This window comes from Sphingopyxis granuli (assembly GCF_001559015.1).
GTDB classification, from domain to species: domain Bacteria; phylum Pseudomonadota; class Alphaproteobacteria; order Sphingomonadales; family Sphingomonadaceae; genus Sphingopyxis; species Sphingopyxis granuli.
In genome coordinates, this window is the sequence record NZ_CP012199.1 from 2,368,986 (window position 1) to 2,482,173 (window position 113,188).

The 113,188-nt window shown below is 66.2% G+C and carries 104 protein-coding genes and 4 tRNA genes (2 of these 108 only partly in view); 57 read left to right on the plus strand and 51 right to left on the minus strand.

Going from position 1 to position 113,188, the window contains the following annotated elements; translation table 11 throughout:
* The 4 genes in view from SGRAN_RS10970 to SGRAN_RS10985 are tightly spaced (at most 16 nt apart) and all read left to right on the plus strand, a layout consistent with a single transcriptional unit that may run on beyond the window.
* Positions 1-47, plus strand: the final stretch of a protein-coding gene (locus SGRAN_RS10970) for a biotin--[acetyl-CoA-carboxylase] ligase (RefSeq protein ID WP_082737203.1). It extends 757 nt beyond the left edge of the window; only the last 47 of its 804 coding nucleotides appear in the window; the start codon falls outside the window, past its left edge; the stop codon is at positions 45-47.
* Between the two features lie 3 nt (positions 48-50).
* Positions 51-842, plus strand: a complete 792-nt coding sequence (locus SGRAN_RS10975; RefSeq protein ID WP_067183571.1) for a type III pantothenate kinase — start codon at positions 51-53, stop codon at positions 840-842.
* Complete coding sequence (locus SGRAN_RS10980; RefSeq protein WP_067183574.1) at positions 839-2,473, plus strand: ribonuclease J; 1,635 nt, start codon at positions 839-841, stop codon at positions 2,471-2,473. The genes SGRAN_RS10975 and SGRAN_RS10980 overlap by 4 nt, the downstream gene beginning before the upstream one ends.
* Positions 2,474-2,489: 16 nt before the next feature.
* A complete protein-coding gene (locus tag SGRAN_RS10985; protein WP_067106626.1) occupies positions 2,490-2,750 on the plus strand; it encodes a DUF1467 family protein in 261 nt (86 codons plus the stop codon).
* Between the two features lie 287 nt (positions 2,751-3,037).
* Here SGRAN_RS10985 and SGRAN_RS10990 read toward each other — a convergent pair whose 3' ends face one another.
* Positions 3,038-5,410 (minus strand): hypothetical protein, encoded by a 2,373-nt coding sequence (locus SGRAN_RS10990; RefSeq protein WP_067183576.1) that lies wholly within the window; start codon positions 5,408-5,410, stop codon positions 3,038-3,040.
* A 68-nt stretch (positions 5,411-5,478) separates the two neighbouring features.
* Here SGRAN_RS10990 and SGRAN_RS10995 point away from each other — a divergent pair, with 68 nt between their 5' ends.
* Together SGRAN_RS10995 and SGRAN_RS11000 are read left to right on the plus strand one after the other, a co-directional pair.
* On the plus strand, positions 5,479-5,775 hold the full coding sequence (locus SGRAN_RS10995) for a hypothetical protein (RefSeq protein WP_067106623.1): 297 nt from the start codon (positions 5,479-5,481) through the stop codon (positions 5,773-5,775).
* A 169-nt stretch (positions 5,776-5,944) separates the two neighbouring features.
* The gene (locus SGRAN_RS11000; protein WP_067183579.1) at positions 5,945-7,225 is read left to right on the plus strand and encodes a hypothetical protein; all 1,281 of its coding nucleotides are present in this window, start codon (positions 5,945-5,947) and stop codon (positions 7,223-7,225) included.
* Between the two features lie 84 nt (positions 7,226-7,309).
* On the opposite strand, the gene SGRAN_RS11005 is transcribed toward SGRAN_RS11000, so the two are convergent.
* Complete coding sequence (locus tag SGRAN_RS11005) at positions 7,310-7,783, minus strand: Lrp/AsnC family transcriptional regulator (protein WP_067106621.1); 474 nt, start codon at positions 7,781-7,783, stop codon at positions 7,310-7,312.
* A 167-nt stretch (positions 7,784-7,950) separates the two neighbouring features.
* Between SGRAN_RS11005 and SGRAN_RS11010 the strand changes: the two genes are divergently transcribed.
* The 7 genes from SGRAN_RS11010 (at position 7,951) to SGRAN_RS22215 (ending at position 13,177) form a co-directional block, all read left to right on the plus strand.
* Positions 7,951-9,630, plus strand: coding sequence for a histidine kinase dimerization/phospho-acceptor domain-containing protein (locus SGRAN_RS11010; protein WP_237233486.1), 1,680 nt, complete (start codon positions 7,951-7,953; stop codon positions 9,628-9,630).
* 60 nt (positions 9,631-9,690) lie between these two features.
* Positions 9,691-10,683 (plus strand): polysaccharide deacetylase family protein, encoded by a 993-nt coding sequence (locus tag SGRAN_RS11015; protein WP_237233487.1) that lies wholly within the window; start codon positions 9,691-9,693, stop codon positions 10,681-10,683.
* A gap of 56 nt (positions 10,684-10,739) precedes the next feature.
* Positions 10,740-10,815 (plus strand) — tRNA-Ile (locus tag SGRAN_RS11020).
* Between the two features lie 63 nt (positions 10,816-10,878).
* Positions 10,879-12,354: a M20 family peptidase gene (locus SGRAN_RS11025; RefSeq protein ID WP_067183589.1), complete on the plus strand. Its 1,476-nt coding sequence runs from the start codon at positions 10,879-10,881 to the stop codon at positions 12,352-12,354.
* A gap of 37 nt (positions 12,355-12,391) precedes the next feature.
* Positions 12,392-12,468 (plus strand) — tRNA-Pro (locus tag SGRAN_RS11030).
* Between the two features lie 182 nt (positions 12,469-12,650).
* Positions 12,651-13,022, plus strand: coding sequence for a PRC-barrel domain-containing protein (locus SGRAN_RS11035; protein WP_067183592.1), 372 nt, complete (start codon positions 12,651-12,653; stop codon positions 13,020-13,022).
* 2 nt (positions 13,023-13,024) lie between these two features.
* Entirely contained in the window at positions 13,025-13,177 is a 153-nt protein-coding gene (locus tag SGRAN_RS22215; RefSeq protein ID WP_172709640.1) for a peptide ABC transporter permease, read from the plus strand.
* Between the two features lie 88 nt (positions 13,178-13,265).
* Here SGRAN_RS22215 and SGRAN_RS21720 read toward each other — a convergent pair whose 3' ends face one another.
* On the minus strand, positions 13,266-13,547 hold the full coding sequence (locus SGRAN_RS21720; RefSeq protein ID WP_076075329.1) for a hypothetical protein: 282 nt from the start codon (positions 13,545-13,547) through the stop codon (positions 13,266-13,268).
* A 147-nt stretch (positions 13,548-13,694) separates the two neighbouring features.
* On the minus strand, positions 13,695-15,098 hold the full coding sequence (locus SGRAN_RS11045) for a M28 family peptidase (RefSeq protein ID WP_067183597.1): 1,404 nt from the start codon (positions 15,096-15,098) through the stop codon (positions 13,695-13,697).
* Between the two features lie 135 nt (positions 15,099-15,233).
* Here SGRAN_RS11045 and ettA point away from each other — a divergent pair, with 135 nt between their 5' ends.
* Both ettA and SGRAN_RS11055 read left to right on the plus strand, forming a co-directional pair.
* Positions 15,234-16,913: an energy-dependent translational throttle protein EttA gene (gene ettA, locus SGRAN_RS11050; RefSeq protein ID WP_067183600.1), complete on the plus strand. Its 1,680-nt coding sequence runs from the start codon at positions 15,234-15,236 to the stop codon at positions 16,911-16,913.
* A gap of 22 nt (positions 16,914-16,935) precedes the next feature.
* Positions 16,936-17,394, plus strand: a complete 459-nt coding sequence (locus SGRAN_RS11055; RefSeq protein ID WP_082737204.1) for a PaaI family thioesterase — start codon at positions 16,936-16,938, stop codon at positions 17,392-17,394.
* A gap of 204 nt (positions 17,395-17,598) precedes the next feature.
* Here SGRAN_RS11055 and SGRAN_RS11060 read toward each other — a convergent pair whose 3' ends face one another.
* Positions 17,599-18,255, minus strand: a complete 657-nt coding sequence (locus tag SGRAN_RS11060) for a carbonic anhydrase (RefSeq protein WP_067183603.1) — start codon at positions 18,253-18,255, stop codon at positions 17,599-17,601.
* Between the two features lie 63 nt (positions 18,256-18,318).
* Between SGRAN_RS11060 and lipA the strand changes: the two genes are divergently transcribed.
* Both lipA and SGRAN_RS11070 read left to right on the plus strand, forming a co-directional pair.
* Positions 18,319-19,254 carry a lipoyl synthase gene (gene lipA, locus SGRAN_RS11065; protein ID WP_067106643.1) on the plus strand — a complete coding sequence of 312 codons (936 nt, stop codon included), beginning with the start codon at positions 18,319-18,321 and terminating at the stop codon, positions 19,252-19,254.
* Positions 19,255-19,256: 2 nt separating this feature from the next.
* Positions 19,257-19,739, plus strand: a complete 483-nt coding sequence (locus tag SGRAN_RS11070) for a type II toxin-antitoxin system RatA family toxin (protein WP_067106609.1) — start codon at positions 19,257-19,259, stop codon at positions 19,737-19,739.
* On the opposite strand, the gene SGRAN_RS11075 is transcribed toward SGRAN_RS11070, so the two are convergent.
* Together SGRAN_RS11075 and SGRAN_RS11080 are read right to left on the minus strand one after the other, a co-directional pair.
* Positions 19,679-20,239: a CinA family protein gene (locus SGRAN_RS11075; RefSeq protein WP_067106607.1), complete on the minus strand. Its 561-nt coding sequence runs from the start codon at positions 20,237-20,239 to the stop codon at positions 19,679-19,681. The genes SGRAN_RS11070 and SGRAN_RS11075 overlap by 61 nt on opposite strands.
* Positions 20,240-20,241: 2 nt before the next feature.
* Complete coding sequence (locus SGRAN_RS11080; RefSeq protein ID WP_067183606.1) at positions 20,242-21,420, minus strand: bifunctional 2-C-methyl-D-erythritol 4-phosphate cytidylyltransferase/2-C-methyl-D-erythritol 2,4-cyclodiphosphate synthase; 1,179 nt, start codon at positions 21,418-21,420, stop codon at positions 20,242-20,244.
* Between the two features lie 97 nt (positions 21,421-21,517).
* Here SGRAN_RS11080 and dusB point away from each other — a divergent pair, with 97 nt between their 5' ends.
* The 8 genes from dusB to SGRAN_RS11120 all read left to right on the plus strand — a co-directional run bounded on the left by dusB (position 21,518) and on the right by SGRAN_RS11120 (position 31,660).
* Positions 21,518-22,516, plus strand: a complete 999-nt coding sequence (gene dusB / locus SGRAN_RS11085; RefSeq protein WP_067183608.1) for a tRNA dihydrouridine synthase DusB — start codon at positions 21,518-21,520, stop codon at positions 22,514-22,516.
* Positions 22,513-23,604: a two-component system sensor histidine kinase NtrB gene (locus SGRAN_RS11090; RefSeq protein ID WP_067183611.1), complete on the plus strand. Its 1,092-nt coding sequence runs from the start codon at positions 22,513-22,515 to the stop codon at positions 23,602-23,604. Before dusB ends, SGRAN_RS11090 begins: the two co-directional genes overlap by 4 nt.
* Positions 23,601-25,031, plus strand: coding sequence for a nitrogen regulation protein NR(I) (gene ntrC / locus SGRAN_RS11095; RefSeq protein ID WP_067183614.1), 1,431 nt, complete (start codon positions 23,601-23,603; stop codon positions 25,029-25,031). Before SGRAN_RS11090 ends, ntrC begins: the two co-directional genes overlap by 4 nt.
* Positions 25,032-25,147: 116 nt before the next feature.
* A complete protein-coding gene (locus tag SGRAN_RS11100) occupies positions 25,148-27,439 on the plus strand; it encodes a sensor histidine kinase (RefSeq protein WP_067183616.1) in 2,292 nt (763 codons plus the stop codon).
* A complete protein-coding gene (gene ntrX / locus SGRAN_RS11105) occupies positions 27,429-28,808 on the plus strand; it encodes a nitrogen assimilation response regulator NtrX (RefSeq protein WP_067183619.1) in 1,380 nt (459 codons plus the stop codon). The genes SGRAN_RS11100 and ntrX overlap by 11 nt, the downstream gene beginning before the upstream one ends.
* Positions 28,809-29,350: 542 nt before the next feature.
* Positions 29,351-29,845: an RNA chaperone Hfq gene (hfq, locus tag SGRAN_RS11110; protein ID WP_067106641.1), complete on the plus strand. Its 495-nt coding sequence runs from the start codon at positions 29,351-29,353 to the stop codon at positions 29,843-29,845.
* A 4-nt stretch (positions 29,846-29,849) separates the two neighbouring features.
* Positions 29,850-31,181: a GTPase HflX gene (gene hflX, locus SGRAN_RS11115; protein ID WP_067106593.1), complete on the plus strand. Its 1,332-nt coding sequence runs from the start codon at positions 29,850-29,852 to the stop codon at positions 31,179-31,181.
* Positions 31,178-31,660 (plus strand): hypothetical protein, encoded by a 483-nt coding sequence (locus SGRAN_RS11120; RefSeq protein ID WP_067183621.1) that lies wholly within the window; start codon positions 31,178-31,180, stop codon positions 31,658-31,660. The genes hflX and SGRAN_RS11120 overlap by 4 nt, the downstream gene beginning before the upstream one ends.
* On the opposite strand, the gene mazG is transcribed toward SGRAN_RS11120, so the two are convergent.
* From mazG to SGRAN_RS11170, 10 genes are all read right to left on the minus strand, one after another.
* Positions 31,638-32,420 carry a nucleoside triphosphate pyrophosphohydrolase gene (gene mazG / locus SGRAN_RS11125; RefSeq protein ID WP_067183624.1) on the minus strand — a complete coding sequence of 261 codons (783 nt, stop codon included), beginning with the start codon at positions 32,418-32,420 and terminating at the stop codon, positions 31,638-31,640. The genes SGRAN_RS11120 and mazG overlap by 23 nt on opposite strands.
* A gap of 61 nt (positions 32,421-32,481) precedes the next feature.
* A complete protein-coding gene (locus SGRAN_RS11130) occupies positions 32,482-32,661 on the minus strand; it encodes a hypothetical protein (protein WP_067106587.1) in 180 nt (59 codons plus the stop codon).
* On the minus strand, positions 32,658-33,422 hold the full coding sequence (locus SGRAN_RS11135; protein WP_067106584.1) for an MBL fold metallo-hydrolase: 765 nt from the start codon (positions 33,420-33,422) through the stop codon (positions 32,658-32,660). The genes SGRAN_RS11130 and SGRAN_RS11135 overlap by 4 nt, the downstream gene beginning before the upstream one ends.
* A 13-nt stretch (positions 33,423-33,435) precedes the next feature.
* A complete protein-coding gene (locus SGRAN_RS11140; RefSeq protein WP_067183626.1) occupies positions 33,436-34,212 on the minus strand; it encodes a TatD family hydrolase in 777 nt (258 codons plus the stop codon).
* Complete coding sequence (gene metG, locus SGRAN_RS11145; RefSeq protein WP_067183629.1) at positions 34,212-35,786, minus strand: methionine--tRNA ligase; 1,575 nt, start codon at positions 35,784-35,786, stop codon at positions 34,212-34,214. The genes SGRAN_RS11140 and metG overlap by 1 nt, the downstream gene beginning before the upstream one ends.
* Before the next feature lie 394 nt (positions 35,787-36,180).
* Positions 36,181-37,167, minus strand: a complete 987-nt coding sequence (locus SGRAN_RS11150; protein WP_067183632.1) for a DNA polymerase III subunit delta' — start codon at positions 37,165-37,167, stop codon at positions 36,181-36,183.
* Complete coding sequence (gene tmk, locus SGRAN_RS11155; protein ID WP_067187037.1) at positions 37,167-37,796, minus strand: dTMP kinase; 630 nt, start codon at positions 37,794-37,796, stop codon at positions 37,167-37,169. The genes SGRAN_RS11150 and tmk overlap by 1 nt, the downstream gene beginning before the upstream one ends.
* Entirely contained in the window at positions 37,790-39,016 is a 1,227-nt protein-coding gene (locus tag SGRAN_RS11160) for a D-alanyl-D-alanine carboxypeptidase family protein (protein WP_067183633.1), read from the minus strand. The genes tmk and SGRAN_RS11160 overlap by 7 nt, the downstream gene beginning before the upstream one ends.
* A 10-nt stretch (positions 39,017-39,026) precedes the next feature.
* Positions 39,027-39,983: a septal ring lytic transglycosylase RlpA family protein gene (locus tag SGRAN_RS11165; protein ID WP_067183636.1), complete on the minus strand. Its 957-nt coding sequence runs from the start codon at positions 39,981-39,983 to the stop codon at positions 39,027-39,029.
* Positions 39,967-41,034: a lytic murein transglycosylase gene (locus SGRAN_RS11170; RefSeq protein WP_067183638.1), complete on the minus strand. Its 1,068-nt coding sequence runs from the start codon at positions 41,032-41,034 to the stop codon at positions 39,967-39,969. Before SGRAN_RS11170 ends, SGRAN_RS11165 begins: the two co-directional genes overlap by 17 nt.
* A 141-nt stretch (positions 41,035-41,175) precedes the next feature.
* On the opposite strand from SGRAN_RS11170, the gene SGRAN_RS11175 reads away from it, so the two are divergent.
* A tRNA-Ser gene (locus SGRAN_RS11175) sits at positions 41,176-41,265 on the plus strand.
* 23 nt (positions 41,266-41,288) lie between these two features.
* Here the strand turns inward: SGRAN_RS11175 and SGRAN_RS11180 are convergent.
* Complete coding sequence (locus SGRAN_RS11180; RefSeq protein ID WP_067183641.1) at positions 41,289-42,356, minus strand: tellurite resistance/C4-dicarboxylate transporter family protein; 1,068 nt, start codon at positions 42,354-42,356, stop codon at positions 41,289-41,291.
* 250 nt (positions 42,357-42,606) lie between these two features.
* Positions 42,607-42,846, minus strand: coding sequence for a hypothetical protein (locus SGRAN_RS22835; RefSeq protein ID WP_067183644.1), 240 nt, complete (start codon positions 42,844-42,846; stop codon positions 42,607-42,609).
* 298 nt (positions 42,847-43,144) lie between these two features.
* Here SGRAN_RS22835 and SGRAN_RS11190 point away from each other — a divergent pair, with 298 nt between their 5' ends.
* From SGRAN_RS11190 to SGRAN_RS11205, 4 genes are all read left to right on the plus strand, one after another.
* Positions 43,145-46,348 carry an autotransporter outer membrane beta-barrel domain-containing protein gene (locus tag SGRAN_RS11190; protein ID WP_067183647.1) on the plus strand — a complete coding sequence of 1,068 codons (3,204 nt, stop codon included), beginning with the start codon at positions 43,145-43,147 and terminating at the stop codon, positions 46,346-46,348.
* A gap of 97 nt (positions 46,349-46,445) precedes the next feature.
* Positions 46,446-47,138: an RNA polymerase sigma factor gene (locus tag SGRAN_RS11195; protein ID WP_311879435.1), complete on the plus strand. Its 693-nt coding sequence runs from the start codon at positions 46,446-46,448 to the stop codon at positions 47,136-47,138.
* Complete coding sequence (locus tag SGRAN_RS11200) at positions 47,128-48,051, plus strand: FecR family protein (RefSeq protein WP_067183649.1); 924 nt, start codon at positions 47,128-47,130, stop codon at positions 48,049-48,051. Before SGRAN_RS11195 ends, SGRAN_RS11200 begins: the two co-directional genes overlap by 11 nt.
* Positions 48,052-48,053: 2 nt before the next feature.
* Positions 48,054-50,459 (plus strand): TonB-dependent receptor domain-containing protein, encoded by a 2,406-nt coding sequence (locus tag SGRAN_RS11205; RefSeq protein ID WP_067183653.1) that lies wholly within the window; start codon positions 48,054-48,056, stop codon positions 50,457-50,459.
* A 402-nt stretch (positions 50,460-50,861) separates the two neighbouring features.
* On the opposite strand, the gene SGRAN_RS11210 is transcribed toward SGRAN_RS11205, so the two are convergent.
* Together SGRAN_RS11210 and SGRAN_RS11215 are read right to left on the minus strand one after the other, a co-directional pair.
* The gene (locus SGRAN_RS11210) at positions 50,862-52,001 is read right to left on the minus strand and encodes an acyl-CoA dehydrogenase family protein (RefSeq protein WP_067183656.1); all 1,140 of its coding nucleotides are present in this window, start codon (positions 51,999-52,001) and stop codon (positions 50,862-50,864) included.
* A gap of 104 nt (positions 52,002-52,105) precedes the next feature.
* Positions 52,106-53,299, minus strand: a complete 1,194-nt coding sequence (locus tag SGRAN_RS11215) for an acyl-CoA dehydrogenase family protein (protein WP_067183658.1) — start codon at positions 53,297-53,299, stop codon at positions 52,106-52,108.
* Between the two features lie 174 nt (positions 53,300-53,473).
* Here SGRAN_RS11215 and SGRAN_RS11220 point away from each other — a divergent pair, with 174 nt between their 5' ends.
* Entirely contained in the window at positions 53,474-54,550 is a 1,077-nt protein-coding gene (locus SGRAN_RS11220) for an MBL fold metallo-hydrolase (protein WP_067187039.1), read from the plus strand.
* Here the strand turns inward: SGRAN_RS11220 and SGRAN_RS11225 are convergent.
* The 5 genes from SGRAN_RS11225 to SGRAN_RS11245 form a co-directional block, all read right to left on the minus strand.
* The gene (locus SGRAN_RS11225) at positions 54,547-55,404 is read right to left on the minus strand and encodes a PAS domain-containing protein (protein WP_237233488.1); all 858 of its coding nucleotides are present in this window, start codon (positions 55,402-55,404) and stop codon (positions 54,547-54,549) included. The two genes, SGRAN_RS11220 and SGRAN_RS11225, sit on opposite strands and share 4 nt — an antisense overlap.
* Before the next feature lie 142 nt (positions 55,405-55,546).
* Positions 55,547-57,175 carry a TadG family pilus assembly protein gene (locus tag SGRAN_RS11230; RefSeq protein ID WP_067183663.1) on the minus strand — a complete coding sequence of 543 codons (1,629 nt, stop codon included), beginning with the start codon at positions 57,173-57,175 and terminating at the stop codon, positions 55,547-55,549.
* Positions 57,176-57,177: 2 nt separating this feature from the next.
* Complete coding sequence (locus SGRAN_RS23005) at positions 57,178-57,546, minus strand: TadE/TadG family type IV pilus assembly protein (RefSeq protein WP_404950371.1); 369 nt, start codon at positions 57,544-57,546, stop codon at positions 57,178-57,180.
* A 546-nt stretch (positions 57,547-58,092) separates the two neighbouring features.
* Complete coding sequence (gene yghU, locus SGRAN_RS11240) at positions 58,093-58,977, minus strand: glutathione-dependent disulfide-bond oxidoreductase (protein ID WP_067183670.1); 885 nt, start codon at positions 58,975-58,977, stop codon at positions 58,093-58,095.
* A gap of 266 nt (positions 58,978-59,243) precedes the next feature.
* The gene (locus tag SGRAN_RS11245) at positions 59,244-60,449 is read right to left on the minus strand and encodes a CaiB/BaiF CoA transferase family protein (protein ID WP_237233489.1); all 1,206 of its coding nucleotides are present in this window, start codon (positions 60,447-60,449) and stop codon (positions 59,244-59,246) included.
* A gap of 316 nt (positions 60,450-60,765) precedes the next feature.
* Between SGRAN_RS11245 and SGRAN_RS11250 the strand changes: the two genes are divergently transcribed.
* From SGRAN_RS11250 to SGRAN_RS11265, 4 genes are all read left to right on the plus strand, one after another.
* Positions 60,766-63,987 (plus strand): amidohydrolase family protein, encoded by a 3,222-nt coding sequence (locus tag SGRAN_RS11250; protein ID WP_067187041.1) that lies wholly within the window; start codon positions 60,766-60,768, stop codon positions 63,985-63,987.
* Positions 63,988-64,069: 82 nt separating this feature from the next.
* Positions 64,070-64,159: transfer RNA gene (locus SGRAN_RS11255), tRNA-Ser, on the plus strand.
* Positions 64,160-64,326: 167 nt separating this feature from the next.
* Positions 64,327-65,667 carry a tyrosine-type recombinase/integrase gene (locus SGRAN_RS11260; RefSeq protein WP_067183673.1) on the plus strand — a complete coding sequence of 447 codons (1,341 nt, stop codon included), beginning with the start codon at positions 64,327-64,329 and terminating at the stop codon, positions 65,665-65,667.
* 166 nt (positions 65,668-65,833) lie between these two features.
* Positions 65,834-69,172 (plus strand): TonB-dependent receptor domain-containing protein, encoded by a 3,339-nt coding sequence (locus SGRAN_RS11265; protein WP_082737206.1) that lies wholly within the window; start codon positions 65,834-65,836, stop codon positions 69,170-69,172.
* Positions 69,173-69,541: 369 nt separating this feature from the next.
* Here the strand turns inward: SGRAN_RS11265 and SGRAN_RS11270 are convergent, their stop codons facing one another.
* Both SGRAN_RS11270 and SGRAN_RS11275 read right to left on the minus strand, forming a co-directional pair.
* Positions 69,542-70,498 (minus strand): FecR family protein, encoded by a 957-nt coding sequence (locus SGRAN_RS11270; protein ID WP_082737207.1) that lies wholly within the window; start codon positions 70,496-70,498, stop codon positions 69,542-69,544.
* On the minus strand, positions 70,461-71,057 hold the full coding sequence (locus SGRAN_RS11275) for an RNA polymerase sigma factor (protein WP_148650857.1): 597 nt from the start codon (positions 71,055-71,057) through the stop codon (positions 70,461-70,463). Before SGRAN_RS11275 ends, SGRAN_RS11270 begins: the two co-directional genes overlap by 38 nt.
* Before the next feature lie 363 nt (positions 71,058-71,420).
* Here SGRAN_RS11275 and SGRAN_RS11280 point away from each other — a divergent pair, with 363 nt between their 5' ends.
* Positions 71,421-71,843 (plus strand): DUF2147 domain-containing protein, encoded by a 423-nt coding sequence (locus SGRAN_RS11280; protein ID WP_082737208.1) that lies wholly within the window; start codon positions 71,421-71,423, stop codon positions 71,841-71,843.
* Positions 71,844-71,970: 127 nt separating this feature from the next.
* On the plus strand, positions 71,971-72,717 hold the full coding sequence (locus SGRAN_RS11285; RefSeq protein ID WP_067183686.1) for a helix-turn-helix transcriptional regulator: 747 nt from the start codon (positions 71,971-71,973) through the stop codon (positions 72,715-72,717).
* Between the two features lie 697 nt (positions 72,718-73,414).
* Here the strand turns inward: SGRAN_RS11285 and SGRAN_RS11290 are convergent.
* The 3 genes from SGRAN_RS11290 to SGRAN_RS11300 form a co-directional block, all read right to left on the minus strand.
* Positions 73,415-77,824: an AAA family ATPase gene (locus tag SGRAN_RS11290; protein WP_082737209.1), complete on the minus strand. Its 4,410-nt coding sequence runs from the start codon at positions 77,822-77,824 to the stop codon at positions 73,415-73,417.
* A gap of 253 nt (positions 77,825-78,077) precedes the next feature.
* A complete protein-coding gene (locus SGRAN_RS11295; protein ID WP_082737210.1) occupies positions 78,078-78,659 on the minus strand; it encodes an RES family NAD+ phosphorylase in 582 nt (193 codons plus the stop codon).
* Positions 78,656-79,360, minus strand: coding sequence for an antitoxin Xre/MbcA/ParS-like domain-containing protein (locus SGRAN_RS11300; protein ID WP_067183691.1), 705 nt, complete (start codon positions 79,358-79,360; stop codon positions 78,656-78,658). Before SGRAN_RS11300 ends, SGRAN_RS11295 begins: the two co-directional genes overlap by 4 nt.
* A gap of 92 nt (positions 79,361-79,452) precedes the next feature.
* Here SGRAN_RS11300 and SGRAN_RS22220 point away from each other — a divergent pair, with 92 nt between their 5' ends.
* The 4 genes from SGRAN_RS22220 to hspQ all read left to right on the plus strand — a co-directional run bounded on the left by SGRAN_RS22220 (position 79,453) and on the right by hspQ (position 80,732).
* The gene (locus tag SGRAN_RS22220) at positions 79,453-79,686 is read left to right on the plus strand and encodes a hypothetical protein (protein ID WP_210434125.1); all 234 of its coding nucleotides are present in this window, start codon (positions 79,453-79,455) and stop codon (positions 79,684-79,686) included.
* Between the two features lie 145 nt (positions 79,687-79,831).
* Complete coding sequence (locus SGRAN_RS11305) at positions 79,832-80,053, plus strand: helix-turn-helix transcriptional regulator (RefSeq protein ID WP_067183694.1); 222 nt, start codon at positions 79,832-79,834, stop codon at positions 80,051-80,053.
* Between the two features lie 53 nt (positions 80,054-80,106).
* Positions 80,107-80,358, plus strand: coding sequence for a hypothetical protein (locus tag SGRAN_RS22225; RefSeq protein WP_210434126.1), 252 nt, complete (start codon positions 80,107-80,109; stop codon positions 80,356-80,358).
* Positions 80,355-80,732, plus strand: a complete 378-nt coding sequence (hspQ, locus tag SGRAN_RS11310; RefSeq protein ID WP_067183696.1) for a heat shock protein HspQ — start codon at positions 80,355-80,357, stop codon at positions 80,730-80,732. The genes SGRAN_RS22225 and hspQ overlap by 4 nt, the downstream gene beginning before the upstream one ends.
* A 12-nt stretch (positions 80,733-80,744) precedes the next feature.
* Here hspQ and SGRAN_RS11315 read toward each other — a convergent pair whose 3' ends face one another.
* Positions 80,745-81,617 carry an ABC transporter permease gene (locus SGRAN_RS11315; protein ID WP_067183698.1) on the minus strand — a complete coding sequence of 291 codons (873 nt, stop codon included), beginning with the start codon at positions 81,615-81,617 and terminating at the stop codon, positions 80,745-80,747.
* Positions 81,618-81,726: 109 nt separating this feature from the next.
* Here SGRAN_RS11315 and SGRAN_RS11320 point away from each other — a divergent pair, with 109 nt between their 5' ends.
* Both SGRAN_RS11320 and SGRAN_RS11325 read left to right on the plus strand, forming a co-directional pair.
* On the plus strand, positions 81,727-82,410 hold the full coding sequence (locus tag SGRAN_RS11320) for a GcrA family cell cycle regulator (RefSeq protein WP_067183702.1): 684 nt from the start codon (positions 81,727-81,729) through the stop codon (positions 82,408-82,410).
* Entirely contained in the window at positions 82,407-82,862 is a 456-nt protein-coding gene (locus tag SGRAN_RS11325) for a PaaI family thioesterase (RefSeq protein ID WP_082737211.1), read from the plus strand. Before SGRAN_RS11320 ends, SGRAN_RS11325 begins: the two co-directional genes overlap by 4 nt.
* Here SGRAN_RS11325 and SGRAN_RS11330 read toward each other — a convergent pair.
* Complete coding sequence (locus SGRAN_RS11330; RefSeq protein ID WP_067183705.1) at positions 82,850-83,671, minus strand: outer membrane protein; 822 nt, start codon at positions 83,669-83,671, stop codon at positions 82,850-82,852. The two genes, SGRAN_RS11325 and SGRAN_RS11330, sit on opposite strands and share 13 nt — an antisense overlap.
* 170 nt (positions 83,672-83,841) lie before the next feature.
* Here SGRAN_RS11330 and parE point away from each other — a divergent pair, with 170 nt between their 5' ends.
* The gene (parE, locus tag SGRAN_RS11335; RefSeq protein ID WP_067183706.1) at positions 83,842-85,821 is read left to right on the plus strand and encodes a DNA topoisomerase IV subunit B; all 1,980 of its coding nucleotides are present in this window, start codon (positions 83,842-83,844) and stop codon (positions 85,819-85,821) included.
* A gap of 50 nt (positions 85,822-85,871) precedes the next feature.
* Complete coding sequence (locus SGRAN_RS11340) at positions 85,872-87,224, plus strand: serine hydrolase (RefSeq protein ID WP_067183709.1); 1,353 nt, start codon at positions 85,872-85,874, stop codon at positions 87,222-87,224.
* Here the strand turns inward: SGRAN_RS11340 and SGRAN_RS11345 are convergent.
* The 15 genes from SGRAN_RS11345 to SGRAN_RS11415 form a co-directional block, all read right to left on the minus strand.
* The gene (locus SGRAN_RS11345; RefSeq protein WP_067183711.1) at positions 87,193-87,984 is read right to left on the minus strand and encodes a LysR substrate-binding domain-containing protein; all 792 of its coding nucleotides are present in this window, start codon (positions 87,982-87,984) and stop codon (positions 87,193-87,195) included. The two genes, SGRAN_RS11340 and SGRAN_RS11345, sit on opposite strands and share 32 nt — an antisense overlap.
* On the minus strand, positions 87,981-88,382 hold the full coding sequence (gene apaG, locus SGRAN_RS11350; protein ID WP_174521650.1) for a Co2+/Mg2+ efflux protein ApaG: 402 nt from the start codon (positions 88,380-88,382) through the stop codon (positions 87,981-87,983). Before apaG ends, SGRAN_RS11345 begins: the two co-directional genes overlap by 4 nt.
* A gap of 17 nt (positions 88,383-88,399) precedes the next feature.
* Entirely contained in the window at positions 88,400-89,608 is a 1,209-nt protein-coding gene (locus tag SGRAN_RS11355) for a trans-sulfuration enzyme family protein (RefSeq protein WP_067183714.1), read from the minus strand.
* Entirely contained in the window at positions 89,605-90,660 is a 1,056-nt protein-coding gene (leuB, locus tag SGRAN_RS11360) for a 3-isopropylmalate dehydrogenase (RefSeq protein WP_067183718.1), read from the minus strand. Before leuB ends, SGRAN_RS11355 begins: the two co-directional genes overlap by 4 nt.
* 166 nt (positions 90,661-90,826) lie before the next feature.
* Positions 90,827-91,579 (minus strand): DNA repair protein RecO, encoded by a 753-nt coding sequence (recO, locus tag SGRAN_RS11365; protein ID WP_067183721.1) that lies wholly within the window; start codon positions 91,577-91,579, stop codon positions 90,827-90,829.
* Positions 91,567-91,959 (minus strand): PaaI family thioesterase, encoded by a 393-nt coding sequence (locus SGRAN_RS11370; RefSeq protein WP_067108954.1) that lies wholly within the window; start codon positions 91,957-91,959, stop codon positions 91,567-91,569. Before SGRAN_RS11370 ends, recO begins: the two co-directional genes overlap by 13 nt.
* A 50-nt stretch (positions 91,960-92,009) precedes the next feature.
* Positions 92,010-93,944: an excinuclease ABC subunit UvrC gene (gene uvrC, locus SGRAN_RS11375; RefSeq protein ID WP_067187044.1), complete on the minus strand. Its 1,935-nt coding sequence runs from the start codon at positions 93,942-93,944 to the stop codon at positions 92,010-92,012.
* A gap of 197 nt (positions 93,945-94,141) precedes the next feature.
* Complete coding sequence (locus SGRAN_RS11380; RefSeq protein WP_067183722.1) at positions 94,142-94,690, minus strand: F0F1 ATP synthase subunit B family protein; 549 nt, start codon at positions 94,688-94,690, stop codon at positions 94,142-94,144.
* Positions 94,683-95,180, minus strand: coding sequence for a F0F1 ATP synthase subunit B family protein (locus SGRAN_RS11385; RefSeq protein ID WP_067108960.1), 498 nt, complete (start codon positions 95,178-95,180; stop codon positions 94,683-94,685). Before SGRAN_RS11385 ends, SGRAN_RS11380 begins: the two co-directional genes overlap by 8 nt.
* 94 nt (positions 95,181-95,274) lie before the next feature.
* Positions 95,275-95,505 (minus strand): F0F1 ATP synthase subunit C, encoded by a 231-nt coding sequence (locus SGRAN_RS11390; protein WP_067108963.1) that lies wholly within the window; start codon positions 95,503-95,505, stop codon positions 95,275-95,277.
* A 41-nt stretch (positions 95,506-95,546) separates the two neighbouring features.
* A complete protein-coding gene (locus SGRAN_RS11395) occupies positions 95,547-96,329 on the minus strand; it encodes a F0F1 ATP synthase subunit A (protein WP_082737213.1) in 783 nt (260 codons plus the stop codon).
* A gap of 54 nt (positions 96,330-96,383) precedes the next feature.
* Positions 96,384-96,890: an AtpZ/AtpI family protein gene (locus tag SGRAN_RS11400; RefSeq protein WP_404950373.1), complete on the minus strand. Its 507-nt coding sequence runs from the start codon at positions 96,888-96,890 to the stop codon at positions 96,384-96,386.
* 90 nt (positions 96,891-96,980) lie between these two features.
* Complete coding sequence (locus tag SGRAN_RS11405; protein WP_067183728.1) at positions 96,981-97,379, minus strand: YdbL family protein; 399 nt, start codon at positions 97,377-97,379, stop codon at positions 96,981-96,983.
* Positions 97,380-97,407: 28 nt separating this feature from the next.
* Positions 97,408-97,623, minus strand: a complete 216-nt coding sequence (locus SGRAN_RS11410; RefSeq protein ID WP_067108972.1) for a YnbE family lipoprotein — start codon at positions 97,621-97,623, stop codon at positions 97,408-97,410.
* Entirely contained in the window at positions 97,620-100,769 is a 3,150-nt protein-coding gene (locus SGRAN_RS11415; RefSeq protein WP_082737214.1) for a YdbH domain-containing protein, read from the minus strand. The genes SGRAN_RS11410 and SGRAN_RS11415 overlap by 4 nt, the downstream gene beginning before the upstream one ends.
* Positions 100,770-100,983: 214 nt before the next feature.
* Between SGRAN_RS11415 and radC the strand changes: the two genes are divergently transcribed.
* A complete protein-coding gene (radC, locus tag SGRAN_RS11420) occupies positions 100,984-101,673 on the plus strand; it encodes a RadC family protein (protein ID WP_067183731.1) in 690 nt (229 codons plus the stop codon).
* Positions 101,674-101,938: 265 nt separating this feature from the next.
* Positions 101,939-102,352 carry a nucleoside diphosphate kinase regulator gene (gene rnk / locus SGRAN_RS11425; protein WP_082737215.1) on the plus strand — a complete coding sequence of 138 codons (414 nt, stop codon included), beginning with the start codon at positions 101,939-101,941 and terminating at the stop codon, positions 102,350-102,352.
* Positions 102,353-102,445: 93 nt separating this feature from the next.
* Here the strand turns inward: rnk and SGRAN_RS11430 are convergent, their stop codons facing one another.
* The gene (locus tag SGRAN_RS11430; RefSeq protein WP_067108975.1) at positions 102,446-102,940 is read right to left on the minus strand and encodes an EF-hand domain-containing protein; all 495 of its coding nucleotides are present in this window, start codon (positions 102,938-102,940) and stop codon (positions 102,446-102,448) included.
* A gap of 201 nt (positions 102,941-103,141) precedes the next feature.
* Here SGRAN_RS11430 and purB point away from each other — a divergent pair, with 201 nt between their 5' ends.
* From purB to pyrF, 3 genes are read left to right on the plus strand one after another with little or no spacing between them, the layout of a single operon-like run.
* On the plus strand, positions 103,142-104,458 hold the full coding sequence (gene purB, locus SGRAN_RS11435) for an adenylosuccinate lyase (protein WP_067183733.1): 1,317 nt from the start codon (positions 103,142-103,144) through the stop codon (positions 104,456-104,458).
* A 60-nt stretch (positions 104,459-104,518) separates the two neighbouring features.
* Positions 104,519-104,848: a lipopolysaccharide assembly protein LapA domain-containing protein gene (locus SGRAN_RS11440; RefSeq protein WP_067183735.1), complete on the plus strand. Its 330-nt coding sequence runs from the start codon at positions 104,519-104,521 to the stop codon at positions 104,846-104,848.
* Positions 104,845-105,519 (plus strand): orotidine-5'-phosphate decarboxylase, encoded by a 675-nt coding sequence (pyrF, locus tag SGRAN_RS11445; RefSeq protein WP_067183738.1) that lies wholly within the window; start codon positions 104,845-104,847, stop codon positions 105,517-105,519. Before SGRAN_RS11440 ends, pyrF begins: the two co-directional genes overlap by 4 nt.
* Before the next feature lie 168 nt (positions 105,520-105,687).
* On the opposite strand, the gene SGRAN_RS11450 is transcribed toward pyrF, so the two are convergent.
* Complete coding sequence (locus SGRAN_RS11450) at positions 105,688-106,104, minus strand: hypothetical protein (RefSeq protein WP_210434127.1); 417 nt, start codon at positions 106,102-106,104, stop codon at positions 105,688-105,690.
* A 98-nt stretch (positions 106,105-106,202) separates the two neighbouring features.
* On the opposite strand from SGRAN_RS11450, the gene SGRAN_RS11455 reads away from it, so the two are divergent.
* Positions 106,203-106,838 carry a phosphoribosylanthranilate isomerase gene (locus SGRAN_RS11455; protein ID WP_067183742.1) on the plus strand — a complete coding sequence of 212 codons (636 nt, stop codon included), beginning with the start codon at positions 106,203-106,205 and terminating at the stop codon, positions 106,836-106,838.
* Here the strand turns inward: SGRAN_RS11455 and SGRAN_RS11460 are convergent.
* Entirely contained in the window at positions 106,832-108,196 is a 1,365-nt protein-coding gene (locus SGRAN_RS11460) for a Gfo/Idh/MocA family protein (RefSeq protein ID WP_210434128.1), read from the minus strand. The two genes, SGRAN_RS11455 and SGRAN_RS11460, sit on opposite strands and share 7 nt — an antisense overlap.
* 93 nt (positions 108,197-108,289) lie before the next feature.
* Between SGRAN_RS11460 and trpB the strand changes: the two genes are divergently transcribed.
* The 6 genes from trpB to SGRAN_RS11490 all read left to right on the plus strand — a co-directional run.
* Positions 108,290-109,522 carry a tryptophan synthase subunit beta gene (trpB, locus tag SGRAN_RS11465; protein WP_067183745.1) on the plus strand — a complete coding sequence of 411 codons (1,233 nt, stop codon included), beginning with the start codon at positions 108,290-108,292 and terminating at the stop codon, positions 109,520-109,522.
* A 59-nt stretch (positions 109,523-109,581) separates the two neighbouring features.
* The gene (locus SGRAN_RS11470) at positions 109,582-109,947 is read left to right on the plus strand and encodes an endonuclease domain-containing protein (RefSeq protein WP_404950374.1); all 366 of its coding nucleotides are present in this window, start codon (positions 109,582-109,584) and stop codon (positions 109,945-109,947) included.
* Entirely contained in the window at positions 109,944-110,732 is a 789-nt protein-coding gene (gene trpA, locus SGRAN_RS11475) for a tryptophan synthase subunit alpha (RefSeq protein WP_067183746.1), read from the plus strand. The genes SGRAN_RS11470 and trpA overlap by 4 nt, the downstream gene beginning before the upstream one ends.
* Positions 110,729-111,580: an acetyl-CoA carboxylase, carboxyltransferase subunit beta gene (gene accD / locus SGRAN_RS11480; protein WP_067108995.1), complete on the plus strand. Its 852-nt coding sequence runs from the start codon at positions 110,729-110,731 to the stop codon at positions 111,578-111,580. The genes trpA and accD overlap by 4 nt, the downstream gene beginning before the upstream one ends.
* 66 nt (positions 111,581-111,646) lie before the next feature.
* Positions 111,647-111,931, plus strand: a complete 285-nt coding sequence (locus SGRAN_RS11485; RefSeq protein WP_067183749.1) for a GIY-YIG nuclease family protein — start codon at positions 111,647-111,649, stop codon at positions 111,929-111,931.
* Positions 111,932-111,977: 46 nt separating this feature from the next.
* On the plus strand, positions 111,978-113,188 hold the 5' portion of the coding sequence (locus SGRAN_RS11490; protein WP_067183750.1) for a bifunctional folylpolyglutamate synthase/dihydrofolate synthase. 106 nt of this gene lie beyond the right edge of the window; the window shows 1,211 of its 1,317 coding nt (coding positions 1-1,211); it begins with the start codon at positions 111,978-111,980; its stop codon lies beyond the right edge, outside the window.

The following is a 113,188-nucleotide window of genomic DNA, read 5'->3' on the forward strand; positions in this document are numbered from 1 at the left end:
ACGCGGGCGATGTCGAGCTTCGCCGCCCGGTCAGGGAAGGGGAGTAAGCGATGCTGCTCGCAATCGACGTCGGCAACACCAACGCCAAGTTCGCGCTGTACGACGGCGCGGCGGGGCAGCCGCTCGCGCGCTGGCGGATCGCGACCGACGACCGCCGCACCGCCGACGAATATATGGTCTGGCTCGACCAGTTGCTGCGCATCGAGGGGCACGACCGGCGCGCCATCGACGCGGTCATCATCTCGACCGTCGTGCCGCGCGCGCTTCACAATCTGCGCCTGCTCGCGCAGAAATATTTCGGGGTCGAAGCGCTGATCGCCGGGCGCGATCCGGTGAGCTGGGGCATTGCGCTCAGGGTCGACGAGCCGCAATCGGTCGGGGCCGACCGCGCCTGCAACGCCATCGCGGCGCAGGCCATCGCACCGGGGCGGGACAAGCTGGTCGTCAGCTTCGGTACCGCGACCACCTTCGACCATATCGGGCCGGAGGGCGCCTATATGGGCGGAATCATCGCGCCCGGCGTCAACCTGTCGCTGGAGGCGCTGGTCGCCGCGGCGGCCAAGCTGCCGCGCATCGCGATCGAGGCGCCGGCCAGCGCCAGTGTCATCGGCCGCACGACCGAAAGCCAGATGCTGATCGGCGTCTATTGGGGCTATGTCGCGATGATCGAAGGCCTGATCGCGCGCATGAAGGCGGAGGTCGGCGCGCCGATGACCGTCATCGCGACCGGCGGACTCGCGCCGCTGTTCGAACAGCACGCGCATCTGTTCGACCATATCGAGCCCGACCTGACGCTGAACGGCCTGATGCACCTCTATCACCAGCGAGGACAGGACGCATGACGACCCCCGGCAAGGAACTGCTCTTCGTCGCGCTCGGCGGGTCGGGCGAGATCGGCATGAACGCCAACCTTTATGGCTGCGACGGCAAGTGGATCATGCTCGACCTCGGCGTGACCTTCGGGTCGCACGATTATCCGGGCATCGACATCGTCATGCCCGACCTCGAATTCATCGAGGATCGCAAGGCCGACCTGCTCGGCATCGTGCTGACGCATGGGCACGAGGATCATATCGGCGCGCTTCCCTATCTCGCCGCCGACCTTGGCGTGCCGCTCTACGCCAATCGCTTCACCGCCGGACTGATCGCGCACAAGCTGGCCGAGGAGGGGCTGGAGAAGGAGGTCGAGATCCGCACCGTCGATCTCGACGCGCAATTCCGACTCGGCCCCTTCGGCATCCGCCTGATGCCCCTCGCGCATTCGATCCTCGAGATGAGCGCGGCGGTGATCGACACGCCCTACGGCCGCATCTTTCACACCGGCGACTGGAAGCTCGACGACGATCCGGTGCTTGGCACGCCGTCGAGCGCCGCCGCGCTGACCGCGGTCGGCGACGAGGGCGTCGACGTGCTCGTCTGCGATTCGACCAACGTCTTCAATGCGCAGGCGTCGGGAAGCGAAGGGGCGTTGCACGACGGCCTGCTCGAAGCGGTGGGTTCGGCGCGCGGCCGCGTCGTCGTCACGACCTTCGCGTCCAACGCCGCGCGGCTCAAGACGCTGGGCGATGTCGCGCGGGCGACGGGGCGTAGCCTGTGCGTCGCAGGGCGCTCGCTCGACCGCATCCTCGGCGTCGCCCGGGCGGTCGGCTATCTCAAGGATTTCCCGCCGACCGTCGATTTCGACGAGGCGATGCGGCTGCCGCGCGACAAGCTGATGGTGATCGCGACCGGCGGGCAGGGCGAGCCGCGCGCAGCGCTCGCGCGCATGGCGGGTGACGGTCATCAGATCAAGCTCGAAGCGGGCGACACGGTCGTCTTCTCCTCGAAGCAGATTCCGGGCAACGAGATCGCCATCGGGCGGATCATGAACCAGCTCGCGGCAAAGGATGTGCTGACCGTCACCGAGAAACAGGCACATATCCATGTCAGCGGCCACCCCGGCCAGCCCGAACTCGCGGCGCTTTATGGCTGGCTGCGGCCGAAACTGATCGTGCCGGTGCACGGCGAAATCCGCCATATGCACGAACAGGCGCGTTTCGCGCGCGAACGCGGCGTCCCCGATGCGCTGGTGCAGGAAAATGGCGACCTCGTGCGGCTCGCGCCGGGGCCGGCGCGGATCGTCGAGCGCGTGCGCGCGGGGCGGCTGATCCTCGACGGCGACGTGATCCTGCCGGCCGATGGCGAGACGATCAACGAACGGCGCAAGCTGGCGATCAACGGTCAGATTTCGGTCGCGGTCGTGTTCAACGGCGGCCGCTTCGCCGACAGCCGCATCCACTATCGCGGCGTGCCGGTCGAGGACGAGCGCGACGCCTTCCTCGACGAAATGAACGACGCGGCCGAGCAGGCCGCGACCGGTCCGGCACGGAGCCCGGATGCGCTCAGGGAAGCGATCCGCCTCGCCGTGCGCCGTGTCGCGACCGACTGGACCGGCAAGAAGCCGATCGTCGACGTGCTGGTCGTCGATCTGTGATGGGGAAGACGACGCGATGAAGTGGACCTCGGCCCTCGCCATCTATTTTCTGCTGTGGATCTTCAGCGCTTTCTTCGTGCTGCCGTTTCACGGGCGGCGGGCCGATGACGACGCCGTGCCGCTGGTCAGGGGGCAGGAACCGGGTGCGCCGGCGCATTTCCGGCCGCTGCGCGTGCTGGCCCAGATGACGATGCTGAGCGCCGCCATCTTTCTCGCCTTCTACATCGCGTACAAGCAGGGCTGGGTCGATCCCGACGTGATCGCAGGCCGCGCCTGACGCGCCGCTCACGAAAATCTCCCGAGATCGGCAGATTGCTTTTCAATAAATAAAGTGAATATGCCGTGCCCCCGCGAAGGCGGGGACCCAGAGCGGCAAAGCCCCTTATCCGTTCGTGCCGAGCGAAGTCGAGACACTCATCGGCCTTGCGCCACACAGATGGGTGTCTCGACTTCGCTCGACACGAACGGGACGATGGGTCAGATTCAAGGCTCGATGCTATAGCCGCTCTGGGCTCCTGCCTATGCGGGAGCACATGCTCTCTTCGAGACCCAAACGACGCGAGTTCAGCCCCGCAGCCGGTCGATCGCCTGCGCGAGCGCGACATAAAGCTTGCCGATGTCGGACGAGAGCAAGGTGACGCTGATTGCCGATCCGTCGCGCGCGCCGAGCAGCAGGCGGAGCATCGCCTCGAAATCGTGGATGAACTGGTTCACCGCTGCGTGGAACCCGTCGTCATTCTGGTAGAGGCGCAGGATTTCCTTCGCTTCGCTATTCTCGACCAGCTTGACCGCGCGCCGGGCGAAGACGCCGCGGTCGCCCTTCAGATAGGCGTCCCAGGCCGTGTCGCTGACCTCGGTCGACAGGATCTTGGTGACGTCGATCGCGGTCGATTTCAGCGCCTCGGTCAGCACACCGACCTGCTTGGCGAGCGAATCGCGGTCGGAGGCGGCAATCGCCTGTTCGGCCTCGACGGCGCGCTGCTCGACGCTGGCGCTGGTGTCCATGATCGTGATGAGCTGCCGCATCAGCCGGTCGGCGGCGCCGTTCGCCGCCGATACCGCGCGGGCCGAAGCCTCCTCGATCGCGGAGAGCTGTTGCATCACCTCGGTCTTGAACGCGGCGTCGATCGCCCCCGTCGCGGTCGCCGCCATCGTTTCGCGGGCGCCGGCGACGAGCGCGTCGAGCGTCCGGCGCGCATCGGCGGCCGCGGCTTCGGCGGTGGTCCGTACCTCGTCGAGCGTTGCGGTCATCCGGGCGCCACCCTGTTCGGCGAACGCGTCGGCGCCGGCGCGCAGCCGCGCGAGCGCATCGTCGGCTTCCGTCAGCGCGGCGTTGATCCGCCCGGCGAGCGCTTCCTGGCTTTCGGCTTGGCCCGCCATCCGCTCCTCGGTGGTCGCGAGCGCCGACTGGACGGCGTTGACGTGCGACAGCGTCGACTGCGCCACCATTTCGGACGCTTCGAGCATCGGGCGCATCTGCGCCAGCGTCGCCTGCGTCGTCTTGCCGTGCGACCCCAGGCGGTCGAGGGCGTGCGGCAGCGTCTCGTCGAGTTCGCGCGTGACGGCGTCGAGCGCGAGCAGCAGCGATTCGGCATGCGCGATAAGCTGGTGCGCCGATCCGTTGCCGCTTTCGACCGTGGCCATGAAGGTCGCAAGCTGCCCCTTCGTGTCGTCGATCGCGCGGCCGATCACGCCCGTGCTGGCCGAGACGCTGATATCGAGCACCTCGAGCTGCTGACCGATCTCGGTCACATGCGCCTTGACGCGCGCGGCCAGCGCCTCGCTGGCCTCGCCATGCGCGGTGAACTGCGCGCCCATCGCGTCGCCGGCATCGCGGGCCGCAGAAAGGCGCTCGTCCATCTGCTGTCCGGCAGCGGCGAGCCTGTCGCGGAACCCGTCCCACGTCTCGGCCATCCGCGCGCCCATCGCGCCGACCGCCGCCTCCAGCGCCGTCTGCGCCGCCGCGCTTCCATCGGTCATCCGGGCCAGGGCAGCGTCCTGCGCCTCGGTGACCTGCACCGACGCCGACAACAGCTTCGCCTCGGTCTCCTTCGTTTGTGCCTGCAAGGCGCCGATCGTTTCGTGGAGGCTGGCGGCGGCCGCTTCGCCGACCTCTGCCGCATGGGCGCTTTCCTCGCTCAGCGCGGCAAGCCGCGCTTCGAGGTTGGCGCCCTGCTGATGCGCGACGAGGCCGGCTTCGCGGAAATTCACCGCGAGCCGCTGCGCCACATCATCGATTCGCGGCAGGCCTGCGAGCAATCCGTCCATACGCTGCATCGCGACATCGCCCGAGCGGGCAAGCTGGTCGTGCGCATTGGCGATCACCGAGGCGTTGCTCGCCAACCGGTCGCTGCTTTCGTGCAGCCGCGCGACGGTATCGAGCCCAAGCTGCTGCACGGTGCGCGCCTGATCCGAAAGCTGTTGCTGGGCGTCGGCAAGATGCCGGGCCAGCGCCTGCATCGAATCGTTGAGCGCCCGGTTTTCCTCGCGCAGAGCGGCCGCGACATGCGCGAAGCGCGCCTGTTCGGAGCGTCCCGAGCGAAGCCAGGCCATCCACAAGATGCCGAGCAGCGCCAGCGGCATCGCGACGGTGGCGATCAGTGCGGGCCATTCGGCAAAGGCCGGCGCGCGCGCGAAACCATCGGTCGCGGCGGCCGCAGCGAAGATCGTCCAGCCGAGGCCCGTCGCCCACAGCAGCGCGGGGACGAAGCGGTCGCGCCTGCGCGTGCTAGACTCGTGATCAGGGGTTTCGTCCATCGTCTCGCTGTCGATCAGCGCCGACCGGTCGAGCCAGTCGCGCTCGGCCGGCATTTCGTCCTGCGGCGTCGCCGCATCGGGCGCGGCGGCGGCGTCCGGCGCGGCCGGCGTTTCGGCGCCGCCTGCCGGATTTTCCGTGGAATCCCGCCACAAGCCTACGATCTTCTTTTCCCCTGCCATCCTCCCATCTTAGCAGCAAATGGCGACCATGAAACGGAAACTTAACCATGGCATGACAGGGCTGTGGAATGTCGTTCGATAGCGGCCCCCTCGATCGGTACCTGATGGCCGCGGTCGGCGACGACGCGGCGATGATGATGGATCTGCGCCAGGCCTTCACCGGCAGCGCGCGCGACCTTGCCGATCTGATGCGCCGCGCCCGCTGCGACGCCAACTGGCACGTCGCCGCGTTGCGGCTCAAGGGGCTGGCGGCGACCTTCGGCATCGTTCCGCTGATCGAACTCGCCGAAGAGGCGATGGCCGGCGTGCCCGGCGACCCCGCCGTGCTGCGGCGTATCCACGGCGCGATCGACGGCATCGGCTGATCGGTGGACCGGGTTCAAACCCCGTTCAGCCGCCGTCCTCCACTGCAAATATCGATGCTGGCGTCTTGCCTTGGCAACGCAGGGGGTTTAGCCGCGTTATCGAACCGCGGCCCGCCCCCGTTATGCCCGGGGCTGTCGGCCATGCCGCCGATTCAGAGGAGAGATCTTGATGTTCAACCGTTTCCGCTCGATGCCCGCAACGGCGATCGCCGCTGTCCTGGGCTGCGCGCTGATGACGACCGCCCCCCTTCCTGCCGCGGCCAAGGAAAAGCCGAAGAAGGAGACGAAGGGAACCAGCATTTCCGCGAGCAAGGGCTTCACGCCCTCGGTCAAGAAGATGATGGACGCCGCCGCCGCCAAGGATGCCGCCGCGCTGCAGGCGGCGCTGACCGAGGGGCAGGGCACCGCATCGACAAACGAGGACCGCTATTGGCTGGCCTATTATCAATTGCAGCTCGGCATCCTGAACAAGGACCAGTCGCTCCAGCGGCAGGGGCTCGACGCGATGCTCGATTCGGGCATCACCCCGCCCGAGAGCCTCGCCGCCTATAATTTCTTCGCCGGCAACTTCGCCTATGGCGCAAAGGATTATCCGAAGGCCGTCCAGCGGCTCGAGGCTGCCCGCGCCGCGGGTTCGACCGAGCCGCAGCTCGGCCTGCTGCTGATGGACAGCTATCTGAACGCCGGACAGGTCGATCAGGGCGTCGCGACCGCCAAGGCGACGATCGAGGCCGCCCGTGCCGCCGGACAGCAGCCATCGGACGAGCTTTATGTGCGGCCGATCAAGGCGCTCCAGGCCGCGAAGCGCGACGCCGAGGCCAACGAGATGCTGGCGCTCCGCCTCCGCGACTATAGCGCACCCGAGGTGTGGCGGCAGACGCTGTTCGTGCTGTTGCAGCAGCCGGGCATGACCAAGGATGTGACGCTCGACACGCTGCGCCTGATGCGCGCCAGCAAGGCGATGCTTCAGCGTGCCGAATATCTCGAATATACGGCGCTGGCGACCGAAGCGGCGCTTCCGGGCGAGGTCGTCTCGCTGATCAAGGAGGGCCGGGCGAGCAAGGTGATCCCGACCCCCGACGCCAATTTCGACGAGGCTTTCAAGGCCCAGAAGGACCGGATCGGCGACGAGGAAACGACCCTCGCGGCCTATGCGCAGAAGCCGTCGACGCTGTCCAACCCGAAGGTGGCTGGCGCCACCGGCGATGCGATGGTCGGCTACGGCCGCTATGCCGAGGCGATCCCGCTCTACAAGGCGGCGCTCAACGGCGGCGACAAGGATCTGTGGACCTATCGCCTGGGCGTCGCGCAGGCCCTGTCGGGCGACACGGCGGGCGCGCAGGCAAGCTTCGCGCAGGTTGCCGGCTCGCGCAAGCCGCTCGCCAACCTGTGGCTGATCAAGCTGGGCAACGGCGCGGCCCCGGCCGCGGCTCCCGCCACCGGCGACTGAGCCGCACGGTTCGCGAACGAACGAAGAAGGGCGCCACCTCGCGGCTGGCGCCCTTTTTCATGTCCGAGTCGATCCGTCCCGCGATCAGGAGTCGACGGGAATGCCCGCCAGCTGCTTCGCGGTGCGAATCGTCAGCGACGTCTTGACGCTCGTCACGTTCGGCGCCGAGGTCAGGTGCGCGGTGAGGAACGACTGGAAGCTCTGAAGGTCGCGTGCGACGACCTTGAGCAGGAAGTCGATCTCACCGTTGAGCATATAGCATTCGCGGACCTCGGCGAGCTGGCCGACATAATCCTCGAACGCCTTCAAATCGGCCTCGGCCTGACTGCGCAGGCTGACCATCGCAAAGACGGTGATGCCATAGCCGAGCTTCGCGGGATCGAGGTCGGCATGGTAGGATCGGATGACCCCCGCTTCCTCGAGCGCACGGACGCGGCGCAGGCAGGGCGGGGCCGTGAGCCCCACCATCTGCGCCAACTCGACATTCGTCATCCGCCCATTTTTCTGCAGTTCACCGAGAATCTGCAGATCGATTTGATCGAACTTCTGGATCGCCATCTTGTAACTTCCGCTTTCCAAGCTTGCGGCGACCATAATATTATTTCAGCCGAATGCAATTGTCCCACAATGCGACGTGGGGTTCCAAGCCTCTTTCATGGCCGGTGGATTCACGCTAGCCGCTAAGAAAATGCTAACCAACGAAATGAGTGTGGGGCGGGTTCGACGTGACGGCTGACTCGATGATCGCGACCATATTGCGTCAGGCGCCGTCGAGCCGTCGGGCCGGCATCGCGGCCTGGCGTCAACTCTCCGATATTCTCGCGCAGCGCGGCAATCAACTCCCCGAATCCGATGTGCGCCGCGCGCTCCACGCGCTCGCGGTGCTGCGGCCGCAGGTGCCGGAAAAGATTCGCCGCGACTGCGCGAAGGCGATCGCGTGCCATGGCCGCTTCGCGCCCCTCGTCGCGCTCTATGCGCACGACGTTCCCGCCGTGTCTGCCGCGATGCTGCGCGGTGCGCGGCTGACCGAAGCCGACTGGCTGGCGCTGTTGCCGGCGACCGACGCGACCGCGCGGTCGATCCTGGCAGGGCGCACCGACCTGCCGCAGGCGGCGCGGCGGGCGCTCGCCGCGCTCGGCAGCGCATCGATGGCCCTGCCGCGGCCCGAGGGGGCCGTCGCCGAGTCCATCGCCGCAATGCCCGAAACGGTACCTGAGAATGCGCCGTCGTCCGAATCGCAGCCCGAACTCCACGAAGAACCTGTCGTCAGCGTCGCGCCCAGCCAGATCAGCGAACTGGTGCGCCGGATCGACCGTTTTCAGGCGGCGCGTCATCAGGCGGCGCCGAAGCCTCCGCGCACGCGCTTCCTGTTCGAGACCGGCCCCGACGGGCTGATCCATTGGGTCGACGGAGTCACGCGCGGCGCGGTGGTCGGGCTTTCGATCGCCGAGGCGGCCTTTGGCGGCGAACCCGGGACCGATGGCCTCGCCGCCGGGGCCTTTCGCCAGCGTGCCGAGATCGTCAATGCGCGCATGATGCTGGAAGGGACGCCCGAAGAGGCTGGCGAGTGGCGCTTTTCGGCCTTGCCCTGGTTCGATCCGGCGACCGGCCAGTTCCGCGGCTATCGCGGCACCGCCCGCCGCCCACACCGCAACGAGACGCCCTACGGCGCGCCGGAATCGGACGGCGCGGGCGACTCGATCCGTCAGCTCATCCACGAATTGCGCAGCCCGCTCAATGCGATCTCGGGCTTTGCTCAGATCATCTCGGGGCAGATGTTCGGCCCGGTCAGCCAGTCCTATCGCGCGATGGCCGACCAGATCGTCGCCGACTCCGCAGCGGTGCAGGCGATCATCGACGATCTCGAAGCCGCGGCGCGCGCAGGGCAGGCACCGGCACTGCCCGCACCGGGCGACATCGCCGACCTCAACAGCATTCTGGTTCAGGTCGAAAGCGATCTGGCCGCGTTGCTCGCGCAGCAGCGGGTCGAACTCAGCCTGTCGCGCGTCGGGCGCTCGTTCGCCGCGCGCGCCGTCGATGCGAATGCGCGCCGGATGATCGGGCGGTTGCTGACCGCGCTGGTCGACATATCGGGCCCGGGGGCCGCGCTCGTCGGTCAGCTCGTTGCGGAAGCGGCGCCGGGCGACATGGTGCAGTTGCGTGTCGTGCGCCCCGCCGCGATCCGGTTCGCCTCCGCGGCCGAGCTTCTCGATCCCGGCTTCAGCCCCGAAGGCGAGGCGCCGGGCGCGGCGATCCTCAGCCTCGGCTTCTCGCTGCGGCTGGTCGACAGTCTCGCACACGGCGCGGGCGGACGTCTCGAGATCGGAGACAATGCCTTGACCTTGCACCTGCCGTCGGCCAACCCGTTGCACGAAGCCGATCGCGCCGCTCCGGGGGGAGAGTGATCGGGCCTTCGATCGACGCGCGTTGAAGGGGGAGAGGGGCGTTTGCAGCGGACGGCGGATTTGCTGGCCTATCCGGCCGCAAAGGATCGCATCGACCTGGCGGAAGGCGACCATCCCGTCTTCTGGGTCACGATAGATACCGAGGAGGATTTCGACTGGGGCGCGCCCTTCGCGCGAACCGGTTACCGACTCGACTCGGTGCCGGCGCTCGCCGATTGTCAGCGCTATTTCGAGCGCGCCGGCGTCTGTCCCATCTATCTGGTCGACTGGCCGATCGTCGCCGACGACCGCGCGCTCGCGATTCTCGGCCCGGCGCAGGCCGCGGGGCACTGCGACATCGGCGCCCAGCTTCACCCATGGGTGACGCCGCCGCACGACGAAGAGGTGAACGAGCGCAACAGCTACACCGGCAATCTGCCGCTCGCGCTCCAGCGCGCCAAGATGACGGCGCTGCGCGACGCGATCGGCGATCGCTTCGGCACCGCGCCGACGGTCTATCGCGCCGGGCGCTACGGTCTGGGGGGCGAAACCGCGACCATGCTGGCCGAACTGGGCTTCCGGTGCGACACGTCGGTGCGATCCGCCTTCGACTATCGGGCGGGGCAGGGCCCCGATTATCGCAAGGCGCCGCTCCACCCCTGGCGGCTGGAGACGCCGGCAGGTCCGCTCGTCGAGGTGCCGGTGACGACGGTGTTCGCTGGGCTGCTGGGCCGTGCGGGACCGGCGCTCTATCGCGGCGCCGCCCGCGTGGGGCGTCGTGCCGGGGCGGGGCTGGCCCGGCTCGGCCTCGTCGAGCGGATCGCCCTGACGCCCGAGGGGATTCCCGCCGACCGCGCGTGCCGGGCGATCGACGTCGCGATCGCGCGACGCCTGCCCATCCTGACCTTTTCCTTCCATTCGCCGTCGCTCCAGCCGGGCAACACGCCTTATGTCCGCACCGAACGCGATCTGGCGGATTTCTATCGCTGGTGGGACGTCGTCCTCGCGCATCTCGACCGCCGCGGCGTGCGCGCGGCCGGCACCGCCGACATATTGGCGCGATGCGCGCGATGAGCGATGCTGCTTGCCAAGCGCGCGGCGGCTCCGCTATCGCGCGCTGATCCCCTCGGGGGCCTGTAGCTCAATGGTTAGAGCTGGCCGCTCATAACGGCTAGGTTGCGGGTTCGAGTCCTGCCGGGCCCACCATTTCCCTTGCAAATTGCAACCCATGGCGCTCCATAGAAGCCTCGACAGCATGGGGAGGGGATCATGGCGCGACGCCGCACGATTTTTCTGGGCGGCCTTGCCGTCGTCGCCGTCGTGGCAGGCGCCGTGGCGGTCCGCACCGCGACCTTCGCGCCAAAGGATATCGCCGACGGCAGCGACGTCCGGCTCGCCGCGGTCCCATCCTACGATCTCGACGCGGCGGTCGCGCATCTGAGCGCCGCGGCGCAGATTCCGACGATTTCGCATCAGGACCCGGCCGATAATGACGTCGCGCAATGGGATCGGCTGCATACGTGGCTCGCCGCGACCTACCCCGCGGTTCATGGCGCGATGACGCGCACGGTGCTGCCCAACCGGACGCTCATCTATCATTGGCCGGGCAGCGACGCGGCGCTCGCGCCGATCATCGTCATGGCGCATCAGGACGTGGTGCCGGTGACCCCCGGGACCGAGGGCGAGTGGAAATACCCGCCCTTTTCGGGCCAGATCGCCGAACAGGCGGTCTGGGGTCGCGGGACGGTCGACGACAAGGGCTCGCTGATCGGGCTGTTCGAGGCGCTCGAAGCACTGGCGAACGCGGGCTTCCAGCCAAAGCGCGGCATCTATCTCGTTTCGGGGCATGACGAGGAAGCGGGCGGATCGGGCGCGATCGCCGCGGCTGCGAAGCTCAAGGCCGACGGGGTGAAGGCGATCTTCACGATCGACGAGGGCAGCCTCGTCCTCACCGATACGCCCGTCATCAACGGCCCGGCGATCATGATCGGCATCGCCGAAAAGGGCTATGCGACGCTCAAGGTCACGGCGAACGCGCCGGGCGGACACAGCTCGATGCCCCCGGCCGAAACCGGGGTCCAGACGCTTGCCCAGGCGATCCTCGACATCAGCGACGATCCATTCCCCTACGAAGTCCGGGGTCCGGGCGCGTCGATGCTCGAGGCGTTGGCTGCGGCAAAGGGCGGTACGACCCGGATGGCGGTGGCCAATCAATGGCTTTTCGGCCCGCTGCTCAAGCGCCAGATCGCGGCCGTCCCGTCGACCGCCGCCGCCTTCCACACCACCATCGCCCCGACGATGCTGGAGGGCAGCCCGAAGGAGAATGTCCTGCCGCAGACCGCCTCCGCGCTGATCAACTATCGCATCGCGCCGTGGAATCGCTCGGCCGATATCATGGCGCGCGCCAAATCTGCGGTGGGCGACGCGAAGGTCGAACTGAGCTGGGTCAAGCCGCCGCGCGAACCGTCGCGCGTCTCGTCGACCAGTTCGCAGGGATGGAAATGGATCGCCGCCGCCGCGCGCGCCGACGCACCGGGCGCCGTGCTCTCGCCGATCCTCGTCGTCGCGGGCACCGACAGCCGCAGCATGGAGCCGGTGTCGGAGGACGTCTACCGCTTCATGCCGATGCATTTCTCGCTGAAGGAATCGGCGATGATCCACGGCACCAACGAACATATGCGCGTCGACAGCTTCAAGCGGATGATCGACTTCTACGCGCGGCTGGTCGCGACCGCGGCGGGATAGACTCGCGCGCCCGGCGCGGCTAAGGCGCGGGGCCGGTCGGGGAGTAGCGCAGCCCGGTAGCGCGCCTGCTTTGGGAGCAGGATGTCGCAGGTTCGAATCCTGTCTCCCCGACCAATTCTCTCCCGATGTTGCCTGTCCTTCTGGACGCCTTCCTGTTTTCGCCATCCCGGCGCGCAGCCGTGGCGTGCTTGCGACGGGGTGCGGAACATCGGCGCCCGGCATCCGTTGCTTGGAAAGGTGGCGGTGCCGCCAGCCATGCGTCGCCGCTTCCTCCCCCCGAACAAGGAGAAGGAACCATGGCCGACACAATCGAAAGAAACGAAACCGACCGCCTGATCGCGTCCGACAAGGTCGAGGGCACGACGGTCTACAACCCGCAGGACGAGCGGCTCGGGACGATCCGGAATGTGATGATCGACAAGCGCTCGGGCAAGAGCGAATATGCCGTTCTCGAATTCGGCGGCCTTTTCGGCCTCGGCAGCGATCATTACCCCATTCCGTGGGAGATGCTGACCTACGACACCGACAAGGGCGGTTATGTCGTCAACCTGACCAAGGATCAGGTCGAAGGGGCGCCGCGCTATCGTGGCGAGGAAGCGCCCGACTATAACCACGCTTATGGCCGTACCGTCTATGAATATTACGGCCTCGGCTATCCGATGCTCTGACGATGGCGCATCCGACCGAACCCCTGCATCGGGCGCGGGATGTGCGCGGCGGCGAGATCATTCTGCGGACCCGGCGCCGCCGCCTGATCTTCGCGGCGGGACTGGCGGCCTTCGTACTGTTCGCGCTGGTCGCCGCAATCCTCGCTCCGCATTGACCGGCCCGCTTTGCCCAAAGAAAAAGGCGGCCTTCCCATCGGGAAGACCGCCTCTTTTCTTTCGGTCGATGCCCCGAAGGGCTGCGACTTACTTCTTCTCTTCGGCCGGAGCAGCAGCAGCGTCGGCGGCCGGAGCAGCAGCGGCGGTCGCAGCGTCGGCGCCAGCGGCAGCAGCGTCGGCACCGGCAGCGGCGGCTTCCGCACCGGCGGCGGCGGCGTCGGCGCCTTCGGCGGTCGCGGCAGCGCCGTCTTCGGCAACCGCGTCAGCGGCCGGAGCTTCGGTGGTGGCGGCGTCGTCAGCGGCCTTCTCACCGCAAGCGGCGAGGGCGAACATGCTGGCAGCAACGGCGATAGCAGCAAACTTCTTCATGATGTGTGGGCTCCCTAAAATGCCTTTCCGCGCTGGGGAAACTTTCCCTTCCCGCGAGCCGCGGGATTTAGTCTTTCCGTACCAATCGTCAACAAAAATAATTGAGATGGGGCGAAGCGGCAGAAAAGGTTCACTTTACCGTAACAATCACGGCAGCTCGGTATCGCTGCTGTTGGCGAGACTCGCGACGGTCGCGGTCCAGACGGCGACATTCTGGCGAAGCTGGACCGGATCGACCTTGTCGAGCGTGTCGTCGGGCGTGTGGTGCCAGTCGAAATAGCGGGTGCCGTCCTGCTGCAGGTCGATCGCCGGAACGCCCGCCGCGACCAGCGCGCCGATGTCGGCGCCGCCGCCGGCCCGATCGCGACCGCGCGTCACCCCCAGCGGCGCGAGCGCAGCGGCGATGCGATCGGCGAGCGGCTTCGCGCTGTCGGGCAGGCCGAAATCGACCCGCCAGATGCGGTCGGCGCCGAAGTCGGATTCCAGCGCCACCGCATGACGCTCCTTGCCGTGCGCGTCGAAATAGGCCTGGCCGCCGAAGGCGCCGACTTCCTCGGCCCCCGCCCACAGCAGGCGGATCGTCCGCCGCGGCTGGCCCGCGGTCATCACATGGCGCGCCGCCGCAGTGATGATGCCGCATCCCGCCGCGTCGTCGATCGCGCCGGTTGCGAGGTCCCAGCTGTCGAGGTGGCAGGCGAGGATCACCGGGCTGGCGTGCGTGTCGCTGCCCGGCACCTCGGCGATGACGTTGCCCGATTTCTGCTGCCCCAGGTCGCGCGGCGTGAGGAGCAGCTTCATGCGCAGCGGCACCGGCGCCGCGGCACCGGCCTCGATGCGCCGGAGCTGGCCGACGAGCAGGTCGGCGTCGGGGTTCGAGATCGCGCCGGCGGGGATCGGCTTCACCCCATCGTCGAAATTGGTGACGCCGGCATGCGGATTGCGGTGGTTGTCGGTGCCGATCGAGCGGATGACGATCGCGCGCGCGCCCTTCTTCGCCGCGACATTCGGCCCCTGAAAGCGCCCGCGGCCGTAATAGCCATAGCCGCTGCCGTCCTGCGTCGGCTTCATCTGATTGTCGATGAAGACGATCTTGCCCTTCACCGCGGCGTCGGGCGCCGCCTGCAACGCGTCGAAGCCGGCGAAGTAAACGACATCCCCCTCGAAACCGGCGGCGCCGGTCGAACCGCTGTTGCCGAGCGCAGTGATCGCTAGGCTTTGCGGCAGGAAGGGGGCGGTCAGCCAGGCCTTTTCCTCGCCGCGCACCCAGGTCCGCATGTCATAGGTCTCTTCGCGCACATTGGCGAAGCCCATCGCCTTCAGCCGCGCGACCGCCCAGCGCCGCGCCGCGGCCTCGCGTTCGGTGCCGGCGGGGCGCGGACCGATTTCGGTGGTCAGGTCGGCGGTGATCGACCAGGCCGGGTCCTCGCCGTGCAGCGCGAGATCGAGTGCGCTCGGCGCCGCGGTCTGGAGGGCGAGCGCCGGGGCGGCGGAGAGGCTGGCGACAAGGGCGGCGAGGCCTGCAGCGCAGGCGGATACGGGGCGTTTTGGCATGGCTTGTTTCTAACCGCCGCCTCGGGGCGGGAGCAAGCGCCGATTGCCAATCCGCCGCCCATTCGCTAACCGGCCCCCGACTTCCTTTCCTCTCCCGGCCGCACCCAGCGGCCCAGCCAGTTTCGGAGCGTTTCGATGGCCGCCCAATATAGTTTCGTGATGAAGGGTCTGACCAAGACCTATCCCGGTGCGCAGAAGCCGGTGCTCAACGGCATCCACCTGCAATTCTATTCCGATGCGAAGATCGGCATCGTCGGCCCCAACGGCACCGGCAAGTCGACGCTGATGAAGATCATGGCGGGCATCGACACCGATTTCACCGGCGAGGCGTGGCCGGGCGAGGGGATCACCCTCGGCTATCTGGCGCAGGAGCCCGAGCTCGATCCGGCGAAGACGGTGAAGGAAAACGTCATGGACGGCGTCCGCCCGGTCGCCGACATGATGGACCGCTTCAACGAGATCAGCACGCTGATGGCCGACCCGCCCGAGGATGCCGATTTCGACGCGCTGATGACAGAGATGGGCGAGCTTCAGGAAAAGATCGACGCGGTCGACGGCTGGACGCTCGACAACCAGCTCGAAATCGCGATGGAGGCCCTGCGCTGCCCGCCGGGCGATTCGAGCGTCGCAAATCTGTCGGGCGGTGAAAAGCGCCGGATCGCGCTGACCCGCCTGCTGCTCGAAAAGCCGTCGATCCTGCTGCTCGACGAGCCGACCAACCACCTCGACGCCGAAAGCGTTGCCTGGCTCGAAAAGCATCTCGTCGATTATCCGGGCAACGTCATCCTCGTCACCCACGACCGCTATTTCCTCGACAATGTCGTGAACTGGATTCTCGAACTCGATCGCGGCCGCTATTTTCCCTACGAGGGCAATTATTCGACCTATCTCGAGAAGAAGGCGAAGCGCCTCGAACAGGAATCGCGCGAGGAAGCCGGCCGCCAGAAGGCGATCCGCGACGAACTCGAATGGATCCGGCAGTCGCCGAAGGCGCGCCAGGCCAAGTCGAAGGCGCGTATCAAAAGCTTCGACCAGCTCGTCGAGGCGCAGGAAAATCGCGCCCCCGGCAAGGCGCAGATCGTCATCCAGGTGCCCGAACGTCTCGGCGGCAAGGTGATCGAGGTCGAAGGCATCGCGAAGGCCTTCGGCGACAAGCTGCTGTTCGAGGACCTGTCCTTCACGCTGCCGCCCGGCGGCATCGTCGGCGTCATCGGTCCGAACGGCGCCGGCAAATCGACGCTGTTCAAGCTGATCACCGGGCAGGAAACGCCCGACAGCGGCCGCATCACGATCGGCGACACCGTGCGCCTCGGCTATGTCGACCAGAGCCGCGACGCGCTCGACCCGAACAAGAATGTCTGGGAGGAAATCTCGGGCGGGCACGAGCTGATGACGATCGGCAAGCACCAGATGCAGACGCGCGCCTATGTCGGCGCCTTCAACTTCAAGGGCACCGACCAGCAGAAGAAGGTCGGCATGCTGTCGGGCGGCGAGCGCAACCGCGTCCACCTAGCCAAGATGCTGAAGGAGGGCGGCAACGTCCTGCTGCTCGACGAACCGACCAACGACCTCGACACCGAAACGCTCGCGGCGCTCGAAGAGGCGCTGGAGAATTTCGCCGGCTGCGCGGTGGTCATCAGCCACGATCGCTTCTTCCTCGACCGCCTCGCGACGCATATCCTCGCCTTCGAGGGCGACAGCCACGTCGAATGGTTCGAAGGCAATTTCGAGGCCTATGAGGAGGACAAGATTCGCCGCCTCGGCGACGAGGCGACGCGGCCGACACGCGTCGCCTACAAGAAGCTGACGCGCTGACCGGCATGACGGGGGGGCCGGCATGAAGGGGGAAGCGGCGCCCGCCGCAGAGCCGATTTCATCGCACGCGATCCGCATGGACGCGGCGGCGCTCAACGCCTTCATGGCGGAGGCTTTCCCCCATTCGCGGCCCGGCTCGCGCGGGCATGTCGTGTCCGCCGCGCCGGGGCATGTCCAGGCGCGGCTCGACCCCAATGAACAGGCGCTGCGGCCGGGCGGGCTGGTATCCGGCCCGACCCAGATGGGGCTCGCCGACATGGCCGCCTATGCGCTCGTCCTCGCGCATATCGGCCCCGTCGCGATGGCGGTGACGAGCGCGCTCAACTATCAGTTCCTGCGCCCGTGCCGCCCCGGCCCGGTGATGGCCGACGCGCACATGCTGCGGCTCGGCAAGCGGCTGGCGGTCATGGACGTGCGATTGTGGACCGACGATCCCGAACGGCCGATCGGGCAGGCGAACGTGACCTACGCGATTCCGTGAGCAGCGGGAACGCCGCCGCGAACGGCTTTCCTACATTGCTCCGCCATGCCAGCTTGATGATGACTTTACATCACCCCCTTGCGTCATTGCGAGCGAAGCGAAGCAATCTCCTGCTATCGTCCTGCGATCCCGATAGCTGGAGATTGCTTCGTCGCTACGCTCCTCGCAATGACGGGGTGGATCGATGCGATATCCTCGAACTCTCTAATCCGCCGCCGCAACCGGCACCGGGCTGAACTCTCCGGTCGCCTCGTCGAGCAGGTGGAGAATGCCGTCGCTGACCGCGAACAGCGCGCCGCGCAGCTTCAGCGTGCCGCGCTCCTCCTTCTGGCTGATGCAGGGGAAGGTGCGCAGATTGTCGAGGCTGACCTTCACCGCCGAAAATTCCATGTCGCGCCGCGCGCCGTTGCTGTGCAGGTCGTCGTGGCGCGCGCGCACCGCCGCGCTCGCCTCGTCGAGCATCGAGATCCAGTCGGCGATGAAGCCGCCGTGCCCGGGCTCGGTGCCTTCCATCGTCCGGTGCAGCGCGGCATGGCAGCCGCCGCACAGCCCGTGGCCGAGAACGACGATCTCCTCGACATGCAATATCTGGACGGCGAATTCGAGCGCGGAGGACACGCCGTGGCGGCCCGGCGTGGTTTCGAAGGGCGGCACCAGCGCGCCGACGTTGCGGACGACGAAGATCTCGCCGGGATGGGTGTCGAAGATCTGCGCGGGTTCGACCCGGCTGTCCGAACAGGCGATGACCATCACCTTGGGCGATTGCCCCTCGGCCAGCTGCTCCCATCGCTCTCGTTGCTCTTTCCACCCTGTAGCGCGGAACCGGGCATAGCCATCGAGCAAATCGGCAAAGTGAGTCATGGGCGCGCCTTAAACCGAAGATGCGGAGTTGAGAAGAGCGCGCCACGCGATTATGTGAGCGCGATGACCGCACCCGCACAGCCCGCCCGCCCTTCGACCCTGCGCCCGCGCAAGCCCGACTGGATTCGCGTCAAGGCGCCGACCAGCCCCGGCTATGCCGAGACGCGCCGCCTGATGCGCGACCTCAACCTCAACACGGTGTGCGAGGAAGCGGCCTGCCCGAACATCGGCGAATGCTGGACCAAGCGCCATGCGACGGTGATGATCCTCGGCGATACCTGCACGCGCGCCTGCGCCTTCTGCAACGTGAAGACCGGCATGCCGCGCGCGGTCGATCCGTTCGAGCCCGAACATGTCGCGATCGCCGCGGCGAAGATGGGGCTGACGCACATCGTCATCACCTCGGTCGACCGCGACGACCTGCCCGACGGCGGCGCGAGCCAGTTCGTCAAGGTGATCGAGGCGCTGCGCCGCGAAACGCCGACGACGACGATCGAGATTCTCACCCCCGATTTCCGCAACAAGCCCGACAGCGCGGTCGCGGCGATCGTCGATGCACGCCCCGACGTCTATAACCACAATCTCGAAACCGTCCCGCGCCTCTACCCGACGATCCGTCCCGGCGCGCGCTATTACGCCTCGCTGCGCCTGCTCGAAAGCGTCAAGCGCCGCGACCCGTCGATCTTCACCAAGTCGGGCGTCATGCTCGGCCTCGGCGAGGAAAGGATGGAGGTCCATCAGGTGATGGACGACATGCGCAGCGCCGATATCGACTTCATGACGATGGGCCAGTATCTCCAGCCGACGCCGCGCCATACGAAGGTGATCGACTTCGTGACGCCACAGGCGTTCGACGCCTATGCCCAGATCGCCCGCGCCAAGGGGTTCCTCCAGGTCGCCTCGTCGCCGCTCACCCGGTCGAGCTATCACGCCGGCGACGATTTCGAGCGCATGCGCGCGGCGCGCGAGGCGCAGCTGGCGCGCGCGGCCGCCGACTGACCTTGCCCCGGCACCACGAAACCCGCGAACTGCCCTACAGCGCCGAACAGATGTTCGCGCTCGTCACCGATATCGCGCGCTACCCCGAATTTCTGCCGTGGGTCGTCGCCCTGCGTGTGCGCAGTCAGGACGAGCACGCGGCGCTCGCCGACATGATCGTCGGCTTCAAGGGGCTGCGCGAGAGTTTTTCGTGCCGGGTCGAAAAGCATCGGCCGACCCATGTCGCGGTCCATTATATCGACGGACCGATGCGCCATCTCGACAATGAATGGCATTTCGCGCCGCTCGACGGCGGCGGCTGCCGCGTCGATTTCCTCGTCGATTTCTCGTTCCGCAACCGCGTCTTCGAAACGCTGGCGGGGCAGATGTTCGACAAGGCGCTGCGCCGCATGATCGCGGCGTTCGAGGACCGTGCGGCGGTCCTCTACGGCGCGGGAAGCTCGATGTCGTCGGACGACGGGCGCAGCGAGTCCTTCTCGGGCTGAAGCAGGTCGAGCGCGAACAGCGTCGCCGCGTGGCGGATCGCGGCGCGTTCGGTCGACTGGAAGCGCACGACTTGCGAGAAATAGTCGTCGGGGTCCTGCCCGCGCAGCGCGCGTGCAAACACGACCTGCCCAACCGGCTTCTTCTCCGACCCGCCGCCGGGGCCCGCGATGCCGGTGATCGCCACCGCGACGTCGGCGTCGCTGTTGGCGAGCGCGCCCGCCGCCATCGCCCACGCGGTCGCGAGCGACACCTCGCCGAAGGTTTCGAGGATTTCGCTGCTGACGTCGAGCTGGCGCTGCTTGGCATCGCCCGAATAGGTGATGAAGCCCGCGGAGAATACGTCGCTGCTGCCTGCGATATCGGTCAGCGCCGCGCACACCATGCCGCCGGTGCAGCTTTCGGCGACCGCGACCCGGCGCTCCGCCGCGCGATTGGCGGCTAGAACCGACGCGGCGACCTCTTCACGCGCGACTCGGCGCGTTTCATCGACAGGCTGCAAGATCAATTCTCCGGAAGTTGTAACGTAGCGACGGCCTGCGCGGCGATCCCCTCTCGGCGGCCCGCAAAACCCAGCCGCTCGGTCGTTGTCGCCTTCACACTAACGCGATCGGGCGAAACCGCAAGGATTTCCGCGATCCGTTCGCGCATCGCGGCGCGGTGCGGGCCGATCCGGGGCGCCTCGGCGATGATCGTCAGGTCGGCGTGCGACACCAGGCCGCCGCGCGCCGCGACGCGCTCGGCGGCAAAGGCCAGGAAGCGCGACGAGGCGGCGCCGCGCCATTGCGGGTCGCTCGGCGGGAAATGATCGCCGATGTCGCCTTCGCCCAGTGCGCCGAAGATGGCATCGGTCAGCGCGTGGAGCGCGACGTCGGCATCGCTGTGCCCTTCGAGCCCGTGACTGTGCGCGATTTCGATGCCGCCGATCCACAGCGGCTTGCCCGCCGTCAGCCGGTGCACGTCATACCCCATTCCGACCGCGGTCCGCATGCGCCCCTCCGTTTCCAGCAGCCCCGACAGGATCGTCAGATCGGCGGCATAGGTCAGCTTGTGCAGCCGCGCATCGCCCTCGACCGTCGCGACGCGGAGCCCGAGTCGCCGCACGAGTTGCGCATCGTCGGTCGCGTCGTTCGCCGTCGCCGCGGCATGCGCGCGGCGCAGGGTGCCGAGCCGAAAGGCCTGCGGTGTCTGGACCCGGGCAAGCGCGCTGCGGTCGACGGTCGCGCCCGCTTCGCCCCCGCCATGTTCGACCAGCGTGTCGGGGACCGGCAGCGTCGGGATCGCGGCTTCGGCCGTATCGAGCGCGGTCAGCAGCCGGTCGATCACGCCGGCCTCGACCCCCGGCCGCGCCGTGTCATGGACCAGCAGCGGCGTCTCGTCGGGCTCGTCCGCCAGCGCCGCCAGCGCGTTCGCGACCGAATCCTGCCGTTCGGCGCCCGGCGCGGCGATCGTCCAGCCGCGGGGCAGGTCGCCCGCCGCGGCGGCGACGGCACCGCTCGCCACCAGCACGCCCCCCACCATGGCGGGATGTGCGGTGAAGGCGTCGAGGCTCCAGCGCAGCACCGGCTTGCCGCCCAGCGTCCGCATCTGTTTCGGCTGGTCGAATCCGGCGCGGGCGCCCTGGCCGCCGGCCAGCAGGATCGCGACGGCGCGCGGCGCGGGAAGGGAAGCCGACTCGGTCATGACGCGCGCCGGTTAGCGCAGCCGCCGCTTGCGGGAAAGCCGCTAAGCGTGTAGGTGGCGTGCTCATTTTTTAGGCAATTCGACGAAAGCATCCGCCATGGCGCCGTTGCGGCCCATCCAGATCGGCCCGATCCGCATCGAGGACCCCGTGATCCTCGCGCCGATGACCGGCGTCACCGACCGGCCGTTCCGCACGCTGGTGCGCCGCTACGGCTCGGGGCTCAACGTCACCGAGATGATCGCGAGCCAGGCGGCGATCCGCGAGACGCGCCAGTCGATCCAGAAAGCCGCCTGGGACCCGGTCGAAGAGCCAGTGTCGATGCAACTCGTCGGCTGCACGCCTTATGAGATGGGCGAGGCGGCCAAGCTGGCCGAGGATCGCGGCGCCGCGATCATCGACATCAACATGGGCTGCCCGGTGCGCAAGGTCACCAACGGCGACGCCGGATCGGCGCTGATGCGCGATCCGAAGCTCGCCGCCGCGCTGATCGAATCCTGCGTGCGGGCGGTGAAGGTTCCGGTTACCGTCAAGATGCGCATGGGCTGGTGCCATGACAGCCTGTACGCGCCCGAACTCGCGCATATCGCAGAGGATATCGGTGCGCAGATGATCACCGTCCACGGCCGCACGCGTAACCAGATGTACAAGGGCACCGCCGACTGGAGCTTCGTCCGCAAGGTCAAGGATGCGGTGTCGGTTCCCGTCATCGTCAACGGCGACATCTGTTCGGTCGCCGATGCGCGCGCCGCGCTTTCGCAGAGCGGCGCCGACGGGGTGATGATCGGCCGCGGCGCTTATGGCCGCCCGTGGCTGCTCGGCCAGGTGATGGCGGCGCTGCGTGGGGAGGGCGAACGCCCCGATCCCGGTATCGACGAACAATATGCCGTCATTACATCGCACTATCGCGCGATGCTCGACCATTATGGCGAGACGACGGGCGTCAATATCGCGCGCAAGCACCTCGGCTGGTATGTCAAGGGGCTGCCCGGTTCGGCCGAGTTCCGCAACAAGGTCAACCAGATCCCCGACAGCCGCGGCGTGCTCGACGCGCTCGCCGCCTTCTATGGCCCCTTCCTCAGCAAGGCGGCGGCGTGACCGCGCTCACGTCGAGCATCCCCAGCTTCGATCATGACGAATTCATCCAATCGCACCCGGTCGCGACGCTGCTGATCGACCGCGGCGGCGTGGTGCTGTTCGTCAACGCCGCCGCCGAACAGCTTTGCAATACCGGGCGGTCGGCGATGGTCGGGCGCAGCATCCATGACGTCATCGCCCTCGACCGCGGCTATCGGCAACGGATGAACGACCCCGCGACCGCGGCGCTGTTCGCGCACCGGGCCGAGATCGCGGTCGGCGGGCGCCGGACGATCGTCGTCGACATGCAGATGGTGCCCTATGGCACCGCCGGGCACCGCATCCTGGCGCTCATTCCTTCGGACAGCGAGGCCGAACTGATGGGCGGCGCGATCGGCCGTTCGGGCCGCGCCGCGAGCGCCGCCGCCGCGATGCTCGCGCACGAGGTCAAGAACCCGCTCGCCGGCATCAAGGGCGCGGCGCAGCTTCTCGCGCGGCAGGTCGACGCGGGCGGCGAACGCTTCACGACGCTGATCTGCGCCGAGGTCGACCGGATCGCGACGTTGATCGACCAGATGGAACATATCTCGCGCGGCGGACCGCTCGCCTGTTCGGCGATCAACCTCTATCCGCCGATCCATCAGGCGATGGAAACCGCGCGCGCCCGGCAATTCCCCGGCGTTCGCTTCACTGAGGATTTCGACCCGTCGCTGCCGCTGGTGCTCGGTAATCATGACGCCATGGTGCAGATATTGCTCAACCTCGTCACCAACGCGTGCGAGGCGCTGGCGGGGCGCGACGACGGGGTGGTGCGCATCGCCACCGCCTATCGCCACGGCCTGTCGATCGACAATGGCGACGGGCGCGGGCGTATCGCGCTACCGATCGAACTCAGCGTCAGCGACAATGGGCCGGGCGTGCCGATGGACATGCGCGGCGACCTGTTCGCGCCCTTCGTGACCACCAAGCGCGACGGGCGCGGTCTCGGCCTCGCGCTCGTGGCCAAGCTGGCGCGCGACATGGGCGGGACGGTGCAGCATGTCCGCGACGGCGACTGGACGCGCTTCCGCGTCCATCTGCCGGCGGCCGGACGGAAAGGGACGCCATGACGCAGGCGCGCGCAGCTGGCGGCAAGACGATCCTGCTGGTCGAGGACGATCCGGCGATCGCATTGATCGTGCGCGAGACGCTGGCCGGGGAGTGCGCCCATTTCGCATCGGTGACCGGCATCGCCGAGCGCAACGCATGGCTGGCCGAGAACCGCCCCGACCTCATCATCACCGACGTGGTGCTGCCCGATGGCGACGGTATCGATTCGCTGCCCGGCGCCGGGGTCGACCCGCTGACGCCGGTGATCGTGCTGTCGGCGCGCAACACGCTCGACACCGCGGTGCGCGCGACGGGGATCGGCAGCTACGACTATCTGCCCAAGCCTTTCGATCTCGACGAACTGACCGCCAGCGTGCGCGCCGCGCTCCAGCGGCGCGTGCTGCCCAGCGAGCGCGTCGAGCCGGCGACCGACGACAGCCACGGCCTCGTCGGCCGCGCCCCGGCGATGCAGGCGGTCTATCGCACCATCGCGCGGCTCGCGACCAACGACCTCGCCGTGCTGATCCTCGGCGAATCGGGGACCGGCAAGGAGGTCGTCGCGCGCGCGATCCATGCCACCGGGCTGCGGCGCAAGGGGCCGTTCGTCGCGATCAACATGGCGGCGATCCCGCGCGAGCTGATCGAGGCTGAGCTGTTCGGCCACGAAAAGGGCGCCTTCACCGGCGCGACCAGCCGCAGCGCCGGGCGGTTCGAGCAGGCGGCGGGCGGCACGCTGTTCCTCGACGAGATCGGCGACATGCCGATCGAGGCGCAGACGCGGCTGCTGCGCGTCCTCCAGACGAGCGAATATTCGACCGTCGGCGGCAGCCAGGCGCTGCGGGCCGATGTGCGCGTCGTCGCCGCGACCCACCGCGACATGCGCGCGCTCGTCGCCGACGGACGGTTCCGCGAGGATTTGTTCTACCGGCTCAACGTCATCCCGGTGACCCTGCCGCCGCTGCGCGAACGGCGCAGCGACATCGCCGCGCTCGTCCGCCATTTCGTCGAGGCGGGACGTCACGCCGGACTGCCCGACCGCCAGTTCGCGCCCGCAGCGATGCAGTTGCTCGAACGCCACGACTGGCCGGGCAACGTCCGCGAACTCGGCAATGTCGTGCAGCGCCTCGCGGTGCTGTCGCGCGACACCGTCGTCACCGCGCACGACGTCGCGGCGGTGCTCCGCGACGGCGGGGAGGAAGCGGACGCGGGCACGGCGGAATCGATCGCGCGCGCGGTCGACGACTGGGCGCGCAAACAGCTCGCCGATGCGGGCGGGGAGGGCGATCTGCACGGGCGGCTGCTGGCGATCGTCGAGGCCGCGCTGCTCCGCCGCACGCTGCGCGCGGCACGCGGCAACCAGCTCGAGGCGGCGCGCCGCCTCGGCATCAACCGCAACACGCTGCGCAAGCGGCTCGGCCAGCTCGCGATCGACCCCACGCACCCCTGAGCGGGCGTCGCAGCCACAAAATCCCGCGCCGGACCGGGCGGCGGGCGCGCCGGTCGGCAAAAATAACGCAGTTTGTGTGTTCTCTATGCAACAGCTTTGTCGTATCGACGCAACATATGGTGCAGCCGGCCCGCCTCGCCCTCGACATCGATTCGGACGAAGCGGCCGCTCGCTCGGGGATCTGGCGCTTTGCCGCGCCCGAATATTACACGCTGGCGGTGATCGCCAGCGTCGCGATCGCGACCTATATCTTCGTCACCGGCGACGCGCAGAGCGAGCGGCTGCTGACCCCGGCGCTGGTCGCGGCGATCATGGTCGCCAACCTCGTGCCCGCGATGGCGCTGATCGTGCTCGTCGGCAGCCGCATCGCGCGGGCGCGTGCGACGCGGTCGATGGGCGGCGGCAACGGCCGCCTCCACGTCCGCCTCGTCGCGCTGTTTTCGCTGATCGCGGCGGTCCCGACGCTGCTCGTCGTGATCTTCGCCTCTTTGCTGTTCCAATATGGCGTCGATTTCTGGTTCTCCGACCGCTCGCGCGGCATGTTCGAAAATGCCGCCAGCCTTGCCGAAGGCTATTATCAGGAGAACCAGCGCGAGGTCGCGGCGAACACCGGCGCGATGGCGAAGGACCTCGGGGCCTTTCTCCAGCGCGCTTCGACCGACGATCCCGGTTTCTCCAACTATTATTTCCAGCAGGTCGTCGTCCGGAACCTGAATGAATCGGCGATCATCGAGATCGGGGTCGATAATGTCGCGCGCACCGCGGCGGCGATCAATCCCGACGACCGCGAGGCGGAGAACCGGCTTTCGCCGGCGATCCTCGCTCGGCTCGACGCCGGCGAGGATGTCGTCGTCGTCCGCCAGCCCGACCGGATCGAGGCCGCGACGCGATTGCCGGGGACGCGGCGCGCCTATCTCTACGCATCGCGCGACTTCAACGTGCCCGGGTTCCAGCAATCGCTCCGCGCCAGCAACGTCCTCGCCGACTACAACGACCTGTTCGAACGATCGCAGCAGTTGCAGTTGCAGTTCAACGGCGCGCTCTACCTCGGATCGCTGCTGCTGCTCGCGCTGGCGGTGATTGCGGCGATCGTCGTCGCCGACCGCATCGTCCGGCCGCTCGGCACGCTGATTGGCGCCACCCGCACCGCGGCGGGCGGCGACCTGTCGGTCCGCGTCTCGCCGCCGCGCCGCGACGACGAGATCGCGGTGCTGACCCGCGCCTTCAACCGCATGACCGAACAGCTCGAAGGGCAGACGAGCGCCCTCGTCAACGTCAACGAACAGCTCGAGGCACGGCGCAGCTTCATCGAGGCGGTGCTGAGCGGCGTGTCGTCGGCGGTGATTTCGGTCGACGCCGATCACCGCATCCTGCTCGCCAACGCGGCCGCGGAGCGGCTGATCGAACCCGGTGGCGAGGGGCTGACCGGCCGCCCGCTCGCCGAGGTGGTGCCCGAACTCGCGCGCCTGCTCGACAGCGAGGAGCATGAGGCGATCGTCCAGCTCGCGCGCAAGGATGCCGAGCCCGCGACGCTCGCCGCCAAGGCGGTCGCGCAGGGCGATGGCTTCGTCCTCAGCTTCGAGGATATCACCCAGCAGCTTCTCGATCAGCGCCGCGCCGCCTGGTCCGACGTCGCGCGCCGCATCGCGCATGAAATCAAGAATCCGCTGACCCCGATCCAGCTCGCCGCAGAGCGCCTCCAGCGCCGTTTCGGCGACAAGGTCGAGGGCGACACCGCGACCTTCCGCAAGCTGACCGACACGGTGATCCGGCAGGTGCACGACATGCGCCGGATGGTCGACGAATTCTCCAGTTTCGCGCGCATGCCCAAGCCGACCTTCGGGGTCGAGGACGTCCGCGACATCCTGCGCCAGGCGGTGTTCCTGTTCGAGGTCGCCAAGCCCGACATCGCCTTTCGCGTCCGCACGCCGGGTGAGATAGACCCGCTGGTGTGCGACCGGCGCCTGCTGTCGCAAGCCTTGACGAATATCGTCAAGAACGCGGTCGAAGCCATTGAAGAGAAATACAAGGATTCGACCGAGCCCGCGGTGGGCCGGGTCGAGGCGAGCCTCGAGACGACCGACGACGGCGCGGTGCGCATCACCGTCGCCGACGACGGCATCGGCCTGCCGGAGGCGCGCGACGCCATCGCCGAACCCTATATGACGACGCGGCGGGGCGGCACCGGGCTGGGGCTCGCGATCGTCAAGAAGATCGTCGAACAACATTATGGCGAGCTGGAATTCACCGACAATCCGGCGGGGCAGGGGACGTGCGTCACGCTGACGCTGCATCCCGACCGGCTGCGCCCGCTGGCCGGAAAAGGGGGAGGGGGATCGACAGGACAGGCGGAATCGGTTCCGGGCCGCATCCGCACCCGACAGGATAGAGAAGATCATGGCGCTTGATATTTTGATCGTCGACGACGAACGCGACATCTGCGAGCTGGTGGCCGGGGTCATGGAGGACGAAGGCTATGAGGCGCGTACCGCGTCGGACAGCGACGCCGCGCTCGAAGCCGTCCGCCAGCGCCGCCCGTCGCTCGCGCTGATCGACGTCTGGCTCCAGGGGTCGCGCCTCGACGGGCTTGGGCTGGTCGAGGCGATCAAGGCATTCGACCCGACGCTGCCGATCATCGTGATCTCGGGCCATGGCGGGCTCGATACCGCGGTGGCGGCGATCCGCCGCGGTGCGTTCGATTTCATCGAAAAGCCGTTCGAGGCCGAGCGCCTGCTGCATCTCGTCGCGCGCGCCACCGAAAATGAGCGGCTGAAGTTCGAATATGAGCAGCTTCGCGAAAAGGCCGGCCCGGCCGACGAACTGACCGGCACCAGCGCCGCGATCAACAATGTCCGTGCGACGCTGAAGCGCGTGGCGGGGACCGGCAGCCGCGTCCTCATCACCGGCGCGCCGGGGGTGGGGAAGGAAGTCGCCGCGCGCGTCCTGCACGGCTGGAGCGGGCGGCAGACCGCGCCCTTCCGCGTGATTTCGTCGGCGCGCATGGACCCCGAGACGGTGGAGGCAGAGCTTTTCGGGACCGAATCGGACGATGGCTCGATCCGCGTCGGCCTGCTCGAACAGGCGCACGGCGGCACCCTGTTCCTCGACGAGGTCGCCGACATGCCGCTGACCACGCAGGGAAAGATCCTGCGCGTGCTGACCGACCAGAGCTTCAACCGCGTCGGCGGACGCACGATGATCCGCGTCGATGTCCGCATCATTTCGGGGGCGGCGCGCGACCTGAAGATCGAGATCGCCGAGGGACGGTTTCGCGAGGACCTCTATTACCGGCTCAACGTCGTGCCTGTGCATATCCCGCCGCTGCGCGAGCGGCGCGACGACATCGCCAGCCTGTCCGATCATTTCGTGCGGCGTTATGCCGCCGATCGCCGCGTCCCGCCGCCGGAGATCAGCGCGGAGGCGATGGCGGCGCTCCAGGCGCACGACTGGCCGGGCAATGTGCGCGAACTGCGCAACGTGATCGAACGCGTGATGATCCTCGCGCCCAGCGACCGGCTGGCGCGGATCGACGCCGACATGCTGCCGGCCGAGCTGATGCGGGGCGGCACCGACATCCTGCCGCACGCCGAATCGATCACCGCGATCCCGCTCAAGGAAGCGCGCGAGAATTTCGAGCGCGAGTATCTGCGCATCCAGATCAACCGGTTCTCGGGCAATATCTCGCGCACCGCGACCTTCATCGGCATGGAACGCTCCGCGCTGCACCGCAAGCTCAAGCTGCTGGGCCTCACCGAGCACCCCGACGGCGATGGCTAGACCCTGATGACTTTGGATTGCCCCCCTTCGTCATTGCGACCCCGGACCTGATCCGGGGGAAGCAATCCAGAGCGGTTACCGCGCGCTCTGGATTGCCGCGCGGCTCCGCCGCTCGCGGGTGACGAGTCCATTCGACGTCGTCACGGTCTAGCCACCTGAATCTGAAGTTCGCCCCATCGATTCCGTCATCCCGGGCTTGACCCGGGATCCCGCTTCCTTTCGCGCACGGACGGAGGAAAAGCGGGACCCCGGGTCAAGCCCGGGGGGACGATGAGGACAAGAACCTCGATTCCACCATATTAGGCGGGCGAACGCGCGCCGGGAACCGTCGCCGACCGGTTCGAAACGACACCGGTCGGGGCGGGCTCCGGCGACAGGCGCGCGCTTCGGACCCGCTTCGCGGGAACATCCCGCCTTTTCCATAATATAGAGACCACTGGACCTGTGCCGCGCTTTGCCCCATATTGCGCTTGCGAAGATGCAGGCTGCCGGCGCCGCCGGTGTCGCGCTGCGGCTTTTGCCGCCAAGAACAGGAGGCCAATGTGTCCGATAAAACCCAGAATCTTCAAGATCTTTTCCTAAATGCCCTGCGCCGCAGCAAGACCCCGGTGACGATGTTCCTCGTCAAGGGCGTCAAGCTTCAGGGGATCATCACCTGGTTCGACAATTTCTCGCTGCTGCTCCGCCGCGACGGGCAGTCGCAGCTTGTCTACAAGCATGCGATCTCGACGATCATGCCGTCGCACGATTTCGACCTGGCGCTGCTCGGCGACAATGTCCGCGACGCGCCGCCCAGCAAGGGGAAGGCGTTGCAGGACGTGTTCCTGAACGCGGTGCGGCGGTCCGAGGAATCGGTGACGATGTTCCTCGTCAACGGCGTGATGCTGCAGGGCGATATCGTCGCTTTCGACCTGTTCTGCATGCTGCTCGAGCGCGAACGGCAGGTCCAGCTCGTCTATAAGCATGCGATTTCGACGGTGCAGCCGAACGGTCCGATCAATCTGGCCGACAGCGGGGAAGGCGACTCCGGCGACTGATCCGATGGACGACGCCGCACAGGGCGAGGTGACGCGCGGTGCCGCGGCGGTGCTGGTCGTGCCCGAATGGCACGGGCAGGGGCTTTCGCGCGACCTCGACGCGCGCGTTGCCGAAGCGAAGGGACTCGCGCTGGCCATCGGTCTCGATGTGGTGGCCGTGCATCCGCTACGCCTGCGCCAGACGCGCGCCGCGACGCTGATCGGCGCCGGCCAGATCGAGGCGATCAAGCCCGGCATCGCCGAAAACGCGGCGCAGCTCGTCATCGTCGACGCGGCCCTGACCGCGATCCAGCAACGCAATCTCGAAACCGAGTTCGGCGCCAAGGTGATCGACCGTACCGGGCTGATCCTCGAAATCTTCGGCGAACGCGCCGCGACGGCGGAGGGGCGGCTTCAGGTCGAGCTCGCCCACCTCGACTATCAGGCCGGGCGGCTGGTGCGCAGCTGGACCCACCTCGAACGCCAGCGCGGCGGTTTCGGCTTCCTCGGCGGTCCCGGCGAAACGCAGATCGAGGCTGACCGCCGGATGATCCGCAACCGCATGGCGCGCATCCGCCGCCAGCTCGACGATGCGCGCCGCACGCGCCAGCTCCAGCGCGCCAAGCGGCAGCGCGCGCCGTGGCCGGTGATCGCGCTGGTCGGCTATACGAATGCTGGAAAGTCAACCTTTTTCAACCGGCTGACCGGCAGTGACGTCATGGCGGAAGACATGCTGTTCGCGACGCTCGACCCGACGATGCGCGAAATCCGCCTGCCCGGGATCGACAAGGCGATCTTGTCCGACACGGTGGGATTCGTCTCCGACCTGCCGACCGAACTCGTCGCGGCCTTCCGCGCGACGCTGGAGGAGGTTACGACCGCCGACCTGATCGTCCACGTCCGCGACATCGTTCATCCCGACACCGACGCGCAATATGCCGATGTGCGCGCGATCCTCGATTCGCTGGGCGTCAATGAAGCAGGCGGCGGCGAAGGAGATGGCGAAGACCGCGCCCGACCGATCGCGCAGATCGAGATATGGAACAAGATCGACACCGCCGATCCCGAGCGTCGCGCCGAGATCGAGGCGATGGCGGCGCGGCGCCCCGACGTCGCGCCGATCTCCGCGGCGACGGGCGAGGGGGTCGAGGCAGCGCGCGTCCTGATGGCCGCCGAACTGACCGCGCGGCACGAACTGCTGCGCGTGCGCCTCCGCTTCGACCAGGGCGAGGCGATGGCATGGCTGCACGCGCGCGGCGAAGTGCTGGCCGACGAACCGCAGGGCGACGGCCATCTGCTGACCGTGCGGCTCGACCCCGCAGACCGGGCGCGCTTCGAACGACTGTGGGGGGCATGAAGTCGTCGCGTCGATTGCGCCTTGCGGGGCTGTGCCTCGCGGCCTTGACACTGCAAAGCTGCGGTGACGATCGGACCGTCCACGACGGCGACGCCGCGACCCGCAACATGAATGAGAGCGTCGAGGAGAAGCCTGCCTGCGTGGAGGCTGTTCACGACTTGATCTCGGGGTCATCCGGTTCGATGCGGGAACGCGCTATTCGCGACTATTTTCTCATCGGTGCGCCGCCGCAGCCCGTTTACCTGCCGCCATGCTCGTTTGAAGCGGTCATGATGGCGGCCGACGCCCTGCCGATGGGAGAAACCAGAGTGGAACTCCTTCTGAGGGCGGCGATATGGGATTCTTTGCCGAACAGCACCCCTGATCGCAGGCGAATGGTGGCGGGCCGCCTGCGCGCGCTGCTTCCCAAGCTCGAGGGAGATATGCGGAAGGTGGTTGAAAGCGAACTCGCCAGCTTTAGCTCCGCTCAGCCATCTTGACCGCCTGCCAATGCGCCTCAAGCGTGTCGAGCGGCAGGTCACCCATGTCCGGCCCGGCGCGCGCCTCGACGGCAGCAAAGCGCCGGGTGAACTTGTCGTTCGCAGCGCGCAGCGCGCTCTCGGCATTGACACCCAAATGGCGCGCATAGTTGACGACCGCGAACAACAGGTCGCCGATTTCCTCGGCGCGCTCGGCGTCGGTCCCGGCCGCGTCGACCTCGGCCAGTTCCTCGGCGATCTTGGCGCGCGGCCCTTCGGCGTCGGGCCAGTCGAAGCCGACGCGCGCGGCGCGCGCCTGCAATTTCTGCGCACGCAGCAGCGCGGGAAGCGACAGCGCGACGCCATCGAGCGCGCCCCTGGGCCCATCGGCGGCGCGTTCGGCGGCCTTGATCTGCTCCCATTGCTGGCGGACATCGCCGGTGCGGGCGTCGCCGAAGATATGCGGATGGCGCCGTTCCATCTTGTCGGCGATCGCGGTGGCGACGTCGTCGAAATCGAACAGGCCCTTGTCGGCCGCGATCTGACTGTGGAAGACGACCTGAAGCAGCAGGTCGCCGAGTTCGTCGCATATTGCGGCAGGGTCGCCGCCGGCGATCGCATCGGCGACCTCATAGGCTTCCTCGATCGTATAGGGCGCGATCGTCGCGAAATCCTGCGCCAGATCCCATTCGCATCCGCCGTCGGGATCGCGCAACCGTCGCATGACCGCGAGCAGCCGGCCGATGGGGGATGGAGGGGAGCCGGTCGCATCCTTGGGCATATATTTATCCGATAATATATATTATGTTAAATAGCATTCGATACGGGAAGGGAGGCGAGCCTCACCCCGCGGCGAGCTGATAGGTTCGGATCGCCAGGAACACGAGCGCGAAGATCGCCACCCACGCGAGCCCCATCTTGATCCAGTCGGCCGCCGGCAGCCGCCGCACGACCAGCGCGCTCAGCACCAGCGTGAAGGCCATCGCGAACCACAGGATGTTGGCGCCGGTTTCCATCGTCATAGCTGCACCTCCAACCCGTCATAGCCCGGTTCGACGCCCGGCGGCAATTCGTCCGCCAGTTCGTCATAATCCATCGTGTTGTCCATGTGCGTGATGATCGCGCGCGGATCGCCGACCTTGCTCAGTCCTTCGAGCGTCATCGCCAGATGCGGATGCGTCGGGTGCGGATAGCGGCGCAGCGCATCGATGACGAACAGGTCGACGCCTTGGAAGAAATCGACCATATCATCGGTGAATCTCGAAAAATCAGTGGCGTAGCCGATCCTGTGCGCACCGTCGCTGAAGATCAGCCCGGTCGCCTTGATCGGCCCGTGCGGCATGTCGATCGCCGACACCTCGATCGGCCCGATCGCCTGATGGTCGGCCAGATCGATCGGATCGACCGACGCCGGATAGCCGGCGTTGCCGGCAAAGGCATAGGTGAAGCGCCATTTCAATATGTCGAGCACATTGCCGCGCGCATAGGCCGGCACCGCCGAGCCGCGCAGATGCATGATCTGCCGCAGATCGTCGAGCCCGTGACAATGGTCGGCATGTTCGTGCGTCCAGATCACCGCATCGACCTCGCCTACCCCCGCGTCGAGCAGCTGGAGCCGCATGTCGGGGCTGGTGTCGACAAGCAGCCGGAACCCGCCGAGCGAAACGAGGATCGAGGCGCGGCTGCGCAGGTTGCGCGCATTGTCGGGGTCGCAGCGTCCCCAGTCGCCGCCGATGCGCGGCACCCCCGACGACGTCCCGCAACCCAGAATCCGCAGTTTCATATGCGGTGCGACGTCATGGCTGCGCCTTGTTGAAAAGGCGATAGAAATTTTCGCTGGTCGCGGTCGCGAGCGCGTCGCGGTCCTCGCTGCGCAATTCGGCGAGAAAGGCCAGCGTGTCGGCGACGAAAGCGGGTTCGCCGGGCTTGCCGCGGTGCGGGACGGGGGCGAGGAAGGGGGCGTCGGTCTCGACGAGCAGCCGCTCCTGCGGCAGCCAGCGCGCCGTCGCCTGCAGGTCGGCGGCGTTGCGGAAGGTCACGATGCCCGAGATCGAGATATAGAGGCCGAGGTCGAGCGCCCCGCGCGCAAAATCGTCGCTCGCGGTGAAGCAGTGGATCACGCCGGCATAGGGCGCCCTGCCCATCTCCTCGCCCAGCAGCGCCAGCGTGTCGGCCTCGGCCTCGCGCGTATGGACGATGATCGGCAGTCCGCTCTGCTGCGCGGCATGGATATGCCGGCGGAAACTGTCGCGCTGCCGGCCCCGGTCACTCTTGTCGTAATAATAGTCGAGCCCCGTCTCGCCGATGCCGATCACGCGCGGATGCGCGGCGCGCTCGACCAGCTTCGCGGTGTCGACGTCGGGATGGCCGTCGGCGTCGTGCGGATGGATTCCGACGCTCGCCCAGACGTCGGCGTTCGCCTCGGCCACCGCGAGCACCGCGTCCCATTCGCTCTCGCGCGTCGCGATGTTGAGCATCGCGGTCACGCCGCGCTCGCGCGCGCGGGCGAGCGCCTCGCCCTGCCGCTCGGCAAGCCCCTTGTAATTGAGATGGCAATGCGAATCGACGAGCATCAGGCGGCCGCCTCCTCCCCTTCGGGCAGGTCGAGGCGCGGGAAGATCGGCACCGGCTGGCCGACCGCGAAGCCGCTCGCCGCCAGCGCCGCGAACCAGCCGTCGTCGGCGAGCGCCGCGCTGTCGCGCGCGGCGACGCCCATCTGGTCGAGCAGCCGGTCGGCCGAGGCGGGCACCACGGGGCGGATCGCGATTGCCAGCGCGCGCACCGCCTGGAACAGCGTCATCAGCACCGCGCGCATCCGCTCGGGATCGGTCTTGCGCAGCGCCCACGGCGCCTGCGTGTCGACATATTGATTGCACGCGAAGACCGCGCGCAGCCAGTCCTCGATACCCACCGAGAAAGCGAGGTCGCCGAACGCGCGCGGCAGCCGGTCGCGCGCCATCGCCAGCACGTCGGCCAGCAGCGCCGCATCCTCGGGCGCTTCCTGATAATCCGCCGACACCTCTCCGCCCAGATTCTTGAAAATCATCGACAAGCTGCGCTGGGCCAGATTGCCGAAGCTGTTCGCCAGATCGGCGTTGGCGGTGCGCACGATCGCCTCGGCCGAATAGCTGCCGTCGTGGCCGAAACTCACCTCGCGCAGCAGATAATAGCGCAGCGGATCGACCCCGAAGCGTTCGGCGAGGTCCATCGGATCGACGACATTGCCGAGCGATTTCGACATCTTCTCGCCGCGATTGAGCAGGAAGCCGTGCCCGAACACCTGCTTCGGCAGCGGCAGACCGGCGCTCATCAGGAAGGCCGGCCAGTAAACCGTATGAAAACGCACGATATCCTTGCCGATCATGTGAATGTCGGCGGGCCAGAAGCGATCGAATTCGCCGTCGCGGTCGGGGTAGCCGATCCCCGACAGATAGGTGGTGAGCGCGTCGACCCACACATACATGACGTGCCCCGGCGAATCCGGCACCGGCACCCCCCAGTCGAAGCTGGTGCGCGAGACCGACAGATCCTTGAGCCCGCCCTCGACGAAGCGCAGCACCTCGTTGCGCCGGCTTTCGGGGCGGATGAAATCAGGATGGTCGCGATACAGCGCGAGCAATCGGTCCTGATAGGCCGACAGGCGGAAGAACCAGCTTTCCTCGACCGTCCACTCGACCGGCGTGCCCTGCGGCGACAGGCGGACGCCCCCTTCCGCTTCGGTCAGTTCGTCCTCGTCGTAGAAGGCCTCGTCACGAACCGAATACCAGCCCTCGTAGCGGTCGAGATAAAGGTCGCCGCTCGCCTCCATCGCGCGCCAGATCGCCTGCGACGCCCGGTGGTGCGCGGGGTCCGACGTGCGCATGAAATGATCGTAGCCGATATTCAGTTTGGCGTACATATCACGGAAATACCCGGACATTTCATCGGCAAGATCGATCGTAGCGCGGCCCTGGTCGCGCGCCGTCTGGAACATCTTCAGCCCGTGCTCGTCGGTGCCGGTGACCATCCGCACGTCGCGCCCCTGCGCGCGCTGGAACCGCGCCATGACGTCGGTCGCGATCGCTTCATAGGCGTGGCCGATATGCGGGCGACCGTTGGGATAGCTGATCGCGGTGGTGATGTAGAAGGGGGTTTTCTCTGCGGACATGCGCGCGCCTTAGCGGCTGAGGCGCCGTTGGGAAAGGGCCGGGCCGTCACAAAGGCTGAAGCGGGCCGATAGCTCTCCTTTGATCATCGTCGTGCTGAAACAAACCGGCATATCTGTCTTCAGGCAAATTAAGGTGCGTTCCCTGACGAAAGTCGGGGTCCAGATGGCATAGCGCTGTCCCGCATGGACCCCGGCTTTCGCCGGGGAACGGTTTCTAGAGCGTGATGATATAGAATGGAATCGTCATTGCGAGCGGCGAAGCCGCGCGGCAATCCACAGCGTGCGGTAACCGCTCTGGATTGCTTCCCCCGGATCAGGTCCGGTGTCGCAATGACGAAAGTAGGTCAATCCAAAGTCATCAAAGTATAGCCGGACAGTATCCAAATCCGGCCCCTCACCCTTCACGCGGCGCCAGTTCCGCCAGACAATTGCCGATCTCGAACCCGACCATCGCCCCGTCGTAGGATCCGCGCACCGCGTCGCGGACGGTGCGCTGCACGCGGTCCCATCCGGCGAGCACCGGCGCGATCTCGCTCACCGGGCGCTCGCGGGCAAGCCGCGCGAGCAGACCCGGCACGATGTCGATCACCAGTTCCAGCCGCGCCCGATTGCTCGCCCCCCCGACCTCGCGCGCCAGCGCCTCGCGCAGCCGGTTGTCGGGATCGCCGCCCGCCACGATCGCGAGCAGCTTCTTCTCCATCGCGGCGACATCGCTGTCGATCAGCGCCAGCGCCTTGCCCGGCAGCCCGCCCGACGCCGCGACGATCGCGCGCGCCTCTGCACGGTCGAGCATCGGGCGCAATTCGTGCAGCCACGCCGTCATGACGTCAGGGTCAAGCGGTTGAAAACGCAGGGTCCGGCACCGCGACCGGATCGTCGGCAGCAAGCGCCCCGGCGAATGACTGACCAGCAGGAACACCGTCCGCGCCGGCGGCTCTTCCAGCGTCTTGAGCAGCGCATTGGCGCCGTCGGTCTCGAGGTCGTCGACCGCGTCGATGATCACGACGCGCCAGTGGCCGAGCGATAGCGACAGATACAGGCGCCGGATCATCGTGCGCACCTGGTCGATGGTGATGTTGCGGGCGAGCTCCTTGCCCTTTTCCTTGGGCTGGCGTTCCAGCCGGACGATCTCGGGATGGTTGCCCGCCTCGACCAGCCGCCCTGCCGCACCGTCGCCGGGGTCGTCGAGCGCGATCGCCCCGCCCTGCTCGCCGGTCCCCCCCTGCCCGCCGGAATCGTGGGTGGCCAGAAAGCGCGCGACACGCGATGCAAAGGCCGCCTTGCCGATGCCCTGCGGCCCCGCGAGCAGCCACGCATGATGCAGGCACCCGGCGCTCCACGCGTCGATGATGGCCTTCTCGGCCTCCTGATGCCCGATCATCACGGCAGCCAGTCCGCAAGGCTGGTCAGGATCGCGGCGGTGACCGCCTCAGCCGGCGCCTCGGCGTCGATCACGCGCCAGCGGTCGGGCTCGGCGGCCGCCATTTCGGCGAAGCGGCGGACGAGCCGCGCCTGATAATCGTCCGGCTTGCTTCCCATGCGGTCGGCGCCGTCGGCGTCGCGCACCGCCAGGCGGCGCCCGACCTCCTCAGCGCGCGCGGTCAGCAGGAAGGTCCGGTCGGGCAACAGCCCCAGCGATCCGAAACCGTGGAGCATCAGGATATCGGCGTCGGTGATCCCGCCGCCGCCGCCCTGATAGGCGCGCGACGAATCGACGAAGCGGTCGCACAGCACCCACGTCCCGCGCGCGAGCGCCGGGCGGATCGTGCGCGCGACATGGTCGGCGCGCGCGGCGGCGAACAGCAGTGCCTCGCTGCGCGCGTCCCAGCGGTCGTCGGCACCCTCCATCAGCAGCGCGCGGATCGCCTCGGCGCCGGGGCTGCCCCCCGGCTCGCGCGTGACGAGCGTTTCGAGTCCCCGCGCGGCGAGCGCGGCGGCAAGCGCGCGGATCTGGGTCGACTTGCCGACCCCCTCCCCGCCCTCCAGCGTGATGAAGCGCCCGCTCACCAGCCGGTCAGCCGATAGAGGCCGGTGCGCATGCGCGCCCACCAGCCGCCCCGGCCGACGTCGGCGGCGGCCAGCAGCGGGGTGGTTTGCGGCGGCAGGCCGTCGGGCGCGACGACCAGTTCGGCGATCCGGTCGCCGCGCGCGACCGGCGCGGTCAGCGGCGCCGTGGCGCGCATCGTCGCGCGAAATCCGCCCTGATAGCCCCTGGGCACCGTCATGCGCACCGGGATCGCCGCTTCGGCGGCGACCGCCGGGGCTCTCCCCCGCTCGACGGCGAGACGGCCGACGGCCGCGCCGGCGGTGGCGATCTCGCGCCCTTCCCACGCGCCGAAGCCCCAGTTCATCAGCCGTTCGGCCTCGTCGCGGCGCGCTTTTTCGCTGGCCATGCCGGCGACGACCATGATCAGCCGCCGACCGTCCCGTTTCGCGGAGCCGAGAAAGCAATAGCCCGCTTCGGCCGTATGTCCGGTCTTGAGCCCGTCGGCACCGGCAAAGCGTCCGAGGATCGGGTTGCGGTTTGGCTGGACGATCGGCGTGCCGTCGGGCGCCTTGCCATGCTGGAGCTTGGGGATCGCGAAATAGCGCGCATAACCCTTGGGATGGTCGCGGATCAGCCGGTCGGCCAGCGTGATCAGGTCGGCCGCGCTGACCTTGGTGATACCGCCGTCGGGCCAGCCGCTTGGCGTTCCGAACCGACTCGACGTCATGCCAATTCTGGCCGCCACCGCATTCATTCGCTTGACGAAAGCTTCCTCGCTGCCGTCGATACCGACCGCCAGCGCCGCCGCGGCGTCATTGCCCGAAACGGTGATCAGCCCCTTCAGCAGTTCGTCGACCGAAACCTTCTCGCCCGCGCGCAGGAACATCGTCGATCCGCCGTTGCCGCCGTTCCATTTCCGCCACGTCGCCTCGCTGACGATGAAGACGGCGTCGCGCGACAGCTTGCCGTTCTCGATCAGGTCGAGCACGACATAGGCGGTCATCACCTTGGCCATCGACGCTGGCGCAAAGCGCTTGTCGGCGCCGCGCTCGAACAGGATGGCGCCCGAATCCATGTCCTTCAGCATCACGATCGGCGCTTGCGTGACATAGAGCGGGCGGCTGACCGGCGCCGCGGGCGGACCGCCGTCGGCGGGCGCCGCGGCCGGCGCCAGCAGCAGGGCCAGCGTCGCGGCCAGCGCGGCGCCACCGCCCTTGGCGATCGGGAAGCGTTGCGACATCATGCGAGGCGTCTCAGCGGTCGCGTATAACGACGGCGTCGCGGAACCCCTTGGCCTTCGCCTTGCCCAGCGCGCCCTGCGCCTCGCCGTCGCTGGCGAAGGGGCCGATCCGCACGCGCCACAGCTTGCCGGCCCGGCTTACCGTGCCGCCGACCGTCTTCGCCGCGGCGGCGGCGCGCGCTTCGGTGCTGAACGCCGCGACCTGCACGACATAGCCGCCGCCGGTCGCCGCTGGCGCCGCCGCGGGCTTTTCCGGTGCCTGGGGCGCGGGCGTGGCAGCGGGTCCCTCGACGATGAAGCGGTCGTCGCCCGGCTTCGCGTGGCCCGACGCGATCGGGGCGACCGGCTGCGGCGCCGCTACGGTGGCGGGCTTGGGTTTCGGCACGTCCTTCAACTTGGTGCGCAGGATGGCGAGCAGCGAATCGGGAGTGGCCAGCCGCTCGGGTACCGCCCTGCCCGCGCGAAGCTGCGCCCTTTCGGCGGCGGGCGGATTGGTGCGCCGCACGCGCACCGCCGCCACGCCGTCGGTCAGGCCGAGCTGCTGCGCCGCGCCGCGCGACAGGTCGATCAGCCGGTCGTTCGCCATCGGTCCGCGATCGTTGATGCGCACCAGGATCGTGCGCCCGGTATCGAGCGCGGTGACCTCGACATAGCTGGGCAGCGGCAGCGTCTTGTGCGCCGCGCTGATCGCGGCGGGCTCGAAGGTCTCGCCGTTCGCGGTGGGGTTTCCGGCGCGTTCATCGCCATACAGGCCCGCGTAGCCGACCTCGTCATAATCGGGGATATCGGCGGGGGTGTAGGTGACGCCGCCGATCGCATAGGGCTCGCCCAGCATCGCCGGGCCGTCGGCGGTCGCGGGCACCGGCGCGGGCGCCGGAGCGGGTCCGCTCTGCGCGCCGCCGAAACCTCCACAGGCCGACAGCAGCAACGCCGCTCCGGCCAGTACCCCGCCCCTAACGATCGATCTCATCGGCCAGCAACCCCACAGACAGCGCATAAAAGTTGGAGCAATTATAGTCGAGTATCGCACGATAATTGCCGGTCAGCAAATAGGCGGTCTTGCCCGGGCCGTCGGGCTCGAGCAGCGTCGCCTGGATCGCGCCGTCGGGCCAGCGGCCGCCGATCGGCTGGAACCCGTCGGCGCGCCATTCGGCCATGCTGCGCCAGCGGCTGTAGCGCGCGAACACCCGCGGACAGCGCGTCGGCTGGAGGCGCGTCGAGAAGCGGACGCGGTCGAAGCCGTCCGGAACGCGCACCGCGACGCCCCACGGCTCGCCCTGGCGCCAGCCGGCGCGGCGCAGATAGGCACCGATCGATTCGACCGCGTCGGCTTCGCTCGACCAGATGCGCGCGACGCCGTCGCCGTCGCCGTCCTCGGCGACCTGCAGATAGACCGACGGCAGGAATTGCGGATAGCCGAAGGCGCCGGCCCAGCTTCCTTTCAGCACGCTGCGCGGCACGCCCTTCTCGACCATTTCCAGCGTCGCGAGGAACTCGGGCTCGAACAGGCTGCGCCGACGCCCCTCATAGGCGAGCGTCGCAAGCGCTTCGGGCAGATCGAAATTGCCCGTCACCGCGCCATAGGCGGTTTCGTGGCCGAAGATCGCGATCATGATGCTCGTCGGAACACCCGTGCGCTGCTCGATGCGCGACAGCAGCGGCAGCAGCCGGTCGTGGACGCGCCGCCCGCCGTTGATCCGCGCGGCGTCGACATGCTTGGCCTTGTACGGGGCGAAGGCCGGAATCGGCGTGTCGGGCGTCGGCGGAATGCCCAGATTGTCGCGGTCGAGCGCCACCACCCGCGCATTGTAGCGCAGCCCCGCCGTCACGCTGTCGAAGGTGGCGCGCGATACGCCGCGCGCCTGCGCCTTGGGCCACAGCGACTGGACATAGGTATCGAACCCCGCGTCGCCGCTCGCCTGGGCCTGCACCGGCGCCGAAGCGGCCAGCAGCCAGGCCGACAATATCGTGGCCGAAGAACGGAAAAGGCGCCCGAATCCGAATTGCTTGCTGCGTGTCATCGCTTACCCATAGGCAAGGAATGGCGCCGATGCACCAGCCTTGAACGCGCGATGCTGCGACGACCCGAGTCAAAGCCGCGCCGGGCCGTGGCGGGATGTTTCGCTTGCCGCGCGTCATCCGCACGCTATGGCGTCCGCAAAGGACAGGTGGCCGAGTGGTTTAAGGCAGCGGTCTTGAAAACCGCCGTGGGTGCAAGCTCACCGTGGGTTCGAATCCCACCCTGTCCGCCAATATGGCACCCCGCTCGCAAGGATCAGCCCCGGCTCGGCCGCGCCCCGCGTATGAGCGCGCGCAGCATGCCGTAGAATGTGATCGTCCACGCGGTCAGGGCGATCCAGAAGAAGGCGCGGGGCAGCGCGAACAGGAAATCGAGCTCCATTGCGCGGTTCATCTGCCATGTGCTGGCCGCATACATGCCGAGCGGAAACACCGCGCCCCAGTAAAGCGGGTCGTAGCGGAGCGGAAAACGCTCGTAACCGTGGCGCCAGATGCTGAGCAGGACCAGCATCGGGATCCACCAGGTTCCCGTCGCCCAGTAGAACACCGTGAACCCCTTCAGGAACGGCAGCAGCGATGTCAGAAACGGCGCGTGGGGCGCGTTCAGGATGAGCAGCGAGCCGGCCAGCGTCGAGATCGCCATCGCGCCCATGTTGATCCAGTAGGGCGGCGCAAGATCGCCCGGCGAAAAATGAAAGAAGACATAGCGATAGAAGATCAGCGACATCATCCAGATATAGAGCATACCGCCCCACAGCCACATCGACAGCGCCAGCAGGTTGAACTCGAGCCGGTAGGGCTGGCCGATGCGCGCGGCGAGCAGCGCGCTGGAAACGGAGATCGCCTGCGTCGCCACCACCGCCAGAAGCCAGCTTCCGCTGATACCCTTGTCGAGCGTCGGCTTGTTGTGCCGCACCGTCAGGGCGGTGAAGATCGTGTAGGTCAGGCAAAGCCAGAGGATGGCGGCGAACAGCCACAGCGCCTTGCCCGCCGCGACATTGCCGTCGAGAATGAGGAACTGGCTCGCCAGAATGCAGGTGCCGGCGACCGCCGTGAAATAGCCCGGCCCGGTCAGATGTTCGACCATGTCGCCGAAGAACCGGCGCGGATAGCGCCACGCCCGCAACGCATACAGCAGGCACAGCACGGCATATTGCACGATATTGAGATAGAACAGCGCGCGGGCGATGTTCGGATGCGCCATCATCGAGGCCGCGAGAGAGACGATGCCGGTGGCCATGACCAGCCCGAAATAGGCCGGCGACAGATCGGCGAGGCTCGGTCGCGACGCCATGGGATCGGATCTGTCGCTTCCCGTCGTCATGGCCCTTCCCCCTCGAAAATGTCCCCGACAAGCGTCTGGGGCCGCTCAGGGCCGAGGCCGTGCCGATCATCGGAAAAGCGCCCGCTTCTTTTCGATCGGCACCTGCCCGAGAAATGATCGAGAACGACCGCTTCCCACCCGCTTTGAGCCGGTCGCTCGGCCAGCCCCCGGAGAGCTTATAGAGGGGTTATGGGACAGAAAAAGGGCGACCGGACGCCGGCCGCCCTTCCTCTTTTCCGATCCGGTTGGATCAGGCCTGCGGGCCCGGAGCCGGTGCGGGCTCTTCGGTCGGAGCGGGCGCGGGCTCGTCCGTCGGGGCGGGCGCCGGCTCTTCGGTGGGCTGCGGTGCCGGCGCGGGCGCCGGTTCTTCGGTCGGCGCCGGAGCGGGTTCTTCCGTCGGAGCCGGAGTGTCCGTCGACTGGGCGAACACGGCGACCGGCGAAATGAGGAAACTCGCCGCCACGACGGACATAATCGCATTCTTACGCATGATCTCTCCTTAAATTGACTGCGCGGCAGAGAGGAAAAATGGTCCTCCCCGCGCTCAATCTGCCGTTCCATGCAGATCGAGGAGCGCAACGTGCGCCATTCCGGAATCGTTCCGGAAGGTTGCCGGCTTCGGCGTGTCGTCGGGATAGATGCTTGGAATTACGCGATGAACTGTTCCGCGCGATCGGCCCTCCCCCGGAAAACGCCTGTCCGGAAAATATGTTTCAAGGCCGCGGCGTGGCGGCTCCGTCTTGCGATTGTCCCGGGAGGACATTCCCTGCGATCAAAAGAGGATTTCCATGCGCAAGACCCTGCTGGCATCGACCTGCCTTGCCGCCATGACGGCGGTGCCCGTTCATGCCGAAACGACGATCGGCACCGCCACGACGACCCCGGTGCGGACCTCCACGGTCAACGCCGGCGCGGCCGACGACATCCGGATCGGCAAGGACGGTTCGATCAAGCCGGCCGGCGGCACCGCCGTGACGATCGACAGCAACCACAAGGTCGCGAACGAAGGCACGATCGCGATCGGCGACGCCGACGACGCCACCGGAATCTTCGCCGGCGCGGGAACGACGGGTTCGATCACCAACGCGGCGACGGGCAAGATCATCATCGACGAATCCTACGCGCCGACCGACATCGACAATGATGGCGACATCGACGGACCTTTCGCCGTCGGCCGCAACCGCACGGGAATCGCGACCGGCGGCGCCTTCACGGGCGATATCGTCAATTCGGGCGCGATCACGATCGAGGGCAATGATTCGGCGGGCATCCGGCTCGGCGGCCCCCTGACCGGCAAGTTCACCAACGACGGTACCGTCACCGTGCTCGGCGACAATGCGCTGGGCGTCGGGTTGCAGGATGTGACGGGCAATGTCCGGCTGGCCGGGACCATTGCCGCGACGGGCCAGAACGCCACCGCGGCGCGATTGGCGGGCGACATCGACGGCGCGCTCGTCGTGCAGGGAAGCCTGACGGCGACCGGCTATCGCACCACGACCCCGCCGGCCGACCCGTCGAAGCTCGATGCCGACGATCTGCTGATCGGCGGTCCGGCGCTGTCGATCGAGGGCGACGTGACCGGCGGCATCATCCTCGCCGTACCGCCGAAGGACGGCAGCGGAACGGGCACCGACAAGGATAATGACGGCATCGAGGACGCGAAGGAAGGCTCCGCCGCGGTCCGCTCCTATGGATCGGCGCCCGCGATGCGGATCGGCGCGGCGGGCCGGGATATCGCGATCGGCGCGGTTGCGGGCACCGGAACCGGCTTCGGGCTGATCATCGACGGCACCGTCATGGGCAACGGGCTCTACGCGGGTATCGACGGGCTCGGCGTGCAGATCGGCGGCATGGGCGGCGCGGTCGACATCGCGGGCGGCATGGGCGTCGCCGGGACGGTCAGCGCGCTGTCGAAGGACAGTTCGGCGACCGCGATCCTGATCGGTGCCGGCGCGACGGTTCCGGAGGTTCGCGTCGCCGGCAAGGTCGAGGCCGCGGGCGGCGGCACGGCGACGGCCATCTCCACCGCGCTGCGCATCGACAGCGGCGCCGATGTGGCGCTGGTCCGCAACAGCGGCACGATCAGCGCGAAGGCAAGCGGCGAGGACGGCACCGCGCGCGCGATCTTCGACGCGTCGGGAACCGTCGACCTGATCGAAAACAGCGGCACGATCAGCGCCACCGGCGCCGCGGCGGGTTCGGGTCGCAATGTCGCGATCGACCTGTCGGCGAACGGCGCCGGCGCGACCGTGAAGCAGACCGAGGTGGCCGCGGGCGTCGCCGCGCCCTCCATCGTCGGCGACGTGCGCTTCGGTGCCGGCAGCGACATCTTCGACGTCGCCGACGGCACGGTGAAGGGCAACGCCTCTTTCGGCGCCGGCGACAACCAGCTCAAGCTCTCGGGCGACGCGGCCTATACCGGCAATGCCAGCTTCGGCGGCGGCAACGACAGCATGACGCTCGCGGGCACATCGAGTTTCCGGGGCGACGTCGATTTCGGCGGCGGCGCGGATACGCTGTCGATCGCCGGCAAGGGCCTGTTCTCGGGCCGTCTCTCCAATGCGCAGGGGCTGGCGGTGAGCGTCGACGGCGGCACGTTCGACGTGATCGGCGCCGCGACCATCGCGTCGCTTTCGGTCGCGGGGAACGGCGTCCTCGGCGTGACGCTCGACGACGGCGCTGCCGGAACCGCGCTGACGGTGCAGGGCAATGCCGGCTTCGGCGAAGGATCGAAGCTCGCGCTCAAGCTGTCGAGCATCGAAAATGCCGAGGGCGAACATATCGTCGTCACCGCCGGGTCGCTGACCGGCGCCGACAAGCTGACCGCCGAAACGACGCTGCTTCCCTTCCTCTACAAGGGCGTGCTGAGTTCGACCGCGACCCAGCTCATCGTCGATGTCTCGCGCAAGAGCGTGGCCGAACTCGGCCTCAACCGCTCCGAAGCGGGCGCCTTCGACGCGGTGTTCGAGGCACTCACCGCCGACGAGGCGATCGAGGGCGCCTTTCTCGGGATCACCGATGGCGAACAGTTCCGCGGCCAGATGCAGCAGATGCTCCCCGAACATGAAGGCGGGGTGTTCGAAACGCTCACTTCGGGCTCGCGCGCGCTGGCGCGCCACCTTCAGGACCCCAACGCACCCTATCAGGACGAGGGGAAATGGGGCTATTGGGTCAACCAGGCAGTCTGGGGCACGTCCAAGGGGCTCGGCAACACCGCGAGCTACGACGTCTCGGGCTGGGGCATTTCGCTCGGGGCGGAGATCGAGACCGGCGTCGGCAATTTCGGCGGGTCGGTCGCCTTCCTCAGCGGCAAGGACAGCAACGGCAGCAACGACAACGAGGTCAGCTCCAGCCAATGGGAGGGCGCGCTTCACTGGCGGCTGCGCTCGAACGGCTGGCTGGCCAACGCCCGCGTGTCGGGCGCTCCGGTCAGCCTGAAGGGCACGCGCGTCTTCCGCGCCGAGGTGGACGGCAAGGCGATCGAAAAGACGATGCGCGGCAAATGGGATGCGACGCTGTGGTCGGCTTCGGGTTCGGTCGCGCACGACGGACGCCTCGGCGGCCTGTCCTTCCGCCCGACGGTCGCGGTCGACTATTACAAGCTGAAGGAGGACGGCTATCAGGAAACGGGCGGCGGCGACGCGCTCGACCTGAACGTCCTCGGCCGCGACAGCGACGAACTGGCGGTGTCGGGCACCGTGGCGCTCGGTCTCGATTTCGGCGGTTCCGACCAATATGACGGCTGGACGCGGTTCGAGATCGAGGGCGGGCGGCGCGAGATCGTCAGCGGCACGCTCGGCACGACGGTCGCTTCGTTCAAGGACGGCACGCCCTTCACCCTGACCCCCGATGCGCGCACCAGCGGCTGGATCGGCCGCATCCGGGGCATCGGCGGCAATTCGGCCTTCCAGGTCGGCGCCGAACTGTCGGCGGAGGAGCAGCAGAGCCACTTCGGCTGGGCATTCCGCGCGAGCTTGCGGGTCGGCCTCTAACCCCCGAGGCAGCCTCGCGGCAAGGGGGAAGCGCCCCTCCTCACCCATGCTTCCCCCTTGCCAACCGGCCGACGCCAAACGCCCATCGGACACTGCCATGACCGCCCTCACCCTTCCCCGCCCGACCTCGATGCCGCCCGGCATCGCCGCGTCACGGTTGCGGATGTCGCAGGCGGCGCTATATCACGGCGCCATCAGGGGACCGGAGGACCGGGCCGGCGGCGTGGGCGCCGGCGCACTGCAGGCGACGTTCCGAACCAGGTATTTCATGACCCAGGCGACCGATCGAGACGAGGCCGCACACGGCATCGAGGGCGTATTGCTCGCTCACCGGGCGCAGGTCGTCCGTTTTCTCGAACTGCGCGGCGCGGGCGATCAGGCGGAGGATCTGTTTCAGGACCTGTGGATGCGGCTGACCGAACGGCCGACCGGGCCGATCGCGAACCCGTTGTCCTATGTGATGCGATCGGCCAACAATCTGATGCTCGACCGCTATCGCGCCACGCGCCAGCGCGCGCTGCGCGACCGGGCGTGGAGCGAGACGGCGGCGGCCGAGCCTCCGTCGGCCGAGCGCGCGCTGATCTCGCGCGAGCAGCTGGCGATCGTCGAACGCACGATCGCGGCGACCGGTGAGCGCTCCGCGCACATCTTTCGCCGTTTCCGGGTCGACGGCGTCCAGCAGCGCGATATAGCCGCCGAGATGGGGGTGAGCCTCAGCACGGTCGAAGCCGACCTGCGCAAGGTCTATGCCGCGCTCGCGGCGGCAAGGAGGCAATTCGATGCGCCCTGATCGCGATACCGCTATCGAGGCGCAGGCGATCGACTGGGTCGTGCGCCAGCGCGATCCCGGCTTTGTCGAATGGGATGCGTTCGCCGACTGGCTCGCGGCCGATCCGGGGCACGGCGCGGCCTATGACGCCATTGCCGGCCTCGATGCCGATCTCGACGCCCTGCCCCCCACCCGGCGATCCGAGCCGTCCGTGCGGCGCGGACCGTCGCGGCGGGCGTGGTTCGGCGGCGCGGTCGCCGCGGCGCTGGTCGGGGCCATCAGCCTCTCGAGCCTCGGCCTGTTCGACGGCACCAGTCGTATCGAGACCGCGGCGGGCGAGCACCGCACCCTTGCGCTGGCCGACGGATCGCGGATCGAGGTCAACGGCGCCTCGCTGCTGGTGCTCGACGACGATCGTCCCCGGTTCGCGCGGCTCGAACGCGGCGAAGCGATGTTTCATGTCGTCCACCGCGCGGACGAACCCTTCGTCGTCGAAGCGGGCGGTGCCGAACTCGTCGACCTCGGCACCGCCTTCAACGTCGTGCGCGCGGGCGGCCGCACCGCGGTGGCGGTGTCGGAGGGCGTGGTCGCCTACAACCCCCGGCGCGAGAATGTCCGCGTCGCCGCCGGGCAGGGGCTGGAGGCCCGCGACGGCGACCGCGCGGCACCGGCGCCGCACGCGATCGACGCCGCCACGATCGGCGGCTGGCGCACCGGGCTGCTCGTCTATGCCGACGCGCCGCTGTCCGACGTCGCGGAAGACCTGCGGCGCACCGCCGGCATCGCCGTGCGGATCGCCCCCAACGCCGCCGACACCCGCTTCCGCGGCGCGTTGATCCTCGCAAAACACCCCGCCCGCACCATAGCCGACCTCGCAGCGCTATCGGGAACGCGCGCCGAGCGACAGGGCGATGGTTGGGTGCTGTCGCGCTGACAATGCGATCCCGGCTCTCCCCCCTCCTGTTTACCGGTGCAGCCTCGGTGCTGATCGCGTCGGCGCAGGCGCAGGCGGCCGAGGAGCGCATGTTCGACTTACCGAAGGGCAATCTGTCAGCGGCCCTTCCACTGCTCAGCCGCCAAGCCGGGGTCAGCATCAGCGTCGCCGACGCCGAACTGTGGAAAAGCCGCGTCCGCCCGGTGCGCGGGCGGATGAGCGTCGATGTGGCGATCCGGCGGATGCTCAACGGGACGCAGGCGCGCGCTGTACGCGTCAGCAACACGAGTTGGCGGATCGAGCGCCGGCCGGTTCAGCGGGTCGCACGGCGATCGACCTCGCCGCCGCGCGCAACGCCGCCGCCACGGGCGCAGGTGCCCGATCATCTCGTCGCTCGGCCCGAGGACGAGATCATTGTCACGGCGAGCAAGGCCGACACCCCCTATTCGCGTTTTGCGGGCGTCGCCACGATCCTCGATGGCGGCGATCTGGCGTTCGGGGGCGAGCGCGGGATGGATTCGATCCTCTCGCGCATGGCGACCGTGTCCTCGACCCACCTTGGTTCGGGGCGCAACAAGCTGTTCATCCGCGGCATCGCCGATTCGAGCTTCACTGGGCCGACGCAGGCGACAGTGGGACAATATCTCGGCGACATCCGTCTCAGCTACAATGCGCCCGATCCCGACCTGCGCCTGTACGACGTCGACGCGGTGGAGGTGCTCGAGGGACCTCAGGGCACCCTCTATGGCGCGGGGTCGCTCGGCGGCATCATCCGCGTCGTGCCGAATGCACCGAACCCCGGCGCCATGGAGCTTCAGGCGATCGCGGGCGCCTCGATCACCCAGCACGGCGATCCGGGCGGCGATATCGCCGCCATCGCCAACCTGCCAGTTGGGAACGACGGCCATGCCCTGCGCCTCGTTGGCTACATGCTCACCGACGGCGGCTATATCGACAATCGGCAGCGCGGACAGAAGGATATCAACCGCGTCCATGTGCGCGGCGGTCGCGCGACCTTCCGTTTCGATGCGGCCGACGCGTGGACGATCGACCTCGGCGGCGTCTATCAGGCGATCGCCTCCGACGACGCGCAATATGCCGACCGCGACGCGCCCCCGCTCACCCGCAATTCGCTCGTCGAACAGAATGCTAAGGCTCGCTACGGGCTCGGCACGATCGTCGTCGCCAAGGATTGGGGCGGGCTGCATTTCCAATCGTCGAACGCCTTCATCCGTCACCGCCTCTATGAACGCTTCGACGCGACCAGCGAACAGAACCCCTCGCAGGTGCTCGACCAGTATAATGCGACGCGCATGCTCGTCAACGAGAGCCGGCTGTCGCGCCCCTTCCACGCCGGGCTCGGCTGGGTCGTCGGCGCGAGTGTCATCGACAATCGGACCCGGCAGCGCCGCGAATATGGCGCTACGGTGCTGCGCGCGCCGCTGACCGGGGTCACCAACCGGATCACCGAGTTCACCGGCTATGGTGAAGCGACGGTCGAACTGCTTCCGCGCCTTGTCGCGACCGCTGGGCTGCGCTTGTCGCACGCCCGGCTGGGCGGCAGCGGCGAGGACGTGCCCTCCGCCATCGCGATGGCGGGCCGCGCGATCACCGCGCACCGGACCGAAACCGATCTCCTGCCCTCTGCCTCTCTGCTCGCTTCGCCCTTCGCCAATCTGACACTCTATGCACGCTATCAGGAGGGGTTCCGCCCCGGCGGGCTCGCGATCGACAGCCATTTCGTCCGCCGCTTCCGCAACGACCAAGTGCGGACATGGGAAGCGGGCGTGCGCTTCGGCGAACGAGGGACTAGCCCCTTCGACGCCAATATCTCGCTATCCTACAGCCGCTGGCGCGACATCCAGGCTGATTTCATCGACGCGAGCGGCTTTCCGACCACCGCCAATATCGGCAACGGCCGTATTACCAGCATTTCGGGCGCGCTCGCCTGGCGGCCGGGTCCGGCGCTGTCGTTCGAACTCGGCGCCGTCTACAACCAAAGCCGGGTCGACGAACTGTCGTCGCTGATCGCGCCGATCGCGATGGCGGCGCCGGCGCGGCTCGGTCGCATCCCCAATGTCGCCAGCCACGCGGTGCGCGGCGCGGTCCACTATGTTGCACCGGTCGGCGACGAGGAATTGCGCGTCGGCGGCTGGGCCAACTATGTTGGTCCGTCGCGCCTCGGCATCGGACCGGTGCTGGGCGAAGGCCAGGGCGATTATGTCGACACCGGGCTCGCGATGCGGTTGGGCAACGCCCGGCGCGGGCTGTCGCTGACCCTCACCAACCTTTTCGACGCCCGCGGCAATCGCTTTTCGCTCGGCACGCCGTTCGTCGAGGACGGGCCCGGCTACGCGACCCCGCTTCGCCCCCGCACGCTGCGGATCGCGGTGGATGTCGCCTATTAGAACTGATGCATTGGGCGAATTCCCCATTGCGGGCGGCGAAGCCGCGCTATCCAGAGCGCGGGCAACTGCGCTGGGTTACATAATGACGGAACGGATCAGCCCAAAATTATCGGAAATCTAGCGGCACCCTCGCCCTATCGTTCCGGTCCGAGCCGACAAGCGCTTTCCTACAGTATTGCCGCCTGCAAGCCCCTGCGTATGACTCCTTCGCTGCGTGAATACGGCCGGCTTCCTGTCAACGGGAAGACTTTCTCGGTGGCAACATGCCGGGCGTTTCGTGCGCGGGGGATCAAACAGGGGATACGTAGCGTGGCCCGCGGCGGGCGGCCCGCATCGCCTCCCCCCAAAGAAGGAGAAGCGATTCGATTCCAAATGAAAAGCCCGAAGAGCAGGCCTGACTGCTTACTCCGCCAGCACGAGCCGCTCGTAGCGCTCCATATGATAGTCGGCGCTGCCGAACTGACCTTCGATCATCGTCGCGCGCTTGAAATAATGGCCGATCGCCAGTTCCTGCGTGATACCGATGCCGCCGTGGGTCTGGATTGCGTTCTGTCCGACAAACTTCGCGCCGCGGCTGACCTTGTTCTTCGCCGCTGACACCGCCGCCATGCGCGCCGCCGCGGGCAGATCGAGCTTCAGCGTCCCCATGATCGTCATCGAACGAGCTTGTTCGACCTCCATAAACATGTCGACCATACGATGCTGGAGCACTTGGAACTTGGCGATCGGCACGCCGAACTGCTTGCGCTGCTGGGTATATTCGAGCGTGCCTTCGTGCAGCTTCTGCATCACGCCGGTCGCCTCAGCGCACACCGCGACCGTGGCTTCGTCGATGATCTGCTCGATCAGCGGCAGGCCGCCCCCTTCCTGTCCGAGCAGCGCGTCGCCGGGGATCGCAACATTCTCGAAATAGATTTCGGACGCACGGTTGCCGTCGACCGTGGGATAGTCGCGGCGGACAATGCCGGGCAGCTTCGCGTCGATCAGGAACAGCGATACGCCGTCGTGGTCGCGCTGACCACCGCCGGTGCGCGCGGTGACGAGCAGGTGCGTGGCCCACGGCGCAGCATAAACGACGCCCTTGTGCCCGTTCAGCACCCAGCCTGCGCCATCCTTCTTGGCGCTGGTCTTCAGGTTCGCAAGGTCATAGCGGCTCTGCGGCTCGGCATAGGCGAAGGCAACGATGGCGTTGCCCGCGATGATCTCGGGGATCAGCGCGTCAGCCTGTGCTCCGCCCACCGCCTTCAGGGCGCCGCCCGCGATGACGACGGTCGGAAGATAGGGCTCGATTGCGATGACCTTGCCCAGTTCTTCCATGATGATCGCATTTTCCAGCGCGCCGCCCCCCAGGCCGCCATGCTCCTCGGCAAAGGAGGCGCCGAGCATGCCGAGTTCCTGAGCGAGCGCGGTCCAGATCGCCGGGTCGCGGCCCGCGTCGCTGGCAATGAACTTCTGGCGCGTCTCGAAGCCGTAGGTGTCAGCGAGAAAACGCGACAGCGTGTCGCGGATCATGTCCTGCGTTTCTGTGTAAGTGAAATCCATTTTTTTATCCCCGTCGCCCCCGCGAAGGCGGGGGCCGCTGTAGGTTCACATTGCGGCGCCCAAACGGGGCCAATGCGGCCCCCGCTCTAGCGAGGGCGCTGCGGTCACAATCCCAGAACCATCTTCGCGATGATGTTGCGCTGAATCTCGTTCGACCCGCCATAGATCGTCGTCTTGCGCATGTTGAAATAGGTCGGCGCAGCGCGATGCGCATAGTCCGGCCCGATCGGATGCTCGTTGTCGCCTTCTCCGAAGCCTCGGAAATAGGGCGCGCCGTAATGGCCGACCGCTTCGAGCGTCAGTTCGGTCAGGCGCTGCTGGATTTCCGAACCCTTGATCTTGAGCAGGCTCGACTCCGGTCCCGGCCCCTTGCCGGCGTTCGGACCGGCAAGTCCGCGCAACTCGGTGAATTCGAGCGCGGTCAGGTCGATCTCCAGTTCGGCGAGTTTGCGTTTGAAGAATGGGTTGGCAAGCAGCGGCTGATCGCCGTCGAGTTCGGTACGCGCGATGGCCTTGACGCGCTCGACGCCGCGCTTCGACGATGCGACCCCGGCGATGCCAGTACGCTCGTGCGCGAGCAGAAACTTGGCGCAGGTCCAGCCCTTGTTCTCTTCATAGACGCGCTGGTCGACGGGAACATGGACGTCCTCGAGGAACACCTCGTTCACCTCATGCTCGCCGCCGAGCGTGATGATTGGGCGCACGGTGATGCCGGGCGACTTCATGTCGATGAGCAGGAAGGAAATGCCCTCCTGTTGCTTGGCGTCCTTGTCGGTACGGACGAGAAAGAAACCCCAGTCGGCATATTGTGCCATCGTCGTCCAGGTCTTCTGGCCGTTGACGACATATTCGTTGCCATCGCGCACCGCCAAGGTGCGCAGGCTAGCGAGGTCGGACCCCGACCCCGGCTCCGAATAACCCTGACACCACCAGTCCTCGCCCGACAGGATGCGCGGCAGGAAGCGCGCTTTCTGCTCCGGCGTGCCGAAAGTGTAGATGACCGGGCCGACCATCGCGAGGCCAAACGGCATCAGGCGGATGCAGTCAGCGCGGGCGGTTTCCTCGGAAAAGATGAAGCGCTGCGTCGGCGTCCACCCGGTGCCGCCATATTCGACCGGCCACGCGGGCGCCACCCAACCCTTCTTGTAGAGAATCCGGTGCCAGGAGAGGAAATCCTCCTTGGTGAGCTCATCGCCCTCGTCCTGCTTGCCGCGCAGTTCGGAGGGATAGTTTTCGGCGATGAAGTCGCGCACTTCCTTCTGGAAGGCGAGATCTTCGGGGCTGAACTCCATGTCCATCTTCTGATTCTCCCTTGGGCAGTGGCCCCTTTTAACGGGTGCTCACCTTTACGTAAACGGCAAGTTGCGGCTCGCAACCTTCACTGCTGTGAACAGGGCGCAGGTTGCGCCGAACGGCGCGGCTTGTCCAGCGGCCTTCCGTGCCGCATGAGGGGGGAACAAGTGGGGGATATGATGACAAGAGGCAGGCGTGCGGCGCTTTGGGCGCTGCTGATCGTAGGTATAACTACAGCGGCGGCTTTTCTGTTCCAGCGGCCGATCGGACGGTGGTTGTTCGAGCGCGGGGTCGAGCAGGCGGCTGGACGCGATCGGCTAGCGGATCTGCCCGACGGCCTGCATGTCGCTTTATGCGGCACCGGATCGCCCTTGCCCGATCGCCGCCGCGCCGGATCATGCACCGTTGTGATCGCCGGCAAGGCGATGTTCGTGGTCGACGCGGGCGAAGGCGGAGCGCGCAACATCTCGTTGATGGGATTGCCCAATCCCCGGATCCGCGGCCTGTTTCTCACCCATTTCCACTCGGACCATATCGACGGCATGGGGCCGATGATGCTGCTGCGCTGGACCGCGAGCGGCAACGAAAGCCCCCTTCCTGTCCACGGCCCAGAAGGCGTCGAGGCGGTGATTGCCGGCTTCAACGCCGCTTATGCCGCCGATAATGGCTACCGCACCGCGCACCACGGCACCACGATCACGCCACCGGTGGCGGCGGGTGCCGTCGCGATGCCCTTTGCGATGCCGACGGCGCCGACCGCCATCTACGAGGCGGATGGTTTGCAGGTCATGGCCTTTCCCGTCGATCATCGCCCGGTGCGGCCCGCGGTCGGCTATCGCTTCGACTACAAGGGACGCAGCGTCGTGATCAGCGGCGACACTGCGCCGTCGCCTTCGCTCGAAGCCGCGGCGAAGGGTGCAGACCTGCTGATCCACGAGGCTCTCCAGCCGAAGATGGTACAGCACCTCTCCGATCGCCTGACGGCCGCCGGGCGGCCTCAGACGGGCCGGATCATGCACGACATCCTCGATTATCATGCCAACCCCGCGCAGGCCGCCGACAGCGCACGCCGCGCGGGCGTCCGGATGCTCGTCCTCAGCCACATCGTCCCGCCCCTCCCTTCGCGCTACTTCGACGCGGCGCTGCTCGACGGCGCCGATAATCGCTTCGACGGCCCGATCATTGTCGGCGAGGACGGGCAATATTTCTCCCTGCCAGTCGGCAGCCGTGCGATCGATCGTGGAAGCTGGTTCTAGCGGCGCACCGCCAGGATTACCGCGCCTTCGCTCGCATAGGCCGATCGCCGCTCGACCATGGCGAGCGTGACCGACACAACACTGCCGCCACGAGTCACCAGTTCCGACGCGATGCGAACAGGGTCGCCTGTACGGAACAGGCCTTCGAAAGCCTCGGTGAAGGCGTGCCGCTGCCCGGCCGCGAGCAGCGCCGAAAAGCGCACGCGCCGGATCGCGGCTTCGTCGGCGCCGATCATGGCGGCGAGCGCCGGGTTGGCCGCCTCGATCGCCTCGCGCACCGAGACGCGAGCGACCCCGATCGTCCCGTCGATCTCGACCGCGTCGGCCAGCGCGCGCCTAGCGTCCTGTTCGGCGCGCGTCCCCCACGCGTCGCTGATGTCGCGGAGCACCATCGCCCCGCCGATCGGCAGCGGGACGAGGTCGACGCGCAGCCAGCGCTGCGGCTCGATCAGCCCCGGCACCTCGCCCGAGAAACGCTCGCGATGGTCGAGCATCCGGAGGAAATGCGCGAACAGCACCGAGCGCGCGAACCCCGGCAGGACGTCGGGCAAGGGCCGGCCCGTCAGCGCGGTCGCCGCCCGTTCGAGCAGATCGGCGGCTGCCGGATTGACCCCCGCGACACGCCCGGTGCGGTCGACGAGGATCACCGCGTCGCGGATCGCCTCGACCAGCGCCGCCTGCGATGCGGCCAACGCGTCGCGCCCTTCCGCCTCCCCCTTGCCGTCGAGGCGGCGATAGTCGGCGAGGGAGATCAGCACATGCGCATCCTTGCCGTGATGCGTGACCATGACCGGCTTGCGCGACGCCTGCAGGCGCCAGTTCGCGAAACCGCGAATGAATTCGGCAGCGGGCACGCGCTGAGGTTCCCTGACCGTCTCCATATCCGTCTCCCCGGATCGAGCCTTTCCCTCGCATTATGGCACGCTGCGGCGGTATTTGGCTCGAAACCCGACGCAAAAACGCGGATTCGCGTCCGGAACGGCACCGGATCGGTCCTCACACCAGCCGGGTCCGTCCGCAACGCAGCGCGTTGACCCGCGCGTCGGCCTCGCCCAGGTGGAGGCCCAGCACGCCCGTCAGTCCCTCGATCACCCCATCGAGCGCCGGCGCCGCGGCGCCCACCGTTTCGCCGACCAGCGATGTCAGCGCGCCGGCATTGAGCCCGAGGCCGAGCAGGTTGACCCGCAAATCCATGTCGCGGGCCAGCGAGCGCGCCGCCCCGCCCGCAAGGCCTCTGCTCTCGACCGTCTTGACCGTGCCCGCCGCGATCTCGGCGCGCGAGAAGGCGAGCGATTTTTCGGATTGGTCCGCCAGCGTCAGCTGCGCCCGGGCATCGACGCTGGCGAGCGGCAGGCGCAATACGCGCGCCATCTGGGGTGCGAGCGGGCGCTGCATATTCGCGAAATCGCCGTCGTTGACCGTCCCGATCGCGAACGTCGCGGGCGAGGTGGTGACGGCCAGCGTCACGCCTTGATCGCTGCCGCCGCAATCCATGTCCGAAATCCGCGCCGCCGCCGATCCCAGTTCGGCGACGATCGGCAGTTCGACGCTCGTCAGCAGCGGCGTCGCGATCCGGCTGACGATCTTCAGCCGCACCTGCGCGGTGCGGACGACGACGTCCTGATCGTCGGTCACCGCGATCAGCGGCGATTGCGCCGGCGGCTCGCCGATCAGCAGCGCGACGTTGATCGCCGAGCCGCCCGGCAGGTCGCTGGCCAGCGCGAGTTCAAGCTGACGGTTGGCATTGCCGAGCGCCAGCATCGCCTGCATTAGGCTCATCAGATTCACGTCGACCCGGTCGGCGGCATCGGCGCGGATGCTCGACGCGCGTGGGCCGAGGTCTATTGCGCGCGAGGGGATCAGGGCGCGCGGCAGCGCCTTGTCGGCGATCGCCTCCAGCGTATCGGCGACCTGCCCGTCGCTCGCGCGCGCCAGCGCCGACAGCACCTGCGGCAGCGTCGCCTGCATATCCAACGTCTCGCCGAACGTCAGCGCATCGGCGTGCAGTTCGGTCCGCAACGCTTCGGAAAAGGCGAGCAGATCGACATCGGCGCTCGCCAGCGCCTGATAGTCCATCAGCGACAATTCGACGCGGCTGCCGGTCAGCGCGGAGAGCAGCGCGTTGGGAACGCCGCCGCGCAGCGCCGCGACGCGCGATCCCAGCGAAAAGGCCGCATAGCCGCGCCGCGCGCCCGTGGCGGTGACCGCGACGACGCTATGGCTTCGGCCGGTCAGGAAACTGCCGAAATAGAGCGGGCTCGGCCGCGTCAGCCGGATGCGGACGGCGTTGGGCGATACGCCCCCGGCGACGAAGCGCTGTTCCGCCGCGACGGCGGAGTCGGGCGTATAGCGTCCGGGCTGGAGCGCGGCGATCGCTATGCCGCAATCGCAGTTCGCGGCGATGATCCGCTCGGCCGCCGCGCGCTCGGCGCCCGGGTGAGCGGCGGCAGCCAGCGCCGCGGCGTCGGCAATTCCCTGAAGCTGGCGGCGGTCGAGATAGAGCGAGCCGATATCGACCGCGAAGGCGGCGGAGCCGATCAGCATCGTCATCGCAAAGGCGGTCAGGACGCTGACGCCGCCGCGCCGGTCGCAAGGTAAAGCGGAAAGGCGATATGTCTGGGGCATAGTCAATCCACCGGCAGTTCGAAGGTCGCGCTCGACCGGATCGGGCCGGCGGGCGACGGGACGAGCGAGGAACGCAGGAAGCTGTCTTCGGGCACGCTGAAGCTGACGGCGACGGTCAGCGCGTCGGCGGTTTCGGTCACGGCGACCGTGCGCGCCCGGGCGGAAAACCCCGCGACGCCGCTGAGGCTGCGGTCGACCGCTCGCTCCGCGATGCCGCGCCGGTCCGCCGCGTCGAGCCCGACGATCGCGGCGCGGGCGCCGTCGTTGGCGGCCTGCTGCACCGCGTGCGCGACCAGGAAATACTGGCCATAGACCAGCACGCCCATCAGCAGCGCGAGGAACAGCGGCAGGACGAGCGCCATTTCGATCACCGCCGCGCCCCGGTCGCATCGGGCAAGCGCATGATGGCATCGACCGGACTCGTCATTGCGAGCGGCGAAGCCGCGCGGCAATCCAGAGTGGGCGGTAACCGCTCTGGATTGCTTCCCCCGGATCAGGTCCGGGGTCGCAATGACGAAGTGGGTCAATCCAATGTCATCAGAGTGTATGTCGGATCGCCATTCAGAAGATGGCGAGTCGAAAATGGTGGTTTTCCGTAACCCGGAGCGCAGCGTGCTTGTTGCACGTGAGCACCGGAAGCGGGGAAAGCCGCCATTTGCAGGCCGCCAGAACTGAATGTCGATCCGTCCCGAGGCGGCACGGCGGGTCGATGGATCGAGGGGATGCGGACCTGTCATGGATCCGATCATCGCCGATGAACGTGAAAAGGCGGTCGCGAGCGCGGTCCGGCGCTTTTACGGGAAATGCGTAAAATCGCCGCGCCGCGATCGGCAGAAAAACGCTTTCCCGCCAATTGCTTGCGGGAAAGGCTTATCGAATCCTGAAGGGCCCGGCGGGCGCCTTTCCTTGCAATTGCGTCATTCGGCGGGCTGTTCGGCCTGCACCTTGTCCTGCGTCCGCAGGTCGAAATCCGACGCGTCGTGCCGTTCGTGAAGCTGGCTCGCCGGGTCGCCCATGACCCGGTTGACCATGCGGCCGCGCTTCACCGCGGGGCGCGATGCGATCTGGTCGGTCCAGCGCTGGACGTTCCGGTAATCCTGCACGCTCAGAAACTCGCCGGCGTCATAGACCAGCCCCTTGGCGAGCGCGCCGTACCAGGGCCAGATCGCCATGTCGGCGATCGAATAGGCAGAGCCCGCGATATATTCATTCTCCGCCAATTGCCGGTCGAGCACATCCATCTGCCGCTTCACTTCCATCGCGTAGCGGTTGATCGGATACTCCATCTTGCTTGGCGCATAGGCATAGAAGTGGCCGAACCCGCCGCCCAGGAAGGGCGCGCTGCCCATCTGCCACATCAGCCACGACAGCGTCTCGGCGCGCTGCGCGGGCTCGGTCGGCAGAAAGGCCCCGAATTTCTCGGCAAGATAGATAAGGATCGCGCCCGATTCGAAGACGCGGATCGGATCGGCGCCGCTGCGGTCGACCAGCGCCGGAATCTTGCTGTTCGGGTTGGCGGCGACGAAGCCGCTCGAAAACTGGTCGCCCTCGTGGATGCGGATCAGCCATGCGTCATATTCGGCGCCGCTGTGCCCGGCCGCGAGCAGTTCCTCCAGCATCACCGTCACCTTCACCCCGTTGGGGGTGCCGAGCGAATAGAGCTGGAGCGGATGCTTGCCGATCGGAAGCGCCTTGTCGTGCGTCGGTCCCGCGATCGGGCGATTGATGTTGGCGAAGCGTCCCCCGCTTTCCTTGTCCCACGTCCACACCCGGGGCGGCACATAGTCGGTCTGCTCGGTCATCGGAGGCTCCTCGCGCTGATTGTCGGTCGGTTCCCAAACTAAGGTCTTGGGGGGATTTAGCGTTCTGCGCGCTGCATCATCCGTTCGTCATGCTGAACTCGTTTCAGCATCCATGGCCGGACCCTCCCTTTTGTGCTGCCTTTCATTCGAGGGCAGACCATGGACCCTGAAACAAGTTCAGGGTGACGAAAGGGAGAAACTGCGCAGAAACCCAAATCCCCGCAGACCATAAGAAGGCGTCGGCTGGACGTCCACCGCCGTGCCGTTCAAATTATCCTTTGCGCGCGCAAAGCCGAAATGGCGTCGGTGTCATAGCCGAGTTCGGCCAGGATCGCGTCGCTGTGCTCGCCCACCTGCGGCGCGCGGCGCGGCGGAATCTTCGCGCTGGCGGACAGGTCGACCGGCGCGCGGATGACGGGCGCCGGCGCGGGCGTGCCGGGATAGGCGACCGGCTCGACCAGCCCCATCGCGGCAACCTGCGGTTGCGCCAGCGCTTCGCCCGGCTTGAGCACGGGCGCCGCCGGAACGCGCGCCGCTCCGAGGTCGGCCAGCGCCTCCGCGCTGGTCCGTGCGATGCACCAGCCCTGCATGATCACGCTCAGGTCCTCGCCATTGTCGCCGCGTAAGATGTCGCTTGCGAAGCGCGGATCGGCGGGTAGTTCGGGCCGCCCCACCAGCGCTGCCCAGCGGGCAAAGATCGGGCCGCCGACGATCTGCGTCACGATCCAGCCGTCGCGGGTGCGGAACAGGTCGGTCGGTGCCGATCCGAAGCTGCGGTTGCCGATCGGCTGGCGCTCGATGCCGTTCAGCGCCTCGTCGATTGTCAGGCCGTTCGACATGGCGAGCGCGGTGCCGAGCAGCGATCCCGACACGCACTGCCCCTTCCCCGTCGCCTCCCGCTCCCGCAGCGCGAGCAGCACGCCGAAGGCCAGATGCAGCGCGGTGCCGAAATCGACATAATTGACCTGCGCGCGATAGGGCTGGCCGGGCGTGCCAGTCAGATGGACGGTGCCCGACATCGCTTGCCCGATGGCGTCGAAGCCGACGTTGCGCGATAGCGGCCCCTCGCGGCCGAAGGCGGACGCCGTCGCCAGGATGATCCGCGGGTTGATCGCCGACAGGCTGTCATGGTCGAGCCCCAGCTTCACCAGCACATCGTGCGGCAGGTTGGCGACGACGACATCCGCCGTCTCGACGAGCCGCCGAACGATCCCGCGCCCTTCGGGACTACCCGGCTTCAGCGTCAGGGAGCGCTTGGCGCGGTTCATCTGCAGGAACATCGCCCCCGAACCGTCGGCGGCGACCGGGACGGTGAAGCGGTCGTCGTTGCCGCCCGGCGCCTCGATGCGGATGACGTCGGCGCCATAGTCGGCAAGCAAGGCCGCGCAATAGGGCCCGGCGATATAGCGCCCGAAATCGAGCACCCTGATTCCCGTCAGCGGCAAGACATGCTTCTCCTCCTGCTTCGCCACCGTCCCATGGCTCGTGGGGATTCGGATTTCGGCACAGTCTATCCCTTTCGTCACCCAGAACTTGTTTCAGGGTCCATGGTCTGCCCTCACCTGAAAGGCGGCGCAAAAGGAAAGGTCCGGCCATGGATGCTGAAACGAGTTCAGCATGACGAACGGATGAGGCAGCGCGCCGAACGCCAAATCCCCACAGACCATAGGACGACATGGGGCGACCGTCACCTGTCGAGCCCGCCAGGCTTCTCATCGAAAGCCGCGCCTTGCAATGATGGGGCAAGGCCATATGGTCGCGGCATATTTCAACAGGGGATCATCATTCATGGCGCGTTTCGCAATCGCCTTCGCGGCGGCTCTGGCCTGTTCGACCTCGGCCCATGCGCAGGCCGCCGCCGAAGCATCCGCCGCCGACACGTGGGACGTCAACGCCCCTCCCGGCATGACGACGCGCACGGTGCCGATCGCGGTCGACGAGGGAAGCTGGATGAACGTGGACGTCGCGCCCGACGGCCGCACCATCGCCTTCGACCTGCTCGGCGACATCTATACGATGCCGATCGAGGGCGGAACGCCGACGCGGATCGCCGAGGGGCTCGCCTATGAACAGCAGCCGCGCTTCTCGCCCGACGGTTCGCGCATCGCCTTCGTCTCCGACCGCGGCGGCGGCGACAATATCTGGGTGATGAACCGCGACGGCAGCGACAAGCGCCAGCTTTCCAAGGAGGATTTCCGCCTTCTCAACCAGCCGAGCTGGAGCCCTGACGGCCAGTTCATCGTCGCCAAGAAGCATTTCACCACCGGCCGCTCGCTCGGCACCGGCGAGGTGTGGCTGTATCATATTTCGGGCGGCGGCGGCGTTCCGCTGGTCAAGCGCCCGAGCGAGCGCCACCAGAAGGAACTCGGCGAGCCGACCTTCGCGCCCGACGGCAAGGGCGTCTATTACACCCGCAACGTCTCCCCCGGCCCGATCTTCGAATATGCGCAGGACAGCAACACCGACCTGTTCCATATCGAACGCTACGACATGGACAACGGCGCGATCACCACCGTCGCGGGCGGTCCCGGCGGCGCGGTGCGTCCGACGCCCTCGCCCGACGGCAAGCGCATCGCCTACGTCCGCCGCGAAGGCATGGAATCGAAGCTGTATGTGAAGGACCTCGCCTCGGGCGCCGAGCGTAAGCTCTACGACGCGCTCGATCAGGATGTGCAGGAAACCTGGGCCGTCACCGGCGTCTATCCGAACATGGCGTGGACCCCCGACAGCCGCGACATCCTGTTCTGGGCCGGCGGCAAGCTGCGCCGCGTCGCGGGCGACGGCGGCGAAGCGCGCGTCATCCCCTTCCGCATCTCCGACGACCGCGTGATCGTCGACGCGGTCCATCCCGCGGTGGCCGTCGCGCCCGACAGTTTCGAGACGCAGATGCCGCGCTGGGCCGAAGTGTCGCCCGACGGCGGCCAGGTCGTGTTCGAAACGCTGGGCAAGCTGTGGATCAAGCCCGCGACCGGCGGCGCCGCCCGGCGCCTGACCGCGGCGAAGGATGCCGCGTTCGAGATGTGGCCGAGCTGGTCGCGCGACGGCAAGTCGGTCGTCTTCGTGCGCTGGACCGATGCGGGGCTTGGCGAAGTCCACGTCGTCGGCGCCGGTGGCGGCGCGACGCGCAGGGTGACGAGCGTGCCCGGCCACTATGCCGAGCCGCGCTTCTCCCCCGACGGCGGGACGATCGTCTTCGAACGGCGCGGCGGCGGCTACCTGACCTCTGGACGCTGGGGCGCGAACCCCGGCGTCTATCGCGTCGCGGCGGCCGGCGGCACGCCCGAACTCGTCGACGCGGACGGCGCCAAGCCGCAGTTCGGGGGATCGGGCGATCGATTGTTCATGGTCGCATCGGGCGGCGGCAAGAGCCAGCTTGTCAGCACCGACCTGTCGGGGCAGGACAAGCGCGTGCATGCCAGCGGCGAGCTGGTCAGCGATTACGAGATCTCGCCCGACGGCCGCACCCTCGCCTTCCGCCAGAACCACGACGTCTATGTCACGCCGCTGATGCCGGGCGCGCAGGATGTCGCGCTGGGGATGAAGGGCGGCGCGCTGCCCGTGACGCGCGTCAGCGACAGCGGCGCCGACTATGTCCACTGGTCGAACGGCGGCTGCCGGCTCCACTGGACGCGCGGCCCGACGCTGTTCAGCGCCGACCTTTCCGCCCTGTTCGCCAGCGCGCCGGGCGCGAAGGCGGCCTTCACGCCGCCCGCCGCCGGCGTGTCGCTGTCGATGACGCAGAGGGCGGCGAAGCATCGCGGCGCGGTGCTGATCACCGGCGCGAAGATCGTCACCATGGCCGACAAGCAGGGCGGGATCGTCGACAATGGCGCGATCCTGATCCAGGATGACCGCATCGCGGCGATCGGTCCGGCGGGGTCGCTCACCGTCCCGGCGGGCACGGTGACGATCGACGCGGCTGGCAAGACGATCGTTCCGGGCTTCGTCGACGGCCACGCGCACGGCCCGCACGGCGACGACGAACTGGTGCCGCAGCAGAATTGGTCGGAGATCGTCAATCTGGCGATGGGCACGACCACCAGCCACAACCCGTCGTCGCGCGCCTCCGAAATCTTCGTCTCGTCCGAAATGCAGCGCGCGGGTCTGATCCTCGCGCCGCGCATCTTTTCGACCGGCGAGGCGATCTATGGCGCGAAGGCGGCGGGCATCTATGCCGAGATCGACAGCTACGCCGATGCGCTCGCGCATGTCCGGCGGCTGAAGGCGCAGGGCGGGCACAGCGTCAAGAACTACAACCAGCCGCGCCGCGAACAGCGTCAGATGGTGGTGCGCGCCGCGCAGGCCGAGGGGATGACCGTCGTGCCCGAAGGCGGGTCGATGTACGCGCAGGGCGTGACCCTGATCCAGGACGGCAATGCCACGGTCGAGCACAATATCCCGCTCCACACCTTCTACGGCGACCTGGTGCAGCTGTGGGGGCAGACGAACGTCGATTATACGCCGACGCTCGTCGTCACCTTCGGCGGCCTCGCGGGCGATCCCTATTGGCGGGCGCATACCAATGTCTGGGAGCAGCCGGTGCTGGCGCGGCACATTCCGCCGACCATCCTCGCGGCAGAGAACAAGCGCCGCGTGATCGCACCCGAAAGCGATTATGTCGACGACGATTCGGCGCGCGAGGCGGCGAAGATCGCAGCCGCCGGGCGCAACGTGTCGATCGGGGCGCACGGCCAGCAGGCGGGCCTCGGCGCGCATTGGGAGATGTGGTCGTTCGTCCGCGGCGGCTGGAGCGCCATCGACGCGCTGCGCGCCGCGACGATCATGCCCGCGACCGCACTCGGCTATGCGAAGGATGTCGGCTCGCTCGAGGTCGGCAAGCTCGCCGACCTCCTCATCCTCGACGCCGATCCGACCGAGAATATCCGCAACAGCGAAAGCATCCATCGCGTGATGCTGGGCGGCCATCTCTATGACCCGTCGACGATGAACGAGGTCGACACCGGGGCGCGGAAGCGCGCGCCCTACTGGTGGGAATCCGACCGTCCCTGACCATCGGGCGGCGACGCTCCGCTTTTGCGACTTGAGGGTTGCAAAGGCGGGGCATCGCCGCTAGGGGCGACGGCCTCAGCGAGGAGAGTTGGCTGAGTGGTCGAAAGCGTCGCACTCGAAATGCGAAGTGCCGGCAACGGTACCGAGGGTTCGAATCCCTCACTCTCCTCCAGAGCCTCTTCCAAAGGGGTTCAGCGCAGACCACTAGGATTGTTTTTCTTCCCATAAAACCGTCGTTTCCGAGCCCTACTGGGTTCGGCCATGTTCAGTCGCCTCCGCCTTTGGCGTGGTCTTAGAACGTGGTCCCGGTGCGCGAAAACGTGGTCTCAGAGAAAAACGATGTTGAACGACGCAAAACTACGCAGCGCCAAGCCCCGCGATAAGGCTTACAAGCTGACAGACAGCCACCGCCTCTATCTTCTCGTAAAGCCCAACGGCGGGAAACTTTGGCGCTGGAACTATGCCTATGGCGGCAAGCAGAAGAGTATGCACTTCGGTATCTATCCTATGGTGAGCCTTGTCGAAGCACGGACCAAGCGCAACGAAGCCCGCGCGATCCTAAGCGAAGGCAAAGACCCCGCCATCGTGAAGAAGCTGACCATCGAAGCGAATCGCAAGGCAACCGCCTGCACCTTCGAGCGGGTCGCGAGGGAATGGCATGAGGTGTTCAAGTCGCAATGGGCGCCGGTCCATGCCGACGATATTCTTCGCAGCCTTGAACGCGACGTGTTTCCCGCCATCGGCAAATTTCCGATTGCGGACATTGAGCCGCCGCTGGTCGTCAAACTATTGCGGGAGATTGAGGCGCGCGGGTCGATCGAAACCGCGAAGCGCGTCCGGCAGCGCATATCCTCCGTCTATATCTATGCCATTGCCGAAGGTGTCGCGAAATCCGACCCCGCCGACAAGCTGGCGGCCGTTTTGAAGCCGCTTCGTAAGGGCCGCCAGCCGGCTATCACCGACCTCAAGAAGCTGCGCGAAATGATTTGCACCGCCGAAGAGGACCCTGCCCGCCCCATTACACGGCTCGCCATGCGCTTCCTGGCGCTGACTGCCGTTCGCCCCGGCGAGTTGCGCGGCGCGCGATGGGATGAGTTTGAGGACTTGGACGGCGATGAACCGCTTTGGCGGATTCCCGCCGAGCGCATGAAGGGCGACCAAGATCGCAAGCGGGAGGAAGGCGGCGACCATCTTGTTCCGCTGTCGCATCAGGCGGTCGCCATCCTGCGCGCGCTATGGCCGCTAACCGGCGCGTGTCCCCTGCTCTTTCCGAGCAACCGCCATCCCCATAAGCCCATGAGCGAGAACGCCATCGGTTATTTGCTCAACCGGGCGGGCTACCACGGCCATCATGTGCCGCACGGTTTCCGGGCCGCTTTCTCGACGATTATGAACGAGTGGGCCGACCGCGAGGGCAAGGAGAATGATCGGGCGATCATCGACTTGATGCTCGCCCACGTTCCGCCCAAGAAATCCGAGGGCGCCTATAACCGCGCGGCCTATATGCCGCGTCGGCGCGAACTGGCGCAGCTATGGGCGGACATGCTGACTGCCACCCTGCCCTCTCCCTGGGTGCTGGTCGAACGCCCGTCGAAGCGGACTGGCGACCATTCGCGGCGGCGAGTGCCGCTGCCGGTATCGGTCGACTTCCGCTTTCCCGAACGTTCAAAGGCGGCATAGGCGACCGAGCCGCTTTCTGTCGGGGTATTCGAAAAAGGAGCGGGATTCTCCGGTCTTTTTGCCGTCGCATCGAGATTTTTTTCGCGGGCGGCATCGGAAAATCGGACTTCGCGCATCTTTGTCCCATCGGCGTGCATCAAGCGCGCATAAACCAGGGGGAGGACGAATGATGCGGACAGCTTTTGGATCGGCGTATCGGGCGCACGCGATGGCGGGCGTGGCGGCGGTGGCGGTGGCGATGTGCGCGACTCCGGCAATGGCCCAGACGCGCAGCTTCGACATCGCGGCGCAGCCTGCCGAAACGGGCATCCAAGTGTTTGCGAAGCAGGCGGGGATCCAGCTTCTGGCCGATGGCGCGAGCGCTCGCAACAAACGCACCAATGCCGTGAAGGGCGACCTCCCGGTCGATGAAGCCCTGCGGCGGCTGCTGGCGGGCACGGGCCTTGTCGCCAGTCCCGACGATGGCAGCGGCATCCTCATCATTCGCGCGGCGGCGCAGCAGTCGCAGGCGCAGTCCGACGGTGGCTATCGCCGCGAGGAAATCGTCGTCACCGCGCAAAAGCGGGTGGAATCGGCGCAGGACGTCCCCATTGCTCTCACAGCCCTGTCGCAGAAGAATCTGGAAGAGCAGAAAATTGAGAGCGGCGCCGATATCATGCGCGCGGTGCCGAACCTGACGTTCAGCAAGTCGAACTTCACCGGCTATAATATCTCGATCCGCGGCATCGGCACCAAAGCGATTTCGGCCACGTCCGATCCGGGTGTCGCGGTAAGCTTCAACAATGTAGGCATGATTAAGAACCGCTTCTTCGAGCAGGAATTCTTCGACATGGAGCGGCTGGAGATACTGCGCGGGCCGCAGGGCACGCTTTACGGCCGCAATGCCACGGGCGGCGTCATCAACCTAATCACCGCCAAGCCGAAGCTGGGAAAATTCGAGGGCAGCATCAAGGGCGAGGTCGGCAATTACAACAGTCGCCGCATGGTCGGGATGCTCAACATTCCGATCGTGCCTGATGCCTTCGGGCTGCGCGTCGCCGGGTCGATGACCGACCGCGACGGCTATGACTATAATTCGGTGACGAAGAACCGCATCAATGGACGCGATCTTTATTCCTTGCGGGCGACATTGGGCTTCGAGAACGACTGGCTGCGCGGCAGCTTCATCTGGGAGCGGTTCCGCGAGAACGACAACCGCTCGCGTACTGGCAAGCAGCTTTGCCATCACGATGACAGCCCGGACATGATTGGGTCGACGCCCACGCGCGAAGCTAACCCGAGCGCCATCTATGCCAACTACCAAGGGTTACGGGCGGCGATGTTCAGCACCGGCTGCAAAGCGGGAAGCCTCTATGACGACGCGGCCTTTGGTACGCCCAATGGGCTGGCACTCGCCTATGTCAATGGCTTGGCCTTTGCCGATTTTACATTTGGCGGTCGCTACTTTCCTACCGGGGGCAGACCCTCTGTTAGTGATAAGGCAAGTATCATTGACCCCAATGCGGATCCCTATGGAGGGATGATGCAATCGCGCGATCTGCGAGAAATAGCATCAGTCCGCGATCCGATCTATCGCGCCAAGTCGGATATTCTTGCGCTTAACCTAGACGTCGACCTGTCTGATGCTCTGACGCTGTCATCGCAGACAGCCTTCAATTGGGACAAGGTTTATAGCTTTCAGGATTATAATCGCTTCAACACTCTGCCGATCTTCAATGATTCATCCAGCTGGGTGGATTTTAACGGCAATCCAAGTCCCTATCAGGGCATGATGCCCGGTGGAGTTTTCTGCGATCCCCAGATCGGTTGCTCCGACACACTTGCGACCTTTGATATCTCTTCGGCCTATTCGAAACAGTTCGCTCAAGAGGTGCGCCTGCAATCCGATTTCTCTGGTCCATTCAATTTCAGCATAGGTGGTAATTACACGAAATTCAAAACGCAGGACGAATATTATGTCATGAGCAATGCCCTAACGGCTCTTGCTATGATAGGGCCGTTTAATGAAACGGGAACTATGACGCACTGTAATAGAGTGGCGTTCGGAAATGTTAAAGGTGCAGAAATGCCCATTGAAGAGGCCAAGTTTTGCCCCTACATTGATCCTAATTCTGTTGAAAGCATCAATGGCGAGGGGCACAATTATTTCCGATCATCTAATCCATACAAGCTGGAAAGCTGGGCGTTATTCGGTGAGGCGTATTATGATATCAGCTCGGAATTAAAGCTCACAGCGGGCCTGCGCTATACGCGCGATAAGAAGAACTTCACTATTGTGCCGAGTCAGCTGCTCCTCGCGCCAACTTTTGAGGGTGGCGGTATTGTCGCCAAAGGCCATCCGGCGGCGGGCAAGATCAGCCGCAAATGGGGAGAATATACGGGGCGCATCGGGTTGGACTGGCAGCCTGACGTCGGCTTTACCGATCATACGCTCCTCTATGCCTTCTATAGCCGCGGCTACAAAGCCGGGGGCATGAACCCGCCGGCTCCCGGCTACGCAACAACGGAGCAATTGATTGAAGCGGGATATGCTAGTCAGCTGATTGTCGATTTGCTCCCCGACGCCTATCCTATTCTAGAACTGACAGCGGTTAATTATGGCCCGGTCTTTGAGCCAGAATTTGTCAACGCCTTTGAAATTGGAACGAAGAATCTTCTTATGGGAGGACGCCTAACGCTTTCTGCCGGGGCATTCTTCTATGACTATACCAATTACCAGGTGTCACAGATTCGCGATCGTACAGCGGTTAATGAGAATTTTGATGCTAAGGTCTGGGGCGCCGAACTGTCCGCCATGTTCGAGCCGGTCGACCGGCTGCGCCTCAACGTCAATGTCGGTTATCTCAAGACTCGGATCGGCAAGGGGATGCAGTCGATCGACCCGATGAACCGGACGCTCGGCAATCCCGATTATGTGGTGACCAAACCGTGGGTCCAGTTGCCTTCCAACTGCGTGATTCCCCTTCACATGGCAGAGGCTTGGCTGCGGGCGAGTCAAGGCATTCAAAACTCGTTTGGCTTGTGTGGTGGCGTAGGCGGTACTCTCGGTCTTTTTGGTCCTCCGACCGATCCGCTTACTGGACAAGGTTATGATCCGGCCAATTATCCTGAGATCAACGGCGGCGCTGGTTTCTACACCGAACTCGGCGGTAACGAATTGCCGAACTCGCCGCGCTGGACGGTTAACCTTGGGGCGGAGTACACCATTCCCTTCAATGATGGCTGGAGCGCAACAATCCGCGGCGACGGCTACTGGCAAGCGAAAAGCTGGGCGCGGGTTTACAACCTCAATCCCTACGACCGCCTCCGCGACTGGACCAACTTCAACATCTCGCTCCGCGTCGATGGTCCCGATGACCTGTCGATCGAGGCCTATGTGAAAAACGTCTTCAACTCGACGCCGATTACTGATGCCTTCCTGAACAGCGACGACAGCGGTTTGACGACCAACGTCTTCACGCTCGACCCGCGCATCATCGGGTTCAGCATCGCGAAGAAATTCTAAGGTCCTCTCTCCACTGGGGGAACAACCTTGGGCCGATGCCCGCTTGCTCCCCGAGCAAGCATCGGCCCGGTTTTTTGGAAGGACATTGGTTTCTCAAGCACTCCCTCTCCCCAGAGGGCAAAACTGGACCGCCGCCTTGCCCCTTTCCGGAGCCGGGCGGCGGTCTTTTTTTGGGCGATTATATCCTTTTGCAAACTTGGCGGAGCTATCTCTCTGCTCGTCACCCTGAACTTGTTTCAGGGACCATGGTTGCCCTCCAAATTGGCGCGGCTTAGCAGGAGAGGTTCGGCCATGGATGCTGAAACAAGTTCAGCATGACGATGCTGGGGGCGAACGGACCAGAGGGGATGCCGATGCAAGACTGCCACGCTATCGCCGGATGCGAATGACATCCTCATCGACCTCGACGCGGGCGTCGATCATCTTCGCGACGGCGCGACCGAAATTTTCCGGCTGGTCGATCTTGAAATAGCCGATCAGGGATTTCCGGCCCAGCTCGTCGTCGGCCACCACCAGTTTGCGCACGTTGTAGCGGTTGAGCTCATTGACGGCAAAGGCGAGGCTTTCGCCGTTCAGCGCGAGCATCCCCGTCCGCCACGCGAGCGCGCGAACGACATCGGCGGGCGCCTCGACGACTTCCGCCGTGGGGGTCGCCTCCGCGACGAAGCCCTTAGACCCCGCCGCGATTCGTGTCACGTCGCCCGTTCGCCCCTCGACCCAGGTTTCGACGACGCCTTCGGTAACGAGGACGTCCACTCCGCGGGGATGGCGCCGCACGGAAAAGGCCGTTCCGACGGCGCGGACGCGGACGGCCCCGGCGGCGACGACGAACGGCCGCTGCTTGTCATGCGCGACCTGAAACCACGCCTCGCCGCGCTCAAGATCGACGGTGCGCGCCTTGTCGTCGATCGCGACCTCGACCTTGCTGTCGGTGTTGACGGCGGCGATCGAGCCGTCGGCAAGGGCCACCTTGCGAACTTCGCCCACGGTCGTCTCGATCGCCACACCGCCGGGCCGAAACAGCACAAAGGCAAGGCCGGCGGCGGCCAGCGAACCGCCGCCGGCCAGCATTGCACGGCGACCGATGCGGGGCTTCGCGTCGGGAGCCGGATAGTCCCTGGCCGATGCGAGCACGCGGCCCCGGTCGATATAGGTCAACAGCGCTTCGGCGCGCAGCAGCGCGCCCGCGTGTCGGGGATCGGCCGCCAGCCAGGCGTCGAACGCCGCTTGCCTGTCCGCGTCGGGCTGCCCTTCTTCGAGCCACAGCGCCCAACGGTCGGCATCATCGTCAATGCCGTTGTGGTCGATCATGCTCAGTCCCGTCATTCAGACGGCTTCCCGTATCCTGTTCGGCTTCGCCTCGCCCGATTTCGTCGAACAGCGCCTGGCGTATCAGCTTCAATCCGCGCAGCACCTGCTGTTCGACCGTATGTTCCGGAATCCCCAGGCGTTCGGCGGTTTCGCGCTGCGAAACGCCCTGAATGCGCCGCAACTCGAAAATCTCCCGGCATCGGTCGGGCATAGCCTCGATGATCCGCCTGACGCGCTCCAGCTCCATCCGGGCGCTGACCTGCCGATCCGGTCCCGGCGTGTCGTCGGCCAGAGTCAGCGCCTGCATCTCGGTCATGCTGTCGATCCGCACGACCCGTTCGTGCCGGATGCGCATCAGCAGCACGGTGCGCGCCGCCTGAAAGAAATAGGCGCGGCCCGACCGGATGTGCGCCACGCTGTCGAGCTTCGTGAGTTGGAGATAGGTTTCATGTATGATGTCGCTGATTTCTTGTTCGGGGACGGCCATGGAGCGGAGACGCACGCGCAGTTCACCTTCATAGGGAACGATGTTGCTCCCTACCCAAGCCACAACGTCACGCCGCCCCTGCCGCACTCCCCCGATCCTATCCGTCAGCCTCTGTTCCAGGGCCTTGCATATAGCAAGATGCGCGAGCGCGGAATTTCCGATGCGGGAAAGCAAAAAAAGGCGTCGCCAAGCTTCTCACCCTGGTGAGGATCGACGCAGGCAGAACGTGAAGGCGGGCGATGCAAACCGTGTGGAAGCAGGTCTCCGCAACAGGGGGGCGGTCGTGTGTTTGCCTCGGATCATCGCAAATTTGCCGCTTTGGGCGGCAACCGGCATCGGAAAACGGCTCGATCGGCATCCTTCTTCCGATGAGCGTTATGGGCGCAAGTCATCAGGACGAGTTGGGGGCGGATTTTCGGGATGCGTAGCATCATTGTTTCAGGAACGGCGATGCTCGCGGCGGTTGCGTTTGGCGTCGTGGGCATCGCCACCGCAGGGGCCGCCCCCGCCGGGGGGCAAAGCATCGCCGGTATCTGGGCGACGGGCAGCGAGGGGGCGCGCGTCCAGATATATCAATGCGGGGCGGCCCTCTGCGGCAAGATCATCGACGCGACCCGCATACGCGCCAACCCCGACCAGCGCGATGAACGCAATCCCGACCGCGCGCTTCGCAGCCGCAAGCTGATGGGTCTCGTCGTCTTGAGCGATTTCACGGGCGGTCCCTCTGAATGGAAGGGCGGCCCGGTATACGACCCGGAAACGGGCGACGGCGCGGCAACCGGATATTTGAAACTCCGCGCCGATGCAAAGCTGGAGGTGAAAGGGTGTCGCGCATTTTTCTGCCGCACCAAGGTTTGGACGCGAGCGCGCTGAACCTTTGCCGGGCGAATGCCTCAACCCACTATGCATCACCAAATCCAACAATGTTGAGTATATTCAACAACCGGCGCGGTGTCCCTCCATCGCAATCCAGGGGTGGTACATATCGGAGGCGGCGGTCATGCCGCTGGACCGGCTGATCGCGGACCATGCGACGCTGGTGCGCGCCGCAACAAGCGACGCGGAAATTCATGCTCATACGCTGAGCGCGGCCCGCGAACTCGGCTTCGATCGGATCGCGATCGTTCATGCGCTCTGGTTCGTGCGGCCCGGTGCGCGGCTGATCTTCCTTCACAATTTCGACGAGTGGGGCGAAATCTTTCTCGCCCGCCGATACTACGCGCACGATCCGGCACTGCTCACCGCACGGCGCACGAACAAGCCCTTTACATGGACCGAAATGGTCACGATGAACCCACCCGATCGCCTCGGTGCGCGCATTCTCGGCGAGGCGGGTCGCCATGGCTTGCGCGCCGGCTTCACCGTTCCGGTCGCCGTTCCCGGTGAACCCGGTGGTTGCTGTTCCTTCGCGACCGACGCGGACGAACTGCCGCCCGCCGCCTATCGCCGCGCCGCCGCGTGGATAGCCGGTGAAGCGTTCGAGCAGGCCCGGCGGCTCCACGGCTATCCCGTGTCGGTCGAGGACAGCGAGGCGCCGCATCTCAGCCCGCGCCGGCTCGAATGCCTGTGCTGGGCGACGATCGGCCGGACTGACGCGCAGATCGCGCTTATCATGGGCCTTAGGCCCAGCACTGTTCGCACTTACATGCGCGACCTGCGGTATCTGTTCGGCGTGTGCAGCCGCACGGAACTCGCACGGGCCGCGCAGCGGGCGGGGTTGATCGGCCTCGATGATGTATTTCCATGATGATGTGGATGGGCGCGGGCGACGGCCCCCGCGAAACGGACCGCCCGCTACGGCGCTACAGGAGAGCGCGCGGCCGGTCCGTTTCGCTCCCGCTGGTGCAGGAATCCCGGCTGATCGGGGCTTCGGGAGTAGGAAACGGCGACGGCAAGATAAAAGCAAAATCTCGCGATTTTGCAAGTGTTTGTCTGCACATCATTTTTCAGCGAATTTAGCGAGACTCGGCAATTCTGCGCGAGATACTCTTGCCAGGAATGGCGGATTTCTACGGATCTTCGTATGAAATCGCGAGACACCTCGCGGGCGGGCGCAAAATCGTCGATATTGATGCCGGGGAGCGTCATTTCGGAACGAAAGGACACCACATGCACAATGACAGGGTTGCAACGAGCTATTCGCGACCGGGCATTGAGGCGCTGGAAACCCACTTCATTACGCCCGACGATTTCGTCCGCCTAGCGCGAATATCGCGCCGGACGCTCGACCGCTATCGCCGCGACCGTCCATCGGGCTTTCTGATCGAATATGACATTGGCAGGGGCGTCAAACCGCGCTCCGTTTCCGGTTGGACGAGATGCAAGGGTGGCCGGAAACGCGCGCGTTGTGGTGATACTGGTTCAACTATAGAGAGATGTGATTGTCCGCATGAGCGTGTTAGAGAAAATGCGTTGGGGTCCCGATGCTGACTGATTACGAACGACTAGTTTCGAATTACGTCTTTTGCTGCTTCCTCTGCCCCATATGCCCCGGCGTCTAAGAGTTTTTCATATACATCCATAGCTCTTGCTCTGAGCGGCCCGTCGTTGCGTTGGAGGGCGACGGAGACTTGCACAAAATCCTTGTCGATGAACCCGCGATGCTGACCGCCCTTCTTGTCCACGATCAATTCGGCTATTCGCTCTGTTACATGCATCACCAGCTCATCGAAGCCGGGATATAACAGAAGCGATTGCAATCCGTCAGCAAACCTGCCGGTTAACGATGCTGTCAGTAATTCTTGGTTCTCAGCCACGGCGTTCACCAATTCACGAGTCAGATCATCGGCAGGAAGTGTATCTCTCTTGTCAACCGCAGATGAAATCGCATGGGCCTGATCACCTACGGCGTCAGATGCAAATTTCATCAACAATTGATGGGCTAATGGCCGAAGAACGGTATCACCATCTCGCCACGCAGATGCAGTGGTGAAGAGCTGCCCCGTCAATTGCCAAGACATTTCTTCGGTCAAATGGGCGCTTAGTTTCTGCGCTGCCACGTTGTCCGGATAAACCAATGCTATCGCTTGCGTGTATTCCGCCGCAGCTTGCGTAAACGGCTCATCTTCCGTTTCAAACCATGCGGTGATAATTTCGATCAGCAGATCATCAGGGAAGATGGGGCGATTTTGCCACAGAATGCCGACGAGTTCCACACTTTGGAAAATACGTTTGTCCTTCTCCCACAAGGTGCGGAGAAGCGTCTGCACGCAGTCACGATCAGCCCAGTAAAGCCAGTCGGATTGCCAGCATAACAGGAATGACCAAATGTGGGGGTCTTCGTCCTTTTTTGCTTGTTCTTGGAGGATTGAAATCCACTGCTCATAATCAGGCTCATTGCGGGCAATCAGGCCTTTGAATATGGCATCTAGGATCGAAAAGTTATCTTGTGGCACGATCCGCATTTCACCAAGTCGGTGAGCGTGAAACAGAAAGGGCTGAGACATCTCCCTCTCGCGCTTGTTCATCTCCTTGTTTCTGAGTTCTCTGTCTAGTCGGCCCTCAATATCGTTCGCAATTTTTGCGGGGTTGTTTTCCAGCCAGCCCTCAAGCATCACTATAGTAACATCAGGCAGTCCGGAGAGCTTTCCTGCAATCCGAGCGAGCGACCATGAGGCGAATGTCTTCCAAGTTCTTGATGAAAAACCCCGATTCGAAAGTTCATGGATCAGCGCAAGAAGTTCATCAGCCGGATAGCCGCCCCCCTCGGATAGTTTGTGAACAAGTTCGGCCGCAGCATTTTCATGCCGACCGGCGACAAATTTCGTCCTAGCCATTGCAATGGCACGCTCTGGCTTTTCTTTTGCAAATTCTGCAAAGGCGCGTGAAAGCTCCTCCACGCCACCATCCATCGATATTGGCCGCCGCCGGGAACGTCCTTCACTGGTATCGTTGATTTCATCTAACATCTTGAAGATGTCGTCATCGCGGGCTTTCAGCATCGCCGTATGCGGCATTGGCGATCCTACAAAGGTCGCCATCGATCCGCCCCGCTTGCGAGCTATCGGTCTCTTTCTGGATTTGCGCCACTCTGCCACTTGCCGCCTACGCATCGGCGACAGAAAGCGGCTCGGCAATCTTTCCAGCAACTCTATCCGGTTTTCATCAGCCCACTTCAGCCTTTGCAGGCGAATAGAAGGTTCATCGCCCTTATCGAAATCAGGGCCGTAAAGGTTCCAACGCTCAATCCCATCTCGAATTTTTTCGACATCATGGTCAGGCAGATGAGGCGCTATCGCCTCGATTAGTTCTTGCGACGTCAATCCGCTTTCAATCGATGACATTCCCGGTTCCAACTGAACAGGGGCGTCGCCGAGATGGAACCGACGTTCATCGCCCATAAGAAAATCATAGGCGTCGATGGCCAGCGCTTCGCCGCCTGCAATATATGCATGGGCTACAATTTCCTGCGCTTGCTCAATCTCCACCTCAGCTAGAGCTTTGAGATATGATCGCGCATACTCAGGTTGACTTTGCGCAAACCCGTTTACTGCGTCCCGAAACGCTTCGAGAACTTTGTCTCTTTCCTTATCAAAATCCCAGTCCCATGGAAGGGAATGAGATTTTGGAAATCGCTTAAGGCCTTCGCGGAACGGTTGCACGTCCTTCGCAGCGCATGAAAGAAAGCCCGTCAATAGCTCTTCCGCAAACTCCCTCGGAGCCGCGTCCGCTAGCTTCTGCACATTATGCAGCGAGGGGTTTTGGCGTCGGTCGGCTTCGATAGAGTTGAACCACAGGGATACAACTCTGGCAGCTTCACGGAATCGACCATCGCCCCGGAGAGCCGATGCAAAACCCGATATTGCAAATTCATCGATTTGTGTTCGGGTCAATATGGTTCTGACTAAGTTCTCAACCGTATCACTGATAACACCGGATTGCTCGATAACGCGAAAAGCTAGTCCGTCCTTCTCCGGCTGATCCCAATGCTCTCCAATGAGCTTGACGATGCCGTCGGCATCCAGCCGTGCTTCGCCAGCTAATAAGCGTATCGCGGGCCAATGGAATTCTTCGTTTGTCATCAGCCCGGCGAGGCATTTGCCCAGCATGGGTCGCCATTCAGGCCATTGCTCGGCAATTTTCCCAAGCGCGCGGTTCGCAAGGATCGGATCATTCTGTATCAGGGCCTCCACCCATGCGCCTTCCTGCGCAGTGGGGAGACGAGCGGTGGCAATGACATCCACTATCAGATGCTTAAGGTGACGTCGGGTTTTGGCTTGCCATAAAAGGACTGTTACGGCCCGCTCGTAAGATGATTCATCAACTTGCCGGAGGCGCTGCAAAGCCCGGAGTACGGTGCCGCGCACGAACAGGCTGTCTTGGTTCTGCCATGCATATTCGGCAAGATCCGTTCCCGTCTTGAAACTCTTGGCCTGAAAATCATCCAGCCATGATTGATGACTGAACCCAACCTTTGGGCCACTGCGGACAACTAGGCCCGCCGCCTCTGCAATGGCGAGCGCATCCTTATGCTCTGCAACGAATGCATCCAGCGGCCGCCATAACGTCTCTGTTCGCAGCATCTCATTTGCGAGTTTTTCCATCAGCCGAAGCACGGCTTGACGGCTCTGGTCATTCCCCAGATCGGCAGTGGCTAGCCACATATTTAGCAATTCGCCGTTAGCCACGTCTTCTGCGCTGACACCCCGCGATACCAAGTCTACAAACAACTTGAGAGCAAACGGACGACGTAGGGTCTCCTTGAGCTGCGCTGAAATTTTGGCGCCGTCGATCCCAAGCAGGGTCAAGAATACCAGAACATCCTCTACCGATGGCAGGCTGAGTATGATTTCTTCTGCTTTTAGTTGCTGAAACCGTGCGTCATGCGACGCCTCAAATGGCCGGGAAGAAACGATAACGTGAACGGGAAGGCGGCGATCCCGGACATTCCGGATCAACCGCAACAGCACTCTCATCCTATCCGATGAGCGATCCATGACATCGCTTACCGCATCCAGTTGATCAATTATCAGCACCACCGCTTGCACGCGTGCCAACGCATGAAGCTCATCTGCTAACGGTCCAGCCATTCCCAGCGCACGGACTAAATCGTCAAATGTGGCAACGGTTGGCGGCAGCGTGTCCGCCTTGATCCCGAAAACGATGAAGTCGCCAGCTTCCAACTCTTCGGTTAATTTCGACAGCAGAGCGGACTTTCCTGATCCTGCTTCACCAATCAGCAGCGTTGATCCGCTTCGCTCACTCGCAATTCGATTTTTTAAATGCTCCAGTTCGGGCCGTAGAAGCTCGCGTCCCATGATATCTCTCGGCCAACAGCGCAATTCATCCGATCCGGCTTTCGCATCATTTCGCGCATCATCAATATCGATCGCAGCGGCGGCGCTTGCCCTTTGTTGTCGGTCTAAAATTTTGATAATGGTATCTGTGTTCTGGAGTGTCTTTTCGGTTGCCGAAAAATGGCCCACGTCCCGCCAGTGTTTCGATTGATAGAATTGAGACCGAAGTTCACGGAGCATGGCAGCAAATGCGTTCTTAAGCTCAGTCGGCTCCGTCTGGAAAATTCGCTTGAGAGTTTCGTCGGCACTTTCCCCAACGGCATAGCGTTCAACGAACATAGCAACGAATTCGCTCGCCAATCCATCTGGGTCCGGAAGCTTTGAAGGATTGACAATCAGGGTTTCCAGAACGGGAACAAATACGCCTTGCGCAAAGCTCTCTGATCGTAAATCCGCAGCCAATGCCGGAGCCATGGAGATGCCCGCTTCAATAGACTTTGATCCAATTTCAGAGATTTCTTTTTTGGCGTTTGCGGATTTGAAAAGATCGACGCCTTTCGACCCAGCATATCCAAGAACGGCATCGCTGATCGCCCCAATTATGATTTCAGTTAGCATGGTGCTTTGTATCTCGAAGTTTCGTTTTCGAGCAACGTGATATCGCAATCCGCCTCAATCACCTGAATGCTGAGATGGGGAAGGCGAGGCTTTCGAAACAGCCCTAAATCTATATGCGAGAGAAAGATTTCCCTCCTTCAAGTTCAATATCGAAAGAACTTTTAGCATGGAGGTGAAGGCGCCCCCCCTTCACACCGCGCCGCCCCGTAATCGATCCTGATCCAGACCCAGGCGTGATCCGTTCGAATAACGGCTATTGCCTGACTTCCACGTTGAGCGATTGCAGCGCGGATTCCAGTCCGCCGATACGGAGCAGATCGACGACGGGGCAGGCCGGGTCGAGTTTCGACGGGACTGCGCGATCATACACAGCGACACATTCGGCGTTGGTGATGCGCGACATATAGACGATGCCGTCGAAATCTGTGCCGTCATAGAGTTGCTGGCTGAACTTGCGTCCCGCTTGCTGCGCCCGCCCGCGCACGGCGTCCGTTGGAATACCCAATCGGCTTGCGCCGCTGGTGCGGAGGTCGAGCAGCTTGAGCGGCGCGAGCGACACCATTTGCGCGACGACTTGCTCTTGCAGATCAGCTTCGAGCAAGACGCGCTTCTTTCTGCCTTGGAACCGATCGCGAATGACCTTTTCGGCAAGCGCCGTGGGCAGGTCTTGCGCTGCGTATAGGATCGTGAAGCTGTCGCTCGGGCTTGAGAAGCGCGTTTCGCCATGACCCATGCCGGTCGGCGTGGCGCGATGCCGCGCTTCCATCACCCGCAGATAGCCGGTCACGTCGATGGCGACGGCCAGCTCCCGCAATATAGCAAAATCGAAACTCACGGATGCTCGAAGATGGTCCGGGCCGCTTCGACGACCGCATCCTTGCGATCCTGCTTGAGCAGGTCGATCGGCCGCTTGTTCGCGAGCAGTGGGCTTTGCTGGACGAGCCAGAGCCAGGCGCGGCGGGGATGGCCGACGATCTTGAGAATATCGGCAAGGCCCTCGACGGGGCGGCCGTCCACGAACTGTTCGAGCGGAAAAGCGTGCTTGCGCGCGCCCGCGAGCAACGCGACGACTTGCCCGCGCTTCTGCCAGTCGTGGAGAGTCGAACGGGCGATGCCGCGTTCATAGAGCGCGCTCGAACCGGCGACCGGCCCGGCCCATTCTTCGAGCGGCGCCTTGGTCGCATAGTCGGAGAGGCGGCGGCGACCTTCCTCAAGGTCGATCAACTCGCCAAAGCCCGCGCCCTTGCGCGGCTCGACCTTGGCCGGACCCGGAATGATAAGCCGCTCGGCTGGTGCATCATCGCGCGCCAGCGCGGCGATCATGTCGGCAACGTCGGCGCTCTTGCTCTTGAGCCGCTTTTGCTGCGCGGGCGAGAGCGCGACGACCGCCGCCGCGACATTGGCGACGATCTGCGCGGTATTGGCCGCAACGGCCTTGGCAAGACCGGGCTGGCGCGTCAGCGCCTCGCTGACTTCGCTTGCCACCAGCCGCCGCAGACCGGCGCGGGCATCGGCACTTTGAAACTGCGTCGCCATGTGCTTCGCTCCTTCCAGAGCATATATAGGGGCAAGTTTCTATTTTGTCCATAATGTCCGGTATGTGCGAATTGCCCGCTGTGCGGAAAGTCATGCGGCCCGACATTTGGGAGCGAATATCAGCCCTTTTGCCGACCATCGGCCTTGCAGCGTTTGCTGGCTTCCGCGTTCAGCCTTGCCATGAAGGCGTCGATCTCCCCCAGCTCTATTTCGGTGCACCTTCCCGCCGCGAGATCGGCCAAGCCAATTTGGACGGCCTGACGCAGCGCGAGAACATCATCATCGACTTGGGACATGCTTTCTCCATTCGCCTTGAAATTACATGATGTCCAATCGATCGTCGAACCAAATGAGAGCGATTGGCCACGATGAAGCATGAACCGAGCATCATAGCGTCACTGTCTCATACCGTCTGATCGGTGCGATCCTTTCTGGCCTAGGACACTCCTATCTGCTCACAGGAATAGTGACATGCCCGACAATTGGGAAAAGCCAGAACGCTTCTTGAAGCTGCCGGAGGTTTGCCGCCGCGTCGGACTCGGCAAGACGATGATTTATGCGATGGTCAACGATGGTCGCTTTCCGAAGCCCTATAAGCCGTCGCCCGGCACCTCGCGATGGAGCGAGCGCGAAGTCGTCGCATGGATTGCGGACGTGAAAGACGGCTTCGAGGGGAAGCGCCGCAAGGTCTAGGCCAATACCCCCATTCCGCGACAAGGTTGAACCGCCAGCAACGACCGGCTATAATGCCGATGCACCGCCGCAAAGGCTTGGAACAATCCGGCTTTGGGGTGGAAAAATGTCCCGGTGTGTGGCCTCAAATGTGGCTTCGGAGCAGGATCGAACTGAAAAACGACATGGTTTCAAGTGGTAGTCGTTTACAGTCGAATCCCTCACTCTCCTCCATTTTCTTCCTGGTTCGCGGCCGTGTCGTGGACGGCAAGATTCACCGGCAGGCGGTTGAAACGCAGCGCCGCGGCCATAAATTGGCGTCATGACGGCAAAATCCTCGCCCTTCACCGACATGCCCGGCGCGCGGGCTCCCTTGATCGAGCGCGCGCGCTTTGCGCCGGGCGACATCGTCCGCCACCGCATGTTCGATTTCCGCGGCGTGGTCTTCGACGTCGATCCCGTCTTCTCGAACAGCGAAGAATGGTATGAGGCGATCCCCGAGGCGATCCGCCCGGCGAAGGAGCAGCCCTTCTATCACCTCATGGCCGAGAGCGACGACTCCTCCTACATCGCCTATGTCAGCCAGCAGAATCTGGTGGCGGACGGCGAAGCCGGGCCGGTGGATCATCCACAGCTCGCGGCGATGTTCGACGGGCTCGACCGCGGGCGCTACCGCGTCCGCGCGATCCACCGGCACTGACCCGCCGCGCGATCAGGCCTTGAGCTTCCAGCCCGATGCCAGCAGGCGATAGGTCAGAACGCCCAGCGCGACATTGACCGCGAGGAGGATCAGCGCCGCGGTCAGCACCGGATGCGCCATCGAGGAATCGACGGTGCCGATGAAGCCGTAGCGGAACCCCATGATCGCATGATAGACGGGGTTGGCATGGGTGATCGACTGGAACCACGGCGCCAGCCGGTCGACCGAATAGAAGGTGCCCGACAGCAGCGCGAGCGGCGTCACCACGAAATTGGTCACCGCGGCGGCATGGTCGAACTTTTCGGCCCAGACCGACGTGATCAGCCCCAGAAAGCCGAGCATCGTCGCGCCGAGCAGGCCGAAGGCCACGACCGCGCCCGGATGGCGCGGCATCACGTCGACGCCGGGCCACAGCAGCATCGCCGCCCACAGCGCCAGCCCGACCAGCACCGCACGGGTAACCGCGGCGCCGATCATCGCGACGATCAGCTCGCCGACACCGAGCGGCGGCATCAGATAATCGACGATCGTGCCCTGAATCTTGCCGACCAGCAGCGAAAAGCTCGAATTGGCGAAACTGTTCTGGAGCATCGCCATCATGATCAGCCCCGGCGCAACGAAATCGGCGAACGGCACGCCGATGACCTGGCGCCCCGCCCCGCCCAGCGCCACGGTGAAGATCACCAGGAACAGCAGGGTCGTGACCGCGGGCGCCCAGATTGTTTGCAGCTGGACCTTGAAAAAGCGCCGCACCTCCTTGACATAAAGGGCCTGTGTGCCGGGAATGTTGAGCGTGCGGATGCGCGGGACTCCGGGTTCGGCGAAGGGCTGTGTCGCAGCCGGAACGCCGGAGTCGGGTCGCGAAATTTGGGGCTGGTCGTTCATGGCGTTCTCGCCTATCGCCTCCCCGACTTCACCGCAAGCTGGGCCTTGACGCCTTGGCCCGCCGGTTCGCGTCGCGATACCGGCGACCGGTAAAGATGAGGAATAGAGCATGTCATGGACCGATGAGCGCATCGAGCAGCTGCGCAGCATGTGGGAAAAGGGGCTGACCGCCAGCCAGATCGCCGACGAGCTCGGCGGTGTCAGCCGCAACGCCGTGATCGGCAAGGCGCATCGCCTTGGCCTCAAGTCGCGTCCGTCGCCCGTGAAGGCGACCGAAAAGGCAAAGCCAGCGCGATCCGCCCCTGCGCCGAAGCCGGCCGCGCCGACACCGACGCCCGCGCCGCGCGCTGCCGAGCCCGCGTCCGCTCGCCCTGCCCCGGCGCCGCGCGCCGAGCCGCGCCCGGCGGCGGCCGTTCCGCCGACGCCCGCTCCCGATGCGGCGCCGAAGGCCGATGGACCGCGGATCGTCTCGATCGGACCCGGCGGCTTCATCCGGCAGGGACCGGGCGACCAGCAGGCGCCGATTCCGCCCGCGCCGCCGCGCCGTCTGGTGCCCGCCAAGCCGAGCCCGGAAATCGCCGACAAGACGAGCCTGCTCGACCTCAACGACCGCATCTGCCGTTGGCCGATGGGGCATCCGGGCGAGCCGGATTTCCATTTTTGCGGTGAAGCGGTGAATCCCGGCTTTCCTTATTGCGTCGAGCATTGTGGCCGCGCCTATCAGGCGCAGCTGCCGCGCGGCACACGCCGCCCGCCGCCGCCGCCGCCCTTCGGCGGACCCCGCGTCCGGTGAGGCCGTTCGGCCAGGATTTCCTTTTTGCGCGCATGCTCGGCCTCCAGATGGTCGAGCGCGGCGGCGGTCGCTGCACGATGGCGATCGCGATCGATTCCGAACGGCATTTCAATCCGCAGGGCGTCGCGCACGGCGGTGTCGCCTATACGCTTGCCGACACCGCGATGGGCGGCGCGCTGTCCAGTCTGCTGGGCGACGACCAGTGGTGCGCGACGCTGGAGATCAAGTGCAACTATCATGTCGGGGTACGCGAAGGCCTGCTGACGTGCGAGGCGCAGGTGATTCACCGCGGCAAGCGCATCGCCAACATCGATGCCCGCCTGTTCCAGGATGGGCGGTTGGTGTCTAGTGCCAACGGGAATTTTGCGATCTTCGTGGCGCCGGAAGGGGCGCGTGAAAAGGGCGCCGACTCTGTCGAGCCGGCGCCCTTTCCGTTCGATCAGAAGCGGTAACTGATCGTTCCGCGCACGCTGTGGGTGCGGAAATGGGGGTTGCTGCGCTGGATGTCGACACCGGTGAGCGGATCCGGCGCCGGCGCGCTGCCCTGGCCGACGCTGACGGTATAGTCGTCGTCCTTGAGGTCGGTGTAGAGATATTCGAGGCCGACCGACAGATTCTTCGCCGCCATCACCTCGACGCCGCCGCCCGCCGAGTAGCCCCAGCCGTTGGTCTTGCCGCTGTCGGCGAAGCTGTTCACGCTGTTCGTCGTCGCGAACTTGTTGTCGAGCCGCGCATAGGCGCCGCCGCCCGTGACATAGAAGAGCGCGCCGCCACCCGGCGTATAACCGGCGCGCAGGCGGGCGCCCGCCTGCCAGTCGGCCTCGCGGCTCATCATATAGCTGTCGCCGGCGTCCGAGAAACCGCTGACGCTGTCGCGCGCCTCGCTGCGTCCGCCTTCGATCACGGCGCCGAGCACGAAATTGCCCATGCGGCGATCATAGCCGATCCGCCCGAAATATTCGGGGCCGTCCTTGTCGTTCCGGCACCCGATATTGGCAGTGCTCGTCGCCGCGCCGTTGCAGAAACCGGGCGCGAACACATCGCCGCCCGCCGCGTCGAGGACCGGGTCGCCAAAGCTGCCGTCCTGGTTGGTGTCGAAGACCAGCGTCTCGCCGCGGTCGCTGCCCTGGAGCGTACCGCCGCCGCCGATCGAGACATAGGGACCGTTGAAGTCCTGCGCCGGGTCGTGATTGTCCTGCGCCATCGCCGGGACGGCCAGGACCGTGGCCGCCGTGGCGGCAAGAAGGGAGGGGAATCGCATGTTATTTCTCCATTATCCGGTGGCTTTGCAGCCGCCCCCCAAACCCGCGGTGCGCGCGCGAAGTTCCTGCGCCACCGCGAAATGCGACGAGCCGAGCGCCGCGCGCGATGCATGAAAGGGTCCGAAAACCGCGCTTGCCAGCCCCCTTCGCGCCCTCCTATAGCCAGACCATGAGTCACGATTTGTTCGATGCCGCCAGCCCCGCGACCGACAGCTACAACGCCTCGCAGATCGAGGTTCTGGAGGGGCTCGAGCCTGTCCGCCGCCGTCCCGGCATGTATATCGGCGGCACCGACGAGCGCGCGCTGCATCACCTTGCCGCCGAGGTCATCGACAATTGCATGGACGAAGCGGTCGCCGGTCACGCCAATCGCATCGAGGTGACGCTCGATGTCGGAAACCGGCTGACGATCGTCGACAACGGCCGCGGTATCCCGATCGACCCGCACCCGAAATTTCCCGGCAAATCGGCGCTCGAGGTCATCATGACCACGCTCCATTCGGGCGGCAAGTTCGAGGGCAAGGCCTATGCGACATCGGGCGGCCTGCACGGGGTCGGCGTCAGCGTCGTCAACGCGCTATCGGTCGAAACTACCATCGAAGTCGCGCGCAGCAAGCAATTGTATCGCCAGCATTTCTCTCGCGGCGTTCCGCAGGGGCCGCTCGAAGCGCTCGGCACGACGCCGAACCGGCGCGGTACCAGCGTCGGCTTCGTTCCCGACCCGGCGATCTTCGGCGAGCATGGCCGTTTCAAGCCCCAGCGGCTGTTCCGCATGGCGCGCGCCAAGGCCTATCTGTTCGCGGGGGTCGAGATTCGCTGGAAATGCGCGCCCGAACTAATCGGCGACGACACGCCGACCGAGGCGGTGTTCCAGTTTCCCGGCGGCCTCGCCGACTATTTGAAGGATCAGATCGGGACGCGCGAATGCGCGACCGCCGAACCTTTCGCCGGGCGGCAGGATTTTCCGGGCGATCAGGGGCGCGCCGAATGGGCGATCGCCTGGCCGCTGTGGTCGGACGGCAGCTACGCCTGGTATTGCAACACCATCCCCACCCCGGCGGGCGGCACGCACGAGGCGGGGCTGCGCGCCGCATTGACGCGCGGGCTGCGCGCCTTCGGCGAACTGATCGGGCAGAAGAAGGCGGCGCAGATCACCGCCGACGACGTGTTCAACAGCGGCGAGATGATGCTGTCGGTGTTCATCCGCGATCCCCAGTTCCAGAGCCAGACCAAGGACCGGCTGTCGAGCCCCGAAGCCGCGCGACTGACCGAAAATGCGGTGCGCGACCATTTCGACCATTTCCTGTCCGACAATATGGACCGGGGTCGCGCGCTGCTCGGCCTGATCCTCGAACGGATGGAGGAGCGGCTCAAGCGCAAGGCCGAGCGCGAGGTGAAGCGCAAGACCGCGACCAGCGCGCGCAAGCTGCGCCTGCCCGGCAAGCTCACCGATTGTGCGAACGACGGCCCCGAAGGCACGGAATTGTTTATCGTCGAGGGCGACAGCGCCGGCGGCAGCGCCAAGCAGGCGCGCGACCGCAAGACGCAGGCGATCCTGCCGATCCGCGGCAAGATATTGAACGTCGCGAGCGCCAGCGCGGACAAGATCCGCGCCAATCAGGAGATCGCCGACCTCGCGCTCGCGCTCGGCTGCGGGATGCGCAAGGATTGCGACGCCGACCGGCTGCGCTACGACAAGATCGTCATCATGACCGACGCCGACGTCGACGGCGCGCATATCGCGACGCTGCTGATGACCTTCTTCTTTCAGGAGATGCCGGACATCGTGCGGAACGGGCACGTCTATCTCGCGCAGCCGCCGCTCTATCGGCTGACGGCGGGCGCGATGACGGCCTATGCGCGCGACGATGCGCACCGCGCCGAGCTGGAGGCGAGCGTCTTCAAGGGCAAGCGGGTCGAGGTCGGCCGCTTCAAGGGGCTAGGGGAAATGAACCCCAACCAGCTCAAGGAAACGACGATGGACCCGAAGTCGCGTTCGCTGCTGCGCGTGACCCTGCCGCAGGAATATGAAGGGCGGCACCAGGTCAAGGACCTCGTCGACCGGCTGATGGGCAAGCACCCCGAACATCGCTTCCAGTTCATCCAGGCCAATGCCGCGACGCTCGACGAGGCGGCGATCGACGCCTGAGGCGGATCAACGCCTCTGAAAGCGAAGGGGACAAGAGGGAGAACGACGCCATGACCCGCCTCCGCACCGCCCTGCTCTCCTCCCTCCTGCTCGCGGCCGCGCTCCCCGCTCCCGCGCTGTTCGCCCAGCCCGGCGAAGCCGCGGCGCCGGCCGCGGCATCCTTCGATGCGCGGGCGGGGCAGATCGTCGGCCTGCTCACGGGACGCGTTCCCTTTGCGGACAGCTTTGCCCTATCCTTTCAGGCCGCGGTGCCCGAGGCGCAGTTCCGCGCGATCGCGGCGAACCTGATCGCGCAATATGGCCAGCCGATCGCGGTCGACAGCACGGCGTCCGACAATGGCCGGTCGGGAACGGTGCGGCTGCGGTTCGAGCGCGGCATCGCGACGGTCCGCCTCGACATCGGTCCGCCGCCCGAAGCGCGGATCACCGGCCTGCAATTCACCGGCTTCACGGTGTCCGACGACACTATGGAACGCGTGACGGCGGGAATCGCGGCCCTGCCGGGGCGCAGCGGCTTTCTGGTCGCCGAAATCGACGGGGCCGCGATCCGCCCGATCGCCAGCGCCGACCCCGACCGGCAGTTCGCCACCGGCTCGACCTTCAAGCTCTATGTCCTCGACGAGCTGGCGGCGGCGATCGCGGCGGGCGAGCGGCGCTGGCGCGACGTCGTGCCGCTGTCGCACCTCAGCTTCTCGTCTGCGGCCACCGGAAACTGGCCGCCGGACACGCCGGTCACGCTGCAGACGCTCGCCAACTGGATGATCTCGGTCAGCGACAATGGCGCGGCCGATACGCTGATCCACCTGCTGGGCCGCGAGCGGATCGAGGCGCGGATGCGGGCCGCCGGCCACAGCGCGCCGTCGCGCAACATCCCCTTCCTGACCACGGTCGAGGCCTTCGCGCTCAAGGGCGATAATTTCGCCGACCTGCGCGCGCCCTTCATCGCCGGCAACGACGCGCAGCAACGGCGGATCCTCGACGCGAACCGCCATCGTTTCACGCTCGCCCAGGTCGACGGCGTCAGCTTCGGCGGCGAACCGCGCTTCATCGACGATCTCGAATGGTTCGCCTCGCCGATGGACGTCGCGCGGGTGCTCGTCGACCTGAAGGCGCGCCGGTCGGATGCCGCGATGGCGGCAATGGCGATCAACAACGGCGTGGGTCCGGCGGCCGCCGCCGACTGGTCGTGGCTCGGCTACAAGGGCGGGTCCGAACTGGGAGTGCTGTCGATGAGCCTGCTGGGACGGCGCAAGATCGACGGCAAATGGTTCGTCGTCACGGCAAGCTGGAACAATGACAAGGCCGACCTCGACGGCGCGAAACTGGTCGGCCTCGTCACGCGCCTCCTCGCCCTCGCGGCGAAGGATGGCGTCACGCCGTCAGCGCCGCCACCAGCGCCTTGACCTTCGCCTGCCGCCATTGCGGCAAGGGGGCGACGAGCCAGTAGCCGCGCTTCACGGCGAAGGGCTCGCGTACCAGCCGGACGCGCCCGGCCGCCAGATCGGCCTCCGCCAGCATCGCCGGGACATTCGCCTGTCCCAGCCCGTTCGCCGCGGCGTCAATCGCAAGGCCCGCATCGCCGAGCCGCAGCGCGGGCTCGCCGTCCTCGACCGGGCAGCCGGGCCACGCGATGCGCGTCTCGCTCTCGCTGCCGGGCCCCGCGACCGTCACCATATGCGCTTCGGAAAGCGGCACGCCCTCATGCTCGCCGGCGCCGTCGGTCCAGAAGATCGCGAGGTCGAGGTTCGCCTCGGTGAAGTCGATGCCGTCGTCGGCCGACACCAGCGTGAAGCGGACGTCGGGCGCCTGCTGGCTGTAACGCGCGAGCCGGGGCGCGAGCCATTTGGCGGTCAGGTCGCGCGGCGCGGCAATCGTCAGCGATTGCGACGACTGGCCCGCCTGCATCGCGCGCACCGATTCCTCGAACATCAGGAACCCCTGCCGCAACGCGTCGAGCCCGGCGGTCGCCTCTCCCGTCAGTTCCAGCCCCTTCGGGGTGCGGCGGAACAGGACGACGCCCAGCATATCCTCCAGCGCGCGAATCTGTTGCCCGACGGCGGCGGGGGTCACCGCCAGTTCGTCGGCGGCGCGCGTGAAGCTGAGGTGCCGGGCAGCAGCATCGAACACGCGCAGGGCGTTCAGCGGCAGGTGGGTGCGCTTCATGACGCGGTTGCCGGTGCCACCAGCGGGAATTGCGGGATCGCGACGAGCATCTGCGATCCGTCGCCCATCTCCATCATATAGCTGCCGACCATCGACCCTTCGGGGGTGGACAGCGGACAGCCCGATACATAGTCGAACGACGCGCCGGGCGCGATCAGCGGCTGTTCGCCGACGACACCCTCACCCTCGACCTCGCTCACCTGGCCGCGTCCGTCGCTGATCCGCCAATGACGGCTGATCAGTTGCGCCGCGACCGCGCCATCATTCTCGACCCGGACGTGATAGGCCCAGAACCAGCGGCCGAGCGCCGGATGCGACTGTTCGGGCAGATAGCTCACCGCCACGCGCACGGTGATCGGCCCGGTGGTCGCCGCAAAGGGGAAGAGAGAGTCGATCATCGTCCGGGCAAGGTCGCTCAAAGCCCCACCCTGGTCAATGCCTGGTCGAGGTCGGCGATGACGTCGCGCGGATCCTCCAGCCCGATGTTGATGCGCAGCAGCCCCTCGCCGACGCCCATGTCGAGCCGCACGTCGGGGCTGACGCCATAATGGGTTGTCGTCCACGGATGGCAGCACAGGCTGCGCGCGTCGCCGATATTGTTGCTGATGTCGACGAGTTCGAGCGCATTGAGGAAGGCCATCGCCTGCGCGGCGCCGCCGGGCAGTTCGAAGGCGAAGATCGGTCCGCACGCCTCCATCTGGCGCGCCGCCAGTTCGTGCTGCGGGTGGCTGGGAAGCCCCGGATGCAGCATGCGCGCGACGCGTCCCTCGATCGCCTTGCCGACCGCGAGCGCGTTCTCCGACTGGCGCCGCGCGCGCAGGTCGAGCGTTTCGAGGCCTTTCAGCACGACCCACGCGCTGAACGGCGACAGGTTCGGACCGGTGTTGCGCTGAAACGGCAACAGGACGTCGTTGATGAACGCCGCGCTGCCGCACACCGCGCCGGCGAGCACGCGCCCCTGTCCTTCCATCAGCTTGGTTGCCGAATAGGCGACGACATCGGCGCCATAGTCGAGCGGGCGCTGGAGTACCGCGGTCGCGAAGGCGTTGTCGACGACGCTGGTGATGCCGTGCGCCTTCGCGAGCCCGCAGACATGCGCCATGTCGACGATGTCGAGCGTCGGATTGGCGGGGGTCTCGAAAAAGAAGACCTTGGTATTGGGGCGGATCGCCCTTTCCCATGCATCATTGTCGCGCCCGTCGACCACCGTCGATTCGATCCCGAAGCGCGGGCACAGCGTATCGACGAGCCAGCGGCACGACCCGAACGCCGCCTTGGCCGCGACGATATGGTCGCCCGCCGACAATTGGCACAGCAGCGCCGTGGTCATCGCCGCCATGCCGCTCGCCTGCGCGCGGCACGCCTCGGCCCCCTCGATCAGCGCGATGCGTTCCTCGAGCATCGCGACGGTCGGATTCTGCAGGCGCGAATAGGTCATGCCCTGCTCTTCGCCGGCAAAGCGCGCCGCGACGCTCTCCGCGCTGTCGTAGCTGTAGCCGGAGGTCAGGAAGAGCGCTTCCGACGTCTCGCCATGCTCGCTGCGCCACGTGCCGCCGCGCACCGCCTGCGTGGCCGGATGCCAGCGGCGCGTCCTGTCGCGATCGAAACCCGTCGTCTTCTTCATCTGCCCTGTCCGTTCAAAGCCGAAACCACCGCATCGCCGAGCGCCGTCGTCCCCATCGTGCCGCCAAGGTCGGCGCCGCGGCAGCCGTCGGCGAGCACCTGCCCCACCGCCGCCTCGATCCGCGCCGCGTTCGCCTCGTCGCCGCCCGAATGGCGCAGCAGCATGGCGAGCGACAGGATCATCGCCAGCGGGTTGGCGATCCCCTTGCCCGCGATGTCGGGCGCGCTGCCGTGGATCGGCTCGTAGAGCCCGCGGCGCCCCTCGCCCAGCGAGGCCGAGGCGAGCAGGCCGATCGAGCCGACGCACATCGACGCCTGGTCGGACAATATGTCGCCGAACAGATTGCCGGTGACGATCACGTCGAACTGGCCAGGGTTGCGGACGAGCTGCATCGCGGCATTGTCGACATACATGTGGCTGAGCGCGACGTCGGGATATTCGGCCGCGACCTCGATCACCACGTCGCGCCAGAGCTGCGAGGTTTCGAGGACATTGGCCTTGTCGACCGAGCAGAGCCGCTTGCCGCGTCCCTGCGCCGCGCGGAAGGCGACGTGCGCGATCCGCCGCACCTCGCTTTCGCTGTACGCCATGACGTCATAGCCCTCGCGCTCGCCGCTTGCGGTCGTGCGCGTGCCCTTCTCGCCGAAATAGACGTCGCCGTTGAGCTCGCGGACGATCAGCAGGTCGATCGCCGACGCGACCTCGGGACGCAGCGCCGAACTGTCTTCGAGCCCCGGAAACAGCTTCGCGGGGCGCAGGTTGGCGAACAGCCCCAGTTCGGCGCGCAGGCCCAGAATCGCCTGTTCGGGCCGCAGATGGCGCTCGACCGCATCGAAGCGCGGATCGCCGACCGCGCCGAAAAGGATGGCATCGGCCGCCTTCGCCTTCGCCAGCGTTTCGGGCGGCAGCGGGTGGCCGCTCGCTTCATAGGCTGCGCCGCCGACCAGCGCGCGGTCGAGCGTCACCGGCAGCGCCAGCGCGTCCAGCACCTTCCCGGCCTCCGCCATGATTTCGGGACCGATGCCGTCGCCGGCCAGCAGCAGGATCTTCAATGCTTCGCCTTCCCGTCCGGATCTGGCCGTTCGCCCTGAAGGTGTCGCCGGGCTGGTCTTCTCTGTCACGCCGTCGAAAGAAGGACGGTGCTTCGACAAGCTCAGCACAAACGGAGGAAGCGGATGGCCTTGGTTTGACGGGGACGCTCTAAGCAGGCTGGTCGCTTCACGCAACCGCCCTCTTGAGCCGGTCGAGCAATCTTTCCCTTGCCGTCAGCAAGTCGCGGTTGCGCCCGTCGAGTACATCGCGGTCAAGAAAATGCCCGGTCAGTGCCAGAAAATCGATGACATCCGTCATCGTGGGTTCGGCCGCCGTCTCGCCGGGCCGATCGTTGCGCAGGAACGGCGGCAGGCGGAGAAGCCGGCTTTCATATCCGGCGGCAGCGGCCGCGCTTACGGCGCCACCCGACTTCGGGCTTACATAGGCCAGATCGTCGGACGTTCCCGTCACGACGCATTCGCCGAGGTCGAGCCCAAAGCCGAGTTCGGCAAGCAGCAACAATTCATAGCGCCCGAGCGCAAGCGCCCATTGCCGCGCCGAGGGCGCGACGCCGATGGCATCGAGAACGGCGGCCAGCGCGACATAGAGTGCCGGATAGGGCTGCGCTTCGGGCAGCGTCGCCGCGGTCAGGCTCGTCGCCCATTCGATGGCCGCCGCGGGCAGCGGCTCGGCCAGCAGCGGCGCCCGGCTCGCCAGCAGCTCGACCGTCGCGCCGCCGAGCTGCTCCTCGGTCCGCGCCCGCAGGTCGAGCGCGACCAGATTGCCCGGCATCAGGATCGGCCGCAGCCGCCGCGAGCGGCCGCCGCGCACATAGCCGGCGACCAGCCCCGCCTCGCGCGTCAGCGCGCGCAATATCGCGCCATGCTCGCCATGCGCGCGCACCGCGCAGACGATCGCCTCGGCGGTCAGGCTGGCCAAAGCACCATCTGCGTCTGCGTCACCAGCGCGACATCGGCGCCGTCCTCGGTCCGGATGCGCGTCTGCCATACCGAGAGCCGCTTGCCGATCCTGACCGGCGTCGCCTCGCCGATCAGCACCGACCCTTCGGGACCAGCGCCGAGGAAATTGGTCTTGCTCTCGATCGTCGTCGTGCCGCTCGCCCCCTCGGGCAGCGTCAGGAACGCGCCCACCGCGCCAAGGCAGTCGGCAAAGGCCATGATCGCGCCGCCATGGACGATCTGTCCGGCGGTGCAGATTTCGGGGCGCACGGGCAGTTTGCCCGCGACGCGATCCTTCGTTCCTTCGTGGATGGTGACGCCCAGCGTTCCCGCCAGCGGCATCGCGGCTGCAAAATCCATGACCTATCCTTCCCTTTCACCCCCTCCCTGAAGAGGAGTGGCTTCAAAAATCATCCCCCCGCATGATAGAAATCATACACCGCCTGCGCGACGCCCGCGCTCACCCCGGGCGCCTTCTGCAAATCCTCCAGGCTCGCGCCGCGCACCGCGCGCGCGGTGCCGAAATGCATGAGCAGCGCCTTCTTGCGCGCCGGCCCGATCCCCGGCACCTCGTCGAGCGGCGACGACCCCATCGCCTTCGCGCGCTTCTGCCGATGCGCGCCGATCGCGAAGCGGTGCGCCTCGTCGCGCAGGCGCTGGATATAGAAGAGCACCGCGTTGTTGGGGGGCAGCGTGAATTCGCGCCCGTCGGGCAGGTAGAACGTCTCGCGCCCGGCGTTGCGGTCGGGCCCCTTGGCGACGCCGACATAAGGCAGATCGTCGATCCCGAGTTCGGCGAAAACGGTCGAGACCGCCGACACCTGCCCGCGCCCCCCGTCGATCAGCACCAGATCGGGCCATTCGCCCCTGGTCCGTTCGGGATCTTCCTCGATCGCGCGCGCGAAACGGCGCTGAAAGACCTCGCGCATCATCGCGAAATCATCTCCGGGCTGCGTCTCGGCGCGCTTGATGTTGAACTTGCGATAGGCGCCCTTGATCCAGCCTTCGGGGCCCGCGACGACCATCGCGCCGAGCGCGTTGGTCCCCTGGATATGGCTGTTGTCGTAGATTTCGATGCGCTGCGGCGCCTCGTCGAGGTCGAACAGTTCGGCCAGCTCGCGGCCGAGCTTCGCCTGCGTGCTGCTTTCCGCCAGCCTGCGGTCGAGTTCCTCGCCCGCGTTGCGCACCGCCTGTTCGAGGAGACGGCGGCGGTTGCCGCGCTGCGGCACGCTGATCTCCACCTTGCGTCCTGCCGTTTCGCTCAGCGCTTCGGCAAGCAGCGGACAATCGTCGGGCTCGCGGTCGACGAGGATCAGCTTGGGCGGCGGCACGCCTTCGTAGAATTGCATCAGGAAGCTCGCCATCACCTCCGCCTCGGGCACCCCCGCAACGTGCGCGGGGAAGAAGCTGCGATGCCCCCAGTTCTGCCCGCCGCGGATGAAGAAGCCCGCGACGCAGAGCTGCCCGCCCTTTGCCGCAAGCGCGAAGACGTCGGCGTCGCCCAGCCCGTCGGCGTGGACCGACTGGCTGCCCTGGATGAAGGTCAGCGCCTTCAACCGGTCGCGCAACACCGCCGCCAGTTCATAGTCCATCGCCTCGGCGGCCCTGGTCATCGCGGCGCCGAGCCGTTTCTGCACCGCGGTCGAGCGACCTTCGAGGAAATCCTGCGCGTCGCTCACCAGTTCGGCATAGTCCGCCTTGCCGATCCGCCCGACGCACGGCGCCGAACAGCGGCGGATCTGATAGAGCAGGCAGGGACGCGAGCGGTTGGCGAAGAAACTGTCGGTACAGCTTCGCAGCAGGAAGGTCTTCTGCAGCGCGTTGAGCGTGCGGTTCACCGACCCGGCACTCGCGAACGGTCCGTAATAGCGCCCTTTGGCGCGCCGCGCGCCGCGGTGCTTCTGGACGCGCGGGAAATCATGGTCGGCGCGCAGCAGGATGAAGGGGAAGCTCTTGTCGTCGCGCAGCAGCACATTGTAGGGCGGGCGATAGCGCTTGATGAGCTGCGCTTCGAGCAGCAGCGCCTCGGCCTCGCTGGTGGTGGTGACGATCTCCATCGCGCGCGTCTGCGCGACCATGCGCTGGAGCCGCTGCGGCAATCGCGCGACCTGCGTGTAATTGGTGACGCGGTTCTTCAGCGCGCGCGCCTTGCCGACATAGAGCACGTCGCCGCGCGCATCGAGCATGCGATAGACGCCGGGCCGGACCGGCAATTTGCGCACCACGCCGCGGATCACCTCGGCCCCGCGCGTCAGGTCGGGCTTGTCGCCCTCCGCCCCGCCGCCGCGGACGACATAGGTCGCCTTCTCTTCGTTGAACCGGTCGGGAGCGTTGGGGCGAGCCATGCCAGCCATGTAGGCGATGACGCCGCAGGTCGCCATAGGGGCGGGTCAGAAAGCCGCGATAGCGAGCGCATCCATCCCCCTTCCGTAAGTGGGAGCGGTGCGAGGACGGAGGCTCGACACCCTGATGATACCAAGACGCCCGCGGAAATCCGCGGGCGTCCTGAATCGGCAATGTCGGCTTCGACGATGTCGAACGGTCAGCCCTTGGCGACCGCCGCGATCGCCTGATCGACGAGGGCCGCGTCCGCCTTGGCATCGTGCCGGGCGGCGATCAGGGCGGCCGCCGCGTCGGTGGCGGCCTTTGCCGCCGCTTCGCGCACATCAGCGAGCGCGCTGGCTTCGGCGGCCGCGATGCGGTCCTCGGCCATCTGCTTGCGGCGCCCGATCAGCGCGGTCGCGTCGGCCTTCGCCTTGGCGACGAGCCCCTCGGCCTCGGCCTCGGCGCGGGCGCGCAGGTCATCGGCTTCCTTCGCCGCGTGGGCGAGCTTCGCCTCATATTCGGCCTTCAGCGATTCGGCGTCGAGCCGGAGCTGTTCGGCTTCGCTGAGCTGTCTGGCGATTTCGGCGATCTTCTTGTCGAGCATCGCGCCGATCCCGGCGGGCGCCTTCTTCCAGACGAGAACGCCGAGGAAGATCGTCATCGCCAGTGCAACCCACCAGCTCGGCGACGACAGGATCGAGCCCGCCGCGCCGCCGCCATGCGCCGCACCGGCGGCTTCGGACAGGACCAGAGTCAGATTAGCCATGGAGCACCGCCTTCACCGCCTGCTTCGCGTCCGCGGCGGCGACCTTCACACCCGACAGCTTCGCGACGAGTTCGCTCGCCGCTTCCGCCGCGACCGATTCGATCTCGGCCATCGCCGATCCGCGCGCCGCGGCGACATCGGCTTCGGCCGCCGTCATTTTCTCCGCCAGTTCGGCATCGACCTTGGCAAGGCGCTTTTCGGCGTCGCGCGCCGCCTTGTCCTTCGCATCCTGCACCGCCTTTTGCGCGGCGGCGCGGCTGAGGTCGCTCTGCTGGCGATATTGTTCCTCCAGCCCGTCGGCCGAGGCGTGCGCCGCCTTGGCCGCGGCCAGATCGTCGGCGATCTTGCGGTCGCGCGCGTCGACGGTCGCCTCGATCTTGGGATACATGCCGAGACCGATCACCACGAAAACCGCGCCGAAAATCAGCGCGAGCCAGAAAAGCTGCGATGCGAAGAACCAATTTTCCGCAAGCTGGTTGATCTGTGGCATTTCTCTTCTTCCGATTGACGACTGCCCGGCGCACGCGCGCCGAAAGGCCGCCGCGCCGTCCCGCCACAAGGCGGAACCGGCGCGGCGTCGACCGTCAGGCCGCCTTCAGATAGAGCAGGATCGCGATCAGGAACGACAGCAGGCCCAGAAGCTCCGCCGCGGCGAAGCCGATGAACAGGCGGCCCTGCTGACCGTCGGCCGCCGCCGGATTGCGCAGCGCGCTTTCCAGGAAGCTGCCGAAGACATTGCCCACGCCGATCGCGGCCATGCCGGCGCCGATCGCGGCGAGACCGGCACCGATGAGCGTCGCTGCTTGTGCGTCCATGAACTTAACTCCTTGAGATAAACGTTTGGATTGAAACGGGATTAGTGAAGATTGACCGCGTCGTTGATATAGAGCGAGGTCAACAGGGCGAAAACATAAGCCTGGATGCCCGCGACCAGCAGCTCGAGCGCGCTGATACCGACCATCAGGGCGAGGCTGGCGATGCCGACCGGGAGCCCGATCGCGACACCGGCGCCCGAGCTCTGGACGATGAAGTTCGCGAACACCTCCAGCAGCACGTGCCCGGCGGTCATCGCGACGAACAGTCGCAGGCCGAGGCTGAACGGGCGCACCATGAACGACACGAATTCGATCGGCGCGATGAACGGGATCATCGGCCACGGCGTGCCGTGCGGGACGAACAGCGAGAAGAAATGCAGCCCGTGGCGCCAGAAGCCGACGACGAGCACGATCGCGAAGGACAGGATCGCGAGGATGCCGGTGATGGTGAAGTGGCTCGTCACGGTCAGCGGGTGCAGGCCAGCCAGCGCGAAAGGCACCATTCCCAGCACGTTGCAGAACAGAATGAACATGAAGAGCGAAAAGACATAGGGCGTGTATTTGCGCCCTTCCGGTCCGATGTTCGTCGACATCATCGACGAAACGAAACCGGTGAAACCTTCGACGGCCATCTGCCAGCGCCCCGGAACGAGCTGCCGCTTCATGCCGCCGAGCATGAAGAGCCACAGGATGACGGCGGCGGCGGCCATCCAGACCGCACTGGTGGTCAGCCACACCTCCCGTCCCTCGACCGCGAACAGCTTCGCGATCGGTTCGACGGTGAACTGGTGCATCGGGTCGAATTTACCGGCCTCTGCGGACACGCGCGTCACTCCAAACTATCCCCGCGCCTGACGGTGCCGGGCTGAACCTTGAGCCTATGCCGAGCCGCCCTTGTCGCGCGATGCGGCATTGGCGATCCGAAAGATATTCCTGAAGGCGACGACGACCCCGAGAGCCAGCATCCCCAACAAACCCCAGGGCGAGGTGTCGGCGAAGCGGTCGATCAGCCAGCCGATCAACGCACCGCCCAGCATCCCGCCCAGCAATTCGGCCAGAACCCGGTTTCCGAGCCGATAATTGGCGTCGGATTCGGGCGCGCTGACCCCGGCCCGCCTGGCTTCTGCGGCTTCGGCCCGGTCCAATCGCTCTTCGAGCGAGACCAGGCGCGAATCCTCCGAAGCTGGTTCCGGATCGCTGCCATTCCCCGTCATCTTCCGCCATCCTCCTGAAACAGAACCGGAATGCCCCGATTCTGCCTGCGAAAAAAGGCCCGAAAAATCGGGGGACCCCTGAGGCGCGGTCCGTTTAGAAACGCCGCCCCATGAAGTCAATGCCCGCACACGAACGCGCGGCTTAATCTTGCTGCGCTGCGGCAATATCATTCGGAGCGCGCCTCTTGCGGACGCAAAAATGCCGCCGCGTTTAGGGGCGCGGCGGCATCAAGCGCCCGCGGGCGCTGCGAAGCTGTGATCTCAGGGGCAGCGCGAATCCCGGACCGGCGCGCCGCTGTCGCGGGTCAGCCAGCGGCCGTCGGGCGCCTTGTACTTCTCGCCCGGCTTGGTCTTCGCGATCAGGTTGCACCCGGTCGCGAAGGCGAACTGCTCGACCGTGCTGCCCTGCGGCGCATTGCTGGTATAGGCGGCCTTGCGCTTGATGTTGATGTCGGTGACGAGCTTGCGCACCGCATCGGTCGGCGTCGACACGAAGCCCAGATAGCCGTCGGGCTGCTCGCCGATCTGGCCGTCGGCCCGTGCCTGTTCATAGGCCGGATCGCGCTGCGCCATCGCCGAGGGAACGGCGACCGCCACCGCGGCTGTCGCGGCAATCGCCGCCATCGCCATCGCGCCGGGTTTCCACTGTTTCACACGCATCTCTTTTGTGTCCCCAATCCAGTTCGCGTCAGAATATCTCGCTATTCTGCTCGATGAGCTTCTTGGCATCGCCATCCAGCCTATACACAACTTCCTGCTTGATGTTGATGTTCAGGTTGATCTCGATCGGCTTGTCCGGCGTGTCGATCTGTACGCAACCCGCGAGGGCAGGTGCAAGGATCAGGCTCGCCAGAGCATGCGCGCCGATGGCATGCCTCCTTGCTCCGGTCTTGATGGCGGTCATGGCATGGGCTCGCTTTCTGGGGGCTGAACGGGTTTCGATGCGGCGGCGGCCGCGGCTTCGGCCTCTTCCTGCACGCGCAACAGGGTCGACAGATTCTGTTCGATCAGCAGCGTCGGATCGTAGAATCCCTTGGCCGATGTGATGAGCTGGCGGAAGGGCGCCTGGATCTTGACGTTGAAGACCAGCGGCAATCGGGCGATCTGTTTGGTCAGGAAATTGCGCGTCGCGCCCTCGCCCTGCCCCACGCCGCCGAAGCGGATGTCGGTCACCATCTCGCCGTCCAGATCCCCGTTCAATATGATCGTCAGGTCGTCATATTGGAGCGATCGCAGCGCGCCAAAGGCAAAATTGGCGATCGCGCCCAGATTGTGGTTCGACAGTTCGCCGACATAGGCGAGCGTCCCGCCGCCGGCGCGCGCATCGATCCGCCCGCCGACGATGCGCCCGCCGAGCCCGTCGAACTCGACGGGCAGCGTCCCGTCGAACAGGCCGGTCGCGTTGATGTTGTCGAAGCCGAACTGCTGGAGGAAGATCGCCGCATCGACGCCGACGATGTCGAACGACAGGCGCCGCGTCTGGCTGGCGTTGAAATCGAGCGTCGTCGGATGCAGCGACAGTTCGCCGCCCGCGAACGGCCAGCGCCCGCCGTCGATCCGCACGCGATTGTCGCCGAGCAGCCGATAGGTGATCGTTCCCCCGATCACCGGGATGCCTGGATTGATCTCGTCGATCCGGGCCACCTGCCCCGGCGCCGACCGCAGGCCGATCAGATCGTCGAAGGTCAAGGTCGCGGTCAGTCCCGTCACCGGACCGAAGGCAGCGGCCAGATTCGCGTCGGCGGTCGCGAAGGTGCCGTGGCTGGTGACGCCATCGGGCGTCCATTCGATCCGCCCGTCGCCGACGACCGATCCCTGGACGTTGGCGACGACGCCGAGCGCGAGGCGGGTGAGCTGATCGGGCTGGAACCGGTCGTCGAATCGCAGTTCGCGGACCTTGAGGTCGGCGGCGCCGCTGCCGCTGTCGAGCCGGTGGGTGATCGTCGTGTCGACGACCGATCGCCCGCTCTTCTCTTCGCGAAATGCCGCCTCGGCATCGATCGTGCCGTTCGCGAAGCGCAGACGCGCGCCGTCGGCGACGAGCGGAAAGAAGCGCGCATCGGGCTCTGCGTCGGTCAGGCGCACGCCGCCGTCGAGCGTCAGCCCGCCGCTGCCCCAGCGCCACGGCCCCGCAATGTCGGACAGGATGAGCGGAACGGCGCCGATCTTGCCGCCCGCGCCCTTGAGGTCGCCACCCATTCCCTGCGCCGCCCGGCGACCGGTTAGCGATGCGGCGGCGAAATGCGTCGCGCTGTCCCCCTCGCCCAGCCGCACCTCGGCGCCGGCCAGCGCCCAGCGCATCGCGGCCAGATCGATGTCGGCACCGCGCGCATCGAAAGCGAAGGGCGAGGTCCCGCTCGTCCCGCGCAGCGCGATGCCCGGCACGCGGATATGCCCGCGCAGCCCCTGCGGCCCGGCGCTCAGCAGCGGCGCGCCGGGACGGCTGCACAAGTCGATTCGCGTGGGGGCCAGCCGGAACCCGCCCACATCGACCCGATCGGCGCCGATTCGCGTGCAGCCGCCGTCGAGCGCGAGCGCGCCGTTCGGCGCCAGCACGCCGGCGAGCGGCACCGACAGCCGCTCGACGCGCCCATCGCCGACCGGGCCCGACAGCTCGGCGCGGGTCGCGAAACGCAGCAGCGCGCCGCCCGAGAATCGCACCGGAGCCAGCGCAAGGCGCGCCCCGCCGGCGGCATAGGGTTCGACCGTTGCGACGCCGGCGATCGTGCCATCCGTGTGCCGGTCGAGCTGGAGCGATCCCGACGGCAGGCCGCCGCCGCCGAAGGCCCATTGTCCGGCGGCGATCACGGCGGGCTCGGACGCCCCCAGCAGATAGGCGATGCGGCTGTCGTCGCTGCCGGTGAAATAAGCGCCGCTGGCACCGCGCAATTCGGGAGCGATCAGCTCGATCCGGGCCGATCTGCCCTCCCCCGCCAGCGCGAATCGCGCCTTACCTCCGGTTTCGGCGAGCATGGCGGCAAGCGCCGTCGCCGCGCGCTCCGCCAACGGGCCGACCGGACTGCCATCGACCGAACGGCCACCCTGAACGATGGCGCGCCGCAGCGCTTCGCTGGCGCTGGCGCGGGCGAATGTCAATTCGCCGTCGACCTTCGGCGCCTGTTCGCCGACCGTGGCCCTGGCGGTCAGCGCCACCTGCTCGGCGGTGACGGCGTCAGCGCGCAGCCCCGCCATCGCTGCCTCCACGCTGATCGCGGTGCGACCGGCGTCGCCCGAGAATTGCGCGCGGGCGCCGATCCGTTCGGCCGCCGCCGGTCCCGCCGCGAGCCGGACAATGCTGGCATCGGCGGTGCCCCGCCATTGGCGCAGATCCTCTGACAGCGAGAGATCGAGCGCAATCTGCGGCGACGCAGCCGTCAGCTTGCCCCCGGCGCAGGCGAGGCTTGCGCCGCGGAGCGGCCCGACAAGCTGCGGCCGCACGTCGCGCACGCGCACGCGGCCGTAAAAGCTGACGTCGCGACCGCTGCACCCGGCCGCGGCGAGTGTCGGCGCGACCAGCGCGAGCCTTCCGTCGAAATCCCGGCGCAGATTGCCCTTCCCGTTCAGCGCCGCGCCGACGGCGCCCCACGGCGTCCCCACGCGCGCGCGCGCATCGGTGAGCGTCACCGCCAGATCGGGCAGCACGAAGGGCGACGTGCTCGTCGGATCGCGGAACTTGTCGAGCGCGCCGAAAGACAGGCGCCCGTCGGCGAAGGCGCCGTAGAGACGCACGCCTTCGGCGTCGATCCGCGCCACATAGGGACCGGTGAAGCCCCAATCGAGCACGACCTCGACGCGGCGCGCGGTCAGGTCGGGACGCGCGGGATCGCCGATGACGATGTCGGTCAGCCGCTGGGTGCGGAAACCGATCCGTTCGATCGTGTAGCGCGCGGGAACCCCGCGCTGGTCGAGCTGGTCGCGAATGAAGCTGTCGGCGATCGGCGCGCGCGCGAACCACAGGCCCGCCGCGATCGCGATCAATGCGCCGCCCGCAATCCAGCGCTTGCGGAGCCGGGGCCGCGATGCCGAATCTGCAGCGACAGGTTCGCTCATGCGCGTGACCGCGATGAAAAAGTGGCGGATCGCGAAACCGGCGATGACGTCATGCGGTCATATTCCAATCTCGCCCGTTCCCCGTCCCCGGTCTGCCCTTCCTGTCAGCAACGCCGGAATTCCCGTTTCGCTGCAAGATATTGCACCGCATCGAAGCAAAAGCGTTTCTATGACCGTTGAGCGTGCCTCACAAGGCGGTTATTCCGGTCCCGACATGGCCGACGCGCCCGCCCCGATCCCGGATCACGCCGGTCATCGCGCCCGCTTGCGCGCGCGCCTGCTCGGCGACGCCGAAGGCATGGCCGATTACGAGCTGGTCGAATATCTGCTCGCGCTCGCCATCCCGCGCCGCGACACGAAGCCGCTCGCCAAGGCCCTGCTGCGCGAATTCGGCTCGCTGGCACAGCTCGTCAGCGCCGATCCCGAATCGCTGCGCCGCGTCGCCGGCATGGGCGACACGGCGGTCGCGGCGCTGAAGATCGTCCAGGCGGCGAGCCTGCGGATGCTGAAAGGCGAATTTCGCGACCGGCCCCTGCTGTCGAGCTGGGACGCGCTGCTCGACTGGCTGCGCGCCGACATGGGGCCGATCGACATCGAACGCGTCCGCGTCCTCTACCTCAACGCGCGCAACATGCTGATCCGCGACGAGGTGATGAGCGAAGGATCGATCGACCAGTCGGCCATCTATGTCCGCGAGGTCGTCAAGCGCGCGCTCGAACTGGGCGCGGCGGCGATCGTCCTCGTCCACAACCACCCGAGCGGCAGCCCCGAACCGAGCCGGCAGGACATCGCGATCACCCGCGACATCGCGGAGGCGGCGCGGAAGCTGGGGATCACGCTCCACGATCACATCATCATCGGCGGCGGCGATCATCGCAGCTTCCGCGCGATGGGCCTGTTGTAAGGCGGCGCGGACGCACGTCCGGCCCCGACCCGCGTCGCGACGCCATCGGAATGTTTGACTTGCGCTGCGCGGCACGACATCATCGCGCCATGCCGACTCAGTGCACCCCTTCCCGTTTCGACCTCCGCGCGGGTCAGATTCTCGTGGGCCTCTAGCCCCGGGTCCGGTGCCTCCTGCCCCGAACCCGGGGCGAAAATCCACCCAACCCGATTCCAGCGGCGCAGCCGAGCCTCGCCCGCAATCCTCTTTCGGAAAAAAAGAACCCATGACGACCAACAGCAAGGCGACCCGCCGGCCGCCCATCCACATGATCGATACCGAAGCCGACGCGCTGACCGACCTTGCTATCGCCAAGGAAGACGATCTGCCGCAGGTCAGCGAAATGCTGCTGAACGAAATCGCGCGCGCCACCATCCACAAGGCCGAGCGCATTCCGTCCGATGTCGTGACGATGCGCTCGACCGTCGAGTTCGTCGACGAGAACAGCGGCGCGACGCGGACCCTGCAACTCGTCTACCCGCGCGACGCCGATATCTCCGCGGGCCGCATCTCGATCCTGACCCCGGTCGGGGCGGGACTGATCGGCCTGCGCGAGGGCCAGACCATCCGCTGGCCCGACCGCGACGGGCAGGATCATAATCTGTCGATCGTCCGCGTCATACAGGCCGAAGCCGCCTGATCCACGCGGACCGCGGGCAAACGGAAACAGCCGCCGGATCGCTCCGACGGCTGTTCCGCCGTGTCTGGGACCTGGTTCAGGTCAGGGACGCATTCAGGCGCCGCGCGACAGGAAGCCGATGAGTTCGGTCTTGCTGACGCCGCCCGATTTGTCGGCATCGGCGGCGCCGAACGCCTGGGCAACCCAGCTCTTCACCTGCTCCGATTCCGGATCAACCGTCGGGTCGGTCGCGGTGCGCAGCTTCTTCATCCAGGCGGAGAATTCCGTCTCGCTGAGTTCGCCGTTCGCATCGCCGTCATAGGTGGGGAATTCCTGCTCGACGATCTGCGCGATCTGGCTCGGGGTCGCGGCGCCGTCCGACGGGGCGGGACTCGACTGCGGCGGCGGGCTCGACGGAGCCGGCTGGGCCGTCATGTCGTCCACCGGCGGCGGCGTGTCCGGTTCGACAGGTGCCGGTGCGGTCGTGTCGGCCGGCGGCATCGTTTCGGGCGCGGTCTGCGTCGCATCGTCGGGCGGCGGGGTTTCCGTCTGCGCGAACGCGGGGAAACTCACCGCGGCCGCGCCGATCAAAAGCATATGTTTCAACATGATCTGTCTCCATTGGCGGCGACGGGGCCGGATTCGACAACCCGCGGCCTTGGTTCGAAGGGGCATGAGAACAACCGCCCGCGCGCCGCGAAAGTTGCCGCAGGCGCCCGATTGGCGTAGCCGCCTGCCCCTGCTAGGGGGCGGCTGGTCGCGATTCCGCCTGCATAACGCGACAAGGCGCCGCAAAAGGAAGGAAATTCAATGGTTCCGCGTTACGCCCGACCCCAGATGACCGCGATCTGGTCGCCCGAGAATCGCTATCGCATCTGGTTCGAGATCGAGGCGCACGCGACCGACGCGCTGGCTGAACTGGGCGTCGTGCCGCAATCGGCGGCCAAGGCATTGTGGGACTGGTGGGCGACCGAACCGACGATCGACGTCGCGGCGATCGACGCCATCGAGGCGGTGACGAAGCATGACGTCATCGCCTTCCTGACATGGGTCGCGGAGCATGTCGGCGACGAAGCGCGCTTCATGCATCAGGGCATGACGTCGAGCGACGTGCTCGACACCTGCCTTGCCGTGCAGTTGACGCAGGCGGCCGACATATTGCTCGCCGATCTCGACGCGCTGCTCGAGGCGATCAAGCGCCGCGCCCATGAGCACAAGCTCACCCCGACGATCGGCCGCAGTCACGGTATCCACGCCGAACCCGTCACCTTCGGGCTCAAGCTCGCCGAAGCCTATGCCGAATTCGCGCGGTGCAGGACCCGCCTGATCGCGGCGCGCGCCGAGATCGCGACCTGCGCCATTTCGGGCGCGGTCGGCACCTTCGCCAATATCGACCCGCGCGTCGAGGCGCATGTCGCGGCAAAGCTCGGCCTGGCGATCGAGCCCGTCTCGACCCAGGTCATCCCGCGCGACCGCCACGCGATGTTCTTTGCCACGCTCGGCGTCATCGCCTCGTCGATCGAGCGGCTCGCGGTCGAGATCCGCCACCTCCAGCGCACCGAGGTGCTGGAGGCCGAGGAATATTTCTCGCCGGGCCAGAAGGGCTCGTCGGCGATGCCGCACAAGCGCAACCCGGTGCTCACCGAGAATCTGACCGGGCTTGCACGCATGGTGCGCAGCGCGGTGACTCCGGCGCTGGAGAATGTCGCGCTGTGGCACGAACGCGACATCAGCCATTCGTCGGTCGAGCGCTTCATCGGTCCCGACGCGACGGTCACGCTCGACTTCGCGCTCGCGCGGCTGACCGGCGTGGTCGACAAGTTGCTCGTCTATCCCGCGCGGATGCAGAAGAATCTCGATCGCATGGGCGGGCTCGTGCATTCGCAGCGCGTCCTGCTGGCGCTGACGCAGGCGGGCGCAAGCCGCGAGGACAGCTATGCGCTGGTCCAGCGCAATGCGATGAAGGTCTGGGAATCGGACGGGCAGCTGTCGCTGCTCGACCTGCTGAAGGCCGATGCCGACGTGACCGCGCGCCTGTCCGCCGACCAACTCACGGACCTGTTCGACCTCGGTTATCACATGAAGCATGTCGATACGATCTTCGCGCGCGTCTTTGGAGCCGCATAGGCTGGCGTCCGGGGCCGAAGTCGCCTAGAAACCGTCCAAAGCCAAGCAAGGAGCGGAACAGTGGGAATCCTGCGCACCATCATCTGGGTCCTGCTGACCATCGTCCTGCTGCTGTTCGCCTTTGCGAACTGGAACGCGGTGACGGTGACCATCTGGCCGGGCTGGGAAGCCGAGACCAAGCTGCCGGTGATCGTGCTGGTCGCCTTCGCGCTGGGCAGCCTGCCGACGTGGATCGCCCTGCGCGCGACGCGCTGGTCGCTGAAGCGCCGTCTCGATGCGAGCGAGCGCCAGCTCGCCGACCTGCGCGCGATGGCCAATCGCCCCACCGACCCCGCGCCTCCGACCGTGCCCGTCAACGATATCCCGCCCTCGCCCCTGGAGTCCGCATGACGTCGCCGCTCTATCTCGCCATCGACACGCCGCACCTCGACGCCGCGCAGACGCTGGCGCAGAAGGTCCGCCATCATGTCGGCGGGTTGAAGCTCGGGCTCGAATTCTTCTGCGCCAACGGGCATCATGGCGTGCTCGAAATGGCGAAGCTCGGCCTGCCGATCTTTCTCGACCTCAAGCTCCACGACATTCCGAACACGGTGGCCAAGGCGATCCAGGCGCTCCGCCCGCTCGAACCGGCGATCCTGACCATCCATGGCGCGGGTGGCCGCGCGATGATGGAGGAAGCGAAAGCGGCGGCGGGCGCGAACACCAAGGTGGTCGCCGTGACCGTGCTGACCAGCCTCGATTCGCCCGACCTAGACGACATCGGCGTCGGCGGAACCCCGCACGATCAGGTGGTGCGCCTCGCGGCGCTGGCGCGCAGCGCCGGACTCGACGGCATCGTCTGCTCGGGGCAGGAGGTCAAGGCCGCGCGCGCAGCCTGGCCCGGCGGCTTCTTCGTCGTTCCCGGCGTCCGCCCCGCCAACGGCAAGCTGGGCGACCAGAAACGCGTCGTCACCCCGGCCGAGGCGATGGCCGACGGCGCTTCGATCCTCGTCGTCGGACGCCCGATCAGCCAGTCCGACGACCCCGACCTCGCAGCGCGCGCGATCGAGGCGACGCTTTAGGCCGGATCGACATTCAGCTCTGCCGGCCTGCGAATGGCGGCTTTTCGTGCTTCCGCTGCTCACGTGCCGTCAGCACGCTGCGCTGCGGGTCCCGGAAAACCACCATTTTGACCTGTGGTCGTCTTCGACTCCGGCTCGCCATCTTCCAATAGCGATCCGTCCCAGGCGTCAGTTGATAACAAGCGCCGGGGACTGAATGTTGTAGCCGACAAGCACCGGTCCATTCGGTGAAGATTTGAATGTGAAAGTTTCGACGGCGCGGCCTTTTTCGTAGATCGTCTCCATATTCAGGACCGTCATGGTCCGCCCGTTCACGATATTGACCTGCCATCCTCGCTGCGTCGTGTTTCCCGCCTTGCCCAGCTTGCGCTGCACGGCACCAAGAAACTCCTCGAATTCCGCGACATCCGCCGAACGCTGCATTTCCTCGCCGGAAGCAAAGTAGATGTCGTCAAATTTTCCGGCATTGGCGTCGTCGTGAAATGCATCGACCGCCTTTTCCGAGGCGGCGACATCGGTGGCCATGTTCGCAGGATTGCAGGCCGTCAGGCCCAGAAACAAAAGCATCCATAATATGCGGTGCATCGCAACCTCCCCCTGCGAGGCTGTACCATGACCGGCGTGCTGCCAACCATAGGTATCTGCGGTTGCCTTGATGCCATTTGCAGCCCAAAGACCCCCGCATGCCACCACTCATCAAGATCTGCGGTCTCTCGACACCCGAAGCGGTCGATGCGGCCATCGAACAGGGCGCGGCCTATATCGGGCTCGTCCATTATGAGCCGAGCCCGCGGCATGTCGACCTTCGGACCGCCGCCGAATTGCGGCGCCGTGCCGGGGCGCATGTCAAGGTGGTGCTGCTGCTCGTCAACGCCTCGCAGCAACTCACCGGGCAGGCGCTCGCCGCGGTGTGGCCCGATGTCGTCCAGTTCCACGGCACCGAGACTCCCGAATGGCTGGGGGTCGTAAAGCGGCTGGTTCCGGCGGAGATATGGAAGGCAATCGGGCTCAAGGACGCGGGGACGCTCGAGCGGATCGAGAAATATCGCGGCATCGCCGACCGCATCCTGTTCGATGCCCCCGCCTCGGCGCTGCCCGGCGGCAACGGCGCGCGTTTCGACTGGTCGCTGCTCGCCAACCACCGCCACACGATCGACTGGGGCATCGCCGGCGGCCTGACTCCCGACAATGTCGCCGCCGCGATCGCGGCGACGCGCGCGCCGCTCGTCGATGTCTCCTCAGGCGTCGAAAGCGCGCCCGGGGTCAAGGACCTGGACCGGATCGCTGCTTTCTGCGCGGCGGTGCGCGCCGCTCAATAGGCGTCGCCCAGCGCGAAATCCTGCCGCCGCTCGCGCCACGCGCCGCGCGTGAAGTCGGGGAACTCCAGCGTCCGGTTATCCTCTGCGATCGACTGTTCGGACAGCGGCGTGATCGCGCTCCACGTCAGCGCGTCGTAAATGTCGATCGGCATCGGCGCGCCGGCCTTCAGCGCCTCGACAAAGGCGTTGAGAACGAACCAGTCCATCCCGCCATGCCCGGCCCCGACCGCCTGGTCGGCGTGACGTTTCCACAACGGATGGTCGTACTGGCCGAGCACCGTCTCCGCCGGCTCCCAGCGATGCGGTTCGGGGCTGCGGCCTTCGATGTAGAGCGATTTGGCGACGTCCATCCACAATCCGCGCGTGCCCTGCACCCGAAAACCGAGCGAATAGGGACGCGGCAGGTTGGTATCGTGGGTCAGCCGGATCGTTTCGCCATTGGCGCAGGCGATGCTGGTCGTCACGACGTCGCCCAGCGCGAAACGCACCGCCGCATTGGGGTGGTCCGCGCCGCCCTGCGCGACCACATGATCGTGCAATCCGCGCGCCTTGCTCGCATAGCTGGTCAGCCGGGTGAAACGGTTGCCGCGGTTGATATTCGTCCACATCGCGCAGGGGCCGATGCCGTGGCTGGGATAGAGGTCGCCGTTGCGCCGGACGCTGTGGTCGGTGCGCCAGCGCGCCTCCGACCAGCCCTTCGCGCCGAATTCGGCGCCGCCGCCATAGGGACGGCCGGGAATGCCCGAATTGAATTTCACGTCGCGCAGATCGTGCTGATAGCCGCCTTCGAGGTGGATCATCTCGCCGAACAGGTCCTGCCGCACCATGTTGAGCACCGCCATGACGTCGCGGCGATAACAGACATTTTCCAGCAGCATATAAGGCGTGCGCGTTGCCTCATGCGCCGCCAGCACGTCCCAATGGTCCTGAAGCGTGATGCCGGCGACGACTTCGCACCCCACCGCGACGCGCGCCTCCATCGCCGCGATCGCCATCGGCTTGTGCCATTCCCACGGCGTGACGATCAGCACGCCGTCGAGCGTTCCGGGTTTCAGCATCGCACGCCACGCCTCGGCGTCGCCGGTGAAGCTGGCGGGGCGCGGCTTTCCCGCCGCATCGAACTGCCCCTTGGCGGCTTCGAGCACGAAGGGATCGATGTCGGCGATCGCGGTCACGTCAACGTCGTCGCGGCGCAGCAGTTCGCGCAGGTGCACGCGTCCGCGCTCGCCGGTGCCGATGATGCCGATCCGCAGCCGCGATCCGCCGCGGTCCCGCGCAATGGCCGGTGCGGCCGCCGCCGTCGCCAACGCCGCGCCGCCCGCCATCAACAATTCGCGCCGATTCATGCCCCCGCTCATCCGTCTGCCTCCTTGCCGTGTCCCTCACCGCTGTTTGAAGCGCATCGAGGCTATGGACAAGGGCGTCATAGCGCCTAAGGGACACAGCCAGCCATGACCGAAGCCGTTCCCCCCCGCTCCGCCCTATCGAACAGCCTGCGCACCGGGCCCGACGCGCGCGGTCATTTCGGCGCCTTCGGGGGCCGTTATGTCGCCGAAACGCTGATGCCGCTGATCCTCGACCTCGAACGCGAATATCGCGCCGCACAGGCCGATCCGGCGTTCAGGGCCGAGTTCGAGCATCTGCTCGAACATTATGTCGGCCGCCCGAGCCCGCTCTGGCATGCCGAGCGGCTGACGGCCCATCTGGGCGGCGCGAAAATCTATCTGAAGCGCGAGGATCTGAACCACACCGGCGCGCACAAGATCAACAATTGCATCGGCCAGATCCTGCTTGCGAAACGGATGGGCAAGACGCGGATCATCGCCGAGACCGGCGCGGGGCAGCACGGCGTCGCGACCGCGACCGTCGCGGCGCTGTTCGGCCTGCCGTGCACCATCTTCATGGGCGCGGTCGACGTCGCGCGGCAGCAGCCCAACGTATTCCGCATGAAGCTGCTCGGCGCCGAGGTGGTCGCGGTCGAATCGGGCGCGAAGACGCTGAAGGACGCGATGAACGAGGCGCTGCGGCACTGGGTCGCCAACGTCCACGATACGTTCTACATCATCGGCACCGTCGCCGGCCCGCACCCCTATCCCGAGCTCGTCCGCGATTTCCAGTCGGTGATCGGCGAAGAAGCGAAGGCGCAGATCCTGAAGGCGGAAGGGCGCCTGCCCGACATGCTGATCGCGCCCGTCGGCGGCGGATCGAACGCGATCGGACTCTTTCATCCCTTCCTCGACGATGCCGAGGTCGAGATCGTCGGCGTCGAGGCCGCGGGCGAAGGCCTCGACAGGAAACATGCCGCCAGCCTTGCGGGCGGGCGGCCCGGCATCCTTCACGGCAACAAGACCTATCTGTTGCAGGACGAGGACGGCCAGATCACCGAGGCGCACAGCATTTCGGCGGGCCTCGACTATCCCGGCATCGGTCCGGAACATGCCTGGCTGCACGACATCGGGCGCGTTCGCTACGAACCCGTCACCGATGCGGAGGCGCTCGCCAGTTTCCAGAAGCTGACGAAGCTGGAAGGCATCATTCCCGCGCTGGAGTCGGCCCACGCCATCGCCGCCGCCGAACGGATCGCGCCGACATTGGGCAAGGACAAGATCATCATCGTCAACCTCTCGGGCCGCGGCGACAAGGATATCTTCACGGTCGCGGATGCGCTGGGGGTGGCGCTCTAAAAACCCTCTCCCCTTCAGGGGAGAGGGTTGGGAGAGGGGGACGAATGCGGGACCGAAAGTTGATCGAGTTCGCCAAGCAGATGCGCCGCGAACAGACCGAGCCCGAAACCCGCTTGTGGCTCGAACTGCGTGCGGCACGTTTTCAAGGAATCAAATTCCGCAGACAAAAGGTCATTGGTCCGTATATCGCCGATTTCTCGTCCAGAGAGCCGATGCTGGTGATAGAGATCGACGGCGACACGCATGCAGGTCAGGAGGCATATGACCGGGCCAGGACGGCTTATTTCGAAGAACAGGGTTATCGAGTGATCAGATTTACCAACCGCGACGTGTTGACGAATATGGATGGGGTTCTGGAGCAGCTTGCGTCGTTCTTGACTCCCCCTCTCCCAACCCTCTCCCCTGAAGGGGAGAGGGCTCTATGACTCGCTTCGCTTCGGCCTTTTCCAAAGGCCCCGCGCTCGTTACCTTCATCACCGCGGGCGACGGCGATACCGCCGCCAATCTCGACGCGCTGGTCGCGGGGGGCGCCGACGTGATCGAGCTTGGCATGCCGTTCACCGATCCGATGGCCGATGGCCCAGCGATCCAGGCCGCCAACCTGCGCGCGCTCGGCAAGGGCACGACCACCGCCGACATTTTCGCCATCGCGTCCGCCTTTCGCTCGCGCCATCCGCAAGTGCCGCTCGTCCTGATGGGCTATGCCAACCCGATGACGATCCGCGGGCCCGAATGGTTCGCCGCCGAATGCGCGAAAGCGGGCGTCGATGGTGTGATCTGCGTCGACATACCGTCGGAAGAGGACGCGGACCTTGGTGTCGCGCTCCGCGCCGCGGGCGTCGCCCCGATCCGCCTCGCCACGCCGACCACCGATGCGGCGCGCCTGCCCGACGTGCTGAACGGTGCGGGGGGTTTCCTCTATTATGTCTCGGTCGCGGGAATCACCGGGCTCCAGCAGGCCGCGCAGGCGAGCATCGAGGATGCGGTGGCGCGCCTGAAGGCCGCCACCGACCTGCCCGTCGCGGTCGGCTTCGGCGTCCGCACCCCCGAACAGGCCGAGCAGATCGCAAAAGTCGCCGACGGAGTCGTCGTCGGATCGGCGCTGGTCGAGATCATCGCCGCGCATGGCGATGCCGCCGCGCCGCATGTCGAGGCTTTCGCCCGCACCCTCGCCGATGCTATTCACGGCGCGAAGGAGAATGCCGCATGAGCTGGCTCGAACGCGTCCGCAACGCCCTGCCCTTCGCCGCGAAGCGCGATACGGCGGACAATCTGTGGCACAAATGCCGCCAGTGCCAGCAGATGGTCTTCGTCAAGGAGTGGGAGGACAATCTGAACGTCTGTCCGCGCTGCGACCATCACGACCGCATCGGCGCCAAGGAACGCTTCGCGCAGCTTTTCGACGGCGGCCTTTACGAGGTTCTGCCCGCCCCCGCCGCGCCCGAAGACCCGCTCAAGTTCCGCGACACCAAGAAATATGTCGACCGCATCAAGGCGGCGCGCGCGCAGACCGGCGACCGCGATGCCTATCAGAACGGTTTCGGCCGCATCGATGGCCGCCCGGTGGTGATCGGTGTGCAGGATTTCGCCTTCATGGGCGGTTCGATGGGCGTCGCGGTCGGCGAGGCCTTCGTCGCCGGGGTCGAGCAGGCGATCCGGCGTGGCTGTCCCTATGTCGCGATCACCGCGGCGGGCGGCGCACGAATGCAGGAGGGCACGCTGTCGCTGATGCAGATGCCGCGCGCCACCGTCGCGCTCGCCCGTCTGCGCCGCGCCGGGCTGCCCTATATCGTCCTTCTCACCGACCCGACGACGGGCGGCGTCACCGCCAGCTATGCCATGCTCGGCGACGTGCAGATCAGCGAGCCCAACGCGCTGATCGGCTTCGCGGGGCAACGCGTGATCGAGAACACGATCCGCGAAAAACTGCCCGAGGGGTTCCAGCGCGCCGAATATCTGCTCGAACATGGGATGATCGACATGGTCGTGCACCGCAAGGAGCTGCCCGCGACGCTCGGCCGCCTGATCGCCTATCTGGCGCCCGAAAAGGCGGCCTGATCCCAGGCATCCTCCTCATCTTGTCATTCCCGCGAACGCGGGAATCCATGATCCGAGGTGTCGTGATTGTATTACGTCTATATCATGGCCAGCCAAAAGAACGGCACGATCTATATTGGCGTGACCAACGACATTATCCGGCGAACCTACGAACATCGCGAGGGGCAATTGACCGGCTTCTCCCAAAAATATCGGGTGAAGCATCTCGTCCATTATGAAGAATTTCAGGACATCCGCGATGCGATACAACGCGAAAAGCGGCTCAAGAAATGGAATCGCGCGTGGAAAATCCAACTGATCGAGACGCAGAACCCCGATTGGCGCGATCTGTGGTTCGATCTCAACCGATAGCATCGACCATGGATTCCCGCGTCCGCGGGAATGACAAAGCCGTATAATGCCCGACCACGCCCATTCCGCCGACCCCGCCGTCCAGACGCAGCTCGACCGCCTCGCCGCGCTGTCGCCGGGACGCGACATCCTCGGGCTGGAGCGCATTACCGAATTGTGCCGCCGTCTCGGCAATCCGCACGAGCGCCTGCCGCGCACCTTCCACGTCGCGGGGACCAACGGCAAGGGGTCGACCTGCGCCTATCTGCGCGCGATCCTGGAGGCGAGCGGCCGCCGCGTCCACGCCTACACCAGCCCGCACCTCGTCCGCTTCAACGAGCGGATCCGTATCGGCGGGGCGCTGATCGACGACAGGCTGCTCGCGGCGCTGCTCGAAGAGGTGCTGGACGAAGCCGCCGACCTGGGGGCGAGTTTCTTCGAGGTCACCACCGCGGCCGCCTTTCTCGCCTTTGCGCGCCATCCCGCCGACGACTGCATCCTCGAGGTCGGGCTCGGCGGCCGCCTCGACGCGACCAACATCATCCCGGCGCCCGCGGTGTGCGGCATCGCCTCGCTCGGCATCGATCACGAAGCCTTCCTGCTCGCCCCCGAGGCCGGAACGCCGTCCGCCCCCGCCGAGCGGATCGCATGGGAAAAGGCCGGGATCGTCAAGCCGGGCAGCGCGCTCGCGACGCTCGCCTATCCGCGCGCCGTACAGAGTGTCATCGCGCGCCGCGCCGAGGAGGCCGGTGTCGTTCCCTTCGCAGAGGGCGAATCCTGGTCGGTCGAGCCCGTCGGCGACGCCTTTCGCTGGACGTCGATGGACGGGACATTGGCCGAGGTGCTGCGTCCGGGCATGGCCGGGCTGCATCAGATGCGCAATGCGGGGCTGGCGATCGCGATGCTCCATATCGCGCCGGGGCCGAAGCCCGACGCGGACACCATCGCGCGCGGCGTCGCCGGCGCCTTCTGGCCCGCGCGCCTGCAACGACTGGGGACGGGGCCGCTGACCGGGCTGCTGCCGCCGGCGACCGAGGTCTGGCTCGACGGTGCGCACAATGGCGATGCCGGCCTCCAGCTTGCGCGGCATTTCGCCAGCGAACCGCGCCGTATCCATCTGATTGCCGGCATGCTCGCCAACAAGCATCCCGAGGCGATCCTCGATCCGCTGCGCGGCCGCCTCGCTTCGCTGACCGTCGTGCCCGTGCCCGGGCACGAGCATCATGGTGCAACGGCTTTCGGATCCGAAGCGCGATCCGTCACGGACGTCGAAGCCGC

Coding starts and splice junctions, on each gene's coding strand:
- SGRAN_RS10975 (WP_067183571.1), top strand. CDS start 51: ATGCTGCTCGCAATCGACGTCGGCAACACCAACGCCAAGTTCGCGCTG.
- SGRAN_RS10980 (WP_067183574.1), top strand. CDS start 839: ATGACGACCCCCGGCAAGGAACTGCTCTTCGTCGCGCTCGGCGGGTCG.
- SGRAN_RS10985 (WP_067106626.1), top strand. CDS start 2,490: ATGAAGTGGACCTCGGCCCTCGCCATCTATTTTCTGCTGTGGATCTTC.
- SGRAN_RS10990 (WP_067183576.1), bottom strand. CDS start 5,410: ATGGCAGGGGAAAAGAAGATCGTAGGCTTGTGGCGGGATTCCACGGAA.
- SGRAN_RS10995 (WP_067106623.1), top strand. CDS start 5,479: ATGTCGTTCGATAGCGGCCCCCTCGATCGGTACCTGATGGCCGCGGTC.
- SGRAN_RS11000 (WP_067183579.1), top strand. CDS start 5,945: ATGTTCAACCGTTTCCGCTCGATGCCCGCAACGGCGATCGCCGCTGTC.
- SGRAN_RS11005 (WP_067106621.1), bottom strand. CDS start 7,783: ATGGCGATCCAGAAGTTCGATCAAATCGATCTGCAGATTCTCGGTGAA.
- SGRAN_RS11025 (WP_067183589.1), top strand. CDS start 10,879: ATGGCGCGACGCCGCACGATTTTTCTGGGCGGCCTTGCCGTCGTCGCC.
- SGRAN_RS11035 (WP_067183592.1), top strand. CDS start 12,651: ATGGCCGACACAATCGAAAGAAACGAAACCGACCGCCTGATCGCGTCC.
- SGRAN_RS22215 (WP_172709640.1), top strand. CDS start 13,025: ATGGCGCATCCGACCGAACCCCTGCATCGGGCGCGGGATGTGCGCGGC.
- SGRAN_RS21720 (WP_076075329.1), bottom strand. CDS start 13,547: ATGAAGAAGTTTGCTGCTATCGCCGTTGCTGCCAGCATGTTCGCCCTC.
- SGRAN_RS11045 (WP_067183597.1), bottom strand. CDS start 15,098: ATGCCAAAACGCCCCGTATCCGCCTGCGCTGCAGGCCTCGCCGCCCTT.
- ettA (WP_067183600.1), top strand. CDS start 15,234: ATGGCCGCCCAATATAGTTTCGTGATGAAGGGTCTGACCAAGACCTAT.
- SGRAN_RS11055 (WP_082737204.1), top strand. CDS start 16,936: ATGAAGGGGGAAGCGGCGCCCGCCGCAGAGCCGATTTCATCGCACGCG.
- SGRAN_RS11060 (WP_067183603.1), bottom strand. CDS start 18,255: ATGACTCACTTTGCCGATTTGCTCGATGGCTATGCCCGGTTCCGCGCT.
- lipA (WP_067106643.1), top strand. CDS start 18,319: ATGACCGCACCCGCACAGCCCGCCCGCCCTTCGACCCTGCGCCCGCGC.
- SGRAN_RS11080 (WP_067183606.1), bottom strand. CDS start 21,420: ATGACCGAGTCGGCTTCCCTTCCCGCGCCGCGCGCCGTCGCGATCCTG.
- dusB (WP_067183608.1), top strand. CDS start 21,518: ATGGCGCCGTTGCGGCCCATCCAGATCGGCCCGATCCGCATCGAGGAC.
- ntrC (WP_067183614.1), top strand. CDS start 23,601: ATGACGCAGGCGCGCGCAGCTGGCGGCAAGACGATCCTGCTGGTCGAG.
- SGRAN_RS11100 (WP_067183616.1), top strand. CDS start 25,148: ATGGTGCAGCCGGCCCGCCTCGCCCTCGACATCGATTCGGACGAAGCG.
- ntrX (WP_067183619.1), top strand. CDS start 27,429: ATGGCGCTTGATATTTTGATCGTCGACGACGAACGCGACATCTGCGAG.
- hflX (WP_067106593.1), top strand. CDS start 29,850: ATGGACGACGCCGCACAGGGCGAGGTGACGCGCGGTGCCGCGGCGGTG.
- SGRAN_RS11120 (WP_067183621.1), top strand. CDS start 31,178: ATGAAGTCGTCGCGTCGATTGCGCCTTGCGGGGCTGTGCCTCGCGGCC.
- mazG (WP_067183624.1), bottom strand. CDS start 32,420: ATGCCCAAGGATGCGACCGGCTCCCCTCCATCCCCCATCGGCCGGCTG.
- SGRAN_RS11130 (WP_067106587.1), bottom strand. CDS start 32,661: ATGACGATGGAAACCGGCGCCAACATCCTGTGGTTCGCGATGGCCTTC.
- SGRAN_RS11135 (WP_067106584.1), bottom strand. CDS start 33,422: ATGAAACTGCGGATTCTGGGTTGCGGGACGTCGTCGGGGGTGCCGCGC.
- SGRAN_RS11140 (WP_067183626.1), bottom strand. CDS start 34,212: ATGCTCGTCGATTCGCATTGCCATCTCAATTACAAGGGGCTTGCCGAG.
- metG (WP_067183629.1), bottom strand. CDS start 35,786: ATGTCCGCAGAGAAAACCCCCTTCTACATCACCACCGCGATCAGCTAT.
- SGRAN_RS11150 (WP_067183632.1), bottom strand. CDS start 37,167: ATGATCGGGCATCAGGAGGCCGAGAAGGCCATCATCGACGCGTGGAGC.
- SGRAN_RS11160 (WP_067183633.1), bottom strand. CDS start 39,016: ATGATGTCGCAACGCTTCCCGATCGCCAAGGGCGGTGGCGCCGCGCTG.
- SGRAN_RS11165 (WP_067183636.1), bottom strand. CDS start 39,983: ATGAGATCGATCGTTAGGGGCGGGGTACTGGCCGGAGCGGCGTTGCTG.
- SGRAN_RS11170 (WP_067183638.1), bottom strand. CDS start 41,034: ATGACACGCAGCAAGCAATTCGGATTCGGGCGCCTTTTCCGTTCTTCG.
- SGRAN_RS11180 (WP_067183641.1), bottom strand. CDS start 42,356: ATGACGACGGGAAGCGACAGATCCGATCCCATGGCGTCGCGACCGAGC.
- SGRAN_RS22835 (WP_067183644.1), bottom strand. CDS start 42,846: ATGCGTAAGAATGCGATTATGTCCGTCGTGGCGGCGAGTTTCCTCATT.
- SGRAN_RS11190 (WP_067183647.1), top strand. CDS start 43,145: ATGCGCAAGACCCTGCTGGCATCGACCTGCCTTGCCGCCATGACGGCG.
- SGRAN_RS11195 (WP_311879435.1), top strand. CDS start 46,446: ATGACCGCCCTCACCCTTCCCCGCCCGACCTCGATGCCGCCCGGCATC.
- SGRAN_RS11200 (WP_067183649.1), top strand. CDS start 47,128: ATGCGCCCTGATCGCGATACCGCTATCGAGGCGCAGGCGATCGACTGG.
- SGRAN_RS11205 (WP_067183653.1), top strand. CDS start 48,054: ATGCGATCCCGGCTCTCCCCCCTCCTGTTTACCGGTGCAGCCTCGGTG.
- SGRAN_RS11210 (WP_067183656.1), bottom strand. CDS start 52,001: ATGGATTTCACTTACACAGAAACGCAGGACATGATCCGCGACACGCTG.
- SGRAN_RS11215 (WP_067183658.1), bottom strand. CDS start 53,299: ATGGACATGGAGTTCAGCCCCGAAGATCTCGCCTTCCAGAAGGAAGTG.
- SGRAN_RS11220 (WP_067187039.1), top strand. CDS start 53,474: ATGACAAGAGGCAGGCGTGCGGCGCTTTGGGCGCTGCTGATCGTAGGT.
- SGRAN_RS11230 (WP_067183663.1), bottom strand. CDS start 57,175: ATGCCCCAGACATATCGCCTTTCCGCTTTACCTTGCGACCGGCGCGGC.
- yghU (WP_067183670.1), bottom strand. CDS start 58,977: ATGACCGAGCAGACCGACTATGTGCCGCCCCGGGTGTGGACGTGGGAC.
- SGRAN_RS11250 (WP_067187041.1), top strand. CDS start 60,766: ATGGCGCGTTTCGCAATCGCCTTCGCGGCGGCTCTGGCCTGTTCGACC.
- SGRAN_RS11260 (WP_067183673.1), top strand. CDS start 64,327: ATGTTGAACGACGCAAAACTACGCAGCGCCAAGCCCCGCGATAAGGCT.
- SGRAN_RS11265 (WP_082737206.1), top strand. CDS start 65,834: ATGATGCGGACAGCTTTTGGATCGGCGTATCGGGCGCACGCGATGGCG.
- SGRAN_RS11270 (WP_082737207.1), bottom strand. CDS start 70,498: ATGACGGGACTGAGCATGATCGACCACAACGGCATTGACGATGATGCC.
- SGRAN_RS11280 (WP_082737208.1), top strand. CDS start 71,421: ATGCTCGCGGCGGTTGCGTTTGGCGTCGTGGGCATCGCCACCGCAGGG.
- SGRAN_RS11285 (WP_067183686.1), top strand. CDS start 71,971: ATGCCGCTGGACCGGCTGATCGCGGACCATGCGACGCTGGTGCGCGCC.
- SGRAN_RS11290 (WP_082737209.1), bottom strand. CDS start 77,824: ATGCTAACTGAAATCATAATTGGGGCGATCAGCGATGCCGTTCTTGGA.
- SGRAN_RS11300 (WP_067183691.1), bottom strand. CDS start 79,360: ATGGCGACGCAGTTTCAAAGTGCCGATGCCCGCGCCGGTCTGCGGCGG.
- SGRAN_RS22220 (WP_210434125.1), top strand. CDS start 79,453: ATGCGGCCCGACATTTGGGAGCGAATATCAGCCCTTTTGCCGACCATC.
- SGRAN_RS11305 (WP_067183694.1), top strand. CDS start 79,832: ATGCCCGACAATTGGGAAAAGCCAGAACGCTTCTTGAAGCTGCCGGAG.
- SGRAN_RS22225 (WP_210434126.1), top strand. CDS start 80,107: ATGCCGATGCACCGCCGCAAAGGCTTGGAACAATCCGGCTTTGGGGTG.
- hspQ (WP_067183696.1), top strand. CDS start 80,355: ATGACGGCAAAATCCTCGCCCTTCACCGACATGCCCGGCGCGCGGGCT.
- SGRAN_RS11315 (WP_067183698.1), bottom strand. CDS start 81,617: ATGAACGACCAGCCCCAAATTTCGCGACCCGACTCCGGCGTTCCGGCT.
- SGRAN_RS11320 (WP_067183702.1), top strand. CDS start 81,727: ATGTCATGGACCGATGAGCGCATCGAGCAGCTGCGCAGCATGTGGGAA.
- SGRAN_RS11330 (WP_067183705.1), bottom strand. CDS start 83,671: ATGCGATTCCCCTCCCTTCTTGCCGCCACGGCGGCCACGGTCCTGGCC.
- parE (WP_067183706.1), top strand. CDS start 83,842: ATGAGTCACGATTTGTTCGATGCCGCCAGCCCCGCGACCGACAGCTAC.
- SGRAN_RS11340 (WP_067183709.1), top strand. CDS start 85,872: ATGACCCGCCTCCGCACCGCCCTGCTCTCCTCCCTCCTGCTCGCGGCC.
- SGRAN_RS11345 (WP_067183711.1), bottom strand. CDS start 87,984: ATGAAGCGCACCCACCTGCCGCTGAACGCCCTGCGCGTGTTCGATGCT.
- apaG (WP_174521650.1), bottom strand. CDS start 88,382: ATGATCGACTCTCTCTTCCCCTTTGCGGCGACCACCGGGCCGATCACC.
- SGRAN_RS11355 (WP_067183714.1), bottom strand. CDS start 89,608: ATGAAGAAGACGACGGGTTTCGATCGCGACAGGACGCGCCGCTGGCAT.
- SGRAN_RS11370 (WP_067108954.1), bottom strand. CDS start 91,959: ATGGATTTTGCAGCCGCGATGCCGCTGGCGGGAACGCTGGGCGTCACC.
- uvrC (WP_067187044.1), bottom strand. CDS start 93,944: ATGGCTCGCCCCAACGCTCCCGACCGGTTCAACGAAGAGAAGGCGACC.
- SGRAN_RS11380 (WP_067183722.1), bottom strand. CDS start 94,690: ATGGCTAATCTGACTCTGGTCCTGTCCGAAGCCGCCGGTGCGGCGCAT.
- SGRAN_RS11385 (WP_067108960.1), bottom strand. CDS start 95,180: ATGCCACAGATCAACCAGCTTGCGGAAAATTGGTTCTTCGCATCGCAG.
- SGRAN_RS11390 (WP_067108963.1), bottom strand. CDS start 95,505: ATGGACGCACAAGCAGCGACGCTCATCGGTGCCGGTCTCGCCGCGATC.
- SGRAN_RS11400 (WP_404950373.1), bottom strand. CDS start 96,890: ATGATATTGCCGCAGCGCAGCAAGATTAAGCCGCGCGTTCGTGTGCGG.
- SGRAN_RS11405 (WP_067183728.1), bottom strand. CDS start 97,379: ATGCGTGTGAAACAGTGGAAACCCGGCGCGATGGCGATGGCGGCGATT.
- SGRAN_RS11410 (WP_067108972.1), bottom strand. CDS start 97,623: ATGACCGCCATCAAGACCGGAGCAAGGAGGCATGCCATCGGCGCGCAT.
- SGRAN_RS11415 (WP_082737214.1), bottom strand. CDS start 100,769: ATGAGCGAACCTGTCGCTGCAGATTCGGCATCGCGGCCCCGGCTCCGC.
- radC (WP_067183731.1), top strand. CDS start 100,984: ATGGCCGACGCGCCCGCCCCGATCCCGGATCACGCCGGTCATCGCGCC.
- rnk (WP_082737215.1), top strand. CDS start 101,939: ATGACGACCAACAGCAAGGCGACCCGCCGGCCGCCCATCCACATGATC.
- SGRAN_RS11430 (WP_067108975.1), bottom strand. CDS start 102,940: ATGTTGAAACATATGCTTTTGATCGGCGCGGCCGCGGTGAGTTTCCCC.
- purB (WP_067183733.1), top strand. CDS start 103,142: ATGGTTCCGCGTTACGCCCGACCCCAGATGACCGCGATCTGGTCGCCC.
- pyrF (WP_067183738.1), top strand. CDS start 104,845: ATGACGTCGCCGCTCTATCTCGCCATCGACACGCCGCACCTCGACGCC.
- SGRAN_RS11450 (WP_210434127.1), bottom strand. CDS start 106,104: ATGCACCGCATATTATGGATGCTTTTGTTTCTGGGCCTGACGGCCTGC.
- SGRAN_RS11455 (WP_067183742.1), top strand. CDS start 106,203: ATGCCACCACTCATCAAGATCTGCGGTCTCTCGACACCCGAAGCGGTC.
- SGRAN_RS11460 (WP_210434128.1), bottom strand. CDS start 108,196: ATGAGCGGGGGCATGAATCGGCGCGAATTGTTGATGGCGGGCGGCGCG.
- trpB (WP_067183745.1), top strand. CDS start 108,290: ATGACCGAAGCCGTTCCCCCCCGCTCCGCCCTATCGAACAGCCTGCGC.
- trpA (WP_067183746.1), top strand. CDS start 109,944: ATGACTCGCTTCGCTTCGGCCTTTTCCAAAGGCCCCGCGCTCGTTACC.
- accD (WP_067108995.1), top strand. CDS start 110,729: ATGAGCTGGCTCGAACGCGTCCGCAACGCCCTGCCCTTCGCCGCGAAG.